General features: G+C 40.6%; 96 protein-coding genes (2 of these 96 cut by a window edge). 45 read left to right on the top strand and 51 right to left on the bottom strand.

The features are described from left to right. Positions 1–957, bottom strand: the start of a protein-coding gene (locus ACED20_RS08725; protein WP_294234339.1) for a peptidylprolyl isomerase. Its footprint begins 1191 nt before the window's first position; the window shows 957 of its 2148 coding nt (coding positions 1–957); its start codon is at positions 955–957; the stop codon falls past the left edge of the window. Between the two features lie 259 nt (positions 958–1216). On the opposite strand from ACED20_RS08725, the gene lon reads away from it, so the two are divergent. Both lon and ACED20_RS08715 read left to right on the top strand, forming a co-directional pair. Beyond that, the gene (gene lon / locus ACED20_RS08720) at positions 1217–3622 is read left to right on the top strand and encodes an endopeptidase La (protein WP_378104204.1); all 2406 of its coding nucleotides are present in this window, start codon (positions 1217–1219) and stop codon (positions 3620–3622) included. Between the two features lie 220 nt (positions 3623–3842). Then, positions 3843–4955: an AI-2E family transporter gene (locus ACED20_RS08715; protein WP_294307611.1), complete on the top strand. Its 1113-nt coding sequence runs from the start codon at positions 3843–3845 to the stop codon at positions 4953–4955. A gap of 600 nt (positions 4956–5555) precedes the next feature. Here the strand turns inward: ACED20_RS08715 and ACED20_RS08710 are convergent. Continuing rightward, the gene (locus ACED20_RS08710) at positions 5556–6914 is read right to left on the bottom strand and encodes an acyl-CoA dehydrogenase family protein (protein ID WP_294220804.1); all 1359 of its coding nucleotides are present in this window, start codon (positions 6912–6914) and stop codon (positions 5556–5558) included. 204 nt (positions 6915–7118) lie between these two features. On the opposite strand from ACED20_RS08710, the gene ACED20_RS08705 reads away from it, so the two are divergent. After that, a complete protein-coding gene (locus tag ACED20_RS08705) occupies positions 7119–8024 on the top strand; it encodes a DUF4349 domain-containing protein (RefSeq protein WP_378104203.1) in 906 nt (301 codons plus the stop codon). Between the two features lie 168 nt (positions 8025–8192). Here ACED20_RS08705 and ACED20_RS08700 read toward each other — a convergent pair whose 3' ends face one another. Next, positions 8193–9629: a glycoside hydrolase family 125 protein gene (locus ACED20_RS08700; protein ID WP_378104201.1), complete on the bottom strand. Its 1437-nt coding sequence runs from the start codon at positions 9627–9629 to the stop codon at positions 8193–8195. Between the two features lie 411 nt (positions 9630–10040). On the opposite strand from ACED20_RS08700, the gene ACED20_RS08695 reads away from it, so the two are divergent. The 10 genes from ACED20_RS08695 to ACED20_RS08650 all read left to right on the top strand — a co-directional run bounded on the left by ACED20_RS08695 (position 10041) and on the right by ACED20_RS08650 (position 18138). Beyond that, positions 10041–10598 carry a hypothetical protein gene (locus ACED20_RS08695; protein WP_378104200.1) on the top strand — a complete coding sequence of 186 codons (558 nt, stop codon included), beginning with the start codon at positions 10041–10043 and terminating at the stop codon, positions 10596–10598. Between the two features lie 125 nt (positions 10599–10723). Further along, positions 10724–12364, top strand: a complete 1641-nt coding sequence (pgi, locus tag ACED20_RS08690; protein ID WP_378104198.1) for a glucose-6-phosphate isomerase — start codon at positions 10724–10726, stop codon at positions 12362–12364. Between the two features lie 40 nt (positions 12365–12404). Further along, positions 12405–12623, top strand: coding sequence for a DUF2683 family protein (locus ACED20_RS08685; protein WP_378104197.1), 219 nt, complete (start codon positions 12405–12407; stop codon positions 12621–12623). Further along, positions 12613–12903 (top strand): type II toxin-antitoxin system RelE/ParE family toxin, encoded by a 291-nt coding sequence (locus ACED20_RS08680; RefSeq protein ID WP_378104196.1) that lies wholly within the window; start codon positions 12613–12615, stop codon positions 12901–12903. The genes ACED20_RS08685 and ACED20_RS08680 overlap by 11 nt, the downstream gene beginning before the upstream one ends. A gap of 31 nt (positions 12904–12934) precedes the next feature. Continuing rightward, positions 12935–13819: a bifunctional 5,10-methylenetetrahydrofolate dehydrogenase/5,10-methenyltetrahydrofolate cyclohydrolase gene (locus tag ACED20_RS08675; protein ID WP_378104195.1), complete on the top strand. Its 885-nt coding sequence runs from the start codon at positions 12935–12937 to the stop codon at positions 13817–13819. Between the two features lie 7 nt (positions 13820–13826). Then, positions 13827–14456: a 7-carboxy-7-deazaguanine synthase QueE gene (locus ACED20_RS08670; RefSeq protein ID WP_294220791.1), complete on the top strand. Its 630-nt coding sequence runs from the start codon at positions 13827–13829 to the stop codon at positions 14454–14456. A gap of 43 nt (positions 14457–14499) precedes the next feature. Further along, entirely contained in the window at positions 14500–15870 is a 1371-nt protein-coding gene (locus ACED20_RS08665) for an exopolysaccharide biosynthesis polyprenyl glycosylphosphotransferase (RefSeq protein ID WP_378104194.1), read from the top strand. Between the two features lie 105 nt (positions 15871–15975). Beyond that, a complete protein-coding gene (locus ACED20_RS08660; RefSeq protein ID WP_294203419.1) occupies positions 15976–16728 on the top strand; it encodes an ABC transporter permease in 753 nt (250 codons plus the stop codon). After that, positions 16728–17543, top strand: a complete 816-nt coding sequence (locus tag ACED20_RS08655) for an ABC transporter ATP-binding protein (RefSeq protein WP_294203418.1) — start codon at positions 16728–16730, stop codon at positions 17541–17543. Before ACED20_RS08660 ends, ACED20_RS08655 begins: the two co-directional genes overlap by 1 nt. Then, positions 17527–18138 carry an outer membrane beta-barrel protein gene (locus ACED20_RS08650; RefSeq protein ID WP_378104192.1) on the top strand — a complete coding sequence of 204 codons (612 nt, stop codon included), beginning with the start codon at positions 17527–17529 and terminating at the stop codon, positions 18136–18138. Before ACED20_RS08655 ends, ACED20_RS08650 begins: the two co-directional genes overlap by 17 nt. A 36-nt stretch (positions 18139–18174) precedes the next feature. On the opposite strand, the gene ACED20_RS08645 is transcribed toward ACED20_RS08650, so the two are convergent. Beyond that, a complete protein-coding gene (locus tag ACED20_RS08645; RefSeq protein ID WP_294203416.1) occupies positions 18175–18501 on the bottom strand; it encodes a hypothetical protein in 327 nt (108 codons plus the stop codon). An 82-nt stretch (positions 18502–18583) separates the two neighbouring features. Further along, positions 18584–19390: a M48 family metallopeptidase gene (locus ACED20_RS08640; protein WP_294203415.1), complete on the bottom strand. Its 807-nt coding sequence runs from the start codon at positions 19388–19390 to the stop codon at positions 18584–18586. A 112-nt stretch (positions 19391–19502) separates the two neighbouring features. On the opposite strand from ACED20_RS08640, the gene ACED20_RS08635 reads away from it, so the two are divergent. After that, positions 19503–20060, top strand: a complete 558-nt coding sequence (locus ACED20_RS08635) for a DUF4251 domain-containing protein (RefSeq protein ID WP_294292362.1) — start codon at positions 19503–19505, stop codon at positions 20058–20060. Here ACED20_RS08635 and meaB read toward each other — a convergent pair whose 3' ends face one another. Further along, positions 20061–21044: a methylmalonyl Co-A mutase-associated GTPase MeaB gene (meaB, locus tag ACED20_RS08630; protein ID WP_378104190.1), complete on the bottom strand. Its 984-nt coding sequence runs from the start codon at positions 21042–21044 to the stop codon at positions 20061–20063. 423 nt (positions 21045–21467) lie between these two features. Here meaB and ACED20_RS08625 point away from each other — a divergent pair, with 423 nt between their 5' ends. Both ACED20_RS08625 and ACED20_RS08620 read left to right on the top strand, forming a co-directional pair. Continuing rightward, on the top strand, positions 21468–21758 hold the full coding sequence (locus ACED20_RS08625) for a cytochrome C (RefSeq protein WP_294203412.1): 291 nt from the start codon (positions 21468–21470) through the stop codon (positions 21756–21758). Between the two features lie 20 nt (positions 21759–21778). Beyond that, positions 21779–22069: a cytochrome C gene (locus tag ACED20_RS08620; RefSeq protein WP_294220774.1), complete on the top strand. Its 291-nt coding sequence runs from the start codon at positions 21779–21781 to the stop codon at positions 22067–22069. A gap of 169 nt (positions 22070–22238) precedes the next feature. On the opposite strand, the gene ACED20_RS08615 is transcribed toward ACED20_RS08620, so the two are convergent. The 5 genes from ACED20_RS08615 to ACED20_RS08595 form a co-directional block, all read right to left on the bottom strand. Beyond that, positions 22239–22754 (bottom strand): hypothetical protein, encoded by a 516-nt coding sequence (locus ACED20_RS08615; RefSeq protein WP_294307629.1) that lies wholly within the window; start codon positions 22752–22754, stop codon positions 22239–22241. Beyond that, positions 22741–23439: a peptide chain release factor H gene (gene prfH / locus ACED20_RS08610; RefSeq protein ID WP_294220768.1), complete on the bottom strand. Its 699-nt coding sequence runs from the start codon at positions 23437–23439 to the stop codon at positions 22741–22743. The genes ACED20_RS08615 and prfH overlap by 14 nt, the downstream gene beginning before the upstream one ends. Before the next feature lies 1 nt (position 23440). Next, on the bottom strand, positions 23441–23986 hold the full coding sequence (locus tag ACED20_RS08605; RefSeq protein ID WP_294314627.1) for a nucleotidyltransferase domain-containing protein: 546 nt from the start codon (positions 23984–23986) through the stop codon (positions 23441–23443). Positions 23987–24058: 72 nt separating this feature from the next. After that, the gene (locus ACED20_RS08600) at positions 24059–25450 is read right to left on the bottom strand and encodes an RtcB family protein (RefSeq protein WP_378104188.1); all 1392 of its coding nucleotides are present in this window, start codon (positions 25448–25450) and stop codon (positions 24059–24061) included. A 10-nt stretch (positions 25451–25460) separates the two neighbouring features. Continuing rightward, entirely contained in the window at positions 25461–26210 is a 750-nt protein-coding gene (locus ACED20_RS08595) for a hypothetical protein (protein WP_294234382.1), read from the bottom strand. A gap of 554 nt (positions 26211–26764) precedes the next feature. On the opposite strand from ACED20_RS08595, the gene ACED20_RS08590 reads away from it, so the two are divergent. Continuing rightward, positions 26765–27718, top strand: a complete 954-nt coding sequence (locus ACED20_RS08590; RefSeq protein WP_294220751.1) for a fasciclin domain-containing protein — start codon at positions 26765–26767, stop codon at positions 27716–27718. A gap of 78 nt (positions 27719–27796) precedes the next feature. Here ACED20_RS08590 and ACED20_RS08585 read toward each other — a convergent pair whose 3' ends face one another. The 6 genes from ACED20_RS08585 to prfA all read right to left on the bottom strand — a co-directional run bounded on the left by ACED20_RS08585 (position 27797) and on the right by prfA (position 38195). Next, on the bottom strand, positions 27797–28297 hold the full coding sequence (locus tag ACED20_RS08585; protein WP_294234388.1) for a hypothetical protein: 501 nt from the start codon (positions 28295–28297) through the stop codon (positions 27797–27799). 60 nt (positions 28298–28357) lie between these two features. After that, a complete protein-coding gene (gene scpA / locus ACED20_RS08580; protein WP_294264959.1) occupies positions 28358–30475 on the bottom strand; it encodes a methylmalonyl-CoA mutase in 2118 nt (705 codons plus the stop codon). Between the two features lie 380 nt (positions 30476–30855). Beyond that, the gene (locus ACED20_RS08575) at positions 30856–33867 is read right to left on the bottom strand and encodes a reprolysin-like metallopeptidase (protein ID WP_294219890.1); all 3012 of its coding nucleotides are present in this window, start codon (positions 33865–33867) and stop codon (positions 30856–30858) included. 95 nt (positions 33868–33962) lie between these two features. Beyond that, entirely contained in the window at positions 33963–36077 is a 2115-nt protein-coding gene (locus tag ACED20_RS08570) for a prolyl oligopeptidase family protein (protein WP_378104185.1), read from the bottom strand. 77 nt (positions 36078–36154) lie between these two features. Further along, a complete protein-coding gene (locus ACED20_RS08565) occupies positions 36155–36820 on the bottom strand; it encodes a hypothetical protein (protein WP_294199406.1) in 666 nt (221 codons plus the stop codon). A gap of 289 nt (positions 36821–37109) precedes the next feature. Beyond that, entirely contained in the window at positions 37110–38195 is a 1086-nt protein-coding gene (prfA, locus tag ACED20_RS08560) for a peptide chain release factor 1 (protein ID WP_294219892.1), read from the bottom strand. 322 nt (positions 38196–38517) lie between these two features. On the opposite strand from prfA, the gene ACED20_RS08555 reads away from it, so the two are divergent. Beyond that, the gene (locus ACED20_RS08555; protein WP_345766747.1) at positions 38518–39930 is read left to right on the top strand and encodes an amidase; all 1413 of its coding nucleotides are present in this window, start codon (positions 38518–38520) and stop codon (positions 39928–39930) included. Positions 39931–39968: 38 nt separating this feature from the next. Here the strand turns inward: ACED20_RS08555 and ACED20_RS08550 are convergent, their stop codons facing one another. The 6 genes from ACED20_RS08550 to ACED20_RS08525 form a co-directional block, all read right to left on the bottom strand. Continuing rightward, on the bottom strand, positions 39969–40556 hold the full coding sequence (locus ACED20_RS08550; protein WP_345766748.1) for a Crp/Fnr family transcriptional regulator: 588 nt from the start codon (positions 40554–40556) through the stop codon (positions 39969–39971). A gap of 88 nt (positions 40557–40644) precedes the next feature. Further along, a complete protein-coding gene (locus ACED20_RS08545) occupies positions 40645–40803 on the bottom strand; it encodes a hypothetical protein (RefSeq protein WP_294236255.1) in 159 nt (52 codons plus the stop codon). Between the two features lie 13 nt (positions 40804–40816). Next, on the bottom strand, positions 40817–41476 hold the full coding sequence (locus tag ACED20_RS08540) for a CPBP family intramembrane glutamic endopeptidase (protein WP_378104182.1): 660 nt from the start codon (positions 41474–41476) through the stop codon (positions 40817–40819). A 595-nt stretch (positions 41477–42071) separates the two neighbouring features. Next, positions 42072–44912 carry an alpha-amylase family glycosyl hydrolase gene (locus ACED20_RS08535; RefSeq protein WP_378104180.1) on the bottom strand — a complete coding sequence of 947 codons (2841 nt, stop codon included), beginning with the start codon at positions 44910–44912 and terminating at the stop codon, positions 42072–42074. Between the two features lie 265 nt (positions 44913–45177). After that, positions 45178–47241, bottom strand: a complete 2064-nt coding sequence (locus tag ACED20_RS08530) for a T9SS type A sorting domain-containing protein (protein ID WP_378104178.1) — start codon at positions 47239–47241, stop codon at positions 45178–45180. A 105-nt stretch (positions 47242–47346) separates the two neighbouring features. Next, complete coding sequence (locus ACED20_RS08525) at positions 47347–48387, bottom strand: T9SS type A sorting domain-containing protein (protein WP_378104176.1); 1041 nt, start codon at positions 48385–48387, stop codon at positions 47347–47349. A gap of 128 nt (positions 48388–48515) precedes the next feature. On the opposite strand from ACED20_RS08525, the gene ACED20_RS08520 reads away from it, so the two are divergent. Beyond that, on the top strand, positions 48516–49376 hold the full coding sequence (locus ACED20_RS08520) for a helix-turn-helix transcriptional regulator (protein ID WP_378104174.1): 861 nt from the start codon (positions 48516–48518) through the stop codon (positions 49374–49376). A gap of 317 nt (positions 49377–49693) precedes the next feature. On the opposite strand, the gene ACED20_RS08515 is transcribed toward ACED20_RS08520, so the two are convergent. From ACED20_RS08515 to ACED20_RS08505, 3 genes are all read right to left on the bottom strand, one after another. Next, on the bottom strand, positions 49694–49996 hold the full coding sequence (locus ACED20_RS08515) for a hypothetical protein (protein ID WP_307454973.1): 303 nt from the start codon (positions 49994–49996) through the stop codon (positions 49694–49696). Between the two features lie 115 nt (positions 49997–50111). Further along, positions 50112–51176, bottom strand: a complete 1065-nt coding sequence (locus ACED20_RS08510; RefSeq protein ID WP_378104172.1) for a serine hydrolase domain-containing protein — start codon at positions 51174–51176, stop codon at positions 50112–50114. 79 nt (positions 51177–51255) lie between these two features. Then, complete coding sequence (locus ACED20_RS08505; RefSeq protein WP_378104171.1) at positions 51256–52863, bottom strand: fumarate hydratase; 1608 nt, start codon at positions 52861–52863, stop codon at positions 51256–51258. A gap of 310 nt (positions 52864–53173) precedes the next feature. On the opposite strand from ACED20_RS08505, the gene fumC reads away from it, so the two are divergent. Continuing rightward, positions 53174–54568: a class II fumarate hydratase gene (gene fumC, locus ACED20_RS08500; RefSeq protein WP_294219902.1), complete on the top strand. Its 1395-nt coding sequence runs from the start codon at positions 53174–53176 to the stop codon at positions 54566–54568. Positions 54569–54845: 277 nt separating this feature from the next. Here the strand turns inward: fumC and ACED20_RS08495 are convergent, their stop codons facing one another. The 8 genes from ACED20_RS08495 to ACED20_RS08460 form a co-directional block, all read right to left on the bottom strand. Continuing rightward, the gene (locus ACED20_RS08495) at positions 54846–55883 is read right to left on the bottom strand and encodes a PorT family protein (RefSeq protein ID WP_378104170.1); all 1038 of its coding nucleotides are present in this window, start codon (positions 55881–55883) and stop codon (positions 54846–54848) included. A 32-nt stretch (positions 55884–55915) separates the two neighbouring features. Further along, the gene (locus ACED20_RS08490) at positions 55916–56548 is read right to left on the bottom strand and encodes a hypothetical protein (protein ID WP_345766756.1); all 633 of its coding nucleotides are present in this window, start codon (positions 56546–56548) and stop codon (positions 55916–55918) included. Further along, positions 56535–57095, bottom strand: a complete 561-nt coding sequence (locus ACED20_RS08485) for an RNA polymerase sigma factor (RefSeq protein ID WP_294237811.1) — start codon at positions 57093–57095, stop codon at positions 56535–56537. The genes ACED20_RS08490 and ACED20_RS08485 overlap by 14 nt, the downstream gene beginning before the upstream one ends. Before the next feature lie 178 nt (positions 57096–57273). Beyond that, the gene (locus tag ACED20_RS08480) at positions 57274–58494 is read right to left on the bottom strand and encodes a cysteine desulfurase (protein ID WP_345766757.1); all 1221 of its coding nucleotides are present in this window, start codon (positions 58492–58494) and stop codon (positions 57274–57276) included. Positions 58495–58870: 376 nt separating this feature from the next. Next, complete coding sequence (locus ACED20_RS08475) at positions 58871–59518, bottom strand: 50S ribosomal protein L25/general stress protein Ctc (RefSeq protein ID WP_345766758.1); 648 nt, start codon at positions 59516–59518, stop codon at positions 58871–58873. A 55-nt stretch (positions 59519–59573) separates the two neighbouring features. Beyond that, positions 59574–60512, bottom strand: a complete 939-nt coding sequence (locus tag ACED20_RS08470) for a ribose-phosphate pyrophosphokinase (RefSeq protein ID WP_294200288.1) — start codon at positions 60510–60512, stop codon at positions 59574–59576. An 84-nt stretch (positions 60513–60596) separates the two neighbouring features. Then, complete coding sequence (locus ACED20_RS08465) at positions 60597–62129, bottom strand: G-D-S-L family lipolytic protein (RefSeq protein WP_294265000.1); 1533 nt, start codon at positions 62127–62129, stop codon at positions 60597–60599. Positions 62130–62138: 9 nt separating this feature from the next. Continuing rightward, a complete protein-coding gene (locus ACED20_RS08460) occupies positions 62139–63371 on the bottom strand; it encodes an OmpP1/FadL family transporter (RefSeq protein WP_294200285.1) in 1233 nt (410 codons plus the stop codon). 273 nt (positions 63372–63644) lie between these two features. On the opposite strand from ACED20_RS08460, the gene ACED20_RS08455 reads away from it, so the two are divergent. From ACED20_RS08455 to ACED20_RS08435, 5 genes are all read left to right on the top strand, one after another. Beyond that, positions 63645–65093: a regulatory iron-sulfur-containing complex subunit RicT gene (locus ACED20_RS08455; protein WP_294221042.1), complete on the top strand. Its 1449-nt coding sequence runs from the start codon at positions 63645–63647 to the stop codon at positions 65091–65093. Next, positions 65086–65550 (top strand): gliding motility lipoprotein GldH, encoded by a 465-nt coding sequence (locus ACED20_RS08450; protein WP_378104169.1) that lies wholly within the window; start codon positions 65086–65088, stop codon positions 65548–65550. Before ACED20_RS08455 ends, ACED20_RS08450 begins: the two co-directional genes overlap by 8 nt. A gap of 6 nt (positions 65551–65556) precedes the next feature. Then, positions 65557–67935 carry a transglycosylase domain-containing protein gene (locus tag ACED20_RS08445; RefSeq protein WP_294238059.1) on the top strand — a complete coding sequence of 793 codons (2379 nt, stop codon included), beginning with the start codon at positions 65557–65559 and terminating at the stop codon, positions 67933–67935. 75 nt (positions 67936–68010) lie between these two features. Further along, a complete protein-coding gene (locus ACED20_RS08440; protein ID WP_295213326.1) occupies positions 68011–69552 on the top strand; it encodes a YdiU family protein in 1542 nt (513 codons plus the stop codon). A 157-nt stretch (positions 69553–69709) separates the two neighbouring features. Beyond that, a complete protein-coding gene (locus ACED20_RS08435) occupies positions 69710–70984 on the top strand; it encodes a DUF6080 domain-containing protein (protein WP_295213323.1) in 1275 nt (424 codons plus the stop codon). A gap of 83 nt (positions 70985–71067) precedes the next feature. On the opposite strand, the gene ACED20_RS08430 is transcribed toward ACED20_RS08435, so the two are convergent. Next, on the bottom strand, positions 71068–71607 hold the full coding sequence (locus ACED20_RS08430; protein ID WP_294234814.1) for an SPOR domain-containing protein: 540 nt from the start codon (positions 71605–71607) through the stop codon (positions 71068–71070). Between the two features lie 184 nt (positions 71608–71791). Between ACED20_RS08430 and ACED20_RS08425 the strand changes: the two genes are divergently transcribed. From ACED20_RS08425 to ACED20_RS08360, 14 genes are all read left to right on the top strand, one after another. Then, positions 71792–73156, top strand: coding sequence for a c-type cytochrome (locus tag ACED20_RS08425; protein ID WP_294234816.1), 1365 nt, complete (start codon positions 71792–71794; stop codon positions 73154–73156). Positions 73157–73179: 23 nt separating this feature from the next. After that, positions 73180–76242 carry a TAT-variant-translocated molybdopterin oxidoreductase gene (locus tag ACED20_RS08420; RefSeq protein WP_378104168.1) on the top strand — a complete coding sequence of 1021 codons (3063 nt, stop codon included), beginning with the start codon at positions 73180–73182 and terminating at the stop codon, positions 76240–76242. Between the two features lie 25 nt (positions 76243–76267). Beyond that, positions 76268–77665: an NrfD/PsrC family molybdoenzyme membrane anchor subunit gene (gene nrfD, locus ACED20_RS08415; protein WP_294221021.1), complete on the top strand. Its 1398-nt coding sequence runs from the start codon at positions 76268–76270 to the stop codon at positions 77663–77665. Then, positions 77652–78173, top strand: coding sequence for a DUF3341 domain-containing protein (locus ACED20_RS08410; protein ID WP_089693017.1), 522 nt, complete (start codon positions 77652–77654; stop codon positions 78171–78173). Before nrfD ends, ACED20_RS08410 begins: the two co-directional genes overlap by 14 nt. Then, the gene (locus tag ACED20_RS08405; protein ID WP_294202055.1) at positions 78166–78900 is read left to right on the top strand and encodes a cytochrome c; all 735 of its coding nucleotides are present in this window, start codon (positions 78166–78168) and stop codon (positions 78898–78900) included. The genes ACED20_RS08410 and ACED20_RS08405 overlap by 8 nt, the downstream gene beginning before the upstream one ends. Positions 78901–78908: 8 nt before the next feature. Continuing rightward, positions 78909–80240 carry a quinol:cytochrome C oxidoreductase gene (locus tag ACED20_RS08400; protein ID WP_294333955.1) on the top strand — a complete coding sequence of 444 codons (1332 nt, stop codon included), beginning with the start codon at positions 78909–78911 and terminating at the stop codon, positions 80238–80240. Between the two features lie 165 nt (positions 80241–80405). Continuing rightward, positions 80406–81416, top strand: coding sequence for a hypothetical protein (locus ACED20_RS08395; RefSeq protein WP_345766760.1), 1011 nt, complete (start codon positions 80406–80408; stop codon positions 81414–81416). A 225-nt stretch (positions 81417–81641) separates the two neighbouring features. Next, entirely contained in the window at positions 81642–82562 is a 921-nt protein-coding gene (locus tag ACED20_RS08390; protein ID WP_378104167.1) for a hypothetical protein, read from the top strand. Between the two features lie 11 nt (positions 82563–82573). Then, complete coding sequence (locus ACED20_RS08385; protein WP_378104166.1) at positions 82574–83443, top strand: GLPGLI family protein; 870 nt, start codon at positions 82574–82576, stop codon at positions 83441–83443. A gap of 62 nt (positions 83444–83505) precedes the next feature. Beyond that, the gene (locus tag ACED20_RS08380; RefSeq protein WP_294202050.1) at positions 83506–84711 is read left to right on the top strand and encodes a hypothetical protein; all 1206 of its coding nucleotides are present in this window, start codon (positions 83506–83508) and stop codon (positions 84709–84711) included. 6 nt (positions 84712–84717) lie between these two features. Beyond that, positions 84718–85254 (top strand): adenine phosphoribosyltransferase, encoded by a 537-nt coding sequence (locus ACED20_RS08375; protein WP_294293097.1) that lies wholly within the window; start codon positions 84718–84720, stop codon positions 85252–85254. Between the two features lie 180 nt (positions 85255–85434). Further along, a complete protein-coding gene (locus tag ACED20_RS08370; RefSeq protein WP_294202048.1) occupies positions 85435–86130 on the top strand; it encodes a tetratricopeptide repeat protein in 696 nt (231 codons plus the stop codon). 3 nt (positions 86131–86133) lie between these two features. After that, positions 86134–86652: a 6,7-dimethyl-8-ribityllumazine synthase gene (ribH, locus tag ACED20_RS08365; protein ID WP_149247885.1), complete on the top strand. Its 519-nt coding sequence runs from the start codon at positions 86134–86136 to the stop codon at positions 86650–86652. A 224-nt stretch (positions 86653–86876) separates the two neighbouring features. Continuing rightward, positions 86877–88961 carry an LTA synthase family protein gene (locus tag ACED20_RS08360; protein ID WP_295220877.1) on the top strand — a complete coding sequence of 695 codons (2085 nt, stop codon included), beginning with the start codon at positions 86877–86879 and terminating at the stop codon, positions 88959–88961. Here the strand turns inward: ACED20_RS08360 and ACED20_RS08355 are convergent. The 3 genes from ACED20_RS08355 to ACED20_RS08345 are packed head-to-tail and all read right to left on the bottom strand — an operon-like array spanning position 88951 to position 90742. Further along, a complete protein-coding gene (locus ACED20_RS08355; protein WP_378104165.1) occupies positions 88951–90081 on the bottom strand; it encodes a glutathionylspermidine synthase family protein in 1131 nt (376 codons plus the stop codon). The genes ACED20_RS08360 and ACED20_RS08355 overlap by 11 nt on opposite strands. A 2-nt stretch (positions 90082–90083) precedes the next feature. Beyond that, on the bottom strand, positions 90084–90416 hold the full coding sequence (locus tag ACED20_RS08350) for a hypothetical protein (protein WP_294220129.1): 333 nt from the start codon (positions 90414–90416) through the stop codon (positions 90084–90086). Further along, positions 90416–90742 (bottom strand): hypothetical protein, encoded by a 327-nt coding sequence (locus ACED20_RS08345; protein ID WP_294229601.1) that lies wholly within the window; start codon positions 90740–90742, stop codon positions 90416–90418. Before ACED20_RS08345 ends, ACED20_RS08350 begins: the two co-directional genes overlap by 1 nt. Before the next feature lie 76 nt (positions 90743–90818). Between ACED20_RS08345 and ACED20_RS08340 the strand changes: the two genes are divergently transcribed. After that, on the top strand, positions 90819–91670 hold the full coding sequence (locus ACED20_RS08340) for a neutral zinc metallopeptidase (RefSeq protein ID WP_345766770.1): 852 nt from the start codon (positions 90819–90821) through the stop codon (positions 91668–91670). 56 nt (positions 91671–91726) lie between these two features. Here the strand turns inward: ACED20_RS08340 and ACED20_RS08335 are convergent, their stop codons facing one another. Together ACED20_RS08335 and ACED20_RS08330 are read right to left on the bottom strand one after the other, a co-directional pair. Continuing rightward, complete coding sequence (locus tag ACED20_RS08335; protein WP_294310132.1) at positions 91727–92569, bottom strand: GLPGLI family protein; 843 nt, start codon at positions 92567–92569, stop codon at positions 91727–91729. Positions 92570–92586: 17 nt separating this feature from the next. Further along, a complete protein-coding gene (locus ACED20_RS08330) occupies positions 92587–93546 on the bottom strand; it encodes a GLPGLI family protein (RefSeq protein ID WP_294291709.1) in 960 nt (319 codons plus the stop codon). Positions 93547–93760: 214 nt separating this feature from the next. On the opposite strand from ACED20_RS08330, the gene ACED20_RS08325 reads away from it, so the two are divergent. The 5 genes from ACED20_RS08325 to sufD all read left to right on the top strand — a co-directional run bounded on the left by ACED20_RS08325 (position 93761) and on the right by sufD (position 98493). Next, positions 93761–94090, top strand: coding sequence for an iron-sulfur cluster assembly accessory protein (locus ACED20_RS08325; RefSeq protein WP_294202037.1), 330 nt, complete (start codon positions 93761–93763; stop codon positions 94088–94090). 68 nt (positions 94091–94158) lie between these two features. Continuing rightward, positions 94159–95607, top strand: a complete 1449-nt coding sequence (gene sufB / locus ACED20_RS08320; protein WP_294265026.1) for a Fe-S cluster assembly protein SufB — start codon at positions 94159–94161, stop codon at positions 95605–95607. A 92-nt stretch (positions 95608–95699) separates the two neighbouring features. Continuing rightward, entirely contained in the window at positions 95700–96113 is a 414-nt protein-coding gene (locus ACED20_RS08315; protein WP_294238014.1) for a GxxExxY protein, read from the top strand. A 224-nt stretch (positions 96114–96337) separates the two neighbouring features. Beyond that, positions 96338–97084, top strand: a complete 747-nt coding sequence (gene sufC, locus ACED20_RS08310) for a Fe-S cluster assembly ATPase SufC (protein ID WP_294202034.1) — start codon at positions 96338–96340, stop codon at positions 97082–97084. A gap of 101 nt (positions 97085–97185) precedes the next feature. Next, positions 97186–98493: a Fe-S cluster assembly protein SufD gene (gene sufD / locus ACED20_RS08305; protein WP_294229588.1), complete on the top strand. Its 1308-nt coding sequence runs from the start codon at positions 97186–97188 to the stop codon at positions 98491–98493. A 179-nt stretch (positions 98494–98672) separates the two neighbouring features. On the opposite strand, the gene ACED20_RS08300 is transcribed toward sufD, so the two are convergent. From ACED20_RS08300 to ACED20_RS08250, 11 genes are all read right to left on the bottom strand, one after another. Beyond that, entirely contained in the window at positions 98673–98930 is a 258-nt protein-coding gene (locus ACED20_RS08300; RefSeq protein ID WP_294238011.1) for a hypothetical protein, read from the bottom strand. Positions 98931–98936: 6 nt separating this feature from the next. Continuing rightward, positions 98937–99230, bottom strand: coding sequence for a tetratricopeptide repeat protein (locus ACED20_RS08295; RefSeq protein ID WP_294238009.1), 294 nt, complete (start codon positions 99228–99230; stop codon positions 98937–98939). Positions 99231–99238: 8 nt separating this feature from the next. Continuing rightward, positions 99239–99391: a hypothetical protein gene (locus ACED20_RS08290; RefSeq protein WP_294238007.1), complete on the bottom strand. Its 153-nt coding sequence runs from the start codon at positions 99389–99391 to the stop codon at positions 99239–99241. A 192-nt stretch (positions 99392–99583) separates the two neighbouring features. Beyond that, positions 99584–99940 carry a hypothetical protein gene (locus ACED20_RS08285; protein ID WP_294238005.1) on the bottom strand — a complete coding sequence of 119 codons (357 nt, stop codon included), beginning with the start codon at positions 99938–99940 and terminating at the stop codon, positions 99584–99586. After that, complete coding sequence (locus ACED20_RS08280) at positions 99930–100982, bottom strand: RHS repeat-associated core domain-containing protein (protein ID WP_378104163.1); 1053 nt, start codon at positions 100980–100982, stop codon at positions 99930–99932. The genes ACED20_RS08285 and ACED20_RS08280 overlap by 11 nt, the downstream gene beginning before the upstream one ends. A 411-nt stretch (positions 100983–101393) precedes the next feature. Continuing rightward, complete coding sequence (locus tag ACED20_RS08275; protein WP_294238003.1) at positions 101394–101816, bottom strand: Imm53 family immunity protein; 423 nt, start codon at positions 101814–101816, stop codon at positions 101394–101396. Positions 101817–101979: 163 nt separating this feature from the next. Next, positions 101980–102303: a hypothetical protein gene (locus ACED20_RS08270; RefSeq protein WP_294237997.1), complete on the bottom strand. Its 324-nt coding sequence runs from the start codon at positions 102301–102303 to the stop codon at positions 101980–101982. Then, the gene (locus ACED20_RS08265; RefSeq protein ID WP_378104225.1) at positions 102303–103127 is read right to left on the bottom strand and encodes an RHS repeat-associated core domain-containing protein; all 825 of its coding nucleotides are present in this window, start codon (positions 103125–103127) and stop codon (positions 102303–102305) included. Before ACED20_RS08265 ends, ACED20_RS08270 begins: the two co-directional genes overlap by 1 nt. A gap of 227 nt (positions 103128–103354) precedes the next feature. After that, entirely contained in the window at positions 103355–103690 is a 336-nt protein-coding gene (locus tag ACED20_RS08260) for a hypothetical protein (RefSeq protein WP_378104162.1), read from the bottom strand. A gap of 4 nt (positions 103691–103694) precedes the next feature. Next, a complete protein-coding gene (locus ACED20_RS08255) occupies positions 103695–114029 on the bottom strand; it encodes a toxin TcdB middle/N-terminal domain-containing protein (RefSeq protein ID WP_378104160.1) in 10335 nt (3444 codons plus the stop codon). A 10-nt stretch (positions 114030–114039) separates the two neighbouring features. After that, a protein-coding gene (locus ACED20_RS08250; RefSeq protein ID WP_378104158.1) for a T9SS type A sorting domain-containing protein crosses the window boundary here: on the bottom strand, positions 114040–115343 show its 3' portion. The gene runs 76 nt beyond the window's last position; only the last 1304 of its 1380 coding nucleotides appear in the window; the start codon falls outside the window, past its right edge — the gene reads right to left on this strand; its stop codon occupies positions 114040–114042.

Below are 115343 nucleotides of genomic sequence, written 5' to 3'. Positions count from 1 at the left end.
ACCGATCGCTGCTGTTGGCAGCTGCGCCTGAATAGCCTGCGGTAATTGATTCGGCTTTACATACTGAGGGTTGTAAGGCATATCTGAATTGGCCATCACGAACATAGAGTCGTTTTTGGTATTCTGGAAATTTTCAGAGCCTCCGCTCGCATCCGTTCCTGCTGAGAACAGTTTGTTGATCTCTTTCTGAGCTGCGGCATCATCAGCTGCACTCGGCTGAGATGGGAAATATACGATTCCAATGTTTCGGCTTTCTTCCGCTTTGAACATTACAGGATGCTGCTTGATATAATTAGCAAGATCTTCAGTCGTCACCTTGATGTTGTTTTTCTGAAGGTAAGTTGCATAATCGATCTTTACGAAATCGATATCCGCCAGCTGATCTCTTTCTTTCATCAGCTCTTCAGCTTCTTTTTTACCGGTCGTAATCCCCGTGGAAACATTGGCAAAAACCTGTCTTGCCATCAGTCTGTACTCCACTGATTTTCTGGTTTTCAGCCACTGGTTGTATCCTTCCGGAGAAGCAGCCTTCATGTCTTCGATCTGTTTTTTAAGCTCCTGGGTTTTGAAATTACCTTTCTCATCGAAAAACTGCTTCTGCTGTGCAAACATCTGATCGTACTGCAGCTGGCTCCAGAAATAGTCCTCCGTCATTTCGAAGCCCATTTTCTCGAATTGCTGCTTGATTAGTTTCGACTGCACCAACAATTGCCACGCCTGCTCTTCAAGCCCGTTTTTCGGCTGTCCCTGCTGCTCGGCCTGTTGTTGAAGCACGAAGAGCTGATCGTTAAACTCTTCACGGGTAATTTTCTCACCATTTACTTTTCCTAAAACATCAGGATTTTTACCGAAAACCTTATCGATACTGTCTGGGTTTACAAGGAACGCCAAAAGCGCCAGTGCAATTACGCCCATCAAAAGCCAAGGTCTACTCCTAATTTGTCCTAAAATTGCCATTATATATATTATAGTTTTTTATCAGTTTGCGAAAATACACATTTTTAAGAAATTACGGAAATGCAAGGCCTTTATTTTAATTTTTAAAATTTAAATTATACAAAAAAGGAAATTTTGACCATATTTTTTAGCAAAAAACAAATGGCATAAGTCTTGTGCCTTATAACGTCACGCAATATGTGGTCTCTTTTCAAAACATATTGTGTAATTTCACGTTAACGAATTAAAACGACAATGACAATTTGTCATTCGATGTACTATGACAGAATTTGAAGATATTAGTTTAGAAGAAATGATAAGCGACGGATTTGATATTGTAGCCCAGGAAATCACCCTTGACGACCTTGCGGAAACGGAAAAAAATTCCGAGCAAAAGATATTCCCGATCCTTCCCGTTAGAAATATGGTGATGTTCCCGAATGTTGTAATTCCCATTACGGCAGGAAGAAAAACATCCATCCAACTCCTTGAGGAAGCCCAACAAAACGGTGACTTTATTGGAATTGTAAGCCAGAAAAATTCTGAACTTGAGCAGCCTACTGAAAAAGATATTTTCCAGGTGGGTACTCTTGCTAAAATCATAAAGATTATTAAGCTTCCGGAAGGAAATATTACAGCCATCACCAAAGGATTCTACCGGTTTAAGGTAAAAAAGATCGTAGAAACCCAGCCGTATTTTAAAGCTGAAATCTCAAAGCTGAAAGACTCCAGACCCAAAAATATAGAAGAATATGAGGCTTTGCTGGAAAATGTAAAAGACCTTGCCTTAAAGATTATCGAGCTTGATCCCAATATTCCGAATGCGGCCAATTTCGCTATAAAAAACATCAACAACAATGATGACCTGCTGAATTTTATCTGCACCAATGCTAATTTCCCATCTTCGGACAAGCAGAAGCTGCTGGAAGAAAAAAACCTGATGGAAAGGGCCAACAAGTGCTATGAAATGATGCATGAAGATTTCAGGAAGCTGGAACTGAGAAATCAGATTCACCAGAAAACGTCAAAAGATTTGGACAAACAGCAGCGTGAATATTTCCTGAATCAGCAGATCCGTACCATCCAGGAAGAGCTTGGCGGGGGACCTGAAGGTGATGTGGAAGATCTGATTAAAAAAGGACAAGGTAAGAAATGGAGCAACGAAGTAGAGGAACATTTCCAAAAGGAAATCAACAGGTTACAACGTCAAAACCCAAACTCACCGGATTATAATGTGCAGCGAAATTACCTGGATTTCTTTACGGATCTTCCTTGGGAAACATATACGAAAGATGTTTTTGATATTGCCAAAGCAGAGAAAATTTTAGATAAAGCCCACTTCGGTCTGGAAGATATCAAGAAGAGAATCTTGGAACACATGGCTGTTTTAAAGCTTAAAAACAACATGAAGTCCCCAATCCTTCTTTTGGTAGGGCCTCCGGGCGTTGGAAAGACGTCTTTAGGAAAATCCATTGCCGATGCACTGGGAAGAAAATACGTAAGGCTTTCTCTCGGCGGACTTCATGACGAAAGCGAGATCCGCGGCCACCGGAAAACCTATATTGGAGCCATGGCCGGAAGAATCCTGCAATCAATTAAAAAATCCGGAACTTCCAATCCGGTCATCGTTCTGGATGAAATCGATAAGATCGGACAAGGACTGCACGGAGACCCAAGCTCTGCCTTGTTAGAAGTACTTGATCCTGAGCAAAATAAATCATTCTATGATAACTTCCTGGAGATGGGCTATGACCTTTCCAAAGTAATGTTCATTGCAACAGCGAATTCGTTGTCAACTATTCAGACGCCACTTTTGGACAGAACCGAGATCATTCAGATTGCAGGCTATACCTTAGAGGAGAAAATCGAGATTGCAAAAAGGCATTTAATTAAAAAACAGCAGGAAGAAAACGGGCTTACAGCAAGATCTTTCAAGCTTGGATATGACGAATTAAAGCATATTATCGAAGCCCATACTTCGGAAAGCGGTGTTCGTTCACTGGAAAAAAGGATTGCCGGGATTGCCCGTTGGGTAGCTCTTCAGACCGCTTTGGTAAAAGAATATAACCCTAAGATTTCCGTAGAAAAAATTGATGAAATCTTAGGCGTACCAAGACCGAAAAGCTTATCCGAGATTACCGGAGTTCCGGGAGTGGTAACCGGACTTGCCTGGACCAGCGTCGGTGGTGATATTTTATTCATCGAAAGCATCCTGAGCAACGGAAAAGGGAATCTTACGATGACCGGGAATCTGGGAACCGTGATGAAAGAATCGGCAATGATCGCCCTGGAATATATTAAAGCAAAGCATGACGAGCTGGGAATTTCCCAGGATGATATTGAAAAGAAGAACATTCACGTTCACGTTCCGGAAGGTGCTACTCCGAAGGATGGGCCTTCTGCAGGAATTGCCATGTTAACATCCATGGTTTCTTCCTATAAAAACAAAAAGGTAAAACCTCATCTTGCTATGACGGGTGAGATTACTTTAAGAGGAAAAGTGCTTCCGGTAGGCGGAATCAAGGAAAAGCTTCTTGCCGGAACAAGAGCCGGAATCAAAGATGTCATTTTATGTGAAGCCAACAGAAAAGATGTGGAGGAAATCAAAAAGGATTATCTGAAAAATCTGCATGTTCATTATGTAAACAGAATGGAAGAGGTTATTGATATTGCTATTGAAAAATAATTTTGTACCATCTAATAAATACAAAGACACGTCTCATAATTTTTTGGGACGTGTCTTTATTTATATCCCATGTTATATATTATTAGTTATCAAAAATATTTTTTTGTGGTATTCGCTGTGGCACAGAATTTTCTAATGCCATCAAAAGAATTCAGGTCAAACTTACAGAAGCCCTTATCATTCAAAGGGTTTTATTATTTTTACAAAACAGATTAAAATCATGAATATATTACGGCTTCCTTTTCTTGTAAAACTCACCCTTGTTATTATCTGCATCATCGGCTTAGGCTATCTTCTGGCCTTAGGAGAAAGTATTCTGGCTCCGTTTTTCCTGGCCTTTCTGATGGCAATGCTTTTCCTTCCGATTGCCAACTTCCTGGAAAGAAGACTTCGGTTTAAAAGGAGTTTATCAACAATCGCATCTTTAATGCTTATGCTTATTGTTTTAATAGGATTGATTTATTTCTTTGGCTCACAGCTTTCGGATTTCAGCAAAGATATTCCCCATCTGAAAAACCAGTTTACCACCGTGGCAACAGATCTGCAGCACTGGGTCTCCAAAACATTTCATGTGAAGATTGACCAGCAGCTGACGTATATCGATCAGGGACTCAACAAACTCCTCTCTTCCACCGGGGTTATCTTAGGTTTTACCTTCGGAATATTTTCTTCCGGGCTGGGCTTCGTGGTCTTTTTTATCCTGTTCTTTATTTTTATTCTGAATTACCGCAGAGTCCTGAACAATTTTATCATCACCGTTTTTAATGAAAAACACAAAGCCCGGGTTCTTGAAATTGTTCGTGAAGTACGGATCATGACCAAAAAATACATCACCGGTCTTTGTCTTCAGATACTGATCGTTTCTACGCTCACCTCTATTCTATTGACTGTTTTAGGGGTAAAATATGCCATCCTGCTCGGCGTCTTAACAGGCTTGCTAAATGTAATTCCTTACCTGGGAATCTGCATCAGCCTTTTGATTTCCTGCTTTATCGCGTTTGCTACAGCCACCCCATCCACTTGCATCTATGTGGCTTTAGGATATATCGTTGTACATATTATTGATGGGAATATTGTCCTGCCTTTTGTCGTAGGTTCCAAAGTAAAGATAAATGCCCTGTTTTCCTTTCTCGGTATCATTATCGGCGAACATCTTTGGGGAATTGCCGGTATGTTCCTGTGCATTCCGGCAATCGCCATTATTAAAATTATTTTCGAAAGAGTGGAAGGATTACAGCCGTGGGGAAAACTGCTAGGTGAGGAAGAACACCCCGACCGGAAGAAGAAAAGCTACAAGATTTCGAAAAATATTACTTTGAAGGAAATGGATTAGAGAAGTGAATGGTCAATGTTCAATTCGCTTTGCTGGTCAACTTTTAATAATTGAGAATATTTAAATAACGCGAAACCCGAAGTGAAAGGCTGGAAGATAGAAACCGGATGCTGGAAGTTTCTATTGTCAACGTTACAATCAAAGGTATCAATTTAATGGCTTGTATATAATAATAGAAACACTATTTGAATTCCAATACCTTTATTTAATAAGTGATGGAAAATAAATTTAATACGGCCGAATTCACGCCAAATAAAGAAGCCTTCAATTGGATTTGAAGGCTTTGATTTTGTAATGCACACAGTGGCTGTAATCCGTTCGGACAAACCTGGTCACAAGGAATATACGTCTGACTGCCTGGACAATATCCCACCGGCTCTCCCGGGCTCCCAGGTCCGCTGAGCCCTCCCGGACAAGGATCGCCTGCAGGAATTTTACAGGACAACCTTCTGGACCGATCTCACAGACCTATTTCACTCCGCCTCCTTTAATTTCATTTAGATCATTACGATTCAATTTCTTAAGATTTTTCAACATAATATTTAGTTTTAATTGCTGCAGAACAAATATAAAAAGTGAATTCACTATTGATCATTCACCTCACACAAACGCACTGAACCCGGTAATCGATCTTCCGACAATTAAAGAATTGATCTCTTTTGTCCCTTCATAGGAATAAATCGCTTCTGCATCGGCGACGAATCTGGCGACATCATATTCCAGCAGAATTCCGTTTCCGCCCATAACTTCCCGTGCCCTGGAAACAACGTCCCGCGTTCTCATGGTACAGAAAACTTTAGCCAACGAAGCATGTTCATCTTTTAAAATCCCTTCATCCTGCATTTCCGAAAGTCTGAACACCATCGTTTGCATGGCGGTAAGATTCGACAGCATTTCCACCAGGTGGCCCTGGATCATCTGGAAAGAAGCGATCGGCTTTCCGAACTGTTCACGTTTGCGCGTATAATCCAAAGCACTTTCATAGGCTCCTCTTGCGCAGCCTGTAGCCATCCATGCCACTCCGGCCCGGGTCATCTGCAGAACTTTCGCAGTATCTTTAAAAGAATTGGCATTCTGCAATCTGTTTTCTTCGGTTACGATACAATCTTTCAGGGTAATGAGGCCGTTTTGAACAATTCTTAAGGCCATTTTCCCTTTTATCTTCTCCACGGAATATCCCGGATTATCTTTTTCCACAATAAAACCTTTCACTTCCCCGTCATCCAGGTCTCTCGCCCAGATAATAATAACATCGGCAAACGTGGCATTTCCGATCCATTTTTTCTGTCCGTTAAGGATCCATCCATCCGGTGTTTTTTTGCAGGTTACCGTCAATCCGCCCGCTGCTCCGGAGCCAACTTCCGGTTCTGTTAATCCGAAAGCTCCGATCTTCTCAAACTGCTGCATCTGAGGAAGCCATTTTTGTTTCTGCTCTTCCGAACCGCAGATATAGATGGAACCCATAGACAAACCGGACTGTACACCAAAGAATGTCGCTATAGAGGCATCAATCCGCGCCATTTCCATTGCGATAACACCTTCCATCAGGAAAGGCATTCCCGGACAGCCGTAGCCTTCATAAGTAACTCCACAGATATTAAGTTTCTGAAATTTCGGAATCAGTTCGTGGGGAAATTCATCTCTCAACCAGTAATGGTTCACCAAAGGCTTGACTTCTTTTTCCATGAAATCCCTGACTTTCAGCTGCACTTCACGATGTTCTGGACTCAGCGTGTGGGAAACATCATAAAAATCACCGTCAATCGGCGGAAGTTCTTTCTTTTTCCGGTTCGGATCCAGCATTTTCATCATTCCGTTGAGCTGCTTATCGTCCAGTTTTGAGAAATTTTCCATCAGCTTCGGAAGATTTACTTTTTGGGAGATCGCACTTAACTGATCAAAATCAATGGATCTGAATAATTCTATGGCGTTTCTGATTTTAGAAAAGGTGTCAGACATAATAATGGTTGTGTTTGATTTGTAAAAGATAAGCAAAAATTACTCCGAAAGCAAGGCTTTGTGACTAGCATTATTTTACAAAAAACTGATTGTCAAAATTTTAAATCAGAATATTTCTTTACAGAATTTTTACCTGAAATTTTCAAACGTTACAAATGATTCCGTATGAACTTTGGAGTAAGCAAAACATAAAAAAATCAACTTATGAAAACGACGTACATCAGATTATCACTGGCAGGAGCCCTTTTATTGGGAATCTGTTCATGTAAAAAAGGGGAAACTACGGCAGATTACGAAGCGGCCGCCTCTAAAGATTCCGCAATGGCTGTTTCAGACAGCATTTCTTCGGTTGCGAACATGAAAGTAAAAGACAAGCAATTCATTAAAACAGCAGATATCAATATGGAAGTGAAGGATGTATACGACGCTACAATTTCTATTGAAAAATCGGTTCAGGAGCTTGGAGGTTTTGTTACACACAGCGACTTGAAGAGCAATATTGTTTCCGAAAACACCTACAATACTTCGGATGAAGAAGCCGTACTCGTTAAAAAATACCAGTCGGAAAACACCATGCAGGTAAGAGTTCCTACAGCCAGGCTCGGCGAATTGCTGACTTTGGTGAACAATAAAAAACTCTTCCTCAATTCCAGAACCATCAACGCGGAAGATGTCACATCAGGAATAAAATACGCTGAAATGGAAGGAAAGAGGATCAAAAAGACCGGTGAAAATATTGATAAGCTGAAGACCAATAAAGATAAAGTGAATATGAGCGACCGGAATATGGCGGAAGACAATCTCCAGCAGATGGCCAATATGGATGTAACGGACCAGCTGAAATACAGCACGGTCGACATTTACATCAAAGAACCTAAAGTAAGAATCGCCACCATAGCCGTTACCAACACCGAAAGCATCGACGATAAATATACATTTGATTTTCTTTACAGCCTGAAATCAGCTTTTGTAGAAGGTTTTTATTTAATTCAGAAAATCATCGTAGGAATGGTTGCTATCTGGCCGTTTATTGTGACCGGAACCGTTATTATCTATTTTGTAAGGAGAAGAAAACCCGCTAAAAAGCAGCAGCAAGCTACAGAAATATAGGCAATCCTAACCTTCGGTTATTTATATATAAGTACTTGAAATAATTTAATAATACGTTTTTAAATTTTAAAATTCTGAATGTAAAGCCAATAGCAAAAATCTAATTGCTGTCAGCTGCTTATTTTAAGTTTTACAAGAGAACCTCCGGCAGACCGGAGGTTTCTACAATTAGAATCTCTGGTTTAAAATTTCCGGTTTTGTTTGATGGAGATGGAGCATCAGTTCGCCAAAAAGCGTATTCGCCCAGGCAAACCAGGACCGTGTAAAATCTTTGGGATTGTCTACGTCAAAAGATTCATGAATAAAGCCTGTTCCTGCGTGGGTGGCCTTCAGCATTTTTAAACACGAAACGATTTCACGATCATCATCGGTGGTTAAAGCCTGCATAATCAGGCCCAGCGGCCAGATTTTATGTTCCCCGATATGCGGGCCGCCGATTCCTTTGGCAAATTTCCCTTCGCTGTACCAGGGATTGGCTTTGCTTAAAGAAAACTTCCGGGTATTTTGATAAATTACATCTTCTTTTGACCGGTATCCCAAATATGGGATGGATAATAAATTAGGGACGTTGGCATCATCCATAAACAATCCGTTTCCAAAGCCGTCGATCTCCAAAGCATAAATTTTACCGGCTTCCGGATGGTTAAAGACAGCATATTTCTGAATGGCTGCATCTACTTCCTGCGCCAAACTTCTAAATTGGGCAGCCGTATTTTCATTATGGAGAACTTCTGAAAAGATCTCAGCCGTTTCCTGCAGAGAAACGACTGCAAACATATTGGAAGAGATCAAAAAGGGATAAAAAGTGGCATCGTCAGAAGGCCTGAACATCGAATGAATCAGCCCGATTTTCTTGGTCGGATTACCATAACCGCTCGCAAACTGGGTATCCAGCGGGTTGCCGTTAGAACGCTGAAATTTATACGGTCCTTTTGAATCCTTCCGCTGCTGTTCCCTGAAAGTCTGAAGGATCAGGAGCATGGCCTGTTTCCAGTCTGCATCAAAAATAGAAGCATCATCCGTTGTCTTCCAATAATTGTAAGATAAACGCATCACATAGCACAAAGAATCTACCTCCCATTTCCGCTCATGAATTCCGGGTTTCATCTCCGTGAGGTCATTTTTCCATTCACTGATTTTTGAAGCATCATCAAAAAATGCGTTGGCATACGGATCCAGGAGAACACATTCCACCTGTTTATTGATGACTCCTTTCAGCATATTTTTAAGCTTTTTGTCCTCATTTGCCAATCCAAGGTACGGATATACCTGCGCGGAGGAATCACGGAGCCACATCGCATCGATATCTCCCGTGATGACATACGTAAAAGGCTTCCCGTGTTTCTCATAAAATTTCACCGTGGTATCAAGTGTATTGGGAAAGCAGTTTTCAAACATCCACGCCAGTTCTTCGTCGGCAATGGATTTTTTTACTGTTCTGATTGTTTTTTCAACAGCCTCGGAAGTGAATTTTCTTTCGTTCAGCTTTGGTCGTTTTGAAACGTAATCATTTCCCCATAAAAACTGTACGGGAACCGGCAGGCTCATAAAACCTAGACCTAATGATGATTTTTTAATAAATTCGCGTCTGTTAAATTTGGCCATCGATGAAAAATTTAATTTTAAAAATAATAATTCTTAAGGACATCTGTTCATTCTGCCGCTAAATCATTTTGAAAACTAAAAGCTATTCAATAAATTTTAAAAAAACTGTTATCTAACAAAAAACTATAACTAATAATTATTTCATTTCTGACTGTATCTGCTTTATTCTTTTCACAGGCTCAAATAAAAGTTTTAGATGAGGAAACCCAAAAGCCCGTTCCTTATGCAAAACTTATTTTACAGGGCAAAAACTATTATATAAATACCGAAGAAAGTGGTACAGCCACTTTAGGACGAGAAGAAGAAATATCAGAAATTCAATCTTATGGATATGAAAACTTAAAGCTTGACAAAAACCGGAATACTTACTTTTTAAAGCCGGAATATTTTGAAATTGACGAAGTTCAGATTATGCGGCCTAAGTTATCAAAAACATTTACAATAGGAAAAAAAGCTAAAGAAGGCACTTTCTTCGGTGTTAATAATAGCATCTGGATGGTCGGTAAAGAATTCAGAAATATCATTTCTGCTGAACTATTATTTATCAAATCCCTGAGTTTTTATTCAATGCTCAACGCAAAAAAGTCGGCGACAATAAAAGTCAATATATACTATGATGAAAACGGTGTACCGGGTGACCTGTACAAATCGGTTATCGTTACCTGCTTCAAAAAGAAAAAACTTACAAAATACATTTTTTCCAAGCCATTTCTTTTTCCTAAAGAAGGAATTATTGTAGCATTTGAGTGGATATTAAATCATGAAAATTCATATCAAAAAGTAATGACTTTAAATGGAGAGCAGAAAGAAATCAAAGCACACGATCCGCTGGTCGGTTCAGTTACGGAATCCCCTAAAAATATAATCATTGGCAATTTTTCCGGTGAGAATTGGCAATTCATAAACGGGTCACAGAATCCAGGCAAAGGGATCGGAAATGTCGGAATTGAGTTGGAACTCACCAATTGATTTTTAATCATCCATTAACATCTTTGGCGTAAAATTCCGTAAATTTGCAGATCAATAATTTTGCGGAAGGATTCAACATTCAACAATTCTGAACCTGAAGCCTTAACACCTTAATTTCTAAAGATATGCTATCGAAAATAAACCCTACGCACACGAACAGCTGGAAAGCGCTTGATGAACAGTTTGCTAATAACGACTTCGAACTGAGAAGCCTTTTTGAATATAACCCCAATCGTTTTAACGAATTTTCAATCAAAAGAAACAACTTTTTGTTTGATTATTCTAAAAACCTGATGGATTCAAAAACAAAAAACCTCCTGCTGAACCTTGCGGAAGAATGTGAGCTTAAGGAAGCTATTTCCAAAATGTTTTCGGGTGACAAGATCAATGAAACGGAAGGAAGAGCGGTGCTTCATACGGCATTGAGGGATTTTTCCGATAAGAAAATTCTGGTAGACGGGGAAAACATAAAACCTCAGATCAAAAGGGTTTTGGATCACATGAAATCTTTTTCTGAAAGCATTATATCAGGATCCCATAAAGGTTTCAGCGGAAAAGAAATTACGGATGTTGTGAACATCGGGATCGGAGGTTCGGACTTAGGTCCGGTGATGGTTGTTTCGGCTTTAAAACATTTTAAAACAAGATTAAACGTTCATTTTGTTTCCAATGTGGACGGAAATCACATGGCGGAAACCGTAAAAAATTTAAATCCTGAAACTACTTTGTTTATCATCGCTTCCAAAACCTTTACGACCCAGGAAACGATGACCAACGCCCATTCGGCAAGAGACTGGTTTTTAAAAGCCGGAACTCAGGAAGATGTGGCAAAACATTTTGTGGCTTTATCAACAAACGTACAGGCGGTGAAGGATTTCGGAATCGCAGAGGAAAACATCTTTGAATTCTGGGACTGGGTTGGCGGAAGATACTCATTGTGGAGCGCGATCGGTTTAAGCATCGTTCTTTCAGTAGGTTATGAAAATTTCGAGCAGCTGTTAAGAGGGGCCTATGATACCGACCAGCATTTCCAGACGGCAGATTTTTCAGAGAATATTCCTGTATTAATGGGACTGATCGGAATCTGGTACCGTAATTTTTACGCAGCAACTACCCATGCTATTCTTCCCTACTCTCAGTATTTAGACCGTTTCCCGGCTTATTTCCAGCAAGGAGATATGGAAAGCAACGGTAAATGTGTAGACCGCAACGGTGAATTTGTAGATTACGAAACCGGACCGATCATTTGGGGAGAACCGGGTACCAACGGACAGCATGCTTTCTATCAGCTGATCCACCAGGGAACAGAATTGATTCCTGCCGATTTTATTGCCTATGCCAAGAGCCCGAATAAAGTTTCCGACCACCAGGATAAATTGCTGGCTAATTTCTTTGCTCAAACCGAAGCGCTTGCCTTTGGAAAAACCGAGGAAGAAGTGGAAGCAGAATTAAAAGCTTCAGGAAAATCCGATGAGGAGATCGAATTCCTGCTTAATTATAAAGTCTTCCACGGAAACACGCCTACCAACTCCTTTTTATTCAATGAATTAACTCCTTTTTCACTAGGACAGCTGATTGCATTGTATGAGCATAAGATTTTCGTTCAGGGGGTAATCTGGAACATTTTCAGTTTCGACCAGTTCGGGGTAGAATTAGGAAAGGTTTTAGCCAATAAAATCCTGCCGGAACTTGAAAGCAGTGAGACAGTTACTTCTCATGACACTTCAACCAACGGACTGATCAATTATTATAAAGCAAATAAATAAGTAGTGCGGATTTTCATTAATTTTGATTAAAATAAAACAAATGAGTACCATAACAATACATCTTAAAGACAAAGAAGAAGAAACTTTTATGGAAAATCTTTTGAAAAAAATGAAGATCCGTTTTGAAAAGCAAGAGGATGATTTTGAATTGACGGATGAAATGATCGAAGCAATTGAAACGGCCTTGAAACAGGACAGATCTCAATATGTAGATGGAAAGGAATCATTAAAAAGAATCAGAGAAAAATATGGACTTTGATTTCAGGTTTTCATCTTTTGCTGAGAAAAACATCGAAGAAGCAACAGATTATTATGCCCATATTTCAGTAAAGGTTCTGAAAAACTTTAATAAAGAGTTGGACTTTTCTATTAAAAGAATTATTATCAATTCTTATTTTCAGAAAAGATTTAAATCTGTAAGGGCTTTCCCTGTAAAGAAATTTCCTTATATCATTTTCTACGAAGTAAGCGAAGAAGAAAAAATGATTTACATTATTTCCGTTTTCTGCACCCATCAGAATCCGGAAAAATATCCTTAAAATCTAATAAATAAAGTAAATAAAAGTAAAAATGGCAGAAATTCTTGACGGATTAAAAACATCCAAAGAAATAAAACAGGAAATTAAGGCTGAGGTTGAAAAAATCGTTGCCGGAAAGAGAAGAGCCCCGCATTTGGTAGCCATTCTGGTCGGGAACAATGGTGCCAGCAAGGCCTATGTAAATTCCAAAGTGAAAGACTGTGAGGAAGTAGGGTTCCAGTCGAGCCTTATAAAATTTCCAAGCACGGTTTCCGAATCCGAACTATTGGAAAAAATCGACGAACTGAATAAATCGAAAGCAGTGGACGGATTTATCGTTCAGCTGCCTTTGCCGGACCAGATCGATCAGGAAAAAATCATCAACGCCATCGATCCTAGAAAAGATGTAGACGGTTTCCACCCGGAAAATTTCGGAAGAATGGCATTGGAAATGGATACTTTCCTGCCTGCAACACCATTTGGGATTTTAACATTGCTGGAAAGATACAATATTGAAACAAAAGGAAAAGACTGCGTCATTATCGGGAGAAGCAAAATCGTAGGAAGACCGATGAGCATCCTCATGGGAAGAAAAGATTTCCCCGGGAACTCTACCGTTACTTTGACACATTCGTATACAAAAGACATCGAAAAATATACGAAGAAAGCAGACATTGTGATTACTGCCCTGGGCGATCCTCATTTCCTGAAAGGGGATATGATTAAAGAAGGAGCGGTAATCGTAGATGTAGGTATCACAAGAGTGGACAACGACTCTCCAAAGGGTTATTACCTGGCCGGTGACGTAGACTTCGACAGCTGCGCCGCAAAAGCAAGCTGGATCACGCCGGTACCGGGAGGAGTCGGGCCCATGACAAGAGCAATGCTGATGAAAAATACCATCATTGCATACAAAACTTCGGTCTATAACGACTAAATTTAAAATGAAAATAGAAGAAGATATTTTATTAAAAGAAGGTAAAATGCTCCCGGTGATGGAGCATTTTTACACTCTTCAGGGAGAAGGAGCGCACACCGGAAAAGCAGCCTATTTTATTAGATTGGGCGGCTGCGATGTCGGGTGCCATTGGTGTGATGTAAAAGAGAGCTGGGATCCGACCCTGCATCCGCTGATGAATGCGGAAGAAATTGCTGAAACGGCGGCCAGACACTGCAAGACTATCGTTCTAACAGGCGGCGAGCCTTTAATGTGGAATCTTGATATTCTAACCTCTCGGTTAAAAGCATTGGGCTGTACCATTCATATTGAAACTTCCGGAGCTTATCCGATGAGCGGACAGATCGACTGGATTACGCTGTCCCCTAAAAAAACGGGACTTCCGAAAGAGGAAATCTATGCAGAAGCCCATGAGCTTAAAGTGATTGTTTTCAACAACAACGATTTTAAATTTGCCCAGGAGCAGGCCGCTAAAGTGTCGGAAAACTGTACGCTGTACCTTCAGAGCGAATGGAGCAAAAGAGATGAAATGTATCCGAAGATTACGGATTTTATTCTGGAACATCCGGAATGGAGGGCATCCGTTCAGACCCATAAATATCTGAATATCCCGTAAAAAATATGTAAATTAGCCCCTGTTGTATCCGAAATACTGATAGATGCAGAGAATCCGATATTCCAGATACCTGAAATCGATCATCGTTTTGCTTGACCTTCTGGTTATTGCATCTATTTTCATATTCTTTTTTCTCAGCAGAAATCAGAACTTAAAGTATAATCAGGAAACCTGGTACCAGAATTTATTTTCCCTCGCTTTACTGTTTTTGTTCTGGATGCTGCTCAGCGGCAGAACAAAGATCTATAATATTCCGAGGAATCTTACCTACACCCTATTTCTGGAGCGGCTGCTTGCCCATTTCTTATTGTTTATCTTAGGACTGTTGCTGCTTGGAAAAGTCAGTTATAATGTATTTTTCAATTCCGACATTTACTGGCTCTCATTTTATCTGTTTTTCTTTGTTTGTCTGGCTAAATCCATGATCTATTTCGGGATTAAATACATCCGGAGCTTAGGAATCAACCACCGGAACGTTATGTTCCTGAATGAAAACAGTTCGACGGAAGTATTAAAAAATATACTGAAAGAAAGAAAAGATTACGGATACAAGATTTTTGAATATCAGAAAAGAGAAATACAACCTGATCAACTGGTAGAATTCTGGAAGAGCAACGGAATCCATACCTTATTTATTCCTGTAGAAAACAATTACGACGAACATCAGGAAAAAGAGATATTCAGGTTGGCAGAATCCAACAAAGTGCACATTTCCCTGATTCCCAGTATTACCCAGAATAATTTCTTCTTATATGACATGGGATACATTCAGACCCAACCGGTTCTGAATCAGGCAAAATACCCGTTGGATCAGTATTCTAATTTTCTGCTGAAAAGAACATTTGATATTGTGTTTTCCGTAATCGTGCTGGTGGGAATCTGTTCGTGGCTGTTCCCGGTTATTGCCATTCTCATCAGGGCATGTTCAAAAGGCCCGGTCTTTTTCATTCAGGAAAGATATGGCTTTCATGAAGAGGTATTCCGCTGCATTAAATTCCGCACCATGGTAATGAATGACGAATCGTCTGTAAAGACTACTTCGGAAAACGATTCCCGGATTACCCGCATCGGAAAAATTTTAAGAAAGACAAGCCTTGACGAAATGCCGCAGTTTCTGAACGTCCTGAAAGGTGAAATGTCGGTGGTAGGTCCCCGCCCGCATATGCTCGTGGTGGATGATTATTATAAGCCCAAAATCGGACGCTATAGCCTAAGGAGCATGGTAAGCCCGGGAATTACAGGACTGGCGCAGGTGAACGGACTACGCGGCGATGCGGGGGATATGAAAATGGAAATGAACAAACGGGTACTGGCCGATGCATTTTATGTAAGAAACTGGAGCTTTGTACTGGATGTTGTAATCATCCTGAAAACCATTTTGTTGGTAGTAACCGGAGATAAAAATGCAAAATAGCTTTTTTGGTCTACATTATGATATACTACATTTTAATAATAAAGCAAAGCCCGGGTCTTATCTTTGGCTTTAATTAATTCAATAAAAAAAGTCTAATTTAGCAGAATGTTAAAAAAGTTTTTTACAGCTATCGGAGAATACATCCTTCTTCTAGGCAAATCCATCCAGAAACCTCAGAAAATGAAGGTATTTTGGAAGCTGTTCATGCGAGAAATCAATGATTTGGGAGTCAACTCGTTCGGATTGGTGATCTTTACGTCTATATTCGTAGGAGCGGTTGTCGCCATCCAGATGTTTAACAATTTTGATGCTTCTTCATTCCCTATCCCGCCATCGTTCGTAGGATATGCTACGAAGGCCGTTCTGGTACTGGAATTCTCCCCTACCATCATCAGCCTTATCCTGGCAGGAAAAGTAGGTTCCTATATCGCATCCAGCATCGGTACGATGAGGGTTTCCGAACAGATTGATGCGTTGGACATCATGGGGGTAAATTCTCCCAACTTCCTTATTTTCCCAAAAATCATTGCCTGTGTCATCTTTAATCCTTTGCTTATCGCCATCAGTATTGTATTCGGGATCGGAGGTGGTTATATTGCCGGAATTTTAACAGGAAACTGGACCACTAATGATTATATCACCGGTATCCAGATGTATATGCCAAATCTTTTTATTTATTATGCCTTTACGAAAACGATTGCTTTTGCCTTTATTATCGCAACTGTTCCTTCCTATTTCGGATATAATGTAAAAGGGGGTTCCCTGGAAGTAGGTAGAGCCAGTACGCAGGCGGTAGTTTGGACGATGGTTTTCATTATCCTTTCGGAATTGTTATTAACCCAACTAATTTTAAGCTGATGATTGAGGTAAAAGATCTTAAAAAAAGTTTTGATAATGTGGAAGTATTGAAAGGAATTTCCACCACTTTCGATAAAGGAAAGGTAAATTTAATCATCGGGCAGAGCGGATCCGGAAAAACGGTTTTCCTGAAAAGCTTATTGAATGTATACCAGCCGACTTCGGGGGAAATCCTGTTCGATGGTAAAGATATTAACGTTATGAGCCGTGAAGAGAAACAGCACCTCCGGTCTGAAATCGGAACGGTATTCCAGGGAAGTGCCTTATTTGATTCGCTTACCGTAGAGGAAAATATTATGTTCCCGCTGGATATGTTTACGAACCTGACATTCAGGGAAAAGAAAAGACGGGTTTTCGAAGTGATCGGAAGGGTACATCTAGACAAAGCCAATAAAAAATTCCCCTCGGAGATTTCCGGAGGGATGCAGAAACGGGTGGCAATTGCCAGGGCTATTGTAAACAACCCAAAATACCTTTTCTGTGACGAGCCCAACTCCGGGCTGGACCCGTACACCTCCAACGTAATTGACGACCTGCTCCTTGAGATCACCCAGGAATATAATACCACCACCATTATCAATACCCATGATATGAACTCGGTAATGACCATTGGTGAAAAGATCGTTTACCTCAGATTAGGTCTTAAAGAATGGGAAGGAAATAAAGACGTCCTGATCACAGCAGGCAATAAAAACCTGATCGATTTCGTTTATTCTTCGGAGCTGTTTAAGCAGCTTAGAGAATATATGCTTGAAAATAATAAGACTATGGATAATACCATCACAAAAATAGACGACAATGAAAAAGGCAATTAGTATAGCATTAATAGGATTTTCAGCCTTCGCTTCCGCCCAGGTTTCCCTGGCTGCAAAAGCTAACCTTATTTTCCCGACGGCATCTCCCTCATGGCAGAGCATCAAAGGAACGGTAAACCAAGCCATTCAGGGTGAAGGTATAAACAATGTGGGCTTTAACATAGGATTATCTCTTAAGGCCAATCTTCCTGCATCATTTTTCCTGATGCCTGAATTGTACTATACAAATTTTAAGAATGAATTCACTACGGAAAATACGACCTTCGATGTTAAAAGCAGCCGCATTGATCTTCCGGTTTTAGTGGGTCATAAAGTGTTGGGCGATCTGCTAGGTGTTTATATTGGGCCGGTGGCAAGTTATAATTTAGCCAAAGAAGATACGTACAACGACTTTCAGGAAAACGCAAAAAACAATTTTACCGTAGGCTACCAGTTTGGGGCACAGCTTGAAATTAAAAAATTTCTGGTAAATGCAAAATACGAAGGGGCATTCAGCAAAGACTCCAGAGACTTCATCAACAAAGTTTCAGGTACGGAAATCCGATATGACAACAGGCCTAACCTCTTTATGGTAGGTGTCGGATATAAATTTTAATCAGCTAAAATAAACTTATAAAAAATCCTCAGATCATTAGATTTGAGGATTTTGATTTTGGTACGTTTTCTGTTGCCGGAGTTCAGCTTCACGTCTTGCAATTTCTGCTGCCTGCTTCTCCAGCTCTTCTTTCTCTTTCTGTAACTGAAGATATTCTTTTCTCTTCTGTTCGGCTTTTATAGCGCTTCCTTTACTTACATAGCCTACCATTCCACCTATAATAAGGCCAATACCGATTCCTCCCAGGATTCCCATAATATGAGGCATTCCTAAATCGTTAATAGTAAAATTATTTGCCGTAAGGTAAAATAGAAGGATAGAAACAGCTAAAAGCACAAGGCCTATAATGGTTAAATTTTTCATAGTGTTGTGTTTGATTTGGAATTAAAAAGCCTCATTAAATATTGTACAATTTCAATAAGGCCTTTGTTTTTAAATTAATAAATTATATTTTTCCGCCTGCAGCCCTGTAATATTCAAGTGCTTTAGGAAGATCTTTATTGATATCTGCAATTCGGGTCTGCGGATTCGGGTGCGTTGACAGAAATTCCGGTTGCCTTGCGCCGTTGGATGCAGCCTCCATTCTACTCCAGAAAGGAATGGCTTCTCTTGGATCATATCCAGCCATTGACATTAAGTATAATCCCATTTCATCCGCTTCAGATTCCTGGTTCCTTCCGTATTTCAATAATGCTACCTGAGAACCGATAGGATATACCTGCTGGAAAACACTCGCCCACTGTGCGTTAGAAATGGACCCTCCAAGGATCTGCCCTCCATACTGCGCAACCATAGCCTGAGAAATCCTTTCATTTCCGTGTCCTGCCAGAGCATGGGATACTTCATGACCCATTACAACAGCCAATCCGCTATCATTTTTTGTGATCGGTAAAATCCCGGTATAAACAGCGACTTTACCGCCCGGCATACACCATGCATTCAGTTCATTGCTCTGAATAAGATTGAATTCCCAGTTGTAATTGGCAAGATCTGCAGAACGGCCGATCTGCTGATAATATCTTTCGGCAGCAGACTTTATTCTTGAGCCAACGCTCACCACTCTTTTTGCGTCTGCCGTTCCTTTAATCACTTTAGATTTCCCTAAAGTAGTCCTGTATTCCTGAGCCGCCATTGTTGCAATTTCCGAATTATTGGCCAGCTGTAAAGAAGATCTTCCAGTAATAGGGTTCGTTGTACATGCTGCTACCGACAGAGCCATAGCTCCAATTCCAAAAATGTGTTTTATTTTCATAATTTCGAGTGTATTAGTTCAACCTTTACAATTTTTATTCCAAAATAATTTCCGATCTGTATATTTGCATACATTTTGCTATTTTAGAGGTGCTAATTAATTATTTTAAATTATGAAAAGGTATATTTCAATTATATGCATCTTAAGTTTCCTGATGCTTTTCCAAGGCTGTTCGGCACAAGCAGGAAAAGGGGATTCTCAGGCCGTGGCCGCCCTTGTGAATTCCGGAAATTTTTCTTTCCGTGCGGAAAGGGCGACTCCTACCAATTATGACGTGATCAACGTAATGAATTCTCTTCCCAATACCACCTCTACCCGAATTCTGGATCTTTCGGGGAGCAATTATTCCATCGATGTAAGAAAAGACAAACTGGATGTGGCCCTTCCTTACTTCGGGCGGGTTTTTAACCCTACCTATGGAAACACCCGTGAGGCCGGTTACCGGTTTACGACAAAAGATTTTACAGTAAGCCAGTCTGCAGGGAGAAAGGGAAAGACTATTGTAAAAATTAAGGTTAATGATCAGAGTACCGTGGACGAGATTACGATTGAGGTATTTAAAAACGGCAGAGCATTTACTTCCATCAGAAGCAACGACCGCCAGCCAATTTCCTATGACGGATACATCACTAAAAATGAGGAACCTAAGGAGAAACCTCAACCTGAATAATCAATTTTCAGATAAGAATTTTTCAACAAATATTTTTGCTTCGGTACTGGGATTTGAAACCATGGCCGAAGCATTTTTTTTATGCTGAATGTAAGCTTCTTCTATGGAATTGTTCTTCTTCATCATTGACAGAAGATATTCCTGCACCCAGTACTCAAACCGCTTTTCTGCCTGATGGATCCGAACTTCCTCAAATCGGGAAGTTTTCTTTTTAAGGCTGATAAAATCATTAATCTTTTCAAAAACACCATCAAGGCCCTCATTACTCAACGCCGATCCCAATAATACCGAAACTTTCCAGTCTTTTTCTTTTGGCGGAATAAAATCCAGGGCACGTTTCAGTTCAAGCCTTGTATTTTTTGCTTTCCGTAGATTTTCGGCATCTACTTTATTGATGAAGATCACGTCCACCATTTCCATAATGCCGCGTTTGATGCCCTGAAGTTCGTCGCCACCACCGATAATTTTTAAAAACAAAAAAACATCGGTAATATCGGCTACCAGCACTTCAGACTGTCCCACCCCAACGGTTTCAATTAAAATATAATCGTAACCTGCCGCTTCGCAGATCATCATCGTTTCAAAAGTCGTATTCGCCACACCTCCCAGAAATCCTGAGCTTGGGGAAGGCCGGATAAAGGCATTTTCTTCTTTTGCAAGCTCTTCCATCCGGGTTTTATCGCCCAGGATACTGCCTTTGTTGATGGCTGAACTTGGATCAATTGCAAGAACCGCGACTTTCTTTCCATTGGCGATTGCCAGCCTCCCGAAATTTTCTATAAACGTTGATTTTCCCGCACCCGGAACACCCGTCACACCTACCCTCACGGAATTTCCGGTATAAGGCATAATCCGTTTCAACAGTTCTTCTGCCTGCAACCGGTGTTCGGATTTCTTACTTTCCACCAAGGTAATGGCTTTCCCGATCAGGCGTTTGTTGCCCGACCGTATTCCTTCGATCAGCTCTTCTGTAGAAAATTTCATTGTTTCAAAAATAAGGATTAAAGTGTGAACGGTCAAGAAACAATTTGTTTCATCTTTGAATTTCTGTTTTCAAGGCATTGAAATACACCATTAACGACAATCCACAAGGAACGTTTTTTGTCAATTGTGAATTTCTTCGAGTCAATGGTCAATTTTTTCCATGACTGTAAATTCTCCTGCGAAGCAAAATTCAACCACAGCGAGAAATTCACCATTTATACTTTGTGAATTGTGAATTTCTATTGGTCATCGGTCAATTTCTACAGCTTTAAATTCACTTGCGGAGCAAAATTGACTTGCAAAGCAAAATTCACCATCCACCCTTCCTTTCCCTTTCTAATTTGTATTTCTTCTAAATTAAGCCTCTCTACATCAATGGCAGAGGGAATTTGCTACATTTGTTTCAATCAAAATTGTTTAGACATGAAAAAAATCATTGCTGTAGCTTCATTCACCGCGCTTTTACTGGCATCGTGTACTCCTAAAGCTTCTACGGCAACTACACCGGTAGCTTCCAAATCTACGGCAGAACAGATCGCACAAGGAAAAAGCATCTTCGAAAATTCATGTGGAAGATGTCATAAACTGCCGGATCCCACTTCCCATACAGCCGTACAATGGGTCGGCATTATGAACTGGATGGCTCCGAAAGCAAAGCTTACCGATGAACAGCATCAGTGGGTATACGATTATATTGTGTCTGTGAAAAAATAATTCACTTAAAAAATATCATTATGAAAAAACTGATTTTTGGAATGGCCGCAGTTTCTGCACTCACAGCAGTATCGTGCGGACCGAAAAGCGTGGCGGTAACCGGACCGAAGTACACTTCATCCGAACAGCTGGCACAAGGAAAAAGCATTTTTGAAAACTCATGCAACCGATGCCACAAGTTGCCTGATCCTGCAAAACATGACGACCAGGGATGGATCAATACCCTGAGCAGAATGGCACCCAAAGCAAAATTAACTGACGAACAGCATCAGATGGTTTATGATTATCTGATTTCCGTAAATAAAAAATAGGCTTTCTTCAAAGCCTATTTTTATTGTATTTCCGTCAAGGAAATTTATGTCAACGGATAACGGGAATACGAAAATGAATATGCAAAGCTAATTCATAATTCATAATTCACTTTCACCCAAGCTGTTTTATTCACTTATGATTTCATATATAAATGTCTGAAAAAGAGACTTATTTCGTTTCCTTTTTCTTTTTAGTTTTGCTCTTTTCAGGTAGTTTGGATTTAATAAATTTCCTCCGGGCTTTGATACTGTTCAGGCTGCATTCGGTAAAACAGTATTTTTCTGCTTCCTTCAAGAATTTCAGGGCATTGACCAGGCTTCCTCTTTTTTCGGAAAGCATTGACCGGTACAGCCAAAGCGTAGCCTCATCAATCCCTTTTATTTTCAGTGAATAATTGATCAGCTTTTCTGCTTCGTACAGATCTTCGTTATTCAGCAGGCAGATAATATAGTACTGAGGGGTATTGACGTTGGTTACATCATACTGCATGGCTTCTTCAAAATAAAGTTTCGCTTGTTCGTAGTCGCTGAGCATCTCGCTGTAAATCCTTCCCATCAGGCACAGGGCATCGGCATCTTCAGGATCATAAGAGAGTGCATAGTTTAAAGCTTCCATACATTCCGGCAGATTGTACGGATAATGGTCCAGTGCTTCAAAATAATATTTACTTTTAGTTAAGGTCATTTCTGTAATTTTTAAGTTCGTTTTTCAGGTGATACCTTTGTTTGCTGAAAGACTTTTCCTGATAATTTTTTTTAAAATCGGTCCCGGAGAAGGTTCTTACCGGGTTCCCGCGTTGTACATTCAGATGGTTATTCCAGGTTTCCTGCATTCTTTTCTGAAGCTGAATAATATTCTGCTCCAGGACTTTTGCTTTCAGCCTTTCTACGGAAAGTTTTTTATTTTCCAGCTGAGAGCGGGAATCCTGTACGAAAATACTTTGTCCGGTCGGGATATGGGTGGCGCGGACCGCCGTGTTTACTTTATTCACATTCTGGCCGCCGCTCCCCTGGCTTCTTACCGTTTGGAACCGGATCTCTTTTTCCTGAAAACTGGCTTTCTCCAGACCTTCCAGCTCAAAGATCCCGATAAACCAGTTGCTGCGTTTGTGCAGTTTCCGGAAGGTACTTTTACCTGTCCAGCAAATGCTTCCCAGCCACGACTCTAAAAAACACTCCAGGCCTTTTGATTTCAAAAGAAGAGTGACGGATTTCAGGGTCAGGTTTTCATCCCCGTTTTCGCGATGGATGATTTCGTATGGGATATTGTTATCTTTTATTTCTTCCAGGAAAATTTTCAGCACTTTGGCAACGACCCATTGGCATTCCAAAGGCCCTCTTCCTGCGGTTATTTGGATGAGTTTTTCCATATTATTTCGGTATTTCACTTAATTTCGGGTGGCCGACCGGATCAATTCCTTTTTCCAGCAGATCTTTTGCGGCAATCACCGCCCAGCATTTGTCACTGGAATGGATATTTCTGTAAAATGAAAGAAGCGTCTCCGGTTTGACCACGGTAAATCCATTGACGGCTATTGTTTCCAGATCATTTCTCTCAAAAAAATCGATTGTGATCCTGTGGAATTTTCCATTCTCCATTTCTACTGTTTTCTCATAGCGTCGGAAGTTCTCTTGGCTCGGCAGATGATCGTATCTGGTCCAGACTTTCCGGAAACCTTCCTTCTGAAGGATCATTACAACTTCTGCTACATGTTCTTTTTTCACGAATACATCAATATCCTTATGGTCATGCGCGTGTTTGTATTCCTTATGCCCGGCTTCAGACATAAAATGCCACGCCCAGCCTCCTGAAATAATGACTTTTTGTTTTAATTTTTCTAAAATATCGAGTCCGTGCCGGATTCTGAATTCCGGCCAGACTTCACCGTATCTTTTTATGTTGTGTGGTGCTCCCATTTTTTATTTTTGTTTAAGTAAACCTCATAGGTTTTAAAAACCTATGAGGTTTGAAGATGTTGAATCAGCCTTCTACTTATCCATCCTTACCATTCTCGGCTGAAAGGTCCCCAGGATATCCACCAGTTCGCTTTGCGCGCTCATCACTTCGTTGATGTCCTTATAGGCCATCGGTGCTTCTTCCGCGTTGCCGCCCATGAGCGTGACCTTTTTGAGTTTCAATTCTTTTTTGATGTCGTTCTGGGTAAAAAGGCTCCGGCATTCCCCTCTGGAGTATGCTCTTCCGGCGCCGTGCGACGCCGAATTCAGGGACTCTGGGTTTCCTTTTCCACGAACGATGAAGCCTTTGGCGGTCATCGATCCGGGAATCATGCCCAGTTCATTTTCATTGGCGGGAGTAGCTCCTTTCCGGTGGACGATCACTTCCCTGCCGTCATGAATTTCCTTCCAGGCAAAATTGTGATGGTTTTCAATTCTTGCCTTTACCCTTCCGCCTACAGCTTTTACCAGCCTGCGGTGGATATCGTCATGACAGGCGGAGGCATAGTCTCCCGCCAGATTCATCGCCGTCCAGTATTCCAGCCCGAGATGGGTGCTAAGGTCCAGCCAGGCAAACTGCTGCGCTTCTTTCGGCAGCGGGCACTGTTCCACAGCTATCCTGGAATAATACTGGGCGATTTCCGCACCGAGCCCACGCGAGCCGCTGTGAGAGAGGATTCCCAGATATTTACCTTTCGGGAGACCAATCTGCGGATCTTCCTCCGTGATTTCCACTTCACCGAATTCGACGAAATGGTTTCCGCCGCCGGAGCTTCCCATCTGCCGGATGGCTTTACCTTTGAGCCTTCTCAGCAGCGGAATCATATCGAAAGTATCCCGGTCGAAGATCTCGTAGTCGATGTGCGATTTGTGGGTTTCGTACATGCCGAATTTGGTATGCTCGGCCAGTGCCTTTTCGTATTTGTCTCTGGCACCGTCCAGGTATGAAACCGGGGTATCGAGAATGCTGAGGCTCATCCGGCATCCGATGTCCATCCCGACGCCGTACGGGATCACTGCATTTTCTACCGCCAGCACGCCGCCGATCGGAAGCCCATACCCGCTGTGTGCATCGGGCATCAGCGCGCCCTGTATGGAAACCGGTAGCTTCAGTGCGGTATACAGCTGGTTCTTCGCTTCATCCGAAATGTTGTTTCCAAAGACCTGAAACGCCGCCCGCTGGGTATTGAGCATCCTTTTTTCCGTTTTTTTGGAGGAAAGCAAGGCTTCCGCAATCTGTCCGAAAGTGAGGTCTTTCTCAAAATGTTCCGGACTGATGAGGATTTCCTTTAAAAGAGATTTTACATGATGGATGTTTTTGGTTGCAAAATTCCTTTTCATGACTTCCAGGGCAATGTTGACGCTCTGGTTGTTCGGATATCCCAGTTTTAATATATCTTTTCCTTTTAGTTTTAAATTTCCCATTGTTTTATTTTTAAATTTTGAGGAGGTCTCCGTCCTCCAGCCGGTCTGCAACTGCTGTTGCAGAAATGATGTAGTGAAAGGCTTTCAGGCTTTTCCTGCGATCGCGTTTATACCTGTTTTTCCACGGATCAGGTCTTCCGTAAATGGTTTTATGGATGATTGCCTGAACTTTGTGCCGGTTTAAAAAAGAATCGGTTTCATCGATTTCTTTTTCCAGATCCGATTGCAGCGGTTTGTAATGGGTAATGAGGTTCGGTTTTACCTTCAATACAAACCGCCATGGTTCTGTATATTCATAATAAACTTTGCAAGACTTCCTGATCGGGCAGTAGTTGTCTTTCATAATGAAATACTGCTTTTCTCTTTCAGTAAGTCCGAATTTCGGGCTGTCCCATTCCCAGGGATAGATGTTGGCAATGCGCTGTTCTTTTGCGACATAAATCCTCTTTCCGCGCCTCCTTTTTTTCTTCAGGAATTTCCGGTTCGGGGAATACATTTCCGTATTGATCTTCTCCAGGAGTTCTCCGAAAAACCTGCCGTCTTTGGATCTTTTTACGTCATCCCTTACAACGAAAAATCGTACAAAACCCTTCTGATAAGGTTTATCCAAGGGAACCAACGGAATGTTCCGTTTCATTTCCCATAACCGATCGCTGTGTTTGTATTTTTTCCTGATCTGTTTCTCTACATCTCTTTTTATGATTCTTTTTCTGCTTCTCAGATTTCTCAATCTGAAAAACTGGAGGTTATTTTTTTCCATGAATGTTCTGCTCTTAAAATGACATACAAACAAATTGTACATCACCTGATATTTGCTTAAGCTTATCGGCTTATGCGGCCTATAAGATTTTAATACGGAACATTATCACTAGCCCCGATAGCAGTGGAAATCCTTTTTTGAAAAAAAAGATTGCAACGGATAGCGGGAAACAGCTCCTGAAAACTGTCTGAAATGTTCCTCTGTTGTTAAAAAAAGAATCCGGGAATACCTGTAACGGGTTTGAAATATTGCGCAATAAAAAACCCGGAATCTTACGACTCCGGGTGGCTATATTTCATTATACTGTAATTCTAAGAATGTACCCAACCCCGAAGCCCTGCCTTTGCAAAAGGCAATCCTGCTGTAGAAATATGTACTTTACTGAACATTTGCTTCGTTATTTAAAGGGTTAAAACTGATTTAAGCCACAAAATTAAAACATTTTTTGAAATGGCCAAAAAACTCTGCCACAAAAATTTAAATAATTTTTTACTATAAAATAAAAAAAGGTACAGTATTTGTCCGTCCGATTCTACACTTAAACAATAAGAATTATGAGAAATTTGATTAAACCTTTACTTTTTTCCGGGGTGGTTATGATGTGCATGACCTCCTGTGATGACAATGGTACGGATAACATGATGACCGACAGAACGACTTATGAGCTGGTGGCTTCAGACAGTAACCTTACCAGCCTTAAGGCAGCGATCGATAAAGCAGGGCTATCGACAACCCTTAGCCAGAGCGGTACTTTCACTTTATTTGCTCCGACCAACGCTGCATTTTCCACGTTTTTACAGGCTAACGGCTATGCAAGCTTAAACGATGTTCCTGCAGCTACTTTGAAAACACTATTGATGAACCACGTTTTAGGTTCTGAAATGAAGGCATCGGCTATTGCAACAGGTTATGTTTCTACTATGGCAATGGGTTCCGCTTCTACAACAAGAAATATTTCCATGTTCATCAATACCAGCGGCGGTGTAAAGATCAACGGAACGGCGAATGTTGTACAGACGGACATTGATGCAAACAACGGGGTAATCCATAAAGTGGATGCCGTGATCGCACTTCCTACAGTCACAACGCACGTAATGGCAAATCCACAATTCAGCACCATGGTTTCTGCACTTACAAGAAATGATATGCCGAATTTTACAGCTATTTTAAGCGGATCTGCGAATGCTCCGTTTACGGTTTTTGCCCCTACCAATAATGCTTTTGCTTCTCTTCTTACTCAACTCAATTTATCTGCGCTTGCTTCTATTCCTCAAGCTACTCTTGAAGGTGCGCTGAAATACCACGTTGTGGCAGGATCTAATAAGGCCTCCACGGACCTGACAAATAATATGACCTTAACAACCTTACAGGGTAGTACTTTCACGATTACCACTTCCGGAGGTGTTAAGATTACAGATAAAAACAACAGAGTATCGAATGTTATTCTGACTGATGTACAGTGCAGCAACGGGATTATCCATGGCATTGACAAAGTATTGTTACCCTAATTTTTCCCCATAATAATTAATGCGAAGGGCTGTTTCACTTGAAACAGCCCTTTTATTTTATTTTTTATCTGACGATTCTTAATCTTTGGATCCCAAATCATCCATAGGATCATCCATCCCTTTGATAACATTGGAATGATACACTCTTTCCGAACCCAGGAAATAGAGATTGTTTTTTGCTTTGGCAATGATCCCGTTGTATTGTTCTTCGGTCATTCCTTCAGGAATATCGGTTTTATTTTCGGAAGGCTTCCTATACACTTCCAGGGCACCGTTTCTGTTTAAAACAGAGTTTGCCACTGTTGCCTGTTCCATATTATCCGCATATACCACAATGTTGTGCTTTCCGACACTGTGTTTGCGGTAAGCATCCATCATTTCCGTATCATGGGCAAAGGTATATTCGAAAAAACCTTTGGTTTGTTCATCTTCCTGATAGTCGTCGGCCGTTGCCCCACTTTCCGTGTTTGATTTTGACACCACAATATTTGCTTCGTCGATGCCATTTTCTTTTAACTGTCTTTTGATTTCCTGGGTGTCTGCCGTTACCGGAAATACTGAAACTACTGTATAAGCCATAATGAAAATTTTTATTAACTTATACAAAAGCTGTGCAATTTATCCCTTTTTAATTTTAATTTAATTCAAAAACTTTTCGAGAATGTCAACCGCACATTTCGGAAGATTGGTTCCCGGCCCGAAGATGAAATCGGCTCCGTTGGCATACAGGAATTCATAATCCTGCTGGGGAATAACGCCACCCACAACAATCGTGATATCATCGGCACCCAGTTTTTTCAGCTCTTCCACCACCTGGGGAACCAGGGTTTTGTGGCCGGCTGCCAGGGATGAAACCCCTAAAATATGAATATCGTTTTCCACTGCCTGTCTGGCTACTTCTTCCGGAGTCTGGAACAAGGGTGCAACATCCACATCGAATCCCATATCGGCAAATGCGGTGGCTACTACTTTTGCGCCTCTGTCGTGCCCATCCTGTCCCATTTTGGCGACCATTATCCTTGGCCGGCGGCCTTCCTCTTCCTCAAATTTCTGGGTAAGATTCAGGGCTTTTTCAAAATATTCATTTTTTCCGGCATTCATGGCGTATACTCCTGAAATGGTTCTGATGTTGGCTTTGTATCTTCCGAAACTTTCTTCCATGGCATCGCTCATTTCTCCGAGGGTTGCCCTTCTGCGGGCTGCTTCAATGCACAAAGAGAGAAGATTTCCCTTCCCGGTTTTTGCTGATTCCCTGATTTTGTTCAGGATTTCGTCAACAGCGACCGTGTTTCTTTCTTCTTTTATTTTGTTAAGTCTTTCAATTTGTTTTCTGCGGACTTCGGTGTTATCAATGTCCAGAATTTCTATGGCATCCTGCTTCAGTTCCGACCGGAATGAATTTACCCCGATGATGAATTCTTCGCCGCTATCGATTTTAGCCTGTTTCCGGGCTGCCGCTTCTTCGATTCTCATTTTCGGGATTCCGGCTTCGATGGCTTTGGTCATTCCGCCCTCCTGCTCTACCTCATCGATGTATTTCATGGCTTCTTCGATCATCTGCTGGGTGAGGCTTTCTACCAGGTTGCTTCCGCCCATCGGATCTACAACATCACAAATCCCGCTTTCCTGCTGGAGGATGATCTGGGTATTTCTCGCAATTTTCGCCGAATAATCCGTAGGAAGGGCAATGGCTTCATCCAATGCGTTGGTGTGAAGCGACTGGGTTCCTCCTAACGCGGAAGACAATGCTTCAATAGCCGTTCTTGTAATATTGTTGAACGGCTCCTGCTCGGTTAAAGACCATCCAGAGGTCTGGGAATGTGTTCTCAGCGCCAAAGATTTCGGATTCTGGGGATTAAACTGCTTCAGCAGGTTGGCCCAGATGTATCTTGCTGCCCGCATTTTTGCAATCTCCATAAAATGATTCATCCCGATGGCCCAGAAAAAGGAAAGCCTTGGCGCAAAATCGTCGACGTTCATTCCTGCTTTTATTCCCGTTCTTACATATTCCAGTCCGTCAGCCAAAGTATAGGCCATTTCCAGAACCGGTGTTGCCCCGGCTTCCTGCATGTGATAACCGGAAATTGAAATGGAGTTGAACTTCGGAATATTCTGAGAAGTATATTCAAAAATATCGGCGATGATTTTCATGGAAGGCGCCGGCGGATAGATGTAGGTATTCCGCACCATAAATTCCTTTAAAATATCATTCTGAATGGTTCCCGAAAGCAATTCCTGAGAAACGCCCTGCTCTTCTGCGGCCACGATATAAAAAGAAAGAATTGGCAGTACCGCACCATTCATCGTCATGGAAACCGAAATCTGGTCTAACGGAATTTCATTGAATAGAATCTTCATGTCTTCCACAGAATCGATGGCAACGCCGGCTTTACCGACATCACCGACTACTCTCGCATGATCGGAGTCATACCCACGGTGTGTCGCCAGGTCAAAAGCTACGGAAAGCCCTTTCTGGCCTGCCGCCAGATTCCTTCTGTAAAAAGCATTGGATTCTTCGGCCGTTGAAAAACCCGCATACTGGCGGATAGTCCACGGCTTCTGAACATACATCGTGGAGTAAGGACCACGCAGGTAAGGTTCGATTCCCGGAGAAGTGTGTGTGAGTTCCGGGTTTTTAACATCTTCTGCTTTATAAGAGGATTTTAATGACAATCCGTCTTTTTCAAACGGATAGATTTCCGTGTGTTTTTCTGTTATATTAAACTGAAGAGTTTTATGCTGAACTTCCCTTCTCATACTTTCGGATTTATTAGATGGCTAAAATTAAGCATTTTTGGGATAATAAATTTGTGTTAATTTTCAGGAAGAAATTCATTGCATTATTTATTGTAAACTCAAGATGAAATACAGGTCAAAAAGCTGGCAGAAAAAGGCCGGCTGCCGGAAGTTTAGTCTGTCGGCATATTGCTACCGGTCTTACCTATTGCATGATCTTTTTTGCATGCTGTTAAAAGAAAACTATATTTAAAGCCTGGTTACGATGCTGTCCCCTTAAATCATTTAAAAAAAATTAAATACTAGCGAATCCACGTTATCTGCAATTTTATCCGATGAAGTATTCAAAAACAAAATCCGGATACAAGTATCCGGATCTGTTGAACTTTATTTTAAGAATGTTATTTCTTAATAAGTTTGGTGCTGAATGAATCTGTATTCGTTTTTACAGTTATTACATACACTCCTTTTATCAGTGCTGACACGTCTATTCTCTGACCGTCAACGGCACCGCTCTGTACTAATCTTCCGTCTGCCGTGTAAATTTTGTAATCCCCTTTTTCCTTAAGATTCTTTATTTCAATAAATGTATCTGCCGGATTCGGATAGATGGAGATTTCAGATTTTGTACCTTTTATCTCATCTACAGCAAGAGCACCTGCATTAATTTTAACGGAAAAATCTTTAAAAGATCCTTGTGATATAACACCTCCACCGCTTACAGGAACAGAAGGACTGCCGCAAGGTCCGGTAGCCGTATTGAAGAAGGTATTGGCGACTCTCATTCTCAATGTTTTATCTCCCGAATATGCCGTTGCAGGCACTGTAAATGTAAATGATCCCGTATATTGACCATTTGCAGGAGGAACTGTACTTACGGAACCTACTTTTTCGGATGTTTCAAAAACTCCATTTCGGTTATAATCGATCCATACTTCCATATTGTCATTATAACCCGCCTGGTTGCCAACATTAAAATAAGAGAAAGTATATTGAGTTCCTTTCGTAAGGTTGATCAGCTTGCTTGCATCGTCTGTAAAATCCCTGTAGGTATTAAAGATGGTGTTGTAATACAATTCAGAGTAGGTAACGTTACTTAATATGAACTGCGCCAAGCCACTGTTATAAGCAAAACTTGCAAAACTATTTCCTCCGGTTGTCATCAGACAGTAATCTGCTCCTGTCCTGAAACCTTTTGTTTTGAAAGTATACGTAGAAGAGTAGGTTCCTACTACGGTATTTACGACGGCTGCAACCTGTGCTTCGTAATTGGATTCATCTTCAAGACCTGATAATAAAACGGAGCTGGTGGTACTTGTTGTATTGGACCAGTTGGTCTGCCCTGCCTTTCTGTAATTTATAGAATAGGTTGCTCCCGGTACGGCGTTCCAAGATAATCTTGCCGTGTTCTTAAATATTTCGGAACTTAAAGCCGATACTCCTGTAGGAGCAGCGGTGGAAGAAGTAGGCGCAGTTCCTACACTTATTTGCGGAGAAACCGCATAGAATACGTTTCCGACAGCAGAAATTCTAAGTTTAACAGCTCCTGTTAAGCCGGAAGGCATTTGTACAGTATAGCTTCCCGTATTAGGTGTAGAAGCCACCAATTGCGTCCACGTGGATCCGTTTGAAAGATCCGTTGTATATTCTATTTTTACCGCAGAGGCATTATACGGTGCTGCATTGGTATTGGCAACATCCCATGTAATGGTATTCGGAGCATTATTATACAATACGGTAGAAGTGGTAAGCCCTGAAAATTTAAATGGTCCGTCATTTCCTACGGTCAGTGTTGTTTCAGATGAAACCAGCAATGGTCTCACCGTATTTTCGTCCCTTACCGTTACGGCATAATTAAGGGTTCTCGGAATATATGAAACGGTTTCCCATTTAACTTTATCGGTTAGGTTTCCTGCCATAACACTAGGAAGGCTTGGGAAATATCTTCGTCCGCTTGTTGTTCCGAAGAAAGACCTTGCTACAGAACCCTGTGCATTATATCCCCAACCGCTGTCTCCGGAAATGGAATTGTAAGAGTCTACGCTGTCATACTGTTCCCAGGAATATTTGATGGGATCCGTATCCACCGCAGAAGCCTCAAGATAATACGCCGTTCCTTTAGGAATGGTATACGAAGTAAGCGGAGCAATCACCGGAGCCGTATTGTTTGTGATCGTCTGGGATGTTCCGCAGGTGGTTTTGCTGTCCAGGCTGTTTAAAATTTGGTTGATGGACACATAATGAAAGTAAGCATCCGTATTGGCCTGTACATTATCTCCGGTAATTCCGGCATATCCCATGATGGTGGTACCTCCTCCCGGCTCCACGTTTACTCCCGATCCTTCGGAAACGTGCGAGAATGTATGATTGGCTCCCAGCTGATGACCCATTTCATGAGCTACATAATCGATATCAAAAAGATCTCCCGTAGGCGTTGTATTTTGGGTAAAAGCAGAACCTTTAGCCAACGAGTTTGATGTTGCCGGGTTTACACATGTCGAACCGATAGATCCGGCATTACCATTACCTCCGGCAGCATTAAACACGTGCCCCATATCATAATTGGCATTTCCCACCTGAGACGTTAATGTCTGCTGTAACTGTAAATTTAAATTGCCGGTGTATGGATCCGTAGCAGGATCTGTGTAAATGATATTTGGTAAATCCTGAATAATAAGCTTAATTCCGAACTCTTTTTCGAAAACTCCGTTCACACGCGTCATCGTAGCATTCATTTGGGTAACCGTATTGGTGGTTCCTCCTGAAGGATCGAATTTTTTGGTGTACTCTCCTGTTGTGGATAAAGCTAATCTGTAGGTCCTGTATTTTGTGGTTGCGGGCCTGCTGGTAATTCCGACATGGGAAAGTTTTTTCCTGCCGTAATCTTCCAGCATTTTTATGTCCTTGCTGTTTTTCTCGTCGGTAGTACATTCAAAGCCATTATCGCTCTCGGTTCTTTTCGTCTTATAGAACACCCCATACGTCTTTTTATCATTGCTGATCGGCTCTATAAACTGAAATACCCCGTCTTTAATAATCATCGACTGAATTTCCGTAGGCGCAGTACTGAATCTGAGGTATTTTGAAGGATCATCTATTCCTACTCCCACGTAAGAACCAAGTTCGTATCTGTCTGCCATGGATTTTTCCATAACAGGATTGCTGTATACCGCAAACTTTTCCACTTTACCTTCTGCCGTAGGTAAAGAAATAATAACCGGTTTTGCTCCGGCCCCTGTTTCAACAGCATCTTTCAAAAGATTTCGAAGAGAGGGCAAATCTACTTTATAAGCATATTTTACCTCAACTCCTTTTCTAATTTCAGAACTCTTTTGAGAAGACGGTTCCCATCTTTGCGCATACGCTGCAGAAGCCGCACTTATGGCACAAACCAGTAAAAATTTTCTCTTCATAATAATATTTTTAAATATTCTAAACAAATATAATTTAAATGGCAAAATACAAAAAAAATGACTGACACGTAACTTATCAGCCATTTTTAACATTATTAATTATTTCCTAACTTCCGGATCCCCATTTCATACAAAGCAAAAGAAAGCAGATCGGCATTTTCTCCTATGACCTGTTCCGTGGATCTTCCGGCTCCGTGGCCTGCATTTTTTTCGATCCTCAGAAGGATCGGATGGCTGCACGCCTGTTTTTCCTGAAGCTCCGCGCCGAATTTGAAAGAGTGTGCCGGAACCACCCGGTCGTCGTGATCGCTTGTGATGATCATGGTAGACGGATAACAGGTTCCCGCTTTCACATTATGCACCGGAGAGTATGATTTTAAGTATTCAAACATTTCCCTGCTGTCTTCTGCAGTTCCATAATCGTACGACCAGCCCGCACCGGCGGTAAACTTGTTGTACCTAAGCATATCCAGAACCCCGACTCCCGGGAAAGCGACTCTTGCCAGATCCGGACGCATGGTCATGGTGGCTCCTACAAGCAGTCCGCCGTTTGATCTTCCGGAAAGGGCCATATATTCTTTTGATGTATAGCCTTTCGCCTGCAGGTATTCACCCGCCGCGATAAAATCGTTGAAGACATTTTTCTTCTGCTGTTTGGTTCCTGCATCATGCCATTTTTTACCATATTCCCCGCCGCCACGGATGTTGGGAACAGCATAGATTCCGCCGTTTTCCATCCAGATGGCATTTACCACAGAGAAAGCAGGCTGCAGGCTGATGTTAAATCCGCCGTAAGAATACAGGATTGTCGGGTTTTTACCGTCGAGTTTTGTTCCTTTCTTGTAATTGATCATCATCGGGATTTTGGTTCCGTCTTTTGAAGTGTAGAAAACCTGTTCGGAAACATAGTCTTCCGGGTTGAATTTCACTTTCGGTTTCTGGTAAACTTCGGATTTCCCGGTATCTGCATTGAATTTATAAGTAGTTCCCGGCGTGATGTAATTGCTGAATGAGAAATAAAGTTCCTTTTCTTTTTCCTTTCCGCCGAATCCGGAGACATTTCCTTTTCCGGGCAGCGAAATCTCCCTTACCAGTTTCCCGTTTTTATCATACTGCTTTATCTGATCGATGGCATCGACCATGTAGGTAGCAAAGAAATATCCGCCTCCGGTGGTAATCCCCAACACATTGTCGGTCTGTGGGATCACATCTTTCCAGGTTTCAGTTGAAGGGTTCTTAATGGTTGTTTTTACAAGTCGCATATTCGGTGCATCTTTATCCGTAAAAATGTACAGGTTGTCGCCATCTGTATCTACAATACTCGCATTGATATCGAATCCTTTATTGATCTGGATAAAATCGCCACCGTTTTTCAGGTCTTTGATATACAACTCATTTCCGTTAGTGGCATTGGCTGCGGAAATGATAAGGTAACGCTGGTCTTCGGAAACACCAGCACCCAGGTATCTTCTCGGGGTCTTATCGCCACCGAAGATCAATTTATCCACCGACTGTTTCGTTCCCAGTTTATGAAAATATACCTTGTGCTTATCAGTCATTCCGGAAAGCACCGTTCCATCTTTCGGTTTGTCGTAGCTTGAATAATAGAAGCCTTCATCACCCTGCCACGAAATTCCGCTGAACTTTACATCTACCAGCGTTTCATCGATTTGCTTTTTAGATAAAGCGTCTATGATAATGATTTTGTTCCAGTCGCTTCCTCCTTCTGAAATAGAATATGCAGCCAGATTTCCTTTTTTGTTAAAGGACACTTGAGAAAGTGAGGTTGTCCCTTTTTCAGAAAATTTATTCGGATCTAAAAATACTTCTGTTTCTTTCGTTTTGTTGTTGGTTCTGTACAAAACAGATTGTGCCTGTAATCCGTTGTTTTTATAATAATAGGTATAATCGCCTTCTTTGAAAGGCGCCGAAATTTTTTCGTAGTTCCAGATATCGGTGAGCTGTTTCCTGATTTCTTCTCTGAAAGGAATTTTTGCAAGGTAATCCTGGCTGTGTTTCACTTCTTCGTCCACCCATTTTTTGGTGGCTTCAGAATCATTTTCCAGGTCTCTGAACGGGTCTGCCACCGCTGTTCCGAAATAAGTATCGGTCTGGTTCCCTTTTATTGCTTTTGGATAATTCATTTTTTGTGCATGGAATGTTGCCGAAAACAAAACGCCGGCTGTTAATAAAATGGGGCTGAATTTCATAGTAAGCTCTTTTACCAAAAATAAGAAATCTGTTTTAAATAAAAAAAGCTGCCGGAACCGACAGCATTCATTTATGATTAATTTATATTTTTAAAATAAAACTCGTTCAGTTTCCAGGCCATTTCCTGAGGGCCACCGTTCCAGTAATAAGTATCGGTGCCATACTTTACCTGGTACAGGTTGAATTTCTGCCGGGTAGAGACAATCTTATCTGCCTTTTTCAGATTATTGGTAATATCGATAAGGTATTTTTTCATTTCCCCGGGTCCGATTTTCTTTATATCCCCGACATTGATCTGGGAAGCTACGGCCGGAACCTTAAAGTTCACTTCATAATCTACTTCCGAGATTTCCTGATTTTTAATAAGGTCAGAAGATCGTGTTTTTATATCTTTAATATTGTAAGTAGCATTTTTAAAATTTCCGATCAATATTCTAAAATATTCACGGGCTTCATTTTTACAGACTGCGGAAACCTCGGTTGGGAGGTTCGATAGAAAGATATTGGTAAAACTGTCAACTTTTTGATCGTAAGATTCATTTAGGCTCATTTTATGGGTATTCTCTTTTCCTAAAAAATTAATCAGATAGCTGTTGAGCTCTTTTAAAGAATCGTCATTGTATTTTACAAAAGAATCAAAATAAAGGTTAAAGACTTTTTGTGGTGGTAAAATGTTTTGAGCCCGTAAATTTTGCGTAAAGCAAAGCATCGCTACCAAAAAAGCAGCCGTAAGATTTTTCATAAATGTATTATTCAAATTAGCGTATAATTTATTCCCCAGCTCCCTGATAAATCCGGAAGCATTTTATAAATGTACCTATTATTTTCAATAATCTTTTAACATTATTTAAAAATTACTGAATTATTTTTACTGAATTCAAAAATCTTACTTCAATAATCTAATGAAAGACAGCATAATAGTAATAGATCGATGTTATGTATGTGGTACCTAACAAGAGGTTTTTATTGTGATAATTATAAAAAAAGTCTCCGGAATCCGGAGACTTTAAAAAGATTTTATGATAAAGATTTTATAAATTTTCTTCTTCGCCTTTCATTTTTTCAGCGTTTTCCGCCATGATTACCGCATCAATCATTTCGGAAATATCACCGTTCATATAGGCATCCAGATTATACATGGATTTGTTGATCCGGTGATCCGTAACCCTACCCTGAGGATAGTTGTACGTTTTGATCTTTGCAGAACGGTCTCCCGTAGAAACCATCGATTTACGCTGGGCGGCAATATCACCCTGCACTTTCTGCAATTCGATATCGTACAGTTTGGTTCTCAGCATTTCCATCGCCAGTTCACGGTTGGCCAACTGGGAACGGGCCTGCTGACAAACTACCACCAATCCCGACGGTTTGTGCGTCAGCTGAACTTTCGTTTCAACTTTGTTTACGTTCTGACCTCCCGCTCCTCCGGATCTGGAAGTCTGCATTTCGATATCCGCCGGATTCAATTCAAAATCCACCTCTTCAGCTTCCGGAAGAACTGCTACCGTAATGGCTGAAGTATGAACCCTTCCCTGGGATTCGGTTTCCGGAACACGCTGTACACGGTGAACGCCGGATTCAAATTTCATGATTCCGTACACGCCTTCTCCTTCCACCTTCATAATGAGTTCTTTGTAGCCTTTGGCCGCTTCGTTAGAGTCTGTTACTTCATGTCTCCATCCTTTTGTTTTAAAGTACATGGAATACATCCGGTAAATATCCTCTACGAAAATCGCCGCTTCATCCCCACCGGTCCCGGCACGAAGTTCTACAATAACGTTTTTATCGTCTGCAGGATCTTTCGGAATCAGCAATACTTTTAATTCGTCCTCCAGTCCCGGAATTTTTTCCAGGGCTTCGTTCTTCTCGATTTTTGCCAGCTCTACAAAATCTTTATCTGATCCGTCAGCAATGATTTCATCAGATTCTTCAATCGTGTCCAAAGCCCCTTTATATTGATCGTAAACTCTTACAATTTTTCCCAAATCGCTATATTCTTTGTTCAAAGAAGAATATCTTTTTTGGTCAGAAATCACATCAGGCTGTATAATAAGGTCGGCCACCTCATTATATCTCTGTTTTATAGCTTCTAATTTTGGAATTAATGATTTAGCCATTATGAAAATTTTGTGGGTGCAAAGATACGGATTATTAATTCATTGTAAAAGTATAGTTTGCGATTGTACATAAAGTGGAGACCTTGTTCTTTTGTCTTGAAATAAGAGATTCGGCTTTACAAACAGAAGAATATATCCCGGTACCTTCCGGACAGGCTTTCAGAACCTGTATTAATTAATTTATTTCATTCTTATTGTGACAATTGTCACGCTCAAATAGTGTCAAAAGACCTTTCGCCGGCAGGTGGTCCGATAATATTTTTGTGATGTAGTAAAATTTAATGAAATCATTTTACAACCAACCTTAGTTAAAAAAAGAATTATGAACACACAACCCATTTATTATCAAGATGCAAGCAGTCTGGCCGAATTAATACGTAACCGGGAAATATCCCCTGTGGAGGTTTTGAAAACCCTTCATGAAAGAATTAATTCATTAACTCCATCCATAAATGCGATGGTAACACTTTCAGACCATGCGGTCAGGGAAGCGGAACTGGCTGAAAAGATGGTTCTGAGCGGTGAAAAGCTTGGTCCCTTTCACGGAGTTCCGTTTACCGTAAAGGATTCTATCGACACCTTAAATGTTCTGACGCAGAGAGGATCGCCTATTTTTAAAGGACGTATTCCGGACAGGGATGCAACAAGTGTTGCAAGAATGAAAAATGCCGGAGGAATATTACTGGGCAAAACCAATCTCCCCGAATTTTCGTATTGGATTGAAAGTGATAATTTACTGAGCGGCCGCACCAATAACCCATGGGATTTAAGCCTTACTCCCGGCGGATCAAGCGGGGGCGAATCGGCAGCTATTGCAGCAGGCCTGTCACCGATCGGGCTGGGCACCGACCTTGCCATATCGGTCCGTGGACCTGCTGCACAAACCGGGATCGTTTCTTTGAAAGCCACTCACGGAAGCATTCCGATGACGGGAATATGGCCCCGCGTTCCGCGCCGGTTCTGGCATGTGGGACCGATGGCCAGAAGCATCCGCGATCTTTCACTGGCATTTTCTGTATTATCAGGGCCTGACGGCAAGGACGGATTTGCATCCTTTGAGGCGCCATCAAACCATCTTCAGAGAAACATCCCCGATCGGCCACTCCGGATAGGATGGATGGTGGGACCCGGCTTCGGGCCTGTCGATCCTGAGGTTGCCAATACCGTAAAATCTGCGGCAGTTGCATTGAAAGAACTGGGGCATATAGTAGAGCAGGTAGAAATTCCGGCTCTTGAAAAGGATTTTGTCTTAGAAGTTTTTAATCGAATCCATGTCATGGAAATGAAAGAAGCATTCAGACAGACCACTGAAGGAAGAAGTGAAGATGAGATCTACAAAATGGCAAAAACGATGCTTTCTTTACCGGAAACTTCCATGAAAGATTATATCCATGCGGAGCAGGCAGCTGAGCGCATAAGAGACGGTTTTGCAGAATATTTTTTCCAATACGATGTACTGTTGACTCATGTTCTGCCTATTCCGGCTTATCCGCACGGGGAAGAACATTTTGTAATAGATGGGAAAAATGTTGACGCCACTTACCTCCAGGGAGCGACTGTTCCTTTAAATGTTACCGGACTTCCCGGAGTATCGATGCGATTTGGAACCAGCCGAGAGGGCTTACCTATCAATGTACAAATTATTGGAAGCTGGCATGCGGAGCCAATGATCCTGCATGTAGCATCCTTGCTTGAAAGTGCAGGCTCTTTTTCGGATCTTCATCCTCCGATTTAAGCAATTTTATTAATTGAAATTAAGGCCTGATAGAATGATCAGGTCTTATTTTTTACGCTGCCCTCTTTCCTGATTCTGCTTAAGGTTTCACGCGACATGCCAAGGTAGGATGCAACCATATATAAAGGAACCTTATTAAAGATCTGAGGATACGTCTTTTGAAATTCTATATATTTTTCTTCGGCTGAACCGCTGATCAATGAATAAATCCTACGCTGGCTGGCTTCATAGGCCCTTGCCTGCAGTCCCGTTTCGAATAATTTCAGTGCAGGAATGGCTGACAGCAGATACTGCCAGTCTTCTTTTGTCCACAGGATGACGGTGCTTTTGGAAAGCGCTTCAATATTATATTCAAACGGTGTCCTGTTGTTATAGCTTTCCTGGTATGTCATCCACCAGCTCTCAATACCGAAGCGCATAGTATGATCCGTACCGTCCTCCCCAAAACGGTACAATCTGAAACATCCACTGATAATAAAACAATTATAATTCCATACCTCTCCATCGTGCAGAAGCGATTGCGATTTGCGGAGGTTCCGCTCTTTCCCTTTGCTGTAAATAACCCGAATCTCCTCTTCGGAAATTTCCGTACATTGTTTTAAATAATCTTTAAAGAAGCTGAACATAATGTAAAACTAATAAATTGTAGTGAAGCAAAGTACAACCCGACCGATTTCCGGCTTATATTTCTATTTTTAATCCGGGATCATTTTTTTAGTAGTAATTATACATAAGCCTTCCTGCGCTTTGATCTGCAATCTGCCGGATTGCTTTTGAGACCGTAATAAAAATCTTTCTTACATCCGGCTGAAAGACAATAGCTCCGGCTATATGAAGATACAATGACTTGGGATCCTTATCCTGCCATTCCATAGTGGACAGCATTTTATATCTCCTTTCTTCCTCTGCTGAATATCCATATCGCCAAGGTAATGATAACAATTTCATAGATCAGAGTGAAAAAAAGCCCATTGACATCGGATGCAGCAAGTTCAATCCGGAATATTCCCTGCCCTGCTCCGTCGAAGCCCAACGTATGCAAAATGAGATTCAGCGTGATATGTAATGTAACGGCCGGCCAGATGGATCCCGTGTAGTAAATCACGGCAATAAAAAGCAACGACATGGTAAACGTTGTCACAGCCATACTTAATCCTTCTTTCGTTAGTCCGAATCCGGGTAAATGAAAAAGCCCGAAAAGAATCGAAACAAAAAGAACCGCGCCTGTCTTTCCAAAGAGTCTTACCGAGGCAAGCAGCAAAAAGCCTCTGAACAATAACTCTTCGAGGGTATTACCCAAACTATAGGAAACAATATCCATTACCGGAACAATTTTCGAAACGGGATTTCTTATAATGTCGAAAGGATAAATGAGATACAGGATTGCCCACATGCCCCCTATCAATAAAAACCCCAGAATACTTCCCCCGAAACACTGGCCTACGGATCCCGGTTTACATTTTAATATACTTCCGTTCAGGGCATTCTTTTTACTAAACTTATCGTTTAAATAATAAGATAAGATCACAAGGCCTGCTAATATCATTGAACGAATAAAAAATGGAAAAAAAGCATTTTCATGAAAACTGATCTGCCCTAAAACATTTATTGTCCAGATAAATGTACCCGATAATATAAACAAGATAAAATGGAATACTAAAACTTTGTTTTTTTGTATGATGCTCAATTTGCGTAGATTTTTTCATTGCTGCTAACATTCGGATTTACGCATTGCGTCTATCTGATTTAACTTTTCTAAAGTTATTTTGCCACTAATATAAAATTTATTTTGACCGGATAAACATCAGGTCACTACTATTTATTTTTCCAGTTGTGAATAAGTTGTGGATAACCTGTTAATTGCCTCTTGGGAAACTGTGAATTGGATATGAGTAACCACGCAAATAATCTGAATAAAAATTTGAACCGCTGTGAATAAAATATGGATAACGTATGAATAAGATGTTGAGAAGGTCTGGACAACCCCTAATTTCGTTGCGGAAAAAGATGTGGAAAACGTATGGAAAAGCCGTTAATATTGTAAGGATAATCCCGGCTTTACGGTGGATAAACTATGGATAAATAAAAAGGAGATCATTCTCATGACCTCCTTTTGGATTAATTTCAGATTTATCCACAGGTTATTTAACAATCATTTTCTGAATCGCAATTCCTGTATCTGATTTTAAATGAATAAGATATGTTCCTGCAGGATAATTTACTTTCAATTCATAAGTTCCGTTTTCACCGCTTAGCTTAAATGAATCCATTCTTCTGCCGCTTAAATCATAGATGAAGATCTCCCCATTCTTCGCTTTGTGATAAATTAATTTAGCCAAACCGTTTTTCACCGGGTTATCCGCAATTTGAAGCGAAAGCTTATTTGCAGCATTTACATCAGCTGTGGATAAACTAGTGGTATAATTGCCCAGAATTCTGAACTCTCCCGGCTGAAGGGTTATCGGAGCCGTGGTGGATGTTACATTGATAATAGAATTATCCATCAGGTTCTGCCATTGTCCGGTGTAAGGAAAATACGGTATCACATTCTGGGCAGCTGTTGTATAATTTGCCAGCACCACTACATTCTTCATCCCTGATGTTAACAGGTTATCATATACATAAATCCGGGTAATCAGTCCATTCGGGTCATTAGCTAAATTGTTTGATTCTATGGAGTATGTTTTCGATCTGAAAACCGGATATAAGTTCCTGAAGTTGATAATTTTTGCCCAGGTATCATACACCACTTTTCTGCTGGTATTCGTATCATAGTTCAAAGAAAATGCGATCGGCTTCTGATCCGTTCTGCACCCGTTGTTAATCGTACCGTCCTGGCATCGGTTGATGCTGAATTCATACCCAAGCTCCCCGAACTGCCAGATCATTTTCGGACCGGGAATCGTAAAGAATGTCGCCCCGAAAGTCTTCATTCTGTTAAGCGCCGTATTCAGGTTTTTCACATCGTAGCTTCCGCTCACCGCACCGTAGGCCAGGTTTTTGAACATCAGCCTTTCTTCGTCGTGGCTTTCTCCGTATCCTACTGCAGACATGTTGGTAAAACCGTGAAGCGCATGGTTCATCCTGTCATAATTGCTGTTTTCTTTGTAACCCATGGTATTTTGGTTATAAGAACCGTTCTGGTTATTCCACAGCATGACCCCTTTTCCTTCCGCAACTCTATAATTTGCCCATTGCTGCTCTTCCGCATCCGTTCCCAAATGTTCAAAGATCATGTAGGAATTAGGATCAAGCGCCCACTGTCTGTCGGCATAATATTTTAGGATATCCACTCTGTCCTGCTGATAGGCATTGGTACAGGTTTCATCGTTTTCGGAACAGCTTTGGGTAAAGCCTTTCGTTAAATCCCAACGAAAACCGTCAATACGGTATTCCGTCAGCCATTGCTGAAGACATCTTTCAACGTAATATTTCGTTGAAGCACTGGTATGGTTGAAATCGTTAAAGACATTATAGGAATGTTTAGGCACCTGATTGAAGTAAGGATTGTTGGCTGCAATATCGCCGTAACCGTCTCCATCCGGATCGATATTCCATAGTCTTGCCAATGGAGAACGCCCTGTAGCATGGTTGAAAGCAACATCAAGGATAACGGCGATCCCGTTTTGGTGGCACAGGTCTACAAATTCCTTGAATTTTTCAGGAGTTCCATAAGCCTTATCTAAAGCATAATGAAAAGACGTATTGTACCCCCATGACAGGTTTCCTTCAAATTCCATGATCGGCATCAGCTCGATGGCATTGATGTTCAATCCTTTTAAATAAGTGATTTTATTGATGAGTGACTGCCAGTTTTTCTCCTGCGTAAAATCCCTCAGCAGTAATTCGTAAACCACAAGATTTTCTTTAGCCGGACGCTGGAAGTTGGTCACCTGCCAATTGTACGGTGTTTGTCCGGTTTTAAACATCGAAACTTCAAAGCCCTGCCCGGCAGGAAATGCCGGCAGGTTCGGATACGTGGAAGCGGAAATATACTGATCGTCATAAGAAGATAAAATCTGCGGAGAATAAGGATCTGCCACTTTTCTGAGATCATTGGTCCTGTACTGGAAAGTGTACAGCTGCTGTGGGATAAGACCGCTCAGCTCAATCCAGTATAAATCCGGATTGGTTGTGTCTCTCTTCATCAGATAAGCATCATTTACCGTCCAGTTGTTGAAACTTCCGATCACATGAACGAAATTTTTAAATGGAGCATACAAAGCAAGCCCAACCTTTGTATTATCGGTAGGGTTGTAATTGATCCCCTGCCTGATCCAGCTCGGAATAGCCTGTGAAACCACATTTCTCGGAACCTGCAACGTGAATGTTGCATTTTTTACCGTTGAATTGGCATCGGTTGCAATCAGTTCCATATTCGCATCCTGGGTTACGGTGTAACTGTAGGAATAGGAAGTGGAAGGTGTTGATGTAGAATTCACCACCGTTCCGTTGGCTTTAAGCTGGAAGGTAGCGTTTACATTTGTTGTCGCCGTAATGTTGATCGAATTCCCTACCGGAACGGATGTTAAGCTGTTTGCCGCAGGATTGGTCATGGTCAGGTTTAAGATTCCGACATTAACGTAGATATCCGGTGAGGTCTGGTGAGCTCCCGTTTTATCTTTTAATAAAAAGCCAAACCTCCCGATGCCCGTTCTCCCGTAAAAAGTGGTGGGGGTAAAAGACAGGGAATAGGTATCGGTAGCTGCATTATAGCTGAGCCTGTTGGCCTCGTTGGAATTGTTCCAGCTTCCGTTGGTAGGACAGTCCTGGCTGTTCTGGTAGTTGGTATCCAGCGACCAGGACCATATGTAAATGGCGTTGTTCGAAACGCCCCAAGCCGTTTCATCAATCTGGTTTCCCGGGACGGTTAAGGTAATCGCGTTCGTTTCATTGAACGGATTCGGTGTAATGGTATAACTGATCTGGCCAAACGAAAGCGCCACGATCAGCAATAATAGACCTGAATAAAACTTTTTCATACAGTTTTCAATTTTTTAGTACAGTTTAATAAAGATAATTTATTTTTCATCACCTTTTCGTTCTGTATCAAAAAAATTATTTAATCTATTGAAATAGTATCTATTGGCCGTCAATACTATAGAAAAAAACTTACTCTATCGTTATCATTAAAAAGCAATCCGGTCCTGAATATCGTACCATATCTAAATTTAAAACCGGTTTAAAACAAAACAGAAGACTTCTTTTACAAAGTCTTCTGTCAATCAACTAAATATGGACGAAAATTTAATTCTTAATTACTTTTTTGGAAATGGCCTGCTGCTGACCTTTTAATTTTATTTCTATCATATACATTCCTTTAGGCATTCCCTGCATATTGATCTGGTTTCCTGAAAACTGAGCCTCTACTTTCTGCCCTACTGCATTTGTAATGTGTACGGCCTCAATTGATGAATCTGATTTAATATTTAAAATTCCATTGGTCGGGTTCGGATATACCTGGATGGGTTTTACAGCAAGGCCAATGTCAGATGTAGCCAGTGCAGAAAAATCTTTCATACATCTTACCGATTCTCCCTGACCTCTCGGACCTCCGGAAGCCGGCGTTACGATTGATGATCCGACATATAAAAATTTGCCTCCGGAATTCGCTGTGTCGGAACTCCAGAAATACCCGCGCTGCCCGACAAAGGTAAAAGCTCCTGAAGTATTGCTCCTGTATCCTCCGGCCGGCAGTTTTAATCGGCTTGCATAAGCGGTTGCCGGATTATTGATTCCTTCTGCACTTACCAGGGTTCCCCATTCCGCCGAAGTCGGAAGTCTCCAGCCCAGACTTATTGCCTTGCAGGGATCTGCTCCGGTTGCTGCATTTACCGAAGATGGAGAATCAACATTCCATTGGTCACTGGTGGCATTTGTTGACCACCAGGAAGCAACCCCTGAACCAATCACAAAAGCATTGGTTCCGGCTAATCCGTCCGGTGAATTTACAGAAGGAGTCGCTGCCGCTGCCGAATTTCTCAGCTGATGGCCATCGTCCCATCTTCCCCACTGAAAAAGATCGCCGTAAGAACCAGCATCATCGAAAGAGGCTGCCACCCGGGCACTTCCCAGATTCTGCTGAAGCCAGATTTTTCCATCTGCCGCTCTCACCGTTGTATAACTAACCTGCTGCCCTCTGTAATTGAATGTTACACAGCCCACATCTCCCGGATTGTTCCCCGGATCCATGTTATTACAAGCCGGACTAAGCGAAATCCTTTTCACTTTTGTTCCGTTTTGCGAATACGCCAGAACGAGATAATTATTTGCTTTGTCATAGGCTAGATCATTGTAAACCGCCTGTCCGTCGGAAATGAAGTTTCCGCCGAATGCTCCCCAGGTTTGGGTGGCAGCGTTCAGTTTATAGACTGTATTTCTCGAAAAATCATCATTCTCCCATCGGCTGGCCACGACATACGGATCTCCCGTATTGGTAACGGCAATAGCCAAATGCTGTACCCTGCCACTGGAAAAGTTAGCATTTCCCAACTGCGACCAGGCTGTTCCGTTGAATTTTTTTACATTTAACTTCTGTCCGTTGGCGGAATTGGAAACATAAGCCACATACAGATTATTATTCGCATCGATCGCTATATCTGAATTGTACTGTTCGCTGGAAGATGCGGCATCCACAATACTTCCTCCCACTAAAGTCCAGCTGTCTGAAGAAGTGGCTGTTGTTATATTTTCGTATACTTTTACACCTCCGGAGACATTGCAGGTGTAGACTTTATTATTAGTGCCAATCACCATTTCCGCAAAAGATGCTCCGCCGGAAAACCCGGTATTTCCGACCTGCTCCCAGGCTCCGTTTACATAACGCTGCACCATTCCCGAATTGTGGGTGGAATAGGTAAAAAGAACATTGGAAGGAGAAACAGCCGATGCCTGATAATTTACCATAGAGGTAGTGGGATTTGGCAGCTGCGACCAGGCCGTTCCGTTGAATTCCCGAACTTCCAGACCGGTTCCCTGGTTGGTATAATAAATATTTCCGTTCGGGGCCCATGACAGGGAATTGTATGTCGCATAACTATTGGTAATCCCGGGACTGCCACCGACGTATGACCATGAACTTCCGTCAAACATCTGTACCGAACCTTTAGCCGCTGTCACATCATAATAAGAAAGAAAATATTTTCCTGACGGACTTATGGCCAGATTGTTAAAACTTGTTCCACCCGTAGAAACCGTTGATATTCCTCCGACATTTTCCCACTGTTGAGCGTAGGAATAATTTGCAGCTGTAGTAAGTAATCCTAAACTTACCCCGATTTTTTGTACTGCATTATATAAATTTTTAAACATAATCAATCCTTTTTATTTCTAAATTCTATTTAATCTTTTATGAAATTATTTTTACCCAAAGAGATCATCATTTCCGAACATTTAATGATTATCACCCATTGGGCATTACTTTTTCAGAATTTTTCGGGAAAGTGTTTTTCCGTCTTTCAAATGAATTTCCAGAAAATAGAGTCCTTTCGGAAACTGTTGTAGATCAATTCTATTTTCAGAAAATTCAATATTTAATTTTTGTCCTGCCGCGTTGAACATCATCACATTTTCAGCAGGAGTATCTGTTTTGATGTTTAAAATACCGTTGGTCGGATTAGGATAGACGCCTGTATAAGACTTTCCAAAGTCAGAAGTTCCCAATATGACTGAAGTATTTTTAATGCATCTTACGGACATTCCCCCATCTCTTCCTCCACTATTGGTAAGTGCAGAATACTGGCTGATATACAGATGCTGGCCGGAACCGGCATAAGGCGATGATGAAGAAGACCATAGATAAAGCCTGATTCCCGGTGAAAAGATTCCGTTGTAGTCTTTTATACCTGCAGGCACCAGCTTCAGGTTGCTGGCAAGCGCGGAACTTGTGTCCGAAATATTTTCCGCTGTAAGAACAGTCTCTATTTCATTTACTGTAGGAAGCCTCCATCCGGCTCCGATGGCTTTGCATGGATCTGCTCCGTTTACCGCAGTGACAGAAGAAGGGCTTGATGCCGTCCACTGATTATCCGGGGCACCTTCCGACCACCAGTTGGCCGATGAATTATAACCTGCCGAATAAAAACCTGTACTGTTACCGCTGAGTCCGGAAGGATTATTCGGTGTAGGAGCGTTCGCCTGCAGGGCGGAATTCCTCAGCTGATGGCCATCATCCCATCTTCCCCACTGGAACAGGTCTCCGTAGGCTCCGGTATCGGTTAATGACGAAGCTACCGCGCTACTTCCCAGGTTTTGCCGGAGCCAGATCTTTCCGTCCGCGCTTCTTACCGTAGAGTAAGTCACTCCCTGTCCCCGATAGACGAAAGACACACATCCTGTATTTCCGGGAGTGTTTCCCGGATCTGTATTGTTGCAGGACTGTGCATCTGCGTACCCTGATAGTATTAATACCAAAACCGCCAGCCCTGTTGTGCAAAAAGAAGTAAATAACTTATTCATCGCAAATATTATTTTTATTTATTCTAAATTATAATTAATTTTGCGCAAAAGTATTGGACTTATTGAAGATCAGATTATCATTAACAAACTTTTTGTTATCGTATTTGTACCATTTTTAAAACCATTGTATGAAGAATCAGGAATTATTGTTCAGTTCTGAAAACATCAACATTTTTCTGAAGGAAAGGTTGTATACAGGTATGTTTTCCAAATCCAATATGACAGCAGGCAGAGCAAGCTTCAACCTTCTTTTTTTTCTAAGCGAAAATATTCACCTCAGTGCCGAAGGCTGCGGAACGGAATTCCTGTTTAAAAAAAACCAGTATATCCTGCATTATTCCCGTGAAGAAAGCACTGCCGAATTGTGGACGGAAGATGAAGGGATGCTCAGATACTTACAGATCCAGATCAATTACGACTATATTTCAAACCTCATCAATCCGGAATCCAATAAGGAAAATGCCGAGATTCTGGAAGGCATGATCCGGAACCGTTATATTTTCCTGCATAGGCAAACGCCTCCTTCTATGACAGTGGAAATGCACTTCATTTTAAAGGAAATTATTAGCTATTCCAAAAAAGGAGTGCTGCAAAAATTGTTTGTCGAAGCTAAAATGATCAAGTTGCTGCTCCTTATTTTTGAACAGTTTCATGAAAAAAATACGTTGGAAGAAGTTCCCCGGACTCCTTCCGTGATTAAAAAATTTATCGATGAGAATTACCACAGAAATATAAAAGTTGAGGAGATCGGGAAACTGATCGGGATCAATCAGAACAAGATCCGGAAAGAATTTAAAGCACAGTACCATCTTACGGTAAGCGATTATATGTCAGAACTGAGAATGCTGAAAGCCAAAAAGCTGATCATTGATAAGAAAATGATGATCAAAGAGATCGCCATTGAATGCGGATATGAGTATGTCCAGAATTTCACCCGCGCCTTTAAAAAGAAATTCGGCGTTGCGCCGGAAAAGCTCAGGACGGAGTAGTTTTGCAAAGACCAGGTTGAAAAGGCTGGAAGAGGGAAGCCGGATGCTGGAAGTTCGTTGATAAACGTATTATTAATGGTTTTACATATCAAACGATTTTGCTATTTTCTATTAAAGATAACTTTATTTAAAATTGATGAGTATCTTCCTTTTTCAGTTTATTTACTTTTTTAAATTACCTGAAATCAGGTAGATGCTGTCGAATTTGCGTTAGTTTATTAATTAAAAAAACCACTTAAAATAAGTGGTTTTAATATATGTTGTTTTGCTTTGATATTGCTTTTTCAGAATTCAGGTGAAAAAGCAATGACAATCAATTAATGATGTCCTTTTTCGTGGCTGTCATGACCATGATCATGAATAAACGGGCCATGACCTTTAGGCTCGTTGTAAATTACCTCTACACCTTCCTGCTCATACACCATTTTGCTTCTGATGTCTTCAGGATTGAACGGCTTCACTTTTCCGAAGTATTCTTTCAAACCTTCCGTTAACCATAACGGGATAACAAATCCGAAGAACATGAAAATACACCAGAACCCTACAAGGAACATAATGATGAAAAATACGGTCCAAAGGAACTGATAAAACGGCCAAAATGCTGATAAAATCGTTATCATTTTTCTTAAAGATTTTAGGCAAAAATAGGACTTTTTATTTTTTTACACAAAATATACACATCCTATTTTATTATTTATTTTGATTTTAAACTAATCAGGAGCGAATACTGTTCCGTTATTGCGGGTTCTTCACGACAAGCCCTGCCATATCTTTTATGATCTGGGTCGGGGAATGACAGTCACAATTGCTGAATCCTACAACATAGATGTCTTTTTCCGGGATATAGACCGCCATGGATTTGAATCCGAAAACACTTCCTCCGTGCTCTCTGTCGGGTACTCCTTTAATGTCTTTCAGATGCCATCCGTAGCCGTAGGAAAATTCTTCACCGCTGTTGAGCTTATATTTGGTAAATACTTTTCGGGTATGGGCCGCATCCAGGATAAGGTTGCCATTGATGGCTTTCTGCCACTTCAGCATATCTTCCACGGTAGACATCAGCGAACCGGACGCAAACGGAACACTGAAGCTAATAACTGTTTTATTGACAAAGCCATCGCTTTTTTCATGATAGCCATAGGCCCTGTTCTTAATAATTTTCCGGTCGCTCGCATAAAAAGAATGGTTCATTCCTGCTTTTTCAAAGATGTTTTTCTTAACGAAATCTTCATATTTTTCACCGGAAACCAGTTCGATCAGGTATCCCAGCAATACATAGCCGGAATTGTTATAGTCGAACTTCTCCCCGGGTTGAAAATCTACCGGCTCATTTTTAAAAAAGTCTACCATCATTTTTGGAGACATTTCTTTCTGGGCAATTTCCGAAAGGGCTTTCATTTTGGTGAAATCCTTAATACCCGAAGTATGCGTTAAAAGATGATGAATGGTAATTGTATTTCCCGAAGGATAATCAGGAATATATTTAGAAACGGGATCATTTACCTTCAGTTTTCCCTGTTGCTCGAGAATAAGAATTGAAACTGCCGTAAACTGCTTGGTCATGGAACCGATTTGGAAAACATTATCGGTAGTCATGTCGACATTCAATTCAAGATTGGCTTTTCCAAAAGCTTTTTCGTAAATAATGTTACCCTTTCTTGAAACCAGAAAGGCTCCGCCCGGAGCATTCGGATCCTTAAATCCTGTTTGTATAATGCTGTCAATCTTTTGAGTAAGCTGAGCAAATGATAAATTAATAAGAGCAATGCTTAATAGTAAAGCGAGAAATGTTTTTTTCATGATACTAATTGTATTGCAAAAGTAGCTTTTAAAAAAGTACCATGCAATACAAAGTAGTATTTATTTTATAAATTGTTCTTTAGTGCGCCAGATCCGCAAAGAAATCATTCCCTTTATCATCGGTAATAATGAACGCCGGGAAATCTTTCACTTCGATCTTCCGTACCGCTTCCATGCCTAATTCTGGGAAATCTACGACCTCAACCGAAAGGATATTGTCTTTCGCCAAGATGGCAGCAGGCCCTCCGATGGATCCTAGATAGAACCCTCCATATTTACCACAGGCGTTTGTAACGTCCTTGCTTCTGTTTCCTTTGGCCAGCATGATCATGCTTCCGCCGTGGCTCTGGAATTCATCCACATACACATCCATTCTTCCCGCAGTTGTCGGTCCGAAACTTCCTGAAGCCATTCCTTCCGGTGTCTTTGCGGGCCCCGCGTAATAGATCGGGTGGTTTTTGAAATATTCCGGCATCGGCTGGCCGCTGTCGAGGATCTCCTTGATCTTCGCGTGGGCAATATCTCGTGCAACGATTAGTGTGCCGTTTAATTTTAATCTTGTTTTGATCGGGTATTTTGAAAGTTCGGCTAAAATTTCCGGCATCGGTTTGTTCAGATCGATTTCCACCGCTTCTTCAAGGTGTGGCGGCGTTGCCGGTAAAAATCTTTTCGGATCTACTTCCAACTGCTCCAGGAAAATTCCGTCTCTGGTAATTTTTCCTTTGATGTTACGGTCTGCCGAACAGGAAACCCCCATTCCCACCGGACAGGATGCGGCGTGGCGCGGAAGCCGGATCACCCGTACATCATGCGTAAGGTATTTCCCTCCGAACTGCGCTCCGATGGCACTTTCCTGGCAGATCTTCTGTACTTTCGCTTCCCATTCCAGGTCTCTGAAAGCCTGTCCGGCATCGTTTCCTTCTGTCGGAAGATTATCGTAATATTTCGCGGATGCTTTTTTTACGGCAGCCAGGTTCGCTTCAGCGGAAGTCCCTCCGATCACCAGAGCCAGGTGGTAAGGCGGACAGGCCGCAGTTCCCAAATCCGAAATTTTTTCTTTGATGAATTCTTCCAGAGATTTTTCGTTCAGCAACGATTTTGTTTTCTGGTAAAGGAACGTCTTGTTGGCAGAACCGCCTCCTTTGGTTAAGAATAAAAATTCATAATAATCTCCTTTTTTAGCATAAATATCGATCTGCGCCGGAAGGTTGGAACCTGAGTTCTTTTCATCGAACATCGTCAAAGGCACCACCTGGGAATACCGTAAGTTTCTTTTCTGATAGGTATTATAGATTCCTTTGCTTAAATATTCACCGTCATCAACGCCTGTATATACATTTTCCCCTTTCTTCCCCATCACGATTGCCGTCCCGGTATCCTGGCAGGACGGTAAGGCACCCTCTGCTGCCACTGCCGCGTTTTGCAACAAATTGTAGGCAACAAAACGGTCGTTATCCGTTGCTTCAGGATCATCGATGATTCTTCTCAGACTTTCAAGGTGTGAAGAGCGAAGCATAAAAGAAACGTCCGCCATGGCTTCTTCCGCCAACAATTCCAACCCTTTCGGATCAACGGTTAAAATTTCGCGGTCTCCCAGTTGCTCCACTTTTACATAGTCTGAGGTAAGCTTCTTATACACCGTATCATCTTTCTGAATCGGATACGGATCCTGATATCTAAATTCCATTTACTTTTCTTTGGCTGCAAAAATAAAACATCGTGAAAAAAGCATGAGCAAAATCAGTGACTTAGATTGATATTTATAATGATTATAAATTGCGAATGTTTGAGGCAATGATTAACTTTAGGAAAACTTTTTAAACCACAAAAGGCACAAAAGTTTTTGTGGCACATTAGTCACATAAGTTTTAAGTTAAAAATTTGAGCACAAGAGAACACGTGAGTAAAAATCAAAGATTTCATTTTCTCAATATCAATCTTAAAATTTAAACCGAATTTTTATGCTTTTTATGGTTAAATTAAATCTATCCATCACAATGAATTACAGAATAGAAAAAGACACCATGGGTGAAGTACAGGTTCCTGCCGACAAATTCTGGGGAGCCCAGACCGAACGTTCCAGAAACAATTTCAAGATCGGACCGGAAGGATCCATGCCGCATGAAATCATCGAAGCTTTTGCATATTTAAAGAAAGCCGCAGCCTTTGCCAATGCCGATCTGGGCGTTCTCCCTGCTGAAAAAAGGGATATGATCGCTAAAGTATGCGATGAAATCTTAGAAGGAAAGCTGAATGACCAGTTTCCACTGGTGATCTGGCAGACCGGCTCCGGAACGCAGTCGAATATGAACGTGAATGAGGTGATCTCCAACAGATCGCATGTAAACAACGGCGGTGCGCTGGGAGAGAAGGCGGAAGTACATCCGAACGACGATGTCAACAAATCCCAGTCTTCCAACGATACGTATCCTACCGCAATGCACATCGCCTCTTATAAAAAAGTGGTGGAAGTGACGATTCCTGCGGTTGAAAAATTACGGGATACTTTAGCTGAAAAATCAGAAGCTTTCAAAGACATCGTTAAAATCGGAAGAACCCACCTGATGGATGCAACTCCATTGACTTTAGGGCAGGAATTCTCCGGATATGTAGCCCAGCTGAATTACGGGATCAAAGCACTAAAAAATACTTTACCTCATCTTTCCGAACTGGCTTTGGGCGGAACGGCAGTAGGAACCGGTTTAAATACGCCGAAAGGTTATGATGTAAAGGTAGCTGAATATATTTCCCAATTTACCGGACTTCCTTTTGTAACGGCAGAAAATAAATTCGAGGCACTGGCCGCTCACGACGCGATCGTTGAATCTCACGGTGCCTTAAAGCAACTGGCTGTTTCCTTATTTAAAATTGCCCAGGATATCCGTCTGCTGGCTTCAGGGCCACGTTCGGGAATCGGGGAAATCCACATTCCGGAAAATGAGCCGGGATCGTCCATTATGCCGGGGAAAGTAAATCCTACCCAGAATGAAGCCATGACCATGGTTTGCGCGCAGGTTTTAGGAAACGACACCACGATTTCATTTGCCGGAACGCAGGGAAATTATGAGCTGAATGTTTTCAAGCCGGTGATGGCTTACAACTTCCTGCAGTCGGCCCAGCTTATTGCCGATGCCTGTATTTCATTCAACGACCACTGTGCAGCCGGTATCGAACCAAACCATGAAAGGATTAAAGAGCTGGTGGACAAATCATTAATGCTGGTGACTGCACTGAATACCCATATTGGTTATGAAAATGCCGCGAAAATTGCAAAGACCGCCCACAAGAACGGAACGACTTTGAAAGAGGAAGCCGTGAACCTCGGTCTTTTAACTGCCGAACAGTTTGATGAGTGGGTGAAGCCTGAGGATATGGTGGGAAGTCTGAAATAATAAATAAGGTTACATAATTGACCTGAGTCCATTTAAAATTTAACCACAAAAGGGACAAAAGATATTCATGCCTGATAAAAGAAACCGAATGCTTCATGCTGAAAAAGCGTTCGAAAGTTTTTAAAAATCTTTGATTTTTATTTTTTGGAACTTTAAAATTCAGGATATCCTCATTAAATTTTGTAACGTAATAAAAGCTCATATCAATATAAAAAACGCCGGAAATGAAATTCTCCGGCGTTTATCATTTAAATATGAATAAATCATGGGTGTTTTTTTACCACCACAATGCTACTCCGAAGATTAATGCTTTATCATTCTGGAAATTTCCGTTTCTAAAGAAATTTCCGAAATCTTTTTTCACGAAGATGCTGAAGTCGTTATAGGAAACCGTAAACTGTCCTCCGTAGATGAAAGGGCTAACTTGGTACTCACTTCGGTCGCGGTTGCTGATCCCCTCGCCTTTGATGATGTTGTTGGTCGACATTTTAATTCCCCCATAGATATTGGCTCCGATTCTGAATCCTTCTGAATAATCCAGGTACTGCACATCCATGCCGGCATTTTTCAGCTTTGAAAAATTATACTGTAATCCCAGCGGAACGATAATATATCCGGTTCTCAGCTTACTTTTGCTTAATCCTTTGTCGTAGTTAGCAAGATATACGTTGGAACCCGCATCTTTTGCCACAAACATATTATTGTCGATGCTTAGCGTTCTCCAGGAAAACCCGATTCCTGAAATCAGACCCAGACGGCTGGTTCTGCCAAACTGATAATTGAATTTCAGACCAAATTCAAAATTTCCTGCGTAGCGTAAATTCGTATCCAGTGCATTGTCCGGCTTATCATTCGTAAGGCTAATAATTCCGTAAGAAACATAGGGAGAAAGATCTTTGGTAGGCCTGAACTTTTTCAAAAGCCTTTGTTTTACTTCTTCATTGGAAGCTATGTCGGAATTCAATAAAGAATAGCGCACCTGCTTCTGGATCACAGAATCCATATCGAATCCAAGCGCCTCAATCCGCTGGTCTATTTTCTGAGAGTAAGCATCTGCAATGAGCGACTTCTGTTTATCGAACTCCGCTTTGTCCAGATTTTTCGACTGGAGCTCAAGCAATTCCGCTTCCATCAATTTTTTTTCTTCCTGAATGATGGCATCGATCTCCTTTGCATATTCATCCACTTTCTCCTTTACGATCGGGCTTACTTCGGTATCTTCTTTCGGCTGAAGATTGAAAACCGGCTTCTTCTGGGCAAAACCCGTTGTTGATAAAAGGCATACAAAGCCTATCATGATAAATTTCTTAATCATATGATCCGTTTTTAATTGTTAAAAAGTAAGGGTTAATTTCTGTTTAGATCAATCGTAGCAACATTGCTTTTTCCTTTGGTCTTTTCGATAACATCTTTGTGTTCAACAGAAAAAAGCAGAGTGGAAGGATCTACATACCGTTTCTTTTTCACCTGGATTTTAGCAGAATCTGTCTGCGCAATAGCCTTTTCCGCTTTGATGGGTGAAATCTCCGATATGATCTGTGTTGAATTCTGCCTTAAGGCCGAAAGCTCTTCCGGTTCTATGAAATGCTGTGAAGTCCGCTCCTGCAGATTATTTTTTCTATCAGCCGATCTGTTCCCTTCCGCAATTTTTTCTTCTACAGGTGCAGCAGCCAGCTCCTCGGCATTTCCCTTTTGAGCAGCATTTCCTATAGTACTTTTAACGGAAGGCGTGGCGGCAGTACGAATTCTGTTTTCAGAAGTTTCAGCAGGATTGCTTCCTGTATTAAAAAAGAGCACGATTCCTAAACTTGCGGTTAAAATGAGGCAGGCAGCAGCCAATAACCAACTGATGGCGGGTTTTGATTTTTTTATTGCAGACTGGCTTTCAATTTCAGACCAGAGATCTCTTGTAGGGGCGATTTCCCTTTCTTCGATCTGTTTTTTGATCTCTTGTTCTATATTGTTTTTAATAGTGTTCATTTTGCAGTGTTTTTTGTTGTTGAAAATAAATTTTTCTCATTTTTTCTTTGGCCCGGAACAGCTGTGTCTTGCTCACTGCTATAGAGATCTGTAAGGCATCGGCAATTTCCTGGTGCGAATAGTCTTCAAAGACATAGAGGTTGAAAACCATCCGGTACGCATCCGGAAGCTGATCCAGCAGTTCCTGTGCATTGAAGTTAAAAACAGGATCCTCTTCATATACTTCTTCGAGATAAGCCGGGTTGATATCATCCAAATAAAACACCGTCTTATGGCTTTTGATAAAATTGAGGCATTCATTTACCACGATTCTTCTCGCCCAGCCGTCGAAACTTCCTTCGTTTCTGAAGCTTTCCATATTTTTAAAGATCTTACAGAATGCTTTGATGACACAATCTTCCGCCTGATACAGATCCGTAATGTAGCTTCTGCTGATGCTCAGGAATTTCTTTACATTCTGATCATAAAAAATTTTCTGCGCTGCCGGGTCCTGCCTTTTCAGGCGGCTCAGCAAATCATCTTTTTTATTTCCAAACAGAAGCTTCATAATTATCTTGTTTCTATTAGTAAGACAAAGAAAAACCGAAAAGGTTACAGCATTTTAAAAAAAATTACTTTTTAATTAAAAACTTTATGTATCCAGACTGCAAAAATACATTGACTGATTTAAAAACGGCCAGAAAAATTTCTGGCCGTTCCTATGATATTTATATTTAATGGTATGATTAACCCAGCATTTTCTGTGCTTTTTTAACACCTTCCACCAATATGTCAATCTCATTAAAGGTATTGTATACCGCAAAGCTTGCGCGTACGGTTCCTGCGATATTAAAGAAACTCATGATCGGCTGTGTACAGTGGTGACCTGTACGTACCGCAATTCCCAGTTTGTCCAGGATCATTCCGACGTCCGAAGCGATCCCGATGCCTTCCAGGTTAAAAGAAACAACCCCGGTACGGTTTGCTTTTTCACCATATACTTTTAGCCCTTCAATTTCCAGGAGCTGTCTCTGTGCATATTCCAGCAATGCATTTTCATGGGCTCTGATGTTTTCATGACCTGTCTGCAGGATGAAATCCACTGCGGCTCCCAGCGCAATATTTCCGCCGACATTCGGAGTTCCCGCTTCATATTTGAAAGGGAGTCCGGCATAGGTCGTCTCTTCAAACGAGCAGGTGGCGATCATTTCCCCACCTCCATGGAATGGCGGCAACTCTTCAAGGATTTCCTGTTTTCCGTATAAAATCCCGGTTCCCATCGGCGCGTACATTTTGTGTCCTGAGAATACGAAAAAATCGCAGTCCATTGCCTGGACATCAATAGTAAAATGCGGTACCGACTGAGCTCCGTCGATCACGATATAAGCGTCACTGTTTTTACGGGTTCTGGCAATGATTTCCCCTACCGGATTAATAACACCCAAGGCATTGGAAACCTGGTTCATGGAAACGATCTTCGTTTTTTCACTCAACAACGTATCGAAAACATCCAGCTGAAGAATCCCGTTCTCATCCATCGGGATGACTTTCAATTTGGCTCCGGTTCTTTCGCAAAGCAATTGCCACGGAACAATATTCGAGTGATGCTCCAGATACGAAATGATGATCTCATCGTCCTTCTTTAATTTTTGGGTTAAAATATAAGAGATCAGGTTCAATCCTTCTGTTGTTCCTTTGGTAAAGATGACTTCAAAATCATGCTTTGCATTGATGAATTTCTGAATCTTTCTTCTGGAACGCTCCATTTCTTCCGTTGCCAGCTGGCTCAACGTATGGATTCCTCTGTGTACATTGGCATTAAGCTCTTTATAATAAGTTTCCCAAACCTTCAGTACCGAATCCGGCTTTTGGGAGGTCGCTGCATTGTCCAGGTAAACCAACGGTTTACCGTTCACCTTCTGGTCTAATATAGAAAACTGACTTCTGATTTCCTGAATGTCAAACATTTATTACATTTTAAATTAAAACGTCCTTATTTAGAACTCTTCAAATTTACGGCTTTTTTTCCAAAGGGAAACTGACGGTTGTTAGCAATACATTGTAAATCAATAGAAAGATTCAATGGACTAAATGTATATTTTTATTTTAACGCTAAGTATCGCAAAGACTGGATCGTTTTATTGTGGATATTTTTTTTGCGCAAGGGCGTTGCACTCAGCAAATGATAACCATTTTATTCAATCATAAAAAATTAAAATCCGAATACAATAATGATCAATAGTTCATCTTTGACTATCAAATCCTTTATTGCAAAAACCGTTTCATTATAAAAAAACCTGCCAATAAAATTGACAGGTTTCCATATTTCTAGATAAGAAATTCTTATTCTGCTGCAGTTTCTTCAGCTGCCGGAGCCGCTCCTCCTTCTTCTGCTGCAACTTCTTCTTCATCTTCATCGTCCATTGCTGCTGCACCTCCTTTCATTGCATTTCTAGACATCTTCACAGCTACAACAACTGCATTGTCAGGGTGCATGAAAGAATATCCTTCTGCCTTGATTCCTCCTACATAAAGTTTGTTTCCGATTCTTAATGGCGTAACATCCACAACGATTTCGTCTGGTAAGTTAGCAGGAATCGCTTTTACTTTAAGCTTTCTGAAAGACTGACGAAGAACACCACCCGCAACAACACCTTTGGAACGACCTGTAATTCTTACAGGAACTTCCATAATTACCGGCTTGTCTTCCGCTAACTGGTAGAAATCCGCATGAAGGATTTTGTCTGTAATCGGGTGAAACTGAATATCCTGAAGAACAGCCGGAATTGTTTGACCATCAACCTCAATAGATACCGTGTGTGCTTCAGGAGTATATACCAAACCTTTGAACGATTTCTCTGTAGCAGAGAAGTTCAATGGCTCACCACCTCCGTAAACAACACAAGGAACTAATTCAGCATCACGTAAAGCTTTTGTAGACTTTTTGCCCACGCTTTCTCTTTTTGTACCTTGAATTGTAATAGATTTCATTTATAAAAATTTAAAAAATTGTTTGAAATTAATCTTGCAAACCCCTATAAATCAGTTAAATAACAAACTTACTGCTAATTGACTGATGCTCATGAACCATCTTCATAACGTCTGCAAATAATGGGGCGCAAGATAGCACTTTTATTTTAGATGACAAATTATTTTTAACAGGAATGGAGTCAGTTACAATCACTTCCAGCAATTTCGAGTTCTCGATATTGTCGTAAGCCTTTCCTGAAAGCACGCCGTGCGTAGCCATGGCCCTTACGGATTTTGCTCCTTTTTCCATCAGGATATCCGCAGCTTTACAAAGTGTTCCCGCCGTATCGATCATGTCATCAATCAGGATTACATTCTTTCCGACTACGTCCCCGATCAGGAACATTTCTTCCACTACATTTGCCTTTTTTCTTTCCTTGTAAGCAATTACTACATCTGCGCCCAGGTGACCGGCATAGTTTTTTGCTCTCTTGGCTCCTCCCATATCCGGAGAAGCAATGGTAAGGTTTTCCAGGTTCAGGTCTCTGATGTAATCTACAAAGATCGTGGAGGCATACAGGTGATCCACAGGAATTTCAAAGAATCCCTGAATCTGGTCTGCGTGAAGATCCATCGTCATGATTCTTGTAGCCCCTGCCGCGGTCAGAAGATTGGCAACCAACTTGGCACCGATCGGCGCTCTCGGCTTGTCTTTCCGGTCCTGTCTGGCAAGCCCGAAATAAGGAAGCACTACCGTAATGCTTTTGGCAGAAGCTCTTTTTGCGGCATCAATAATGAGAAGAAGCTCTAATAAATTGTCTGCCGGCGGGAATGTAGAGGCTATCAGGAAAACCCTTCCTCCCCTTACGGATTCGTCCAGAACCGGCTCGAATTCTCCGTCACTGAAGGTCTGAAAGTTGATTTTCCCTAGTTCCTTCCCATAATATTGGGCAATTTTTTCTGCCAAGTCCCGGCTGGTCCTTGTGCAAAACAGATAACTTAACTGATCGGCCATTTTTACTTTTTAAAGATTTTGCAAATTTAAAAAAAAACCACAAGAATTACTCCTGTGGCTTCTAAGTTTTTATTTTACCCGTGCTTAAGGGAATTTAACTCCCGAATATTTGTTAGGATCTACCTGAGGCAAAGTAGATTTATACTTATCATTAATTGCTTTGATAAATTCGTTGGCAATTAAGGCATATCCTCTTCCGGTAAGATGTACTCCATCCAGGGAGAAGGTACCTCCGGTCACGAATTTTGCAGAATAACGTACACCGTCCCACGAAATTCCGGACTGTCCGTTCAGATCAACCATTTTCTTATTCGCGTCCACGAATGCAAGTCCGTAAGTATCTGCCAATCCTCTGATCGAAGAGTTGTATGCATCTACTGCTGTTTTTACGGCAGCTGCTTCGGTTTTTGTTAAGATATGCTGATTCTCCAAAGGATAAGAAATTCCGTACACGTTTAATCCAGCCGGTGCGTTTGTAGCTGTAGTTCCGATTACGGCTCTTGTTGTTAGAAGTACATAATCTTCAGCTGTTGCCTGCCTTGCCTGTCCGTAAATCTGCCCGTATGCAGTTGCTGCAGCTACACCGATCGATGGAGTAAGCGCAGCCGTAATTCCGGCAGACAAATTGGTAAGGGTAGCATCTTTTATCAGAACAGGATTACTGCTTGTCGAAGAAAGCACGTTAAGTCTTGTCCCTGCTCCCAGAGCGGTAAGCACCTGCTTCAACGGCCCATAGATATTGGTATTTAAAGCGGTAATATTTGAACCCAGCAATGTAGGCGTTAACGGATTGTAAGGTACCGTAGTAAAAAACGGAATGGATGTTATATAAGGGATATTTGCAATAACCCCTTTGTTTGCACCTCCTGCTTTTAATTTATCAAGACCTGCTTTAATGGCTCCTGCTACTACATTGGGATCTGAAATATCATTCGATCCGTAGGTTGCTACATTTACATTTCCGGTTTGGTTTACTCCTGCTCCTCCGCTTGTGGCATAGCTCAGCACATCATTGTTACCGATCCAGTAAGAGAAGAAAGTAGGCTTCTGCAATACCGCATCATCAACAACCGTAGAAGTAGCACTGGTCGAGAACCTTACGTAATAAGGATTCGCTGTTCCCAGTAAAATCCCTGAAGTATTTCCGTATCCCGGAGCTACCAGATGGAATGATTTTGCTCCCGGAACCCCGAAGTTATTCAGCTTTCCGGTAATTTTAGTCAGTACGTTTGTGGTAGGTGTTGCGGAGACATTGGTGATGTCCGGAGACCCGTTGGTGAATGATTTAATATAAAGCTTAGTTCCCTGTATGGTATTTCCCAACAATACCAATCCGCCGTTGTTATCTGCCATCAGCGGCTGTACGAAACTTCCTCCTCCGGCAAGCACCATCTGGCCGGCAATAATGTTCGGATAGGATTCGTTTTGGCCGTCCTGGTAAAGAGCGCCGTCTCTGTATCCTGAAGTGAGGGAATTTCCAATGGAAACATAATTGGAGAAATCTGCGTCACCTCTCGTTACCACAATATCCTTTACATCGTTATCAAATTTATCCTCACAGCCCGTCGTAAAAAGCAGTGCGGAAATAGCGAATGTAGAAATTATAATTTTTTTCATAGTCTTCAATTAAAATGGATTGTAAGATAAACCAAGTCCTAAATAGAATGCGGTTGCTTTAGCCTGTCCGTAGAAACCGAGGTTTTTATTGTTCACATTTCTTGCCTGCGGCATAGCATATCCTCCGGCTACATCCACACCAAACTGTTTCAGTTTGAAACCAACTCCGCCGGTTACTACATATGTATTGAAAGAAGGAGTTTCCGGAATGAAGTTTTCGTCAGAATAAGGCGATTCATCATAATAGGCTCCTAAACGCCCATAGATCATATCGGTGAAGGCATATTGGGTTCCCAATCTGAAAGTTTTGGAATTCCTGAAGTTTTTAGGAGAAACAGAAACCGTAGGATCTGCCTGGTTTCCGACAGGTGCTTTGGCAAAATCCAGTGTAAGCTGGGTATATCTGGACCATCCGTGATAGTTGAAATCTGCAGACACCAACCATTTCGGAGTTACTTTATAGGTTAAACCAACGGTATATTCTTCTACCAATGGTAACGTTGCCGTAAAGCCGTCTTTTCCTGAAGCATCCAATCCTAACAGAGGATAAATGGAAGCAGAAGGGAATTTAAAGGTAGCCGTTCCGTCTTTGGCCTTCATATCAACCGGTGAGCGGTAAGCCACACTTACATCGAGTTTAGGATCGGGTCTGAAATAAAATCCGAATCCGTATCCGTGTCCGCTTGCTTTGCTGTCAAGGTTAAGCTGTCCTCCGAACTGAGTAACGGCCTTATCCCAGTTTACGCTTCCCCGTGCATAAATGTAGCTTGCCCCAAAAGCCAGCCAGTCGTTGAATTTATAGGAAACCATAGGCTGGAAGTAAAAACTCTTCAGTTCTAAACGCTGAACCATTTCTTTACCTTCCCAGTCATTCGGCCACTCGATGGTGCTTCCGAAAGGGGTGGAAAAGCTGAAACCTACGGATAACTTCTCTATTGGCTTATACGTAATCGCCGCATAAATAGGTGTTCCCATAGGATTATCCGTCTCCGTACTCTGTAAAGTATTCAGGTTCTGGAATGTTACTTTATTGCTTGCTCCGAATCCACCTGCTACAATGCTCAGCCTGGAAGGAATGAATGACATACCCGCAGGGTTGAAGAACGCTACACTCGCATCTTCAGCATGCGCACTGGTATGTGCCATGGCCAACTGTTTTACCCCTTGCAGAGAAACCCTGAAGCCTCCCGCATAAGATAGAACGCCTGCCAGTAATGCAGTTGATACTAATATTTTTTTCATAGACTATTATTATATAACCCAAATATAAAATTATTTTGGTTACACCTGTTAATAAATCATAAAATTTTAAACGTTATAACAAAAGAAAACTATGTTTAAAATAACAACTAACCCCTACTCTTATTAATACGATCATTATGAAACAATTACCAACAATCGGATTACGAGTCATACGATTCGTTTAATATTAAACATTATGATTCCCGATTATTTGATTATTTTAGACCTCATAAAGATAAAAATCATAAATTTGCAAATTAAATATATCATTATATGAGTTGTGGATGTAAAACATCCGGCGATTCTGCACATTCTTGCGGACCCAAGAAGACCGCGAATGGCTGTGAAAATGTAAATACCTGTGGTAATAGTTATAAATTAAGTGTATTTGACTGGCTTTCCAACATCAACAATCCCGCACCGAACCGATGCGATTTTGTAGAAGTTAGGTTTAAAAATGACAGAAAATCGTTTTATAAAAACGTAAACAATATCCCTTTACATATAGGTAGCGTCGTAACAGTAGAATCAAGTCCCGGACACGATGTAGGTGTGGTAAGTCTCACCGGAGAATTGGTAAAGATTCAGATGAAAAAGAAAAAATGTTCTGAAGAATCGGCACTGAAAATATACCGACAGGCCAACCAGAAAGACCTTGAGGTCTGGCAGGAGGCACGGAAAAAAGAAGATAACATCAAATTAGAAGCCCGGAAGATCGCCTACCGGTTAGGTCTTGAAATGAAGATTACCGATGTTGAGTACCAAGGGGATGCTTCTAAAGTTACGTTTTATTATACAGCCGACAATCGTGTGGATTTCAGGCAGTTGATTAAAGAATACGCCGGTGCCTTCCGTACAAAAATAGATATGAAGCAGATCGGCTTCAGACAGGAGGCAGCAAAAGTAGGCGGGATCGGATCCTGCGGAAGAGAGCTTTGCTGTTCGACGTGGCTTACGGATTTCAGATCGGTAAATACCAATGTGGCCCGATACCAGCAGCTGAGCATCAATCCTCAGAAGCTTGCCGGACAGTGCGGTAAGCTGAAATGCTGTCTTAATTATGAACTGGACAGCTACCTGGATGCTTTAAGCAATTTCCCGTCTTCTTCAACTACATTAGACACGGAAAAAGGCAGAGCTTTCTGTATCAAAATCGATGTTTTCAAAAAGAAAATGTGGTTTGCCTATGTAGAAAATTCTATTGCCTGGTACGATTTTGATATCGATCTGGTAAAAAAATTAATCTCGAAGAACAAGCGTGGCGAGAAGACCCTTCCGCTTGAAGAGCTTAAACAGCCGGATACTCCGTTTGCAAGCATCGATCTGATCCAGGAAAACAACGTTGACCGCTTCGAGAAGAAAAACAGGAACAACAGGAATAAAAACCAGAACCGTTCAAACAACAATCCAAATAGCGGACAGAACAACCCGAACCAACAGGCTCAGAAGAAGAATACCAACAGGCCTGAGAGAAAAGATCGTCCGGAAAGAAACGACAAGTCTGAACGTCCTCAGAGACAGGAAAGACCGTCACAAAATACGAAAGGAAATGCAGCAGGAACCAGCCAGCCGAGACAGCAGAAACCTCAACCGGCTCAACAGCCCAAACCTCAACTTGAAAAAGTAGAAGCAGCGACCGGTTCTGAAGCAGAAAAGAAAACCAACCCAAATAAAAAGAAATTTAAAAAGAAGTTTCCTCCAAAAAAAGACAACAATGCGTAACATTTTAGGATTATGTACTCTTATTCTTTTCTTCAGCTGCCACTCTTCTCCGGAAGAAGAAGTCTTTATGAATTCCGTTGATAATAAATGGAATAAGAAAAGCGAACAAAAATTTAATCTTGAAATTTCAGATCCGCAAAATCCTAAAAATATTATATTTGTCGTAAGAAACAACAACGATTATCCTTACAGCAACATCCGGTTTATTGTGAATTTTACAGACCTTCAAAGTAAGAAAAAGCAAACCGATACGTTGAATTATGTAGTGGCGAAACCCAACGGCGAATGGCTCGGTACAGGATTCGGCGATACCAAGGAAACGTTGTTTCAATACAGACTGAATTATAAATTTCCGGCAAAGGGAAAATATGAAATCGGCCTTACCCAGGCGATGAGGAACGATAACCTTCCGGGAATTGAAGATATTGGAGTAAAAATAGAAACGGCTAAACCGTAATCATCAATGGAAGTGAACAAACAGAATACAGGAAATACAGGGAAAACCTTCCCTCTTCCTCCTAAAAAGAAAAATACCGCCTGGAAAAGGTGGGTGAAATTTATCTGGATCGGATTTTTTGCTGTAGTATTGGGTATTTCAGGACTTTTCTTCGCGGTATCCCAAGGTTTTATCGGGGAGATGCCGGATGTGAAAGAACTTGAAAATCCGGATATTTATGTGGCCTCACAGATTTATTCGTCAGACGGGGTTCTGCTGGGTAAATTCGAAAAAGAAAAGACACAGCCTATCATCTATAAAGATCTTCCGCCTTACCTTATTTATGCTTTACAGGCAAAAGAAGACGAGCGTTTCAAAGAACACTCCGGAATTGATCTGCAGTCCGTTGCAAGGGCTGTGGTGTACGGAGGCGGCCGTGGTGGGGGTTCTACCATCACTCAGCAATTGGCCAAACTGCTTTTCACAGGAGGTGCTTCTCAGAATAAAATTCAAAGGGCATTTCAAAAGCTGAAAGAATGGGTAGTCGCCGTAAGTCTTGAGAAAAGATACACCAAGGAAGAGATTATTACTTTATACTTCAATAAGTTTGACTTCCTTTTTAATGCCAACGGAATTGAAATGGCTTCAAAGATCTATTTTAATAAGAAGACCTCGGAGCTAACATTACCTGAAGCAGCAACATTTGTTGCGATGCTGGAAAACCCGAGAAAGAATAATCCTTACAGAAATCCCGAGAGAGCAAAAGTAAGAAGAGATGTTGTATTGGATCAGATGCTGAAAACAGGCTATATCGATCAGGCTACTTTTGATAAAGCTGTAGCTACACCGATAACGGTTGATTTTCACCCTATCAACAATATTACGGAAGGCTATTCTGCTTACTATAAATTCTATTTGAAAAAAGAAATCGACAAATATCTTGACGATTATGAAAAGGAGACCGGTAAAAAATTAAACCTTTATAAAGACGGGCTTAAAATATTCGTTACGTTGGATTCCAGGATGCAAAAGTATGCGGAAGATGCAATCAGGGAACACTTAACCGATCTTCAGAAAAGATTTGATGCCGAGCAGAGAGGCCGTAAAAACTGGCCGTTCTATTACCTGAATGATAAGCAGGCAAACGACCTGATGCTTCAGGCTATGAGAAGAACGGGACGTTATAAATTATTGAAAGCAGACAAAATGCCGGAGGATTCTATTCTAATGGAATTCAAAAAGCCTATTAAAATGTCAAGATTTACCTGGGCAGGAGAAGAAGAAGTGGAAATGTCGCCGTGGGATTCGATCAGATGGCATAAAAAAGTAGCACAGGCAGGTCTGATGTCGATGGTTCCGGGAACCGGAGAGATCAAAGCCTGGGTTGGTGGCATCGACTGGCAGCACTTCCAGTACGACCATATCAAACAAGGGAAAAGACAGGTAGGTTCCACCTTTAAGCCTTTTGTGTATGCAACGGCAATCATGAAATTAGGACTTACTCCTTGTTCTACCATATCAAACGCAAGTTTCAATAAAGGAACCTATCATGTTCCGGGGAGAGGAGGCATGCTGACCTTAAAAGATGCCCTGGCATTTTCACAGAACCCGGTAGCCCTTCGTCTTGCTGAAATGACCGGTACGCAGAGTGTGATCCAAACCGCAAGAGACCTTGGGGTAACGGAAGAAATTTCCACCAGTTTACCGATGGCATTAGGTGCTTCAGACATTACCATCTATGAAATGGTGGGTGCTTACAGTACTTTCGCCAACTACGGGAACTATAACAAACCGGAAATGATCTGGAGGATTGAAGACGCCAACAGCAGGGTAATCAAAGAAGTAAACGTAGAGCCTAAAGAAGTCATGAATCCACTGTACGCTTACACCATGATCGAGCTGATGAAAGGCGTAGCGCAATACGGAACCGCTTCGGGAGAATTAGGCAGAAAAGGAATTTCAAAAGATATCGAAATTGCCGGTAAAACCGGAACCACCCAGAACAACTCCGACGGATGGTTTATGGGAATCGTACCTAAGCTGGCAACAGGAGCCTGGGTAGGATGGGAAGACCGGGCCACCCACTTCTTCGGAACAGGAGAAGGTCAGGGAGCGAAAATGGCGTTGCCGATCTGGGCCATCTACATGAAGAAGGTATGGGCAGACAAAAGCCTGAAGATTTCTCCGGACGATAAGTTTGTGAAACCTTCGGAATGGAAAGACGGATGTTCGAATCTTAACGGATTGCGTTCAGGATACGGAGATGATGGCGGCCTGCAGACGCTCGACGAGATCAAGAATCCGAAACCAGTCGATCCGAGCGGACCGAAAAACCCCGGGAAGAAAGAGGAAAATATCAATGAAAATCTAAATACAGGGGAAGATATCGACTTCAATAATAAATAGATTCTCTTTTAGAAATATACAGGACCTTTCAATGATTTGGAAGGTCCTTTCTTTTTTAATTAATACCTTTGAAGTATGAATATTGAAAACATAACTCAACCTTTTATAAAAAAATTTCCCGGAGATTTTTCTGGCAATACCCTGCAGCGGAATACCCCAAAAGTACTTTTTTCCACTGTTGCGCCTGCCGGTTTCGATCGTCCGCAACTGATTGTTTTTAATGAAAAACTTTCTGAGGAAATCGGACTGGGAAAGTTCGAAGAGAAAGATTTAAATTTCCTGGTAGGCAATCAGCTCCCTGAAAATATTAAAACCTATGCTACCGCTTATGCGGGCCACCAGTTCGGAAACTGGGCCGGTCAGCTGGGTGACGGAAGAGCCATCCTCGCCGGGGAAATCACCAATCATTCGGGTGAAAGAAATGAAATCCAGTGGAAAGGTGCCGGAGCCACTCCTTACTCCAGACACGCCGACGGACGGGCTGTGCTGCGTTCTTCTGTAAGGGAATATCTGATGAGTGAGGCCATGTTTCACCTGGGAATTCCGACCACCCGTGCATTAAGCCTCGCATTTACCGGAGAGGATGTTCTCCGGGACATCATGTATAATGGCAATCCTGAACTGGAAAAAGGTGCGGTAGTCATCAGGACCGCCGAGAGCTTTCTCCGATTCGGGCATTTTGAGCTGATGTCCGCCCAGCAGGAATACAAGACCCTACAGGAACTTGTGGATTTTACCATTGAAAACTATTTTAAAGAAATCACCTCTGAAGGCGAACAAAAATACAGGGACTTTTTTGAAAATGTCTGTCGGAGAACCGCTGACCTGATGGTGGAATGGTATCGCGTAGGATTCGTCCACGGGGTGATGAATACGGATAATATGTCGGTTCTGGGATTAACGATCGATTACGGGCCCTACTCTATGATGGATGAATACAATTTAAACTTTACTCCCAATACCACCGATCTTCCGGGAAGGAGATATGCTTTTGGAAAACAGGGACAGGTTTCGCAATGGAACCTCTGGCAGTTGGCGAATGCCCTTCACCCATTAATAAAAGACGAAAAATTCCTGGAAGAAATACTAAATGACTATGGAAGCTATTTCTGGGAGACCCATGACCGGATGCTTTGCAGAAAATTCGGGTTTGATCAGTTGCTAACGAATGATGAAAAGTTTTTTACCTCTTGGCAGAGCTTAATGCTGGATCTTCAGCTCGATTATACATTGTTTTTTAATCAGCTTGAAAAATATGATGCAGCCTTGGATCTTAAAAAACAGTTTGAGCATGTTTCGTATACGTTTTTAAATGAAGAGGATGTAACAAAGCTTGAGGATTTTATACAGAGCTACCAAACCAGACTTGAGAAAAATATTATCTCCAAAGAAAAATCTCTTGAGTTGATGCGCAAAACCAATCCGAAATTCATTCTGAGAAATTATCTGCTGTATCAATGTATCGAAGAAATTAATGACGGAAAAATGGAAATGCTTGACAAGCTGACCCGGGCGCTGGAAAATCCTTACCAGGAAATCTACCCCGACTTTTCTGTAAAAAGACCTTCAGGCTACGATGATATTTCAGGATGCTCCATGCTTTCCTGCAGTTCGTAGTAAAACTTATTTAATCAGAGTACCTTTAAGATTGAAAAGACTTTTGATCAGAATAGAATTATGAATTTTTCCGTAATTATAACGAATATGCTTTATAATACAAAAACCCGTCATTTCTGATGGGTTTTTATCTTTATTTTTGCAAAAACTTCCAAGCGTGTCAAAGTTCAAAACAAAATTCGTCGATTTTTTTAAGCTGATTTTTCCTTCTACGGGAATCGAGCTGATCATTTTCCTGTTCTTCCTGGTGGTGTATGGATACCTGGGATCCTACATTGCGATTCACCACAAAATTATTTTCGACGCCCGTATTCCCTGGGATGCGTATTTCAGCTTTGACAACAAGTCAATCGTCATGACGGGCGGGAGCTTTGAAAGACATCCTTTGTCCTATTATTTCTTCAACTGGATCCGTGAACTGGCATTGCTGTTTTCCGATGGGAAAATGGATGGCAATTTCCGCTTTGTCCTGGCCTGGTTCAGCAATCTTGCCGTAAGCTTAAGTGTTCTTCAGGTTTTTAAATATCTTAAGAATATCATCGGCCTGCCTTTAGTTTTTACGGTCCCTCTGATCCTGTTTTTCGGAAGCTTTTCTACAACGATTTTACTTTCGTTTACCCCCGAAAATTTCACTTATACTCTTTTTCTCTTGACCTTATTTCATCATTACGCGGCCATCAAACTAAAAAAGGAGGAGAAAATTCCGGCACTGGCACTGGCTCTTTCAGGAATTACCATCGGCGGTTTAACGGTAACTAATATTGTGAAGGTTTTTATTCCCGTTGCTTTTGAAAAGGGCCTTTTCAGAAGCTGGAAAAAATTCGCAAATGCTGCTTTCAGGGTTATTTTTACCTGTATCTGCTTTATTCTTTTGTATCTGAACAGAATTGATTTTAAATATGAAAATATATTCAGCAAGACGAATGAGCAGTATGAAAAATTCTCCAATGTAAATGCTACACCGACCTGGGACATGATCCTATCCTACTTTTTCGGGGGAAATGTCCTTTTCTCAAATTTCATTATCCGCGATAAGCACAATATGAACGGCTATCATTATAAAGGCATTATTATGGATGTTTACACTTCATGGATTCCTTATATTTTCATTGCCGCATTATTAGCACTGATTTTTTGGAGTTATTTTAAAAATTTCAGAAATAAACTGATTCAGGTGCTGATGATTTCCTTTATAGTGGATATCATCATACACTGCATCATGAGATTCGGACTTCACACATCATTTATTTACGGCGGGCACTTTGTTTTTGTATATCCGCTACTGCTGGGCTGGCTGTTTTACAGTTACCGGCAATCCCCCAAAATGCTGTCTTTTTTAACGGCTTTATGCTGTATTCTATTCGTTTATCTTACAGCCAATAACTATCTGCGAATGACTGAATTTTTCTGGTTTCTGAAAATGTATTATTAAAATTTTCATCTTAAAATTCAGCAGGAATACAAACAAAAAAGCTGAGAAAATTCCCAGCTTCTGTTATTTATTTCTATATTAAATTATTTTGCTTCCGCACAGAAAATTCTGTATTGAACCGCTACTGCCGATTTAAAATATTCCCTGATCCTGGAAAGGTCGGAAGCGGCACTCTGTTTCGTGAAATAGCTTCCTGCCAGAATTTTATAATTGGGTCTCAGAGACGCATCCGTTTCTACTTTGAGGTTAGGAAAACGTTTTCTGAAATAGGCTTTCACTTCATTGGCTTCTTCATTGCTTTTCACGATGGTGATCTGGATCTTATACCCTAAAATTCTTGGATTTTTCCTGCAGATTTCAGCATTGGTAAGCTCTCTGTTGGGAACATAAATCTTCGTAGGTTTTGAGGACGCATAATCATCATCACTATCTCTTGAAATCACTGAAGCTGAGCTTTTTGAACACTTATCTTCAATACTTTCCAGAGCCGCATTTACTTTAGAATCCATCGTCATTGTAAGTTCAGTACCTGCCAGCGTATCTTTTTTGACAACCTGTTGTGCATCAATACGGTAAAATGAAGACAAAAGCAGGATCGAAAATATTTTAATCAAATTTTTCATTTAAAGTTGTTTGCGCAAATGTAGACAAATTAAAAAATTATACCAAATTCAGTTATTTAGAATAGTTACAAATTAAATGGAAATGACATTTTCCCCTTTCTATATACCGTTAAATTCCTGTTAAAAATATTATTTTTGCGGGATTGATTGAATGTTCAATATTTACTAACATAAGATAATTTAAATGATTAGTTGGAGAAAGCATTATAGAAAAACGTTGATCGCAATAGGCTTATTGTTATCAACCAGTGCTTCAATTTACGGGCAGGACGGCGATCCTAAGAATGGTGAAAAGCTTTTCAAAGCGAATTGTACTGCATGTCACGCACTAGACAAACAAGTTGTAGGACCACCCCTGAAGGGCGTTGTAGAACGGGTAAAGACAGAAGGTGGCGTAGACAAGGACTGGCTTCACAAGTGGATCAAAAACAACAAGGAGCTTAGAGCTTCCGGAGACAAGTACGCCAATGAAATTTTTGAGAAGTTCAACAAAACGGAGATGCAGGTCTTTCCGAATCTTACCGATAAGGATATTGACGACATCTTAGCGTACACCACTAATCCTCCGGCACCGGAGCCGGCAAAAACGGACGCTGCAAAAGACGCAACAGCCGGAACGGCAAATGCAGCACCGCAAAGTTCTACCACTACGAACGTAGTAATCATTTCCCTTTTAGCAATTGCAGGTCTTTTGGTTTGGATCTTAGTAAAACTGAGACAATTGGTAAAATTAGGCCAGTCTGAGGATCTTGCAGGACTTAATGAAACGAGGGTAAAATCTTTCAGCGAAATCTACGAGAAATACCACTATATCGGTAAAGGTTTAATCGCCATCCTGGCGATCTTAGCAGCATACGGTGTATGGAACTGGCTGATGTGGATCGGGGTTTACAAAGGTTACAAGCCGGAGCAGCCGATCTATTTCTCCCACAAAATCCATGCTGGTGAACAGAAAATCGACTGCCAGCTTTGTCACTCCAGTGCCAAATACGGAAAAGTATCTGAAATTCCTTCAATGAACGTTTGTATGAACTGTCACCGAACAATTTCCGAATACAACGCGGAGCACTATATGGAGCCAGGAAAAGACAAAGCATTCTACGACGGGGAAATCCAGAAGATCTATGCGGCTACAGGCTGGGATCCTGCAAAACAGCAGTACACCGGAAAAACACAGCCGGTTGAATGGACAAGAATCCACAACATGCCGGACTTCGTATACTTCAACCACGCTCAGCACGTAGTAGCAGGAGAACAGGCGATCATCAACTCTTTCAACAAAAAGAATCCTGACAACAAAATCGATGTTGTATGTAAAGCATGTCACGGAAAAATCGATACCATGAACGTGGTGCAGATGGCAAACGACTTTACAATGGGATGGTGTATCGAATGCCACAGAACAACAGAAGTTGACATGAACAACGGTTATAATAAAGAATACTTCAAAAATCTACACGACAAGCTGAAAAAACAGTACCCTAAAGACGGTGGTAAGATTACGGTAGATGCAATTGGAGGTATTGAGTGTGGTAAATGTCATTATTAATAACTAAAAATTAGAAGTATCAAATGGCTTCAAACAAAATACAATTTAGAAGTATTCATGAACTTAAAAATCCGGCTTTAAACAATAAGCTGGCTCAAAAAGAGTTCCAGGAAGAAATTCCTGTAGAAGATTTCCTTGAAGACGCGGAAACTAACGGTTCCGGTACTTCAAGAAGAGATTTCTTAAAACTATTAGGGTTTTCTACAGCAGCCGTAACCCTGGCTGCCTGTGAAGCTCCGGTAATCAAAACGATTCCTTATGTGGTAAAGCCGCATGACATCATCCCGGGGATTCCAAACTATTATGCTTCCACTTATTTCGACGGGTTCGATTTTGCAAGCGTTCTGGTAAAGACAAGAGAAGGAAGACCGATCAAAATAGAACCGAACCCGGCAGCGGGCGATTTAGGGAAGACCAACGCAAGAGCTCAGGCCAGCGTACTTTCACTTTACGATAACGATAAAGTAAAGCAGCCTAAATTTGAAGGGAAAGACGAAACTTTCGACAAAGTAGACAGCTATGTCATCAAAGGATTGGAAGAAGCTAAAGCTGCAGGAAAAAGAATCGTATTGTTATCGCATTCTTTCGCTTCCCCTACTTTCAAAAAACTATTCGCTGAATTTAAAGCAAAATATCCTACTGCTGAACTGGTAACCTACGATGCATATCCATATGCTGCAGGACTGGACGCAGCCCAGGAAGTTTTCGGAACAAGAGCATTGCCGGTTTATGACCTTAAAGGAACTGAACTGGTAGTAGCTTTCCAGGCAGATTTCTTAGGAGACTACAACGGAGGAGGTCTGGAATCTTCTTACGCTGCAGCCAGAAAACCGGGACAAAGCATGTTGAGACACATCCAGGTGGAATCCAATATGTCTTTAACAGGTGCTAACTCCGACGAAAGAATCAGACTGAAGCCTAGCCAGGTGAACAAAACCTTGGTTGAAGTATACAACGCAATCGTTGGCGGAGGTTCTTCCGATAAAACGGCTAATGAAATCGCAAAAGAACTTCAGACGAAAGGAAGCAAAGCAGTTGTTTTTGCCGACGGTTCAAAGGGAGCTCAGGTTTTAGCCCACTTAATCAACCAGAAATTAGGATCAGTAGCGTTTACAGGAAAGGCGAACTTCCTAAAAGATTTCGATAAGGCAAGATTCCAGGAATTCCTGGGATGGGTAAATGCAGGTCAGGTTGGCGTATTGATCGCAAACAATGTAGACCCGATTTATTCTTATTACAAAGGAGAAGATTTCAAAAAATCTTTGGCTAAAGTTCCTTATGTAATCGCCGTTGCCGATAAGAAAAATGAAATGTACAAAGCTGCGAAAGCGGTAATTCCTGTAGCCAACTGGCTGGAATCATGGGGAGATATCGAACCTCAGAGCGGTGTATATTCCTTGATGCAGCCTACCATCCAGAAAATCTACAAATCAAGACAGATCGAAGAATCTCTATTGGTTTGGAAAAATGGTAAAAACAATGCTGCCAACAACTATTACGACTATTTAAAAGCAAGTGCTTCTTCTATTTTAGGAGCAACTTCTTTCAATAAAGCCTTATATAACGGTTTCAATTCCTCAAATAACAACACCATGTTGTCTTATGCAGGAGGAAACGGAGCCCAGGCTGTTGCCGAAGTAAGCGGGTTCAAATCTTCCGACCTGGAATTGGTATTGTACACGAAAACGGCAATGGGAGATGGTACACAGGCCAACAACCCTTGGCTGCAGGAATTACCGGACCCTATTACGAGAATGTCCTGGGATAACTACCTGACGATGTCTCCGAAAGATGCCGAAAGATTAGGAATCGACAACGATCTTAATGCAAGAATGCAGCTTGACGGTTCTATCGTTAACCTTACTGTAAACGGAGTAACCATCAAAGATGTTCCTGTATTTGTTCAGCCGGGACAAGCAGAAGGATCAGTAGGTCTTGCACTGGGTTACGGTAAGAAAAACTCAGGAGCTACCGCAGATACAGGGGTAAATGCTTATCCTTTATTCGACGGTTCCAACCTGGCAGTTTCCAACGTTAAAATCGAAAAGACCGGAGAAGATCACGAATTTGCAGGGATTCAGCTTCAAAATACATTAATGGGACGTTACGAAATTGCTAAAGAAGTTCCTTTGGCTGATTTCTTAAACGTAGCATTCGATGATGAACATAAAGGATGGAACAAGCCTTTGGAGTACCACACCATAAGCGGTGCACTTCCAGCGAGAAAAATCGATCTTTGGGATGCTTTTGATGATACCGACGGTCCTCACTTCAACATGTCAATCGACCTGAACTCGTGTACCGGTTGCGGATCTTGTATCATCGCCTGCCAGGCAGAGAACAACGTTCCCGTAGTAGGAAAAGACGAGATCAGAATGTCCAGAGATATGTACTGGTTAAGAATCGACCGTTACTATTCCGCAAGACAGAAAGTAGAAGTATACGAAGGATTGAAAGAAGGAATGGCCGTTCCTGAGTTGTACGGAACAGCATTCAACAAAGAAGGCGGTGCATTAAATCACCCTGCTGACAATCCGGATGTAATCTTCCAGCCGGTAATGTGCCAGCACTGTAACCACGCACCATGTGAAACTGTATGTCCGGTAGCGGCAACTTCACACGGTAAGCAAGGTCAGAACCATATGGCTTATAACAGATGTATCGGTACGAGATATTGTGCCAACAACTGTCCTTATAAAGTAAGACGTTTCAACTGGTTTACGTATAACCTGAATGACAAGTTCGATTTCAACATGAATAACGATCTTGGAAGAATGGTACTGAACCCGGATGTTGTGGTAAGAACGAGAGGGGTAATGGAGAAATGTTCACTATGTATCCAGATGACTCAGACTACTATTCTTGAAGCTAAAAAAGAAGGTAGAATCGTAAAAGACGGAGAGTTCCAGACAGCATGTTCAAAAGCTTGTACTACAGGATCTATCCAGTTCGGAGATATGAATGACAAAGAATCTGAAATCAGAAAATTATACGCTGATAACAGAAGATATTATTTACTTGAAGAGATCGGAACCAAACCAAATGTGTTCTATCATACGAAAGTAAGAAACAGAGTAGAAAAATAAAGTTTAAATAATAAATAGGTAAAAAATGTCAGGACATTACGAAGCTCCGATAAGGGAACCTCTAATTATTGGTCACAAAACTTATCACGATATTACGGAAGATATCGCACGACCTATCGAAGAAAGAGCAGGCAAACTATGGTGGGTTTCACTATATGCAGCCCTGGTTCTATTCATCTATGGATTCGGGTGTATCGCCTACACGATCGGAACAGGTATTGGAGCATGGGGACTTAACAGAACTATTAACTGGGGTTGGGATATCACTAACTTTGTATGGTGGGTAGGTATCGGTCACGCCGGAACACTAATCTCAGCGGTATTATTATTATTTAGACAGCGTTGGAGAATGTCTGTAAACAGATCTGCGGAAGCGATGACGATCTTCGCGGTAGTACAGGCGGCCATCTTCCCGGTAATCCACATGGGTAGAGTTTGGGTAGGATATTGGGTATTCCCTTTACCGAACCAGTTCGGTTCTCTTTGGGGGAACTTCAACTCTCCTCTACTTTGGGACGTATTTGCAATCTCTACGTATTTCTCCGTATCTACGGTATTCTGGTTCATGGGATTGATTCCTGACTTTGCAATGATCAGAGACAGAGCAAAAACACCTTGGACTAAAAAGATTTATACATTCCTTGCCTTCGGTTGGGGAGGTAAAGCAAAACACTGGCAAAGATTCGAAGAGCTTTCTTTGGTTCTTGCAGGATTGGCGACACCACTTGTATTCTCGGTACACACCACGGTATCCTTTGACTTCGCCACGTCGGTAATTAAAGGATGGCACTCTACGATCTATCCTCCTTACTTCGTTGCCGGTGCGATTTTCTCAGGATTCGCAATGGTACAGACACTTTTGTTGGTAGCAAGAAAAGTATGTCACCTGGAAGACTATATCACCATGTACCACATCGAAATTATGAATATCGTAATCATCTTAACCGGTGGTATGGTAACGGTAGCTTATGCTACGGAATATTTCATCGGATGGTATTCGGGATCAAGATTTGAAGACTTTACCTATCTTTCTCCGGGTGCTGCCGTAGGTCCTTACTGGTGGGCATTCTGGTCACTGATCATCTGTAACCTTGTAGTTCCGGCTTCTTTCTGGTTCAAAAAACTGAGAACGAACATTATCTGGACATTCATTGTCGCACTGATCATCAATATCGGGATGTGGTTCGAACGTTTCGACATTATCGTAATCAACCTTTCAAGAGACTACTTACCTGGATCTTGGACGATGTTTAAGCCGACCATCATTGATGTGGGGGTATACTTAGGAACAATCGGGTTCTTCTCCGTATTATTCTTATTGTACGCAAGAACATTCCCTGTAATCGCACAGGCCGAATTAAAATCGATTTTGAAAATCTCAGGTGAAACTTATAAAGCAAAAGAAGGAGATGAGCACCACTAAAATTGTATACGGACTTTATGCCGACGACGACGATTTGATGAACGGCGTTAAGGCATTCAACGATAAAGGAATCGCAATCAACGAAGTTTACACTCCGTTTCCGGTTCACGGGCTAGACAAAGCTTTAGGTTTAAAGAAAACAAGAATTTCTGATGCCGCCTTTCTTTACGCTCTTTACGGAGTAACGATCGGAGCTACATTAACCTGGTATGTGATGAATCACGACTGGCCTCAGAATATCGGTGGTAAACCTGCTTTCGACTGGGCTCATAACATGCCGGCATTCGTAGTACCTATGTTCGAGCTTATGGTATTCTGTGCCGCCCACATGATGTCATTGACGTTCCTGGTAAGAAATAAAATGTATCCCGGAGCACCGGCACAAAATCCGGATCCGAGAACAACCGACGATAAATTCATGATGGAATTCGTAACTGAAGATGTGGAATCTGTAAAACAGTTGCTTATTGAAACTGGAGTTGAAGAAATAACTGTTAAAGATGCTTAAAATGAAAAAGAATGTATTAAAAATTACAGCAGTTTTAGGTTTAACAACAGTTTTACTTAACTCTTGCGGACCGAAAGACAATACACCGCTGGTATATTTCCCGGATATGTATTTTCCGGTAGCTTACGATCCATTGATGAAAGCTCAGGATGCTTACTCTGATCATGAAAACGAAATCCCCGCTTTCGTAAAAAATAACGGAGCAACAGGGCTTACCCCTGTAGAAGGATCCGTGGCACAGAACAAAGACGGTATTTTTGAAGAGGCGTTGCTTCCTAAAAATCCGGATCAATATAACGCAGGTTACGATGCATCCAAAACAATGACCACTTCTCCTTTAAACCCGGCCAATGCGGCAAAGGATCTTGAAAGAGGGAAAATATTGTTTGAGCATACTTGTGCTGCCTGTCATGGTGTGGGAGGAGACGGACAAGGACCGATCGTACAGTCCGGCGCCTTTTCTGGTGTGCCTAACTATGCTGACAGAGAAATCACTGTAGGATCCGTTCATTATGTAATAACAAACGGTAGAAACGCGATGGGATCTTATGCAGGACAACTGAATGCAGGAGACCGATGGAGAGTAGCCATGTATGTGATAAATGCCTTTAAGAAAGGCGCTGCCGCACCTGCTGCTGCAACCGCTACGGCGTCAATGGCATCTGCAACAGCAGCACCAGCAACCGCTACTGCGAAACCAGAAATGACTACCGAAACTAAAAAATAAGAAAAGAAATGTATAGTTTTTCACCAAAATTAAAATCAACTTCTATAATCCTTCTTGTTGTAGGTTTAGTTCTGTTTGGTATCGGTTTCTTTTTAAACAAAGGAATTTCTACGGAGAAAATAGAACACATGATGGAAGCGGTTCATGCTTCCGGTCATGATGCGCCTACGCACTCAAGTGAAATGGTAGGTCCCCAAGATCATGCGGCTCACCTTGAGCATGCTGAACTTCAGGTACACAACCAGCCTTTAGCGGCCATACATTTTGTAGCTGTATTTTTCTTCGGCGTAAGCTGCTGCGTATTGTTTTTCTACTCTATTCAGCATGCGGCCCACGCAGGATGGCCGATTATCATTACCCGGGTAATGGAAGCAATTGCATCTTACATTCCTTACGGGGGTGCAATCCTGATCATTCTGATGCTTTTGAATATTACCCACCAGGGACACCTTTTCCACTGGATGGATCCGGAACTGACCAATCCTGAGTCACCTCATTTCGATGTGATCCTGTTTGAAAAGAGAATCTTCTTAAATATTCCTTTCTATGCCGTAAGAACTTTCATCTATGTATTGGGAGCATCTTTCTTCGCATGGAAGCTGAAAGCTCAGTCTAAAAAGGTTGACGAAACAAAATCAAGAACAGAATATCAGATGCTTTACAGATGGGCAGTAGGATATATTGCATTCTTCGGATTTGCTTCTGCAGCCTGGGCTTGGGACTGGTTGATGTCTATCGACCCTCACTGGTATTCTACTATGTATATCTGGTATTCTATGGTGAGCTGTCTTTCCAGCGGTATTGCCATGATCATTCTTTTAAGTGTTTATTTGAAGAAAAACGGATTCCTTCCGCAATTCAACGATAACCACTTACACGATCTGGGGGTATTCTTATTTGCTACAAGTATGCTTTGGACGTATACCTGGTTTGCACAGTTCATGTTGTATTGGTATGCGAACATCCCGGAAGAAGTAAACTACTTCTTCGGACGATTCCAGCACTACTCTCCTACTTTCTTACCGATGCTAATTGTAAACTTCTTATTACCGTTATTGGTATTGGTGAGCAGCAGCATCAAGAGAAACTACAAAGTGGTGACAATTATGGCGATCGTAGTGATCTGCGGGCATATCCTCGATTACTTCAATATGGTAATGCCGGGAACGGTAGGACCATACTGGAAAACTCCTGAAGTATTCATCCTGATTTTAGGAGCTATCCTTTTCGTGGTTGGATTATTTATGTTTACCGTGCTTTCTGCGTTATCTAAACTTAAGCTTATCCCAACAGGAAACCCTTACTTACACGAATCTGAAATTTATGAGTATCCTTTCTAAGGAATACTGATTAAAGATAAACCAAAAGACTGATCGTTATGATCAGTCTTTTTTTTGTATTGAATGAAAAAAATTTAAAGCATCGTGCAACCTTTTTCCTGTTTTGGTTGTCTTAAGAATAAGTAAATTATTTTAAGGTAAATATTAATTAAAACCAAAACCGCCATGATCAAAAAATTCTTTTTATTCTTTTTTGCTTTATTATTGAATATCGCCTACGCGCAAAGCATTACTTTCATTTCTGAAAAAACCAATAAACCGCTGGCCAAAGTTTCGGTTTTCGGGAAAGACGGAAGCATCGTTGCCTATTCGGATATTGAAGGTAAAATCGATAAGCAACTGATAAAACCAGAACAGGAAAAATTCCAGCTGGTCTACGACAATGTTTCCGTAGCCACATTATCCTATTCGGATTTTAATCAGGACATAATTAAAATTAATGACCGCATTAAAGACATAGAAGCTGTTGTGATCAAAAAGGAAAAGCCGGCAAAATATATTTTTGTGAAAGGAAACTTCAATGCTTACGTTACCCTCAACAATAAATTAAATTCCTATGCAGACGGAATCATAACTTATATTTTTGACAACAAAACAAAAAAACTGAAAAGCACCAGCATTGAACAGTACCGGATCTTCAGGCTGGAGAATGCAGAAATGGACCGTAAAAAACTTTCTTCCTGGGATTACGGAATGTTTTTAAAAATTCCGAGACTAAAAAACATCGAAAATGTTGATAAGTACAGAAGCATGAAAGATGTTGTTTTCAAAGAAATGAAAAGCGAAAAGAAAGATCAGATCGAGCTATCCCAAGTAACCAATGATGAAGAAATTGGATTATTCGGATACCGTATTTCTGATGCTAAAAATGTTCTGAATCTTGCCTTTGTCCCAAATTCACGAAAAGAACTCAGAGATCTTCTGGAATACAGCCGTATCGAATTTCTGAAATTAAAACATAAAAGCGAACCTCAATATAACGACATTGCCATTTACAACAATTTTTATCCTATTGATATAGACTTCGGTAATGAGAAAATGGAGAAGATGCAGTTTGACATCAACAGCAGCCACTACACCTCAAAATATTGGGAAGACCCTGATTTCCCGAATATGCAGCCTGTTTTCGGCAGTTTTTTCAAAGAAGATCTGAAAGAAAAGCCCAATCAAAAGTAATAGGCCAGTCTTTTCTGCATTAATTTTAAAAAAATGCTCCGAAAAGATTTCCTAAATACCTAAAATTTTAAATATCCTTTTATAGAATACATCGGGATATAACTGAAAAGACTGATGATGTTCATCGGTCTTTTTTATTAACAATAAATATTTATTTTTTGAAACCTTTTTGATTCTAAAGTTGTCATTATAAATATATATTCAATCAACAATAAATAATATCCTATGAAAAAAAGTACACTGCTATTCTTAATGATCACATTGTACAGCCTGATCCATGCACGGAGCATCACCTCCGTTTCTGAAAAAAACGATTTATCATTGCCAAAAGTTTCTATGGCTTACGATTTCGATCAGCCCATCACTAAAATCAATAAACCGGCAAAAAACATTGATACTATACCCATCAGAAGAAATAAACCCGGGAAGTACCTTTATATGAAAGGAAATTTTACCACTTATGCCACGCTCAACAACACCATACACGGATATGCCGATGGAATTATCACCTATATTTTTGACCGTAAAACCAAAAAACTGAAAAGCACCCGGATCGAACAATACCGTATTTTCAGAATGCCGAAACCGGAATGGGATCCCCAGAAATTTTCTTCCTGGGATTATGCCATTTATATGCATGTTCCTCAAATGAAAGGACTGGTAAATATTAACTCACACAAAAAGACCAAAAACCCGGTTTTCTATAAATCGGGGAATGGAGAAAAAGATAAAATTGAAATTAAAGAAGAACGTCTTCAGGAAAAGGGCTTCGCAATATTCGGCTACCACCTTTTTGATGTCAGAAACAGTACCGATATCATCTATACGAGGAAGTCATCAAAACAACTGGAAGATCTGCTGGAATACAGAGAAACTTCATCAATGAAGCTGAAATACAAAAAAGAACCGATATATAACGTCGTTAACATTTATACTAATTTTTATCCGACTGCATTCAATTCCGGTGACAACAAGTATGAGCATGAAGTAAAATTCGACCTCGACAAAAGCTATTATATCTCAAAATATTGGGAAAATCCTTCATTTCCGGATATGCAGGACGCTCTTGATTCTTTCTTAAAAAGGGAACTGAAAGAAAAACAAAATATTAATGCTCTTTACACAAAAATTAATGTAACCATCTAAAAACTTCTACTATGAAAAAAGTATTACAAGTCATTCTGATTACGACAATGGTTTTATTCAATGCACAGAATTCGGCAAACCGGTTTTTCTATGAATTAACCTATAAACCCAATAAGGATTCTGCTAAGCTGGAAAAAGAAATGATGGTTTTAGATATTGATCAGAACAGATCCCTCTATCAATCCTATACAAACATTCAGATGGATTCGATAGCAAATGTAATTATAAAAGAAGCTTCAAATACGGGATTCCCGGATTTCAAGAGAATGGGTAATAGACGTACGCAATTTATGCATCAGATTGCAAAAAGCTACCCGATCCATGAAGTGCTGTATAAGGACCGCATTGGCATGGATTATTATTCCTACCGCGAAAATCCAAGCCTGATCTGGAAAATTTCAGAGGAGAAACAAAAAATAGGGATATATAATACACAGAAAGCAACAACCGATTTCGGCGGAAGAAAATGGATTGCCTGGTTTACCACAGAAATCCCTTTCCAAGACGGGCCATATAAATTTTACGGGCTGCCGGGATTAATTGTAAAAATCGGCGATGAAGCAGGGAACTATTCCTGGGAACTGAAAGGCAACAGGAAAACAGATCATATCGCGGAAGCTTCAGCGGTAGAAGGATTAATGAAACAGACTGGACTATTTGCTTCCAAAGAAATCACAAAAGAAAAGTTTACGGAAAAATACGACCAACATAAAAAAGATCCCCTTGCAGGGATCAGACAGATGATGGGCCAGATTCCCTCAGATGTAAAAATATCTGATGACTTCTCCCTGTCGAAAGAAATGAGGGATGCAGAAAAACAAATGAAGGAACACATTGCAAAAAACAACAACAGCATTGAGCTTGCCATTACGAATAAATAAAAAGAAAATAAAAACACGTACACATAAACGGTTTTTACTAAATTTGTGGCAAACGGAAAAAAATGAAAAAATTGTCCTTTCTACTCATCTTCAGCCTGTTGTTGTTTACAGCATGCAAGAAAGATCATGTAGATGCTACTAATACCAAAACCTTACAGTCGAGTATCAATGATATGACGGCCAGTCTTTCGACCATTAAACAAATAAAATTTAATGAAGCTCTTTACATATTAAAAACTTTCGGTGTAGAGGCAGACGGCGACGTTGCCGAACTTAAAGCCCTTGGCCAGCTGATCGACGGAAAGAAAGTTCCTGAAATCATGGCCATGGCAGACCAGGTAGCCCAGAAAAACGGAATCGAATGGGCCAGTACCGCTCCACCGTCTCTTGGAGAAATGAATATTTTCGGAGATGATAAGGCGAAAGAAAGTGATGCGAACGACGTAAAAGCAAATTCTTTAAGCATTACAACGAGACCTACCGGCGATGACGGACTGGGCGCACCGACAGCGATCCAGATTATCCCAAGGCTGGTGGACAATGCGGGAAATCCCGTATCCTTTACAGGAGCCGGACTTGAAGCGACCCTGGAAGTCTTCAGCAACGGCGTAAAATTATTAACGGCAAAAAACCTAATGCAGGATAATAATTTCAAAGGATTTAATTTAAAATTCTCTTCCATTCCGGCAGCCAAGGTAATGGATAACAAAATAGACATCACCGTTTCCGTAAAAACAACGGCGAAAACATTCAAGATGACAAAAGTAGGATTAGATGTAAATCCTGACCTGCTGAAAGTTCCTGCTCCACCTAAAGTGGATTCCCTGGCAGCGCCCCAGGACCCTGCAGTAATCGATCCGAACAATCCCAATGCCACGATCCCGGCAACCGGTACCGATCCCAATGCTACGACTCCGGCTGCAACACCGGCCACCCCGAAGCAGCCGGCAGCAGATCCTAAAACAACGGTAACAGGATTTTTAAACAACGTTAGTGCTCAGAATCTGAAAGCCGCTTACAGCGCAGCCAGCAATCCAAACTGGGGAAGCTATGAATCTTTTGCCAATCCTACTTCAGGTTTCGGATCGGTGAAAAATGTTAGCGTAAAAAATATTACCACCAACGCTGCCAATACCAATTCCGCAAGTGTAAATGCAACCTACGACGTGACGGATAAAAGCGGTAAGACCACAGCCCTGAAAGTAACCTTCGGACTTAAAAATGTAAACGGAGACTGGAAAATTTCCAGCTACAGAATCAATCCATAAAAAAGAATGGCATCACAGGAATTAATCCGGAAACTGGAAGACACTATCGAAAATATCCCTGACTTTCCGATCCCCGGAATTCAGTTTAAGGATATTTCCCCCGTTTTCCTGGATTCAAAGTTATATGAAGAGGTTATTGCAGATCTGGCGGCAGTGAGCAAAGGAAAAGTAGATGCCGTATGCGGAATCGAAAGCCGCGGGTATCTTTTCGGGATTGCCATTGCAGTGGCTCTGGAAATTCCTTTCATTCTCATCCGGAAAGCAGGAAAACTGCCGCCTCCGGTGATTTCGGAACAATATGACCTGGAATACGGAAGCGCAGTAATTGAGACCCGCCAAGGACAAATCAGACCCGGGCAAAGAATATTGATCCATGATGATCTTCTGGCCACCGGCGGCACAACCGAAGCAGCAGCCAAACTTGTGGAAAAGCAAGGGGCAACCGTTGCGCAGTTCAGCTTTCTGATCGGTTTAATAGACCTGAAAGGAGAAGAAAAACTGAAAAAATTCAACGCAGAGGTTTATCATATTTTAGAATATTAACCTTTCACTATACGATTAAAATGCTCTATGAATCCGTTTTATAGAGCATTTTTCATGACAGAAAACCGTAATTCCGCAGCGGATGACTGATATTTCATAATATTTCCTCAATAATACACAGAAAGTATTTTGTAAATCATTCAGAAACAATTAAATTTGCATTTCAATTTTTAATAATTTATGGCAAAACTTACAAACGAGCAAGAGGGAAAAGAAACGGTTGAGTTTTTTAAAGATCTTGACAGAGAAGCTTTAAACACAGAAAGATTCATTGAAAAATATTCAAAGCCTTTGGCGGTTGTTTTCGGATTACTTGTTTTAGGAGTTCTGGGTTTCTTCGGTTACAAACAATTTGTTGTAGCTCCTAAAAATGTTGAAGCTGTAAAAAGCTTCCTGGCAGCTCAGAAAAATCTTGCCGAAGGGAAAGACAAAGAAGCACTGGGTGGAAAATCTGCTGCAAATCCAGGTTTCCTCGGAACATACGATGAATATTCCGGAACAGCGATCGGTAAACTTTCTGCTTACAACGCGGGGCTTCTGAAATTCAAGGAAGGGAAATTCCAGGAAGCATACGACCTTCTGGATAATTTTTCATCGGATAACAAAACGCTGATGGCCATGAAATATGGTGCAATGGCAGATGCGAAATCAGGACTTAATAAAAACGATGAAGCGTTGCAGTTGTTGGATAAAGCAGCCTCTGCTTCAGACGATCCTTATACAACTTATTATTTCACAAGAAAAGCGGGAATTCTTGCTTTAGGATTGAAGAAAAATGCAGACGCTAAAAAATATTTCGCTACTATAGACGAAAAATACCAGGACTACGACAACGGAATGTCGGATTCTTATATCGAAATGACTAAATATTACTAAACAATGGCAACAGTTAATCTCTCCGATTACAAGCCACTTCATATAACCAATGCCGATGAGTTTTCTATCGGCATTGTTTTTTCTGAGTGGAATGATTTTGTAACCTATAACTTACGTGATGCAGCCCTGGAAATTCTTCATAAGGAAGGCGTAAAACCTGAGAACATCAGACTTTTTCCGGTTCCGGGTGCTTTTGAACTGAATTATGCAAGCATGCAGCTTTGCAAAGAGCGTAAATTTGATGCGGTAATCTCCATCGGATGTGTGATCCGCGGGGAAACCCCTCACTTCGATTATGTATGCTCGGCAGTAGCCCAGGGCATCAAAGACTGCAACATCTTAACCGATACCCCGACAATCTTCTGTGTTTTAACGGACGATACAAAAGAACAGTCTATCGCAAGAAGCGGCGGGGATCTGGGAAACAAAGGTGTGGAGGCAGCCGTTACTGCCCTGAGAATGATCGACTTCAGAAAAAACCTTTCCGGTAAAAAAGGGAATATCGGCTTTGGCCATTCATAAGATGATACCAATTGGTATCAAAATATTGAGGACTATAAAAAATAGTCCTTTCCTGTTTGCAAATACCACAAAAAAGAATGAAAATTAAGCTGTTATAATATTAATTTTTTAATGTTTTTTTAACCATTTATAAAGTTTCTAATTTTTATCATATTTTACGGAATTATGGTAAAGGATAATAGCCAATACTTATTTTTGTAAAAATTAATATTCTGCTCACAAAGATGTTCCTTCAAAAAATCAGACCTTTCCTCTATTTGGGGGCTCTATACCTTACGATCTCCCTTATTACGAGAATTATTTTTTTATACCATCCGATTACAACGGCAAGTTTCGGTATTTTTGAAATTCTGAAAATCCTGCTGACCGGAGTATTGAATGACGTGCTGGTTTTTATTTTAATCTGCCCGTTCCTGGCCCTGTATTTTTTATTTCTATCCAACTCAAAATACCAGAAGCCATACGGACAGATCATTTTAGGCATCCTCGTTCTGTTGTTTCTGTATATTCTTCTTATTCCCAATAATATATTTAAACAATACGGAGGATCTGTTGCGGAAATAGCGTTGGCTTTCATCGGCATTAAGATCATCTTTTTTGCGCTGATGCTTTTCCTTCCGGCAAAACGTCGTCAGATAAGAAACAGTCTGTATTTTATCACGCTTTTCATTTATGTTTTATCGATTGTTTTCAACGCTGTAAGCGAATATTTCTTTTACAATGAATTTGGTCTCAGATATAACTTTATTGCCGTAGATTACCTCATCTACACCAACGAAGTTATCGGCAATATTATGGAAAGCTATCCCGTAGTCCCTTTATTCCTGGTTATTGCTGCGGTAACCCTTACAATCACCGTGTTCATATACCGGAAAACAAAAAACGAACTTTCCGAACTTCCCAATCTGAAGCAAAAGGCTCTTCTAATAGGCGCTTATTTGGTTCTCTGCGGAATCAGCATCTTGGGATTGAGCTTTACGACAAAAATCAAAGGTGATAATGTTTTCGGGGAAGAAATCCAGGCGAACGGACTTCCGAAATTTTACTGGGCGTTTACCCACAACGAACTCGATTATTTCCAGTTTTACCCTGAAATCAATCAGCAGCAGGCAGAAAAGAACTTTTTAAGCCAGTTTGCGCCCCCTGCGTTAAAACGAAATATTATTGCTGCCGGTCCGGAGCTGAAGAAAAATGTGGTGCTCATCTCCATTGAAAGCTTATCTGCGGATTTCCTGGCGCATTATGGGAATACTCAGAAAATCACCCCGTTCCTGGATAGCCTGGCCGATAAATCATTGATGTTTACCAATCTTTATGCTACCGGAAACAGAACAGTCCGCGGACTTGAGGCATTAACGCTCTGCATTCCGCCAACGGCCGGGGAAAGCATTATCAAAAGAGAAAATAACAAAAATAAATTTACTACAGGCAACGTCTTTAAGTCAAAAGGCTATGATGTAAAATTTCTATACGGCGGCTACAGCTATTTCGACAATATGGAGGATTTCTATAAAGGGAACGGCTATGACATCGTAGACCGGAACAACTTTACCCCGGAAGAAATCACCTTTGCCAATGTATGGGGCGTAGCCGATGAAGACATGGCCAAAAAAGCCATCAGCACAATGAATGCGGAAGCGAAATCCGGAAAGCCGTTCTTCAACCATTGGATGACGGTTTCCAACCATCGCCCTTTCACTTATCCGAACGGAAAGATCGATATTCCCGGCGATGCCAAATCCCGTGAAGGAGGCGTAAAATATACGGATTATGCCCTTAGAAAATTCTTTGAAATGGCAAAAAAACAGAGCTGGTACAAAAATACCGTATTTGTGGTCATTGCCGACCATTGCGCTTCCAGCGCAGGCGATACGGAACTTCCGATGGATAAATACCGTATTCCGGCGATGATTTTCTCTGAAGGTTTTATCCACCCTCAGAAGTTTACCCAAACCATGTCGCAGATCGACGTTATGCCGACCCTTTTCGGCCTCTTGAACTTTAATTATCAGTCGAAATTCCTTGGCCAGGATGTCTTCACGAAAGAATTTCAGCCAAAGGCCTATGTGGCAACCTACCAAGATTTGGGTCTTATCAAGGATAATCATTTAACCATCATTTCCCCGGTACGGAAAGTGAAACAATATTCTTTGGTTCAGCAGAAAAACAATCTTTCTTCTGAATTCAACCTTTATTTTGACGAAAATCCGCTAAAAGAAAAAGATCAGAACAAGCAGCTGGTAAACGCCACGATTTCCGCTTACCAATCCACTTCCTACTGGCTGAAAAAGGACATGCTCAACCGCTGATCAGATGCGGAACAAAACGGCTCTGGTTATTGGTAATCAGGTGAACACTTTCCCTGATGCCGATGCCGGCAGGTTCCTGACCGATTACCCAGCTTCCGATCACGGGATAATTCCCATCGAGGTCTGGAAGATCAAATAACTGCTGGTAAATAAAGCCCTCTTTGCCATAGGCTCCTGAATTCTCTTCTGCAGTCTTACCATTCTTGTATAAAGTGATGTTGGCACCTTCCCTGGAATAAATCGGTTTTTTAGCGAAATCTTTTAAGTCTTTCTGCTCAAAATAAGCAGGCAGCAGACACGGATGATCCGGATACATTTCCCAAAGTACGGGTAAAATAGCTTTTGAAGAAAGAAGTATCTTCCAGGCCGGCTCGATCCATTGGGAACGAAATCCGTTTTCGACCAGTTTCTCGCCGAAGCCGTCTTCCAAAATCCATTCGTAAGGGTACAGCTTGAAAATATAATCCATAATGGAACCGTCACCGGCAATAAATTCCTTAATTTCTTCCGCCCAGCCAATATCCTGAATGGGAATAAATTCTGTCTCGAAGCCCGCCTGTGTTGCACAGTCGCGAAGGTATTCCACATTCGTCACATCTTCGATATTCGTAAGGGAAGCGAAATAGATATAATGCGGATTCATATATTTGGTAAGATATTTCCAGTAGTCCACCAGCTTTTCATGAATGGAATTGAACTGGTCTTTTTCCGGAAACATTTCCTGCAGCCAGTACCATTGGATTACGGAGGCTTCATACAGCGAAGTCGGCGTATCCGCATTGAATTCAAGCAGCTTCAGGTTTTTCCCGTCAAAACCGAAATCGAATCTTCCGTATATTGAAGGATGGTCTTCTTCCCAACCGGTGACGATATAATTTCTAAACCATTCGGGAATGCTGAAACGGTGCCAAAGGTTTTTTTCAATGATATAGTCCACCGCTTCGAGGCACATCTGCCACAGTTCGGCCGTTGCTTTTTCAATCGTATCGATCTCCTGCATGGAGAGCTCATAATAATGGCTTTCGTCCCAGTAAAGCCCTTCCAGGGAATGGTAGCCGAAGCCTAAGGCTTCAAGCTTTTCTTCCCAGTTTTTCCGGAATGGTGATGCTGTTCTTTTCATAATTACGATGATGCCCTGAATCCGCTCCTTCCCAGTCCGCCTCTGATTACACTTCCTTTGTAAGAACTTCTGCCGATATTCGATTTTGAACTGATGGCGTCGCTGTAATAGCCTGTTCTATGATAGCCTCCGTTGCTGTAAGCTCCGTATGGCCGGAACGCGTGATACCAGAAAAAGCCCGGCATAAAGCCATGCGTCCTGGAATAGGATGCCGTGGTATCCGATCTCATGTAGACCTTTTTCTCATTCTTCCAATCCTCTTTGGGTTTTTCCTGCGAACAGGCCGCAAGGATTCCCGTTACGAAAAGCAATTTTACAGAACCCGATTTTTTCATTATTGTACCGTGATATAAAATTCGTAATCCTTTTTCGTATGGTCTTTATGAATAACCCCCTCTTTATCTTCAGATTCCATCAGTGTATCGCCCAGACCTGGGATCGTATCTCTTTTTATAATTTCTTTAAAAAGCTTTTTATCCTTCCAGATTTTGTGCCGGGTGACCAACACATCGGCCGTATCGATATGCTCTACTGAAAGTTCCGTTTCGATCGAAGCTTTTTTATCGATGCTGCTGACTTCGTCTTCCTTGTATTCTTTTTCGTTGCAGGAGAAAACGCCTGCTAAAAGGATGATTAAAGAGATTTGTTTAATTCTTCTCACTTTGGCATAATTTTTCACAAAAGTAATTATTTAGTAAGATAATAATTTTAAATTTAACCTATAAAAAAATTAAACTATGAGATGGACTGACGACAGGAGCGATAATGTGGAAGACAGGCGCGGGCTTGGCGGCGGAGCCGTTGTAGGCGGCGGGCTGGGAACACTGATTATTGCTGCTATTATATTTTTCTTAGGAGGAGATCCCTCTTCCATTCTTTCTTCAGGTGCAGGTTCCGGCGCAGCCAGAACCGAACAGCGTGAACTGAGCCAGAATGAGCTGAAAATCCGTGAATTTGTAAAGATGGTAACTGCCGAAAACGAAGAAACCTGGACTAAAATTTTTGCAGAAAACGGCATGCAGTACAAGCCGGCAAAAGTAATTCTTTTTGAAGATACAACTCAGTCGGGCTGTGGTGTAGCACAATCTGCCATGGGGCCATTTTATTGTCCGGCAGACCAGTCGGTATACATGGACATGAGTTTCTTTAAGGAGCTTGAATCGCGTTTCGGAGCAAAAGTTACCGAATTTTCGATTGCTTATGTTATGGCCCATGAAATGGGACATCACGTTCAAACTTTATTGGGGACTACACAAAAGGTAGATGAACTGAGAAGAAGCGGCAGATATTCCGAAGCTGAAATGAATCGGGTTTCAGTAGCGACAGAGCTTCAGGCAGATTTTTACGCGGGGGTATGGGCAAAACAGACCGACAGCAGAGAGCATATTCTGGAACCGGGAGACATCCAGTCGGCGATTGAAGCGGCGGAAGCTGTAGGAGACGACAATATCCAGAGAAGGTCTCAGGGGTATGTAAATCAGGAGAGCTTTACCCATGGATCATCAGCGCAACGAAAAGAATGGTTTATGAAAGGGTATAATACCGGAGATATTAAGCAGGGCGATACCTTTAATCAGCTTTTGAAATAATTTGTCTATCTATAGAAATTAAAAACCTGAAGATTAATTCCTTCAGGTTTTTTATGTTACTGCAATTCTATCGGGTTGCTGTTTTTCTTCGCTTCATCTTTTACCCTCTCCTCCATTCTCTTTCTGAAATCAGCCGGAGGATTACCGCCACCACCGCCACGGGGACCACCATCACCGCCGATTCTTATCTGTGTACCGCCACCCTGCGTCATGAAAGACATCGGATCTTCGAGAAATTTCTTCTGCTGTTTTACGTAATCTCCTCTCTTTACTTTAATGGTATTTCCAAACTGGTTCATCGCGGGAAAATCATCAATTTTATAATTTTTCATTAAATCGAAAGAGTAGTCGCCTTTATCATCTTCTGCTTTTACAATAAGCCCCGGAAGTCCTCCGAATTTGTACGGACCATCCTGATAAGGCAGATCTGTGGTAAACCAGGCCGTCCATTTTCTACCACCGAATTCCGTTTCAGCTTTCTGAACTTTATAATCGCCGATTTTGGTCGTTTCCGACAGTATTTTCCAGTTGAGCGGACGGTCTTCCTCATAAGTATAGACATCTCTTCCGATCCTGTCTTTAAAGGTAATTTTCTGGCTTTTCTTATCTTTTTCAATGGAGTAATTGATGTTTGACCTCAGGCCTTCCATCTGCTCTCTGTTGAAGCTTCTCGCACCCCCGCTCTGGAAAGTGGCTTTCATCACGGAATCCCGCTTGATCCTGTTTTCGGAATAGAATACCGATTTTTCCGGAGAAATATCCAGATAGGCATTTTCTGTTTTAACATCGCCTTTATTAGATGCATCCGGTTTCATGGTAACCTGATACACGAATCTGTTCACCTGTGCAAAGGCTGTCTGCATGAATAACGCAAAAGCAATGAGTGCTAATTTTTTCATTTATATTATATTTTATCTTATTTTAATTCTATCGGATTCTGATTTCCCATGTCAAAAGGCATATCCATGCTTCCTGAACTCTGCACAGGCAAATTATTGTTTCCGCCATCCATTCCGCCGCCACGCATTCCTCTGCCGCCGCGATGACCGCCACCCTGCATTCCGCCCATGCCGCCGTTCATTCCTCCCATTCCCCCACCAAGTCTTCCGCCATTTCCAGCATTCTCCATTCCGGCTCCATTGTTTCCTGCCATGGATTTTCTGTTCCTCATCAATTCCAGTTCCAGCGAAGCTTTATCACTATGAAAGTCAGCTTTTGTGCTCTGTTTTGCATCAGAGTGTACAGGTTCTTCAAATGCGTTTTTAAGGATCACTTTTTTAACCAAATCAAACTTATAATCTCCTTTATCGTCTTCCAGCTTCACAATCAGTCCCGGCAATCCCGAAAATTTGTAGGGCCCGTCGGAAACAGCAATATCTTTCGTAAACCAGGCAGTCCAGATCCTTCCTCCGAAATTTGCCTGTGCTTTCTGAGCCTGATATCCATTCTGCTTTTCGGTCTCATTGGTTATTTCCCATTTTGCAGGCCTGTCTTCTATATAATAAATTTGTTTTCCTCCCACTTTATCATAGTAAGACACTTTTTGTTCCGGAATGTTTTTGATAATAAAATATTCAAAGAAAGTAGGCTCAAAATGTTTCCGGTTTCCCGGTTTGGAAAAATCTTTTTCCTCTTTTTTCCGGATTTCTTTTTCTTCCGGTTTAAAAGAAGCGAATAGAGAATCTTTAATCAGTTTACTTTCGCTGATGAACAATGACCTGCCTCCTTTCACATCCAGAAAAGTACGTTCCGTCTTCATACTTACCAGATTGATCGAATCCGGATTTACAGATGTTTCGTAGATATATCTCGTCGTCTGCGCATAAGAAAAAACCGTTAAAAACATTCCCAAAAAACCAAGTAATTTTTGTTTCACTGCTTATTTTCTTTATAGATGAAAAATGTATTTCAAAGTTAAACCAAATCTGGATGATAACGAGTTTCGGCAGGAATTTTATGGACTTTTAACATTAACCTGAAATAAAAAGAAGATGTATAAAGAACAGAATCATTAAAATAGACATCTTCGATTTGAGATTGCGGAAATTAGTTCGTATTTTTGCATCATTAAATCATTCTAAATAAATACAATGATAAAAGTATCAGACCAAGCGAAGGCAAAAGCGATTCAGCTGATGACAGAAGAAGGCTTTAACCCTACAGAAGACTTTGTAAGAGTAGGGGTAAAAAGCGGAGGATGTTCTGGTTTAGAATATGTTTTAAAGTTTGACAACCAAAAAACAGACACTGATCAAATATTTGAAGACAATAACATTAAAATTGTTGTAGATAAAAAATCCATCCTCTATTTAGCAGGAACCACTCTTGAATATTCGGGAGGATTAAACGGAAAAGGATTTGTTTTTAACAATCCCAATGCGTCCAGAACTTGCGGATGCGGTGAAAGTTTTTCTCTTTAATAAAGACATTGGGAGTTATACAGAATATTATATCTGAAAACCAACTTCTGAAATCTTAAAAAAATTAAATGAATAAATATACTGAAGACGACCTAAGAGTCGATCTGGAAAATAAAAAATACGAATTCGGCTGGGAAACCAAAATCGATTACGAAGAATTCCCTATCGGATTGAACGAAGACATCATCCGCGCGATCTCTGCCAAAAAAGAAGAACCGGAATGGATGACGGAATGGCGCCTGGAATCTTTCAGGATCTGGCTGAAAATGACCGAACCGGACTGGGCCAACATCAAATACGAAAAGCCTGATTTCCAGGCTATCCGATACTATGCCGCTCCAAAAGTAAAGCCTGAGCTTGAAAGCCTGGACGAAGTAGACCCTGAATTATTGGCAACTTTCGCCAAACTGGGAATCAACATCGAAGAACAGAAAAGGCTTTCCGGTGTTGCGGTAGATATTGTGATGGACTCCGTTTCCGTAAAGACCACTTTCCAGGATACCCTGATGGAGAAAGGCATCATCTTCTGCTCGATCTCCGAAGCAATCAAGAATCACCCGGACTTAGTAAGAAAGCACTTAGGAAAAGTAGTTCCGAGAGGCGATAATTTTTATGCTGCCTTGAATTCTGCGGTATTTTCTGACGGAAGTTTCTGTTATATCCCGAAAGGCGTAAAATGCCCGATGGAACTTTCTACCTATTTCCGTATTAACCAGGCGGGTACAGGCCAGTTTGAAAGAACGCTGGTGATTGCCGATGAAGGAAGTTACGTTTCTTATCTCGAAGGCTGCACCGCACCATCGAGAGACGAAAACCAGCTTCACGCTGCGGTAGTGGAACTGATCGCTATGGATAATGCCGAAATTAAATATTCCACCGTTCAGAACTGGTATCCGGGAAATGAAGAAGGGAAAGGCGGGGTCTTCAATTTTGTGACGAAAAGAGGGCTTTGCGAAAGAAACGCCAAGATTTCATGGACCCAGGTGGAAACCGGTTCTGCCGTAACCTGGAAATATCCTTCGTGTATCTTAAAAGGTGACGGATCAATCGGAGAGTTCTACTCGATTGCCGTAACCAACAATCACCAGTATGCCGATACGGGAACCAAGATGATCCACATCGGAAAAAATACGAAATCAACGATTATATCCAAAGGGATTTCGGCCGGAAAATCACAGAACTCCTACAGAGGCCTGGTAAAAGTGATGCCTTCCGCAAAGGGAGCAAGAAACTTTTCCCAGTGTGATTCACTGCTAATGGGTAATGAGTGCGGCGCGCATACCTTCCCTTACATCGAAATTAAAGATCCGACGGCGCAGCTGGAACACGAAGCGACCACTTCAAAAATCGGAGAAGACCAGATTTTCTACTGTAACCAGAGGGGAATCGATACGGAAAGAGCGATCGCTTTGATCGTAAACGGTTTCAGTAAAGAAGTTTTAAACAAACTGCCGATGGAATTTGCCATTGAAGCCCAGAAGTTGCTGGAGATTTCTCTGGAGGGATCTGTAGGATAAATATTTAAACATTAAGAAATTAAAAATTTTTTAATTTCTTGATGCGTAAAAATTAAGGAATTGATAAATCAATTCTTATAAGGAAAATTAAGATGACCAAAACACAAATAACACAGCTTTCTTATGAGATTATAGGTTGCGCGATCAAAGTACATAAAGAACTTGGTCCTGGCCTGTTGGAAAGTGTTTATGAAGCGTGTTTGGCATATGAATTAAAAGAAAAAGGAGAAAAAGGATTTATAGTAGATCAACAGATCAGTACCAAAATCAATTATGAAAAAATTGAAATTGAAACTCCGCTGAAAATCGATTTACTTGTGAATGACACAGTTATTATTGAAGTCAAAACGGTTGAAAGTTTATTACCCGTTCATCAGGCACAACTGATGACTTATATGAAATTATTGAAAAAGCCTCAGGGTCTTTTGATTAATTTTCACACGGATAATATTTCGAAATCGATGATTCCTTTAGTAAATGAATATTTCACTAAACTTCCGGAATGATTTAATATTAGTGAAATTAAGAACCGAAAGACCTTAAATCATCTTAATTAAAATCAATTTATTGATTTCCTTAAAGCAAAATAATACATTAAAAATTGCTTAAATTCTTAATGTTTAAAAATAAAAAAATAGTATTTCATTCGCTGGCGTTAATGCCTTTGTAATGGTGGTTTAGTGTTACAGAGGATGTACTCAAAGTCTAACCTTGCGATAAACTAAAATATATGTTAGAGATAAAAAACTTGCACGCCAAAATTGAAGATGGCGACAAAGAAATTTTAAAAGGAATTAATCTTGAAATAAAGCCGGGTGAAGTTCATGCCATTATGGGACCGAACGGAGCCGGTAAGTCTACCCTTTCTTCCGTTATCGCCGGAAAAGAAGATTATGAAGTGACAGGAGGGGAAATTATTTTCGGGGGGGAAAACATTATTGAAGATGCTCCTGAAGAAAGAGCACATAAGGGTATTTTCCTTTCGTTCCAGTATCCGGTAGAAATTCCGGGGGTTTCTGTAACCAACTTCATCAAAGCGGCGATGAATGAAAACAGAAAAGCCAACGGATTGGGAGAAATGCCGGCCAAAGAAATGCTGGCGATGATCCGTGAAAAATCCGAGAAATTGGGCATTAAAAAAGATTTCCTTTCAAGATCCCTGAACGAAGGATTTTCCGGAGGTGAAAAGAAGAGAAATGAAATATTCCAGATGATGATGCTTAACCCGAAACTGGCCATTCTTGATGAAACCGATTCCGGACTGGACATCGACGCTTTGAGAATTGTTGCAGACGGAGTAAATGCGTTCAAAAACGAAGGAAATGCAGTATTGCTGATTACCCACTATCAGCGATTGCTTAATTATATTCAGCCTGATTTCGTTCATGTTCTTGCTAACGGGAAAATCATCAAAACCGGTGATAAATCTCTTGCTTTAGAGCTTGAAGAAAAAGGGTACGACTGGCTTTTAAATTAATTAAAAAAAGAAAAATTCGGGGATTGACGATTGATCTTCCGGTTTAACAATTCAGCCAAAACAAACAAGAAAAAATGGTGCAAACCACAGATATACCAGTAATGGCATTAAGAGAACAGATTACAGAAAACCATCAGGAATTCCTGGAAAGCCTTCGTCACCGATTTTTGGATGAAGACCGGAAAGCAGCTCTGGAAAGATTTGAAAGCATTGGTTTTCCTACAAAAAGAGACGAAGAATATAAATACACCAACTTAAAGGAAATCACTGAAAAAGCCTATAACTTTTTCCCGAAAGAAAATCATAACATTACCAAAGAGCAACTGGATCAGCTGCACCTGGGTGAAGAAAATTTCGATTGGATCACTTTCGTCAACGGCAAACTTCATAAAGAACTGTCTAAAGTTTCGATTGAAAACGTTGAGTTCCTTTCCTTCAATTATGCTTTGAATGATGAGAAGCACCGGGATGTTTTCGACCGGTATTTCAATACGATCGCTTACGATAAATCTGCATTTACCAATCTGAATCAGGCTTACTGCAAATACGGTTTTTTCCTGAAGGTTCCTAAAAATGTGGTGATCGAAAAGCCGATCCATATTTTTTATATTTCTCAGAATCAGGAAGAAAACACCTTCTATAATACCAGAAATTTATTAATTGTTGACGAAGGTGCCAAAGTGGAAATCATTGAAAGCCACCATAATTTTGACAGCACGTATGTTCTGACCAATTCGGTAACGGAAATTTTTACCTACCCGAATGCAAAAGCAGACTGGCATAAATTGCAGAACGATAACGATACGTCTTACCTGATCGACAATACGTTCGCAAGGCAGGAAAAAGACAGTTTAACGACGGTAAATACGTTCTCTTTCGGTGGTAAGCTGGTAAGAAATAACCTGGATTTCATTCAGAACGGATCGAACATCAATTCGTTCATGAACGGGATCACGATTATCGGTAAAGACCAATTGGTAGACCACCACACGGCGGTTCACCACAACTTTCCGAACTGCGAAAGTTACCAGAACTATAAAGGGATCTTCGACGGAAAATCCCGCGGCGTTTTCAACGGAAAAGTCTTTGTGGATAAAATTGCCCAGAAAACGAATGCCTATCAGCAGAACAACAATGTATTGCTGAGCGAAGGTGCAGCCATCGATACCAAACCACAGCTGGAAATTTTCGCAGATGATGTAAAATGTTCTCACGGCTGTACAGTAGGCCAGTTGAACGAAGATGCTTTGTTTTACCTGAGAGCAAGGGGAATTTCCAAAAAAGAAGCACAGGCTTTATTGCTGTATGCTTTCGCCAACGATGCGATGCAGAATATCGATATAGAACCTTTGAAAGAAAAAATTTCCAGGTTGCTGGCAGAGAAATTAGGAGTGGATATAGAGTTTTAATACTATATAGTTGATAAATACATCGGCTGCTTCAGATGAGGCAGCCGTTTTTTTACCAATCTCAGAATACAGCTTTTAACTTTTGTTGCATTCCTATGCAAAAGTAGCAGTGATGCCATCAAACACATTCTGTTTCTACTATTTCCTGCTGTGAAAAATATAATTTCTTGTAAAGCAATCTACTGTTGCAAAATCTGCATATTTACACCATTAGCTTTAGAATCAAAATCCATTTTCCTATCATTAATAAGATCTAAAGGATCTGTATTTTGATAATAATTTATTGCATTTTTAGCATTTGATGGAATATTTATATCAGTCCATCCAAATTTATCTGGATCTCTTGCATCTAATGTGATAAGAAGATTTATCTTAATATTTGGATTTTCTTTTAATAATTCTACATTATTATCAGCACCTCCACTGTGCTCAATCAATATTACCTATCCTTTAGGATGTGCTTTTTGAAAATTAGTTATGGTTCTCTTACTATCTTCTTTAGTGCTATTAGTACTTGATGAAGCATAATTAACTACTCTTAATGAGCTACCTGTAGAACGAATATTTGCTAACCCATCATCAGCATTATATTTCAATGATTGATCAAAATCATTCAAGGCTAAATCATACTTTTTTAATAAAGCATATGATGTCCCTCTATTTCCATAACCTTTATGGCTAGGCTTAATATTTATTGATTTAGTAAAATCATCTATCGCTTCCGCATACTTATCCATACTCATCTTTATATATCCTCTATTAAGATAAACATATAATCTGCTGGTGTATTTTTAACAGCTATTTCAGCATCAACAATTGCTTCGGAAAACATTCCCAGCATTGCCTTTGCTCCAGCTCTTTTACTATATAATGAATATTCTTTTGGATTTTGAGACAAAGCAATATTATAGTTTTCTAACGCTCTTCCATACTGATTTGTAACAGAGTACTATTTTCCGTAGAATGCATAAACCTTAATGTTGTTAGAATCTATTTTATATGCTTTGTAATCTCACCCTTATTTTTAATAAAAAATATCAAACTATTTAATAAGATAGTAAATCAAGTTTTTATTATTGTTTATTTTTTACTACAGTAAATCATATCGTATGTCTTTTGTCTCAAAAATATTTACATACTCATCATAGGATAAAATTTTATCTAAATATTGATCATCTATAATTTTTTCTATTGCTTTATAAATTGTGCTTCTATTTAAATCTTTAACAATAATCATATTTCTTTCAGCTATAAATAGTTCACCCGATTGAAAAATATCATTCACCATAGAGTTTGTATAGAGAGTGCCTAGATAAACTTTTTCCCTGTCATTTTTCTTCATAACAAAAATATCTATAATGTCTTTAATTACATCAGAAACTCTATTTTTATAACCTCCTGGAAAGAAAACGTAGAAATTGTATTCTTCTATAGTATTATTTTGCATGCTTTTTCTTTATTGCGTCTATTACTTTTTGTTGATTAGTTTTATTAAAGTATCCTAAAATTTCCATAACCTGTCCTTTCATTCTATAATAAACTCTAGCTCCTTGCTTATGCCCTCTAAGCTCAAAGATACCGTTTCCAATATCTTTCGCACCTTTACCAGAATTAAAATTGCCATCCATTGCTTGTTTAACCAATTCAGTGGCTTCTTTAGAAAGTAGTTCATTTCCCTCAAAAGCTTCTCTCGCTAATTTCAAAATCTTACTATCTGTTTTAACCAATGATTTAACGGTAATCTTGGTTCCAGTTGCAGCATAACCTGCTGCTACAGATAAACCTGCATTTAGATAATCACCTTCAGATGCATACCACACAGCGTTAGCTCCGTCTAATGGCTCTCCTACAACAGGTAATAATCCTCCAACATCCAAAAGAGCATGACCAACTTCCTTGGTAGCAGCGCCTTTTGCCGCTTGTACTGTACCACTTTGAAACTCACTAAATCTCTCATGTGAGGATCTTACTCTTAAACCATCAGCGGTGCTTTCAGTTGCAGCCCAAGGATTTACAGCATTCCACATCTTTTCTAACCCATCAATTACTTTATCAACTTGTTTTCCATTCGGATCAATATATCGAATAGGATTCTGATAACAATAGATATAGGGATTAAGGTTTCCTAAGTTATATACTCCACCATTGTGTTGCCCATCACCGTAGAACTCGGTTTCCATTACAGGATTGTACACTGCAAGTGGGTCAACACCATACCAAATACTCGATCTAGGATTATAGTACCTCGCCCCGTAATAATAAAGACCGGTTTGACCGGTTTCGCTGTCAAGCTCCTTTGCATTGAACTTATAAGGGTTTACATAGGCGGTCGGTTCCTGCTGCTGCTCCATCTTTTCCCCGAATGGTAAATTTAAGAAAAACTGTGTAGGTTCAGCATATTCGTTTGTTATATACGTGGCAGTACCCAGATGATCGCCGTGGAGATAATATACTCCACTAGAGGAACCAGAACTTTTGGCAAATTTCATCTCTATATACAAATCTCGTATCCTGCTTTTTACAGGTAATTTTTAAAGTCTGCTTTCGTATTCTTTGGAAATGGCCTCACAGATGTAGAACATGCCGCCGGCATCAGTCAACCTACTGGCCATGGGTTAGTCGCTTATAAAGTAATGTGATAAAAAAAATTATACAAAGAGATTGTCTACAAATAAAACAATCTCTTTGTATTTTTAGAAAATAATATTCTGATTATATCATATTAACTATGTCATGATTTAAAATACTAAATCACATACTACTAATGCTGGATAATCAAATAACATTTCTAATTTACAGTTAACTTTTTTGTTAATCACATGGCTAACTGCATTTATAAGCCCTCTCTCCTCATCCTTTTTAAACAATTCAAAATCTTCAATATTTTTTACTTTAATATTTTATATAAAATCTGGTTCTATTGAATTTATAATGAATGTTTTATAGTCTATTAAATATGCCTCTAATGGTAAAAATAATTCTAATGAATTTTCACGTACATATCTATAGAATACACTGTAGAACACATTTGTTCTATTTGACTTTTTAAAAAAATCATTTAAGAAAAAACTTAAAACGTAGTCAATTCTATTTAAAGAACAATTAGATGTAAAATAATTTCCATCTGATAAAATCTCATACCAATCCATTTCGTCATGGTAAGTTTTATCTTCGTAGATATATCCTTCTAATGACGTTCTAAAAATCGGTATCGATATATTCCATCCAGGATTATCAATTGTTTCCATTTTAATACTGTGCTCATGTTCCCAATCACCATCGGATTGAGCTTCTATCCATTTCTGCAACTCAATTAATATCATTAATATTTTCCTTTAAATCTATTGTTTCTCGGATATTCTTGGCTAGTTGGCTTTCGAAACTGGAGCTTCTTTATTTTTAAAATTAATAGGTGTTATGTTAATACATTATAAACCATGCTATTGGACCAATTCTAATTTAAATTTATAATTTTTTTAAGAAAAATTATATCCATAAATCATTATAATATTTTGCAAAAGTCTCTAACCCTTTTTTAATCTTTTCTTTAAGAACTTCTTCATCCATATCTTCAAAGCTTTCTGTAAAGCTATAATATTGAAATGGAAAAATCATTTCTTCAAGTTTCTTACTCCAAAATTCAGACATTAAATCAAAACTTACTTTTTTATTTTCAAAGTATTCTTCATTCTTAAAGTTTGGTATAGTTACTGCCTTTTTATCATCTACCATATCTTTAAGAGCTTTCAATCTAGGATAGATATAACTAGCTAAAACATATTTTAGTTCATATAATTCTTCTTTTTCCATTATCTAATTTTTTTAAATGATCCCTTTTGGTAATGTTGATTGGTAATATACGCACTTCCATCACTTCCTGTTACAATTCTAGTTTTATCTCTGGTTGCTCCATTCTTTCTTTGCTCCTGAGTTGGTGGTTTATAAAGGTCATATGTTGTATAATTAATATCTCCACTTTTACCTTTTTTAGGCAATATTCCGGAATTGTCCCTACCATCATTTGCATAAGGATGTCCATCTCCTTTACCTGCATCAATTTCTGCTAATTTTTTATTAATATCTCTTTGTTTAGCATTTCCAAATTTTGCATTATTAGAGTTTAAAATTATAATCTTTTGCTGTACAGCTGCTGGCAAATCTCTAACAATTAAATTATCCTTTTCTGCTGCAGGATAAGTTTCTGATCTTAAAGATTCTTCTTTATCCCTGAAAATTTGCTCCCTTGTTATTTTAGGGCTCTTAGATGGAATTGTTTCATTATATACAGGGCGTTCTACAGGTCTTGAAAATTTAACCTCTTTAGCTGCTTCTGATATTTTGTAAGCTGCTATTCCACTTACAACAGCTCCAAAAATATAATATCCAAGTGGTATTTCCCATGCCCCTGTCTGCTTTCCGTTTGGATCAATATAATTAATTGGACTTTGATAACAATAGATATACGGATTAAGATTTCCCCAATTATATATTCCACCATTATGATCTCCATCTCCATAGAACTGATTTTCCATTACCGGATTATACACAGCCAGCGGATCAACCCCATACCAGGTACTTAATCTAGGATTATAATACCTAGCTCCGTAATAATAAAGACCGGTTTCGCTGTCCAGCTCCTTTGCATTGAACTTATAAGGGTTTACATAGGCGGTCGGTTCCTACTGTTCTATCACTGCTTCTTATGGTAATTAAAAACTTAGGTATAAACACATAGTTGTTGGTAAATAACTGCAACCAATAATCTGTATTCAGATAATATATTTAATCTATTAAACCATTTTATTCATGGTCTATCCCATTAAAATTACATTTACTAAAAACTAGCTTATAATTAGTTCTTTCAGATTCTTTTTAAAAATATCTCTAAATCATTATTTACTTCTTTAATCACAAATTTTAGCTTTTCATCTGTAACTTTGCTAAATTGTTTTTGTACTTCTTCTTTGTATAATAGTTTTCTATATATTCTTGCAATGTCTCCTATTCCATAAATTGCAGTTCTAGCAATCCCAAAGTCATCATTAGATATATATCTAATACACATTTCTTCCAACCATTTTTGATCGTCTATACCATTTATAGCCCCAATGATAGCTTCTATAACATTTTGATTATTCGCCAACATCTTTGTCACATCAGATTTATTAGCATAATTATAATTTTTGTACTCCATCATTACATTAATTTTTTTTAGGAGGCAATGGCTTGCCTTTGTGATTAACTACCTTATTTTTAATCAATACATTTTTCATTTCTTGAGATAGTTCATTCCAGTTTCGAGAATGCCCATGGTAAACATTTTTTCCAGGGTGAGTTTGGTCAAAAACATTAAATTCATTAGCATCTGGATCATATCCAATCCTCCTTTCTGTATTAGGTGAAAGTTGATATGAATTATCTAAGGATTCTTGAGGATTTGTAGGCTCCTTATTTGCTCTACCATTATTAGTTGATCCATGTTTCGGACTAGGTTCAAAAATTCTCTTTTCCCCATCAGAGTTTAAAATTGTTATTTTCTGTTGTATTGCTGCCGGAAAATCTCTAGCAATTAAATTTTCTTTTTTATTAGCTGGAAAGCTTTCTTTTAAAATTGCTGCATCTTGTTGTTCTTTGGACAAACTATTAAACTCATGGGCTCTTTTCAATTGAAAAGTTTTTTGTTGTTTTTGGCTTAAATATGCTGAAACTCCAATTCCTGCTACAACACCAGCTGCAAGACCACTTACAAACCCACCTACACTCATAAGCCCTCCAGTTCCTAAAATTCTAATGCCTTTAGAACCTTCAAGTGCCCACGTGAATGACTGTTTTCCATTCGGATCAATATATCTTACAGGATTCTGATAGGTATAAATATAAGGATTTAAATTACCCCAATTATACACTCCTCCATTATGCTGGCCATCGCCATAAAACTGGGTTTCAATTAAAGGATTATACACCGCCAGCGGATCCACTCCGTACCAGATACTCAATCTAGGATTATAATACCTGGCCCCATAATAATAAAGACCGGTTTCGCTGTCCAGCTCTTTCGCATTGAACTTATAAGGGTTTACATAGGCGGTCGGTTCCTGCTGCTCCACCATCGTTTCCCCGAATGGTAAATTTAAGAAAAACTGCGTAGGTTCCGCGTATTCATTCGTTACATACGTGGCGGTACCCAAATGATCGCCATGGAGATAATATACTCCACCTGAAGAACCAGGACCTTTGGCAAATTCTTTTTCTATATTGCTGACTTCATATCCTGCCTTTTGCAGGTAATTTTTAAAGTCAGCTTCCGTATCAGGCGCTTTCTCTCTGGAATTGGCCTGGCGGGTGTAGAACATACCGCCGGCATCGGTCAACCTGCTGGCAATGCGCTGGTCTCCGGCAAAATAATGCTTGGTCAGCATGCCATCGGAAGAGTAAACCACATACGGATTGGGATACACTTTGAAACTATCGAACATTAAGCCGTTATCCACCATTTCTCCATTCTGATATAACTCTGAATCATTGGTCAGGTTAGCTTTAATCGTTCGTTCCCCTTTATCATCATATACATAATACTGAAACATTCCCTGAACATCTCTTTTTACAGCCCTAAGCCTATCCTGCTCATCCCAGAAGAAATAATCAAGAACGCTTTTATCTACATTGGTATATTGTATTACATTGCCATTTGCATCATAATTAAAAAATTCATCATTTCCTGAAGCGGCTGCAATATAGTTTACCATATGGGTACCCGGAATATAAGAATAGGTATTATCATAGGTATTGTTCATATTGATAACCCCGTCCTGCTCATGATGCTGCCATTTGTTTTCTATACCGCTGGTTTTGTTATAGGATAACCTGGTTTCATACAAAGAAGCTATACTTCCTGTAACAGGAGTAGGTGGCATTCCTTCCTTCCTTCCCGGCTCTGCATTTCCTGTGGATCTGATAAGTCGATTCAGCACATCATATTGGTAGCCCATTCCATAATTCCCCCCGAAGCCGGTAGCGGTTGTCGGGCTTATATTTTCTATGCCCGTAATGTTGCTTGCATAATCATAGCTATACGTGCCATTCAGCAGCGGGGAAGCTACCGGCGATTCCAGGAGGTGATTTTTCAGTCTTCTTTTACCCGGTTCATAAGTAAACGTGGATGAAGTATCGTTCCCAAAAACAATTTTCTTGCGCTGTTCATATTCGTCATACTGAATATTTTTTACATATTCGCCCAAATTGCTTTCGATGTGTTCCAGATTACCTCCCAGGTCATACCGATACCGAACCAATTCATTATCGGGATATAAAATTTCCTGTATCCTGTTCCAGCTGTCATACTGGTAAGACGTGCTGAAGCTAAGCCCCGGCATATAGAATCCGTATATGGAACGGTATTCATTTGTGATTTCTCCCATTTTTCCGTATTGGTAATAGGAAGTTCCCGTACCGTCCTGCTTCTGTATAATCCTTCCTGCTCCGTTTCCTGAGTTCCCGTATGTATAGGATACATTGGCAGGGTTTCCGCCCGAAGGAATATCAGGTAATTTAATATCCATTAACCGGTTATAGTTATAGATGTAATGAATCGGTGTTCCTCCGTTATTATTGAGATTATTATTCAATACATGAGTGAGCTGGTCTGCCTTGCTGTAGCTGTAACGGGTCTGCCCGCGGTCCGGATGGTTCTGGAATATTCTCCGACCGCCCATATCGTAACCGAAATTATTTTCCATGCCTTCAGGATCAACGACTTTCAGGATTTCTCCTACCTGGTTATAAGAGAACAGCGCAGTAAGCACCTGCCCCGGCAGATAATTCCTTGTTTCTACCGTTTTGCCTTCGGCATTGGCCAGGACTTCCGTCCTGATCTGGTCTGAGGCATTCTGCATCTGGGTAGTTTCCGTTTTATACCGGTTGCTCTCGATAAAAAATTTTTTATCAAACGAATTTCCTGCCTCATCGATAAAAGACACGTTACGGTCTTTATAATCGTAAACTGCAGAAGTATAATATTGGGCAAGAGTAAGGCTAAGTTTATTGTTGAGGGCTGCATCCTTATTCTCAAATACCGGGTGATACTGAAGAATCGTCCTGCCCAAATTGTCATCAACCGCTCTTCCTGAAACCGACATTTTTTCTATATCATCGATCTCAATATCCTTTTTTACCTGTATTACCTCCCCTTTAATATCGGCAAAAGAAATCGTCTCGATATCATTATTCGGGTGTAAAGGATCCAGGTGCTTTGTTTTTGCAGTGAAAAGATATACCTTGTTACCGTTGGTTAAAGTTACAGGAGTGGTGTAATATTGGTAGCCAATCGTGTTTGATTGCGTAGCCCAGTCATTAGGGGCAATGATCGAAAGAGGCCTGCCATACCCGTCATAAGTATATCCCATCTTGTTTCCGGAAACATCAGTATATTCTGTAACCGTATCCATCAAAGGATTATAAACAGCATAGGATGACAGATTGAAAACAGGATCTTTCACCTGGATAACATATTTGCCCGTCTGATCATAAAAATATTCAAGTTCCGAACGTTCAGTAAATTCATTCGGCGGATATTTTACGGTTTTTATATTTCCAAAAGGATCGTAGGTAAGATCCGTATCGGCCGTTTCCGTAGGACTGAGCCATACTTTAAACCTGGAAATATCCCCGGTATTGAGATCGGTAATCTCGGTAGCACGTTTCCGCAACGGATTGGAAGCTCCGGTTCCGGGATAAACCGTAATGGTACTCGGTTTATTTAATATATTATTGCTGAGGTTTGTGTGGTATGATATAACACTGTTGTACGTTGCAGACGGACTGCTGTAATCGTATCTGGTAAGCTGGCCCCTGTTGTTGTAAGAAAGCTGGCTTTGCACGGAAACCGAATTCCCGTTTTCATAGGTGGTTTTCGTATTACCCGACAGCAGTACGCGGGCCATTCTACGACCTTCCGTACCGCCTACATCGTAGGTCTCAAAATCAGCGGCAGGCAGGGCTATCAACTCACTAACAGCCTGATTGAACTTATAAAGTTTATAATTATTTACCGCAGCAGAAAGAAGATTGGATGTTCCGTTTCCGCCATAGGTTTCTACCGATTTTAACAGGCCATGGATAAAATAATTCTGGTTATAAAAGTTCTGTACCGTAGTCCGGTAAATATTGGAATTATCGGACATTTCATATGTTTTCACTCTCGCAAAGCCATAATTTTCCCGCTCTCTTCTGTCATATCGCGAATTTTCATACTCATACCGTGCAATCATATCTTTACCACTGGTATTCTGCGTATAGGTTCCGGAGAACGCATCCGGATTCGGCATTACCACTTCCGACATGACAAGCTTTGCACGAGGGTCGTTATAAGATGGTTTGGAGAATTTATAGCTAATGGTAAAAGCAGTTCCAATATTCTTAGGAGGATCTCCGAGAAAGGATTCAGCATAAGAGACTTTTTTAAGTTTATTGGTCGTACCAAGCTGCGAATAATAGATCTTTAATCCGCTGTTGGTATTAACCACCAGATCAGGGAAACCATCACCATTAACGTCTCTCAGTCCCTTATTGATTTCAGATACAGATAATCCTACATTCGCTGTGAGATCAGCTCCGAAAGGTTTCAGGTAAAGAAGCGTAATGCCAAAAATAGTAATTGCCGGGATATTTATATAAAACCCTCCATTCAGGTTTGCGTATCCACTGTGTGTCTTCGTTTCTTCTGCAAGGTTGGCATTTAAGCTTTCAGGATTGCCGAACCGGTTTCCTAAATTATATTTTACATTGGTCTGTCCATTATTTTCATCAACCTGAACAATATCGACAAGGCCATCACCATTCACATCCAGGAAGGATCGTTTGGAAGTAGCCGTAGAAGAACCGCCACCGACTCCTCCGGAAACGGCAATGCCCAATTCAACACCCTGTACGGCATCGATCACCCCATTAATACCGCCACCGATTCCAAAAGATGAGGAATTTACGGGTTTGGAAACCTGCTGCTCAAATCCTGCAAAAGTTCCCGTCGACCCTGCAATGCTCCCGTTAACTAATCCCGTTCCGAAGTTGAGCTTGTAATTATTACCTTCAATCTTATCCGGAAGGCCATCGCCATTGATGTCCATCCAATATTCTGTTGTTTTATTAGATGAATTCGGATAATTGGATGAACCGATACTCATAGACCATGAAACTGAAGTATCTCCGGTTGCATTGCTATCGCTGTTGTTGGTTTGCCTTCCTACCGATTTGCTTCCTGACGGACCAAATGACTTGGATTTTGAATTCATGAAATCTTCGGTTCTGGTAATCACTTTATCGGTTCCTTCAATACCGCTCTGTGCTCCTTTTAGCCCTCCTAAAATCCCTGTTTGCTGCGACTGACCACGATAAAGCATATCAGGATAACTATCTCCATTGACATCGAAAAAGTCCTGGGTCTGGATATTTCCTATGTTTCTGAGTTCTGAGATAGAATTGCTGAAATTAAGTCCAAAGCCAATCCCTGCATTTTTTGTTTTTGATTTACTTTTTTGTTTTTTAGAAATCGCAAACATTCTGGTATTAGGGTTGTTGGCCACTTCAATATCATCTTCATCTGTATCGCTGTCTATAAATGGAGAAGTTGGTGTTTCATCATCCCTGAAACTGCCTTTCTTAGAATACTGTTCTTTAAATATCTGATTCAACCATTTATGTTCACGGATATCCCTATCCTTATAAGGATTTAAAGGTGTAAAAGGAGATGCTGCACCAAATACCTGATTGTTTGCATAATTGTTTTGGAAATCATTGGCCAGCTGATCTCCTATACATTCTCCGTATTGCTGGGAGTTGGTATTTCCTGAACAGCCGGAGAAATTCAGATTAAACTGAAATGGATTTTCAAGTGTCTGATCGTTGATCAATGCTCCATACTGGTCTTTGGGAGTATTTGGGTTGAGCGTATACGCCGGTGCGCTACTTCCACTGGGTCCTGTAGGGACAATAATACAGTCATTTTCCTTACGGGGCTCACAACCGGGAATAAGCGGCGGTTGCTGATTCGTGCTTCCCGGACCGGGAACAATATCCCTGGCTTCATTATAAAGAAACTGACCCCAATTGTGATAAACGGCAGTTACTCCATTGTATTCTCCTGTATTAACAGAGGTTTCTGTAGTATAATTCAGAAGATTACTGCCAGTCTGATTGTAAATACCGAATATATTGTTGTTCAGCTGTAATTTAAGCGCTTCGTAAGCAAGCCTGTCTTTATTGGTATCGCAATATACCAGGATATTCAGTTTTTCCGAATCATCCATAGGTTGTGCTGTAGGATCTCCGGAATAGAATGAGATGGGGTCTAATCCGTTGATAAGATTATAATCGATCGTATATTCTTTAAGACTGCCGTTGGATATTTCTACGATTCTTTTATCCAGGAATTCACCCTTCTTCTTAATGATATACATGAATCTACCCGGAACGGAAGGGCTGAAACTAAAACTTTTATTGATAGAGATGCTATATTGATCATTCCCGGCTGGTACGTTATTCAGCGTGGAAACATCAAACTTATTTTTCAGATTTCTGATATGATAAGACGGATATTGCGCAACAGCGTAATGCTTATAAGAAGCATTGGGATAGCCTTCTACTATAATGTCATTCCATTCGATCTCTTTGTTAATATGGGAATCTGTTTGTACGAGAAATTTCAGATGCCAGGATTCGTCCGGATCGCTCAATGCAGGTATGGAATAGCTCATGTTTACAGCCGACACTGTTACCGGCTGACCAGGTGAAGGTCCCACTGTTTCTTCATAAATGACATTTTGAACAGTTTGCTGGTTTTGCGCGACACTGGCATCCTCTTTAATAAGGACGATAGAATATTTTACCCTGTCGGATAATGTCGGGATGGTAAACTCCGGAATCGTAATATGTATATTGGCCGGTTCTGCAAACTTAAATGACTTTGTAAGGTTATTCAGGAAAAACTTATCATCATAATTGGTGTAATTAGGCATGTAACCATCCTGTTCTTCTAAAAACTCATCAGGCAGCGAGCTTCCGGAGCTATCTGTATATCCTACCACAGGATTGGTATTGACGATATAATTAGTCCCCGCCCTTCTATGCAGCCTAAAATATACCTTTTCACCGGATTTCACATATAGCCTAGATGCATTGGATACACCGAGTGGTGTTCCGGGATAACTGTTGTAATATCGTACAGAAACACTCTGGTTTGCCGTTCCGTTAAGTTCCGTTAAGAACAGCCGGCAGTTTTTGGAAGCATCGTTAGGGTTTTTAATTTCTATCGAATAGACTGCCTTGGCCGTATTGTCCTGATTGGGAGCAATCCCTATTCTGTCTGCGATCTGAATAAATCCGTTTTTAGGAGCGATCCATACCTTCACCACATCATTTTTGGGTTTTACCGGATCAATATCATCCGGTTCTTCCGGTTCTGTGTAAGGCTGAACTGCATTATCTGTGATGATCATATTTTCAGTAAGATCACTTGTGATAACCATCTCCTGAGAATTGCCATTTTTTCTGTTAAACCAGACTTTATCATCTTTGATAACATCCGGTAATCCATCGGAATTAGCATCCATCATATAGATAGGCGTCTCATTTTCACTTTCAGAATTCACATAAGAAAATTCAAATCCCATTTTAAACCAGTTGAATCCGACACTGCCACCGAAATTCCAGGTTGTTCCCTTTGAATGGGTAAAGTTGCTATTCAGATTGCCTACTGACTGATAGGCACTGTTAAACACCAGCTGGCCATTATTATCAATACTTCCGGGAATTAATTTTATACCATTGTCTCCATTACGTTTGCGGTATAAAATATCTGCTATTCCATCTCCGTTAAAATCTACAAGCTCCTGTCCTCTTTTCATTCTGGGATAAGAAGCACCACCAAAAAGGGAAAGCATAAAGTTTTTAACACCGCCCAGTTGTGGCCGAAGTAATGCCAGACCACCTCCGGTACGCAAAGACCATCCCCATTCAAAATTATTATCTGCACTGACTTTAGAAGGTGTTGTTATGGAACTTACTACATCAGAGAATGCATCGGTACCGGGAGTTACAATATTGGTAGGTGTCCCAAATACGGTACCATTGTCATAATATTCAAAATTATAATCGAATGATTGTTTACCCCCGGAAATCTGCATTTGCATTTTACTGAGTACACTTTTCTGAAATATTCCGGGAGTATATGTAAAACTGTAAGAACGTATATTTTGCGCCGGATTACTCCCACTCTTATAATCAATATTTATTTTGGTCAGTAGGTAAGGTTCGATTCTTTTGAGAACACCTTTCGTATTGATTTGTTTATCGGCCCTTTGCGTATCATTAAAAAAGGTTATCACATAGGGGCCATTTTGTCCATTTCTTCCTGAATAATAAATTTTGTCGATATGAAATATCCATCCCGCATTAAGGTTCTGATCATTTCCAGTAAAATTATATAGTGCTTGATTTTTATATTCGTAAATGATATTATTTCCATGCACATCTTCTGCCTTCCATATCCCCCACTGGATAATATTTCCGTCATTGTTTTTCAGCACTGCATTAGGAACGAAAGTTGACTGATCTCCTCCGTAATATGTTTTCGTACCATTAGTGGCGGTTATTATCCATCTGTAATCAGAAGGGCCCGTCCCAAATCTTTCAATTCTGGTAAAATCATGATTTTTTCTCAGATAAAAAGTTTTAGGGCCGGATCCGTTTCTTACCTGCCGTGCCGTATCGAATGTTCCGTCAGGGTTCACTTTATTATGTCTATGAGGAAGGTATCCGTCCGGATACATCAGCATTTCCCCATCCAATGAATATAGTTCGGTTTCCTGTCCTGCTGTAAACGTCGGGGTTCCCCATCGGGGGTCCACCGATATGGAAGATAAGCCTCCGATATTCCATCCTTCTCCCATCCAGCCATTTCCGGAAGCACTGCTGTAAGTAACGGATAACGAAGGCTGCATTCCTGCAACACCACCGGGCAGCACCAGCGGATAATTGATATTAGCGTCCCCGGTCTGGCTTGCTGCAGGAACCTGCATCAGGGGGGCTCCCAGAGGATTAGCAGCTTTCAACCCGCTTATTGAAGTTGGGGTAAAAGAATTCAGCTGTGGAGATTCCGGTAGAGAAATAACGCCATTAATATAATCTCCATCACCATCACCTTTGAACGTTACCGTTTTGCTCTTGCGGTCTACTTCTACCGGTCCAACTGCTCTCCATTGTTTTCTTTTGTAGTCAAATGAAAAAACTTTAATTTCATTTGGAGAAATAAGCCCCAACTTGCTCTCATCATATGGAATTGTAATTTTAACTTCTTGGGTAAGTTTTCCTGATTTGGCACTGAACCGATATCCCGATGTATGCGGAGTAACATTTTTAAGGCCTCCTGATATGGCTGGAAGATCTTTTTCCCTTAATTTTATAATTTCAAGCAATGCCGGTTCTGCAGTACCTTTTTCAATCTTAAGGTTTAAATCTTCATATTGTACATTATATGCCTGTTCTTTGATAATATCAACCGTTTGGTAATTATATACATTATTACCGATGATCTTAAATGACTTTTCATCATTAGGAATCTTCAGATAATCGATCTGTCCATTTTGCATCAAAGAATAATGACCAGACTTTTTTTCTTCCGCAGTCAGTTTAAGAACTTTTTCAAATTCACCATGATTCCAGGATACATCAGCATTATTAATCTTAATATTGTTGTTTTTGCTGATCCCTTTTATATAAAGCATATCTCCTGAAAGAACGGAACTAATCTGATAATCTTTACTTTCTCTTCTGTCTTTTTCAAAAACAATTTTAAGATTTCTGATTTTATATTTTATTCCTGCAGATGGTGATGTGAAGAGTATCGTATTAATACCTTCCTTCAGGAATGATGAACTGATTTCTTCTTTCTGATAGCTCCAGTGTGCAGATGGTATAATAATTTCACCCCCTATAGACAGATGATGATTAATTGATCTCGAAACCGATTCATGGGAAGCCAATCCATATAATTCGTAGGTTAAAAATACCTTTGAACTTTGATTATCCTTTTTAGGCAGGTTAATGGTAAAGAAGTTGTCTGATACACGGTCTTCTTCCCGATCAGAAAAAACCCCAATCGTACCTTCTCTTTCAACAGCTGAAAAATAATTACTGTTATCCGTATTTTTTTCTAAAAACCCAGACGAATCATCTGCCGGATTATCGTTTTCTGCAGACATAAAGCCCTGATCCGGATGTCGACTATCTTGCGCCTCAGACTTTGACTTTGCTGCTAAAGAAGAATTTATATTCAAAGGATCTACCGGCAAAAGAAGGCCAATGGGCAGCTCAGAATAATGACGAGGCTGCTGATTCTTTTCTTTCTTCGATCCTTTTTTCCACTCCCTGATTTTCAATATATCTTTTTTATTGAAGGAAGCAAAAACAAACATACAGGCAAAGAAGCACACAAGAAGAACTTGTATCTTTGTAAAAGGAAACTTTACTGTTGATTTTATTTTCATGGTTATGTTTTTAATCTACAATTAATTTGAAGGTCTTGATTACTTTATTATTAAGTGTTAAAGAAACCAAATATGAACTTTGAATATTTAAGGAACCGTGGTATGATCTGGATTTATGATCGATCTTTTCCATCTTCACCAATCTTCCTCCCCCATCATAAATAGAGATACTCAGGTTTTCCATAGCCGGAAAGGTAATGGTAAATTCCTGGCCTTTTTTAGCAGGATTAGGATAAAGCCTGATATCTTCAAAATTCAGAGAAATCAGGTCGTTTTGCAGAGGATTAAGTTCGGAAGGATTTGTCTGTCCGTCACCTGTTTTGGAAGCAGGCCCTGTTGCGAAAGTAAAGTGTTCAAGAAGTTCAGTATTTTCTTTGATAAAGTTTACTTTTTGAAATAAAACAAAATCTCCGTTTTCATTACCTGCTATTTTTGTAATTTCCCCTGAAGCACTTTTCAGTAACATATAGTATACTAAAGGGAGTGACTCCGGGTTGATTTTCTTTTTATCAATACGAACCTGATAATCTTTTTTGGGAATAGTAGAACCCACAAAGTTTATTTCCCAGTTTCTTTCGAGGATCCTCAGATCTCCTTTATCTTTAAAAGCCATTGCTTTATTATCATCCGACCATATCACAAAATTATTCTGGTCGAAAATACTTGGATTTTCGACATTCATTTTAAGAATATTTCCTTTTCCAATAGCAAGAAAACCATCTTCCTGATTAGAAGACTGCTTTTGATAAAGTTCATTGCCATCATCCCTACCTAATCCTGTAGGCCTATGCTTAAATTCTTTATGTTTTTCCGGATCCCAGATCAGTTTGCCATCGGAAGAGATATATTTTCCTTTACTGAGGGATATTCCGTATTTCAGGGAAAGGTAAGTATGGATTTTACTGATATCTGAAGCGGTCGCTTTTTTTGGAAGAAAGATCATCTCATACAGGTTCTGATCTGCAAACCGGATTTTGATGCTGTCTGTATTGCCAGACTTAGCTTCACCATTACCGACATAAGTAAATATGCTTGGTTTTTTATAAAGCTTAATTTTAGTATTGTTGTTTTTTTCGAATACATTATTATTCAGTACAATCTTTCTGGAATCATTTTCCCATATTCTTTCTTCTTCTTTAGAATTATGCACCAGACTTATGGTGTGGCTTTTATCACGGCTGTGCTTAATATACTTTTTCAGGAAACGGTTCTTTATTCCGTCATGGAAATTAAGCAGATGATCCTCCTCTATATTGGAAACTTCTCTTAGCGTTGTATTCGCTTTCTCCCAAATCCTAGGATTGGCATCAACTA

This window comes from Chryseobacterium sp. sg2396 (assembly GCF_042610505.1).
Classification (GTDB): Bacteria; Bacteroidota; Bacteroidia; order Flavobacteriales; family Weeksellaceae; genus Chryseobacterium.
This window is presented reverse-complemented; position numbering and strand designations above follow the sequence as displayed.

Coding starts and splice junctions, on each gene's coding strand:
- ACED20_RS08260 (WP_378104162.1), bottom strand. CDS start 103,690: ATGATGGAGTACAAAAATTATAATTATGCTAATAAATCTGATGTGACA.
- ACED20_RS08510 (WP_378104172.1), bottom strand. CDS start 51,176: ATGAAAAAAACATTTCTCGCTTTACTATTAAGCATTGCTCTTATTAAT.
- ACED20_RS08470 (WP_294200288.1), bottom strand. CDS start 60,512: ATGGCCGATCAGTTAAGTTATCTGTTTTGCACAAGGACCAGCCGGGAC.
- ACED20_RS08540 (WP_378104182.1), bottom strand. CDS start 41,476: ATGATATTAGCAGGCCTTGTGATCTTATCTTATTATTTAAACGATAAG.
- ACED20_RS08640 (WP_294203415.1), bottom strand. CDS start 19,390: ATGAAAATAAAACACATTTTTGGAATTGGAGCTATGGCTCTGTCGGTA.
- ACED20_RS08660 (WP_294203419.1), top strand. CDS start 15,976: ATGTTAAAAAAGTTTTTTACAGCTATCGGAGAATACATCCTTCTTCTA.
- ACED20_RS08710 (WP_294220804.1), bottom strand. CDS start 6,914: ATGTCTGACACCTTTTCTAAAATCAGAAACGCCATAGAATTATTCAGA.
- ACED20_RS08370 (WP_294202048.1), top strand. CDS start 85,435: ATGGCAAAACTTACAAACGAGCAAGAGGGAAAAGAAACGGTTGAGTTT.
- ACED20_RS08595 (WP_294234382.1), bottom strand. CDS start 26,210: ATGGAAAAAAATAACCTCCAGTTTTTCAGATTGAGAAATCTGAGAAGC.
- ACED20_RS08575 (WP_294219890.1), bottom strand. CDS start 33,867: ATGAAGAGAAAATTTTTACTGGTTTGTGCCATAAGTGCGGCTTCTGCA.
- ACED20_RS08350 (WP_294220129.1), bottom strand. CDS start 90,416: ATGAAAAAATCGGGTTCTGTAAAATTGCTTTTCGTAACGGGAATCCTT.
- ACED20_RS08490 (WP_345766756.1), bottom strand. CDS start 56,548: ATGAACACTATTAAAAACAATATAGAACAAGAGATCAAAAAACAGATC.
- ACED20_RS08340 (WP_345766770.1), top strand. CDS start 90,819: ATGAGATGGACTGACGACAGGAGCGATAATGTGGAAGACAGGCGCGGG.
- ACED20_RS08420 (WP_378104168.1), top strand. CDS start 73,180: ATGGCTTCAAACAAAATACAATTTAGAAGTATTCATGAACTTAAAAAT.
- ACED20_RS08605 (WP_294314627.1), bottom strand. CDS start 23,986: ATGGGAGCACCACACAACATAAAAAGATACGGTGAAGTCTGGCCGGAA.
- ACED20_RS08285 (WP_294238005.1), bottom strand. CDS start 99,940: ATGCAAAATAATACTATAGAAGAATACAATTTCTACGTTTTCTTTCCA.
- ACED20_RS08685 (WP_378104197.1), top strand. CDS start 12,405: ATGAGTACCATAACAATACATCTTAAAGACAAAGAAGAAGAAACTTTT.
- ACED20_RS08625 (WP_294203412.1), top strand. CDS start 21,468: ATGAAAAAAATCATTGCTGTAGCTTCATTCACCGCGCTTTTACTGGCA.
- ACED20_RS08270 (WP_294237997.1), bottom strand. CDS start 102,303: ATGGAAAAAGAAGAATTATATGAACTAAAATATGTTTTAGCTAGTTAT.
- ACED20_RS08530 (WP_378104178.1), bottom strand. CDS start 47,241: ATGTTTAAAAATTTATATAATGCAGTACAAAAAATCGGGGTAAGTTTA.
- ACED20_RS08700 (WP_378104201.1), bottom strand. CDS start 9,629: ATGGCCAAATTTAACAGACGCGAATTTATTAAAAAATCATCATTAGGT.
- ACED20_RS08380 (WP_294202050.1), top strand. CDS start 83,506: ATGAAAAAATTGTCCTTTCTACTCATCTTCAGCCTGTTGTTGTTTACA.
- ACED20_RS08555 (WP_345766747.1), top strand. CDS start 38,518: ATGAACACACAACCCATTTATTATCAAGATGCAAGCAGTCTGGCCGAA.
- sufC (WP_294202034.1), top strand. CDS start 96,338: ATGTTAGAGATAAAAAACTTGCACGCCAAAATTGAAGATGGCGACAAA.
- ACED20_RS08280 (WP_378104163.1), bottom strand. CDS start 100,982: ATGAAATTTGCCAAAAGTTCTGGTTCCTCTAGTGGAGTATATTATCTC.
- ACED20_RS08615 (WP_294307629.1), bottom strand. CDS start 22,754: ATGACCTTAACTAAAAGTAAATATTATTTTGAAGCACTGGACCATTAT.
- ACED20_RS08355 (WP_378104165.1), bottom strand. CDS start 90,081: ATGAAAAGAACAGCATCACCATTCCGGAAAAACTGGGAAGAAAAGCTT.
- ACED20_RS08460 (WP_294200285.1), bottom strand. CDS start 63,371: ATGAAAAAAATATTAGTATCAACTGCATTACTGGCAGGCGTTCTATCT.
- ACED20_RS08255 (WP_378104160.1), bottom strand. CDS start 114,029: ATGAAAATAAAATCAACAGTAAAGTTTCCTTTTACAAAGATACAAGTT.
- ACED20_RS08645 (WP_294203416.1), bottom strand. CDS start 18,501: ATGAAAAATTTAACCATTATAGGCCTTGTGCTTTTAGCTGTTTCTATC.
- ACED20_RS08635 (WP_294292362.1), top strand. CDS start 19,503: ATGAAAAGGTATATTTCAATTATATGCATCTTAAGTTTCCTGATGCTT.
- ACED20_RS08515 (WP_307454973.1), bottom strand. CDS start 49,996: ATGATAACGATTTTATCAGCATTTTGGCCGTTTTATCAGTTCCTTTGG.
- ACED20_RS08400 (WP_294333955.1), top strand. CDS start 78,909: ATGTATAGTTTTTCACCAAAATTAAAATCAACTTCTATAATCCTTCTT.
- ACED20_RS08325 (WP_294202037.1), top strand. CDS start 93,761: ATGATAAAAGTATCAGACCAAGCGAAGGCAAAAGCGATTCAGCTGATG.
- ACED20_RS08545 (WP_294236255.1), bottom strand. CDS start 40,803: ATGGAATGGCAGGATAAGGATCCCAAGTCATTGTATCTTCATATAGCC.
- ACED20_RS08620 (WP_294220774.1), top strand. CDS start 21,779: ATGAAAAAACTGATTTTTGGAATGGCCGCAGTTTCTGCACTCACAGCA.
- ACED20_RS08430 (WP_294234814.1), bottom strand. CDS start 71,607: ATGAAAAATTTGATTAAAATATTTTCGATCCTGCTTTTGTCTTCATTT.
- ACED20_RS08585 (WP_294234388.1), bottom strand. CDS start 28,297: ATGGCTTATACAGTAGTTTCAGTATTTCCGGTAACGGCAGACACCCAG.
- ACED20_RS08535 (WP_378104180.1), bottom strand. CDS start 44,912: ATGAAAAAGTTTTATTCAGGTCTATTATTGCTGATCGTGGCGCTTTCG.
- ACED20_RS08705 (WP_378104203.1), top strand. CDS start 7,119: ATGAAAACGACGTACATCAGATTATCACTGGCAGGAGCCCTTTTATTG.
- ACED20_RS08665 (WP_378104194.1), top strand. CDS start 14,500: ATGCAGAGAATCCGATATTCCAGATACCTGAAATCGATCATCGTTTTG.
- ACED20_RS08445 (WP_294238059.1), top strand. CDS start 65,557: ATGGAAGTGAACAAACAGAATACAGGAAATACAGGGAAAACCTTCCCT.
- lon (WP_378104204.1), top strand. CDS start 1,217: ATGACAGAATTTGAAGATATTAGTTTAGAAGAAATGATAAGCGACGGA.
- ACED20_RS08395 (WP_345766760.1), top strand. CDS start 80,406: ATGATCAAAAAATTCTTTTTATTCTTTTTTGCTTTATTATTGAATATC.
- ACED20_RS08450 (WP_378104169.1), top strand. CDS start 65,086: ATGCGTAACATTTTAGGATTATGTACTCTTATTCTTTTCTTCAGCTGC.
- meaB (WP_378104190.1), bottom strand. CDS start 21,044: ATGAAATTTTCTACAGAAGAGCTGATCGAAGGAATACGGTCGGGCAAC.
- ACED20_RS08495 (WP_378104170.1), bottom strand. CDS start 55,883: ATGATTAAGAAATTTATCATGATAGGCTTTGTATGCCTTTTATCAACA.
- ACED20_RS08335 (WP_294310132.1), bottom strand. CDS start 92,569: ATGAAAAAATTAGCACTCATTGCTTTTGCGTTATTCATGCAGACAGCC.
- fumC (WP_294219902.1), top strand. CDS start 53,174: ATGAATTACAGAATAGAAAAAGACACCATGGGTGAAGTACAGGTTCCT.
- ACED20_RS08590 (WP_294220751.1), top strand. CDS start 26,765: ATGAGAAATTTGATTAAACCTTTACTTTTTTCCGGGGTGGTTATGATG.
- ACED20_RS08385 (WP_378104166.1), top strand. CDS start 82,574: ATGAAAAAAGTATTACAAGTCATTCTGATTACGACAATGGTTTTATTC.
- ACED20_RS08655 (WP_294203418.1), top strand. CDS start 16,728: ATGATTGAGGTAAAAGATCTTAAAAAAAGTTTTGATAATGTGGAAGTA.
- ACED20_RS08565 (WP_294199406.1), bottom strand. CDS start 36,820: ATGAAAAATCTTACGGCTGCTTTTTTGGTAGCGATGCTTTGCTTTACG.
- ACED20_RS08405 (WP_294202055.1), top strand. CDS start 78,166: ATGCTTAAAATGAAAAAGAATGTATTAAAAATTACAGCAGTTTTAGGT.
- ACED20_RS08505 (WP_378104171.1), bottom strand. CDS start 52,863: ATGGAATTTAGATATCAGGATCCGTATCCGATTCAGAAAGATGATACG.
- ACED20_RS08650 (WP_378104192.1), top strand. CDS start 17,527: ATGAAAAAGGCAATTAGTATAGCATTAATAGGATTTTCAGCCTTCGCT.
- ACED20_RS08390 (WP_378104167.1), top strand. CDS start 81,642: ATGAAAAAAAGTACACTGCTATTCTTAATGATCACATTGTACAGCCTG.
- ACED20_RS08695 (WP_378104200.1), top strand. CDS start 10,041: ATGCGGCCTAAGTTATCAAAAACATTTACAATAGGAAAAAAAGCTAAA.
- ACED20_RS08520 (WP_378104174.1), top strand. CDS start 48,516: ATGAAGAATCAGGAATTATTGTTCAGTTCTGAAAACATCAACATTTTT.
- nrfD (WP_294221021.1), top strand. CDS start 76,268: ATGTCAGGACATTACGAAGCTCCGATAAGGGAACCTCTAATTATTGGT.
- sufB (WP_294265026.1), top strand. CDS start 94,159: ATGAATAAATATACTGAAGACGACCTAAGAGTCGATCTGGAAAATAAA.
- ACED20_RS08410 (WP_089693017.1), top strand. CDS start 77,652: ATGAGCACCACTAAAATTGTATACGGACTTTATGCCGACGACGACGAT.
- ribH (WP_149247885.1), top strand. CDS start 86,134: ATGGCAACAGTTAATCTCTCCGATTACAAGCCACTTCATATAACCAAT.
- ACED20_RS08295 (WP_294238009.1), bottom strand. CDS start 99,230: ATGGATAAGTATGCGGAAGCGATAGATGATTTTACTAAATCAATAAAT.
- ACED20_RS08550 (WP_345766748.1), bottom strand. CDS start 40,556: ATGTTCAGCTTCTTTAAAGATTATTTAAAACAATGTACGGAAATTTCC.
- ACED20_RS08680 (WP_378104196.1), top strand. CDS start 12,613: ATGGACTTTGATTTCAGGTTTTCATCTTTTGCTGAGAAAAACATCGAA.
- ACED20_RS08600 (WP_378104188.1), bottom strand. CDS start 25,450: ATGGGAAATTTAAAACTAAAAGGAAAAGATATATTAAAACTGGGATAT.
- ACED20_RS08455 (WP_294221042.1), top strand. CDS start 63,645: ATGAGTTGTGGATGTAAAACATCCGGCGATTCTGCACATTCTTGCGGA.
- ACED20_RS08475 (WP_345766758.1), bottom strand. CDS start 59,518: ATGAAATCTATTACAATTCAAGGTACAAAAAGAGAAAGCGTGGGCAAA.
- ACED20_RS08360 (WP_295220877.1), top strand. CDS start 86,877: ATGTTCCTTCAAAAAATCAGACCTTTCCTCTATTTGGGGGCTCTATAC.
- prfH (WP_294220768.1), bottom strand. CDS start 23,439: ATGGAAAAACTCATCCAAATAACCGCAGGAAGAGGGCCTTTGGAATGC.
- ACED20_RS08315 (WP_294238014.1), top strand. CDS start 95,700: ATGACCAAAACACAAATAACACAGCTTTCTTATGAGATTATAGGTTGC.
- ACED20_RS08440 (WP_295213326.1), top strand. CDS start 68,011: ATGAATATTGAAAACATAACTCAACCTTTTATAAAAAAATTTCCCGGA.
- ACED20_RS08465 (WP_294265000.1), bottom strand. CDS start 62,129: ATGAAAAAAATTATAATTTCTACATTCGCTATTTCCGCACTGCTTTTT.
- ACED20_RS08715 (WP_294307611.1), top strand. CDS start 3,843: ATGAATATATTACGGCTTCCTTTTCTTGTAAAACTCACCCTTGTTATT.
- ACED20_RS08485 (WP_294237811.1), bottom strand. CDS start 57,095: ATGAAGCTTCTGTTTGGAAATAAAAAAGATGATTTGCTGAGCCGCCTG.
- scpA (WP_294264959.1), bottom strand. CDS start 30,475: ATGAGAAGGGAAGTTCAGCATAAAACTCTTCAGTTTAATATAACAGAA.
- ACED20_RS08375 (WP_294293097.1), top strand. CDS start 84,718: ATGGCATCACAGGAATTAATCCGGAAACTGGAAGACACTATCGAAAAT.
- ACED20_RS08275 (WP_294238003.1), bottom strand. CDS start 101,816: ATGATATTAATTGAGTTGCAGAAATGGATAGAAGCTCAATCCGATGGT.
- pgi (WP_378104198.1), top strand. CDS start 10,724: ATGCTATCGAAAATAAACCCTACGCACACGAACAGCTGGAAAGCGCTT.
- ACED20_RS08570 (WP_378104185.1), bottom strand. CDS start 36,077: ATGAAATTCAGCCCCATTTTATTAACAGCCGGCGTTTTGTTTTCGGCA.
- ACED20_RS08670 (WP_294220791.1), top strand. CDS start 13,827: ATGAAAATAGAAGAAGATATTTTATTAAAAGAAGGTAAAATGCTCCCG.
- ACED20_RS08675 (WP_378104195.1), top strand. CDS start 12,935: ATGGCAGAAATTCTTGACGGATTAAAAACATCCAAAGAAATAAAACAG.
- prfA (WP_294219892.1), bottom strand. CDS start 38,195: ATGGCTAAATCATTAATTCCAAAATTAGAAGCTATAAAACAGAGATAT.
- ACED20_RS08425 (WP_294234816.1), top strand. CDS start 71,792: ATGATTAGTTGGAGAAAGCATTATAGAAAAACGTTGATCGCAATAGGC.
- ACED20_RS08480 (WP_345766757.1), bottom strand. CDS start 58,494: ATGTTTGACATTCAGGAAATCAGAAGTCAGTTTTCTATATTAGACCAG.
- sufD (WP_294229588.1), top strand. CDS start 97,186: ATGGCATTAAGAGAACAGATTACAGAAAACCATCAGGAATTCCTGGAA.
- ACED20_RS08525 (WP_378104176.1), bottom strand. CDS start 48,387: ATGAATAAGTTATTTACTTCTTTTTGCACAACAGGGCTGGCGGTTTTG.